Here is a 111,249-nt window from a genome sequence, read left to right on the forward strand (position 1 = left end):
CGCGGTCTGGGCCTGGGTCGCGATCTTCCTGCTCGAGGACCTGACCTACTACTGGTTCCACCGGCTCAGCCACGAGCGCCGGTTCTGGTGGGCCGCGCACGTCAACCATCACTCGTCCCAGCACTACAACCTGTCGACCGCCCTGCGGCAGACCTGGACCGGCGGGATCGCCGGAACCTGGGCGCTATGGCTGCCGCTGGCTTTCCTCGGCTTCCCGCCGGCGATGATCGCCATCCAGAAGGGGATCAGCCTGGTCTACCAGTTCTGGATCCACACCGAGGCGATCGGAAGGATGCCGCGCGGGTTCGAGGCGGTGTTCAACACCCCGTCGCACCACCGCGTCCACCATGCCCGCAATCCGCGCTACCTGGACCGTAACTACGCAGGCGTCCTGATCGTCTGGGACAAGCTGTTCGGCACCTTCCAGCCCGAGCTGGACGAGGAGCCGTGCCGCTATGGCATCGTCAAGAACCTCGGCGATTTCAATATCCTGAGGGTGGCGTTTCACGAGTGGGCGGGAATGCTGGCGGACGTCGCCCGTCATCCGCGCCATGCGCTCGGCTACTTGTTCGGTCCGCCGGGCTGGAGCCACGACGCCAGCCGACAGACCAGCCACGACCTGCGCGCCGAATGGCAGGAGCAGCAAGCCGAACCGCCGCAGTCCAAAGTGGCGTGACCACCCTGGCAGAACCGTCAGGTTGTTCGACCGTTTAGCCCTTCGCTAGAGCATTTTCCGCCGAAGTGGATACCGGTTCGGCGAAGAAAATGCGCTAAATTCAAAGAGTCTTGAGCAAAATCCGATCCAGATCGGATTTTGCTCAAGGCTGGGGCCAGGCGGACGCGAGGCGAGATGGCTCACGACACTTCCACACGGGCGGCGCTGGACGCGCCCGGCGCCGGTCTGGCGGGCGCCCTCGACCGGCGGATCTTCGGGCCCTCGCGGGTCGACTATTCGCAGCCGAAGGGCGATCCGGGCCTCTATGGACCCGACTCGGTCGCCTGGCGGGTGCACGCCAACCCCATCGCCCTGGCGATCGGCGGGGTGGCGGCGGTGATCCTCGAACTGGCCGAACCGCGGGTCCGCACCGGGGTCTGGGAGCACTCGATCTTCGCCCGCGACCCGCTGACCCGCATGCGCCGCACCGGCGAGGCGACCATGATCACCACCTACGCGGCGACCGCCGAGGCGCAGGCCCGCATCGCCATGGTCGCCCGCATGCACGAAAAGGTCCGCGGCCGCACGCCCGAGGGGATGGACTACCACGCCCTCGATCCGGACCTGGCCGACTGGGTGCACCTCACCGCCGCCTACGGCTTCCTCAACGCCTATCGGCGCTATGTCGACCCGCAGATCAGCCGCGCCGACCAGGACCGCTACTATGCCGAGGGCGGCGCCGTCGGCCGTGCGTTCGGGGCGCATCGTCCGGCGGCCTCCGCCGCGGCGGTCGCCGAGGCGATGCAGGCCATGCGGCCCAGCCTCGTGCATCACCCGATCATCGACGAGTTCCTCGGCATCGTGCGCCGCACCTCGCCGATGGGCGCGCTCGGCCGCGCCCTGCAGCCGCTGGTGGTCGAGGCCAGCATCGACCTGCTGCCGCCGGGCCTCGGCGCCCAGCTGGGCCTGACGCCCCATCCGTCGCGCCTGGCCGCGGCCAGGATCACCCTGTCGGCGCTCGGCCGCGCCGCGCGACTGGCGCCGGGGCCCATCCCGCGCCAGGCCTATGCGCGCATGGGTCGGCGGCCCTGAAGCTCTAGGGAGCGGCGAGGGCGACGCCCAGCGCCGCGAACGAGGCCATCGCCGCGGCCGCCGATCCGTCCAGGTCGATGGCCCGGCTCGCCTGTGGGATCACCACCGCCTCGAAGCCCTCGGCGATCGCGTCCTCGGCCGAGTAGCGGACGCAGAAATCCAGCGCCAGGCCGACGAAGACGCAGCGCTTGAACCCGCGCTGGCGCAGGTAGCCGGAGAGGCCGGTGGCCGTGGTCTTGTCGTTCTCGAAGAAGGCCGAATAGCTGTCGACGGCGCGATTGTACCCCTTGCGCAGGATCAGCTCGGCGTGCGGCGTGTCGAGCGCCGGATGCAGCTGCGCGCCTGGACTGCCTTGCACGCAATGGTCCGGCCACAGGGTCTGCGGCCCATAGGCGACCTCGATGACGCTGAACGGCGCGGCCCCCGGATGGTTGGACGCGAACGAAATCTGGTCGCGCGGGTGCCAGTCCTGGGTGATCACCACATGCTCGAACCGGGCCGCGATCTGGTTGATCAGCGGCATGATCTCATCGCCGCCGGCCACCGCCAGCGCCCCGCCGGGACAAAAGTCCACCTGCGGGTCGATGACGACCAGCACGTCGCCTGGCGCGGTTTGCAGTCTCTGGATGCTCATGGGGCCAGCATAGCGTCGGGCGGTCTGTCGGGACACGCCACTGCGCTGCGTCCTAGGATGGCCCCGCCATATCGGCGGACGGCGGAACGGCGGAGGCGGCTATGTCGCGAGTGCGCGTAGGGGGCTTTTCGATCTCGCTCGACGGCTTCGGCGCCGGCCCAGGCCAGAGCCTGGACCATCCCCTCGGCCGGCGCGGGGACGAATTGCACCAGTGGCTGTTCGGGACCCGCTACTTCCAGTCGATGATCGGCCAGCCGGGCGGCTCCGAGGGCGTCGACCAGGCCTATGCCGACCGCGCCATGCGCGGCTTCGGGGCCTTCATCCTGGGACGCAACATGTTCGGGCCGGTCCGCGGGCCCTGGCCGGACGAGGCCTGGACGGGCTGGTGGGGCGATGATCCGCCCTATCACGCCCCGACCTTCGTCCTCACCCACCACAGGCGCGACCCGATCGAGATGGCGGGCGGCACGACCTTCATTTTCGTCACCGACGGGATCGAGGCGGCGCTGGAGCAGGCGAGGGCGGCGGCCGGGGACCTCGACGTCAAGATCGGCGGCGGGGTCGAGACGGTGCGTCAGTACTTGTGCGCCGGTGCAATCGACGAAATGCACCTGGCCCTGTCGCCGGTCGTGCTCGGCCAGGGCGAGGCGCTGCTTGCCGGCATCGATCTGCCGGCCCTCGGCTTCCGCGTCACCGAACACCAGCCCGGCGAGCACGCCACCCACGTCGTCCTGGCGCGGTAGACGCCCCCGACCCTGACCCCGACCCGTCTTCGGGTCGGGTCCGGAATGCGCCAGACGGCGGGCTCGCGGTCGCTAACTCTGCGGCCATGACCCAATCAACGAACGAAACTCCACAACGCCATCTCGGCGCCGGGACGACGCTGTTCCTGGCGATCGCGGCCGCCGTGGCCACCTCGACAAGCTACACCGTGCAGCCCGAACTCGGCGTGATCGCCGCGGATCTGGGGGCGTCGCTGGCGTCGACCAGCGCCGCGGCGGGGCTGCCGATCGTCGGCTACCTGCTGGGACTGGCGCTGCTGGTTCCGCTGGTCGACCGGGTGCGGCCCCACGTGCTGGTTTCAGCCCAGCTCGCGGCGCTGGCCGGCGCGCTGGTCCTGGCCGCCGCGGCGACCTCGGTCTTCGTGTTCGGGGCGGGCCTGCTGCTTTCGGGGATCTGCGCGAGCACCGGCGCGCAGATGAGCACCCTGGCCGCCAAGCACGCGCCGGCCGACCGCCAGGGCATGGCTCTCGGCGTCGTCACCGCCGGCATCTCGGCGGGGATCCTGTTGGGCCGATTGATCGGCGGCGGCCTTACCGATCTGGTGGGGTGGCGCGCGATGCTGCTGCTTGTGGCCGCCGCCTGTCTGGCCTGCGCCGTGGTCGGACGCGCGGTGCTGCCGCGCGGCGCCATCCGCGCGCCTGGATCGTGGCTGTCGGGGCTGCTGTCGACGCCTTGTCTGCTGCGCGCGCGGCCGGATCTGCTGGGCGCCGCCGTGGCCGGCGGGCTCTGGTTCTTCGCCTTCAGCCTGGTCTGGGTCGGGGTCTCGCTGGCGCTCTCCCTGCCGCCGCACGGCCTGTCGCCGACGGTGGTCGGCCTCTACTCCCTGGCGGGGATCGCCGGCATGCTCGTGACCCCCACCGCGGGACGCATGGCCGACCGGTTCGGAGGTCGACCGATCGTGCTCGTGGGCCTGCTGACGGCGCTGGTCTGCACCGTGGCGATGTGGCCCGCCCTCGGCTCTGCGCCGCTGTTGCTGGCCGCCCTGGCGCTGTTCGACGCCGGCCTCTTCGCCGCCCAGGTCGCCAATCAGCGCCGGGTGCTCAACATGGACCCGCTGCGGCCGGCCCAGATGAACAGCACATACATGGTCATCTACTTCGTCGGCGGCAGCCTCGGGGCGGCGGCCGGCGGTCCCATCGTCTCGGTGCTCGGCTGGCCGGCCGCTGTGATCGCCGCCGCCCTGGCTATTCTCGCCGCGCTTGCCCTGGCCCTTCGTCAGGGCGGCGCGGGTTATTCCGCCGCCCGGAGTGAAGGGCGCGCGGGCTCGCTCCCAGCCGCCTCGTCCGCCTGCGGTCGGGTGAGGATGCGATAGGTCAGCCAGAACAGCAGCCAAAGCAGCGGCGCGATGAAGGAAATCCCCGCCGTGCCGTCACCGAGTTCGACGCTGGAGCTGACGTCGCTGGCCGCAATCGCCCAGGCCATTCCGTATCCGCAAGCCAGCCACGTCAGGGCGAACCAGGCCAGGAACTGTCGATTTCCGCTGCGCTCGACGATCTCGGGGAAGATGAAGGCGATTCCCACCCCGAGCACCGTCAGGTCATAGTCGTAGCCGTACGGGCTGACGCAGACGCTCGCCGCGCAGGCCAGAGCGGCCAGGCGGTTGAACGCCACGCCCTTGACGCAGGCCAGGGCAAGGATCCCCAGCGACACGATCGCGCTCACCGCCTGGAGCGCCATGGCCGCCGCCGGCGCCGCGCCGAGGCTATGGGCGGCGGCATAGACCGAGTTCATGCGGAAGAGGGGATAGTACCCCGCCGCCAGGTAGCGGCCGGCCTCGCCCACGGCGTCGCGGAAATCGCTCCAGATCGACAGGCCGTAGACCGCCGTGGAGATCGCCAGCAGGGCCGTTGCGACCGCCCCGGCGATGACGGCCACCGACCATCGGCGGCGCATCAGTACGAGCAGGCCGACGGCTACGGCGAGATGCGGCTTGATGATGAGCAGCCCGAGCGGCAGCCCGGCCAGCCGCCGGTTGTCGCGAAACGCCAGCAGGAAAGCGCCGATCAGGCCCGCGATCAGGAAACCGTTCTGTCCGGTGCCCAGGTTGAGGATGATCGCCGGGGCGACGGCGGCGGCCGTCCCCGGCAGCCAGGGCCCGGCGATCCGTCGCAGCACCCAGAGGTAAAAGGCGCAGCTCGCCGTCGCGAACAACAGGAACGCCACGCCGATCGGCAAGGTCGCCAGGCCTTCCATCGCCAGCGTGAAGGGGGGCGGATAGGTCCAGGGCATGAAGCTGACCGTGCCGGTCATCTCCTCTTGGGCGGCGACCATCGAAACCGCGTGATAGGCCTCCGACACCCGGCCCTCGAGCGCCAATCGGCCGGCGATGTGGAAGGCGTCGAAATCGGTCAGCACCTTCGGCTTTCCCAGCAGTTCCGGCGCCTGGAAGCTTACGGCCGCAACGCTCGCGACTAGGCAACCGACCAGGATCAGGACGAGGAACAGCGGCCGGCTGCGGCCAATACTCTCCCCGAACGTCGTGCGCGCCACAGCTTCGTCCCCCTGAACACGCCCCGGGCGGCGCCCGGCTGAACGCCATAGCTCGGCCGCGAGGCGTTGCGGATACTGTTGCCGCATGGGTTGCGATGACGTGAATGCGCGCGAGGGTGGTGGAAATTCAGGGCGCGTTGTCGCGCAGCCTGGCATTGGCGGTCCGTCTGCCGCCGGCGCCGGACCCGACTTCTACTCAGGGCGTAGTTCGCGATGATGGGTCGAATTCGCGCGGAACTCCCACACGGACGTCAGCTTCGCCGCGGAACGCGCCTCAGGGCGAGATTGATTCAGATCAAGGCTCCGATCACGCCAAGGAACATTGATCTCACAAGACGTCAGGCGAGGGGGCCCATTTTCGACAGATGGCGTTTCAGAGCGCCTCTGTCGCTTGGAGGGTCTGATGAAAACGACCTCGTCTGGCGACCCCGCCACGGAACCGATCAAATGGGCCTCAATGCGAGGTCACGCTCCGGGCCTGGAGGACATTGCCGGACGGCTTCGGCTTCAGGTGGCCGGGGTCGACGCAGGGGTGCTGAAGGTCGAAAGCGGCGCCGTCGAGATTCTCCCTGAGGGCGACGCGTCCGCCCTGATGGCCGTCGACAGCCAGGCGACGCTGCTGAGTGTTCTTAGCGGCGACACTCACCCCTTCGTCGCCTTCCTGCAGGGTCGGTTGCGCTTGGAAGGCGATCGCGCGCTCGCACTGCGTATCGGGTTCGGCCTGCGAGCCGGTTCGCCCTGGAGCGGCCTCACTCCTGGGAGTTAACGCCATGGTCTTGGACACGATTAGCATCCTCGACGGCAATGAGTTCGTCGTGAGCAATCATCAGGGCGACCTCGACGCGACGCCCGCGGCGCATCACGGGTTGTTCCTGGACGACACGCGGTTCCTGTCGCGTTGGGTGCTGACCATCAATGGCCAGCGGCCGATCCTGCTTTCGATCGACGACACCTCCTACTATCGGGTCCAGCACTTCCTCGCTCTGGCGACGGGCGAAGTCTATATCGACTCCCACCTGACCGTCGTTAGGCAGCGCGCCGTCGGCGGGGGGTTCCACGAAATCCTGAACCTCGCAAACCATGGCCAAGAGCCTGTTGACCTCGAGATTCGCATCGAGGCGGCGGCTGATTTCGCCGATCTGTTCGAGGTCAAGGACAAGCTGAGCAAGAAGGGGCAGCTGTATTCCAGCGTGGAGAATGGAGAGGCGCTAACGCTCGGGTATTGCCGCGATCAGTATCGGCGTGAGACGCGGATTACGAGCAGCGTCCCTGCAGAGCTGAACGAAACCGGCCTGACCTATCGGATTCGTCTGGATCCGCTCCGGCAGGACACCAACTCGATCTGGACGACGCACATCGATGTGATCGCCGTCAAGGATCCCGACAGCACTCCGGCCAAGGCGACTTCTCGACTTGGGAACGAGGGCGTTCGGCCCGAGCTCGCGGAGAACCTGAAGCGCTGGGTCGACGGCGCGCCGAAGGTCGTCGCGTCATGGCAGCCGCTTGAGCATATCTACCGTCGCAGCTTGGTCGACCTCGCCGCGCTTCGATTTCGCAAGCCCATCCTCCTCGGCGCGATGCCCGCGGCGGGCCTGCCCTGGTTCATGACCGTTTTCGGCAGGGACAGTCTGTTGACCAGCTTTCAGGCCATTCCGTTTATGCCGGACCTCGCAGCCACCACGCTGCGCACACTGGGCCTTCTGCAATCGCGTGCGCATGATGAGTTTCGCGACGCCGAGCCCGGCAAGATTCCGCACGAAGTCCGCTTCGGCGAGATGACCGCCTTCGAAGATACGCCCCACTCGCCCTACTATGGGACTGCCGATGCGACGCCGCTGTTCCTGATCCTCATGGAGGAATACGAGCGCTGGACCGGGGACCGCGCCCTTGTGCTCTCGCTGGAAAGCGAGGCGCGCGCCGCCATAGCGTGGATCGACAACCACGGCGACCGCGACGGGGACGGTTACATCGAATACGAGCGCCGCAATCCGAACGGCCTCGAGAACCAATGCTGGAAGGACTCCGGGGATTCTATCGCGTTCGCGGACGGAACTCTGGCGGACACCCCTCGGGCGACTTGCGAACTGCAGGGTTACGCCTATGACGCCAAGCGGCGCACCGCGCGCCTTGCGCGGGAGGTCTGGAAAGACTCCGTATGGGCCGCTGAACTTGATCGGCAAGCGGACGAGCTAAAGCGCCGGTTCAATGATGAGTTCTGGGTCCCCGACCGGAAATTCTTCGCTCTCGCGCTCGACGGCCGCAAGCGCAAGGTCGACTCTCTGACATCAAACATCGGCCATCTTCTGTGGAGCGGGATCGCCGATGAAGATAAGGCCAGGCACTGTGTCGAGCACCTCTTGGGCGAAGCCCTTTTCTCCGGTTGGGGCGTGCGCACGACGGCCCAGACCGAAGGGTCCTATAACCCGATCGGTTACCATGTCGGCACCGTGTGGCCCCACGACAACGCCTTCATCGCGTGGGGGCTGCGACGCTATGGGTATGCGGCAGAGTCCGCACGCCTCTCGTACGCGATGCTGGAGGCGGCCGAGCTATTCCACCACCGACTCCCGGAAGCGTTCGCGGGATACAACCGCGCCATTACCAAGTTCCCGGTCGAGTATCCGACCGCGTGCAGCCCGCAGGCCTGGGCCGCCGGGGCTCCGTTGTTACTGATCCGCGCTCTCCTTGGCCTGGAATCCATAGGTGGAAACCTGATCGTCGATCCGGCGCTTCCCGAGACCCTCGGACGACTTGAGACCCTGGATATTCCGGGACCCTGGGGACGACGAGACGCTTTCGGTCGCGCAAGGGGCGAGATCCCATCAAATCGCCGGCGTGGCCAAGGCTGACTACTGGATGCCCAGCGCCGCTGAGCCGGAACATGGGCCGCAAGGCCGTCGCGATCGCTAATGCTCAATCGATATTTCGTGGTTCGGTAGGGCCGCTAATTGGCGCATCGACCTGCTGGAGGGAGGCCATTGCCGACGGGGTGTTCGCGGCCCTGGCCGCCGAGGCCGCGCGGCTGAACCGCGAGGTCGGCGACCCGAGCGCGCGGGGCTAGCCCGGAACGCTCGCCTTGCTGACCATGATGGTGACCGTCACGCGGCGCGCCTCACTGGCGCTCTTCGGCGGATCGGGGTCATCGACGATCGAGGACTCGCCGAGCGCGGTCGAGGGCACGAACTGGCCCGGCAGCACGCCGGCGTTCTCAAGCAGGTAGGTCTTCACAGCGGCTGCGCGGCGGGCGCTGAGGCGCTTGTTGGCCGCCGCATCGCCGGTGGGATCGGCGCGGCCGACGATGGCCAGCCGGTAGCCGCTGGGGATCGCCTTGGCCTTGGCGGCGATGGCCTGCAGCTCGTTCATGCCCTCGGCGGTGAGGGCCGCGCTGCCGACTCCGAAATAGACGTTAGCGCGACCAGCGGCGACCAGGTTGCCGATGTTGTTGAGCCGCGCCTCCTGCTGGGCGACCGTCTCCTCGGTCTCGGCCAGGCCCGCCTGGATCTGCTGGGCTGTCTTCAGGTCAGAGGTCTTGAAGGTGATCGCGTCGGCGCTGACTTCCTGGCCCGTGGAAACGCCAGTGACCTCGATCGCCAGCCCGCGGATCAGGTCGCTGGCCTGCCGGTCCTCGCGGCGCAGGATGCCCGCGCCCTGCGTGCCTTCGATGCGGGTGCCGGCGCTCAGGTTGACCTGTCGGTCGCCGGCCGGCGTGCGCACCACGATCCGGTTGTCCTTGTGCGAGACGATCATGCCCCTGAAGGTCTCTGGGCCGGCGGCCTGGCCGAACGAGGCGCCCGGGGCGACCAGCAGGGCGGCCCCTGCCAGTAGAGCTGCAGCTTTGCGGATCATCGCACTTCTCCATGCCTGCACAGCGCAGGTTGGAGCTGTGCTAGCGCTAGGCTCGCGCATGCGACATCGGATGAACACCTGAGCCGGCCAGGGGGGGCGCCCTGAGCCAGCGCAGACGCTCAGCCCCTTCAGGTCCGTGCCGCCCCATGCCAGGCCAGCATGGGGAGCGTAGAGGCGATGCCGACCAGGCTCAGCCGCAGACCTCGGGAACGTGACCCACGGGCGAACTCGGCGATGCCCCAGCCAGCGCCAGCGGGCCGCCAACGACATAGAAGATCAGAAGAAGCTGCATGGCCCGGCTGTGCGGGGGCCGGCGGTCGGCGAGGGCCTCCCAGCGATTACCGCGAACCCGACCTGGTCGGGCTCGCGTTTCCCCGTCACCCCGCCACCACCAACGCCTCCATGCCCCGGAAGAAGGGCAGGGCCCGCCAGGTCGGCTCGTCGCCGGCCAGGTGTAGGTCGGGGAATCGTTCGAACAGCCGCACCAGCGCCTGCTTGGCCTCGATCCGCGCCAGCGGGGCGCCGATGCAGATGTGGCTGCCGCCGCCGAAGGCGACGTGCGGCACGTGCTTGCGGGTGATGTCGAAGCGGTCGGGATCCTCGAAGATCTCGGGATCGCGGTTGGCCGCGTGCAGCGAGGTGATCACCGACTGGTGGACGTGCATCGGACAGCCGCCGACCTCGCGCTCCTCGGAGATCACCCGGTTGGTGATCGCCACCGGGGATTCGTAGCGCAGGATCTCCTCGACCGTGGCGGCGGCCAGGCTCGGATCGGCCTTCAGCTTGGCCAGCTCCTCGGGGTGGTTGAGCAGCAGCCAGACGCCGTTGCCGATCAGGTCGGTGGTGGTCAGGTTGCCGCCGATCAGCAGGGCCGAGAGATTGACCCGGATTTCGCCGTCTGACAGCGGAACGCCCTCGGCCTGCAGCTTGACCATGTCGCTGATCAGGTCGTCCTTGGGCGCCGCGCGGCGCGCGGCCATCAGCTCGGTGAAGTATTCCGTCAGCATGCCCGAGCCCCACTCCATGCGCGCGGTCTCTTCCGGCGTGCGCAGCGGGTTGAGGCCGAGGATCGAGGCTTCCGACCATTCGCGGAATTCGCGGAACCGCTCCTCCTCGACGCCGAGGATGGCGGCGATCACCAGGATCGGGATCGGCACCCCGAGGTCGGCGATCAGGTCGAACGGCCGGTCGGCCGGGACCTCGTCGATCACCCGGTCGATGATCGCCTCGATCTGCGGCTTCATGGCGTTGATGCGGGCGTAGAAGGCCTTGGCCAGCGGCAGGCGCACGCGGCTGTGGTCGGGCTCGTCCAGCGACAGGATGCTGTCGATGCGGTCGCCCTCGTCGTCGCGGTCCATCCGGCGCAAGAGGGCGCCTTCCTCCGAGCGGCTCCAATGGCGCCACAGGCTGCGGTCGTTGACGGTCTCGCGCACGTCGCCGTAGCGGGTCAGGAACCAGGTCTTCACCGCTTCGTCGCGGTGCACCGGGCACTGCTCGCGCAGGTCCTTCAGCCGCGCGTGCGGGCTGACCCGCGCGACCGGATCGAAGGCGGACGTCTCAACGATGCTCCAGGCGCGTTGATCGGTCATCGGCGTTACTCCCCATACCTTTGTTTCGAAGCATAGTGAGCGGATCGCCGCGCGCTTCAAGGGGGCGCCGCAGGGGAAACTGAACAGTGATTACATTATTTTTGCGCGCGCCTGCGCAGCCGCCCCTCGGATCGTCATCGCCGGGCGCGTCCCGGCGATTGGGCCGGCAAAGGTCAGTCGCGCAGCAGCGGCAGGGCCAGGCCCGAGACCGGCCGCGCGCTCAGCGCCTCGCGGCGGAAGCGGAACAGTTCGGCCGGGCGGCCGCCGGTCTCCGAATCCACCCGGCCCAGGCCCTCGACCAGCTCGGCCCGCTCCAGGGCGCGGCGGAAGTTCTGCTTGTGCAGCGGCACGCCGGCGATCGCCTCCACCGCCCGCTGCAGGGCCGAGAGCGTGAAGGCCTCCGGCATCAGCTCGAACACCACCGGGCGGTACTTCAGCTTGCCGCGCAGCCGCGAAAGAGCGGTGGCCAGGATCCGGCGGTGGTCCGAGGCCATCGGCTCGCCCAGGGCCGCGGCCAGGGCCTCCGACGGCGCGCCCGGCGCCTCGGCGCGGTCGCGGGCCGCTTCGGGGGCGAGGCCCGCCTCATATAGCAGCTCGTAGCGCTCCAGCACCCGCTCCTCGTTCCAGGGCGCGCCGTCCAGCGCGAACAGCAGCCGGGCGCGGGCCAGCTTCTCCAGCCGCCCGCCGGCCCAGCGGCGCAGCGCCGGCTCGAGCACGTCAAGGGCTTCGGGGCGGCCCTCGCGCCAGTCCTCGTAGGGGAAGAACCGCGCCCAGTCGGCCCAGGCGGTGTCGGGGGCGGTGGTGTCGACCGGGGTCGGGGTCAGGCCCAGATAGCCGACCGAGATCACCCGCTCGGGGCCCGAGCCTTGCCCCATGTCGGCCAGCGGCGCGTCGCGGCCGCGGTCGCCGAAGGTGTAGAGCTGCTCGACATAGCCGAGGTCGAAGCGGGTCTGGGCGGTCACGAAGGCGCGCAGGGCCAGCTCGAAGGTGCGGTGGGCGTCGGGATCGAACGGGCCGAAGGGCAGGCCGGCCAGCTGGCCTTCTCGGCGCACGGTCAGGACCACGGCGTCGCCGTCGCGCACGGCGACGACCACGGCCGACAGTCCGATGACGACGGCGGCGGGCTCCATCAGTGGGCGGCCGAGAAGTCGAAGGGCACGCCGTAGCCGCTGTATTCGTAGTCGCCCATCGCCTCGACCGCGTCGACCATGCGCCCGCGGCGGCCAAGGATGTCGTCGGCCAGCGCGATGATCTTGCGGTTGGGATAGGCGTGCTTGGCGGCGCGGCGCATGCGCATGGCGATCAGGTGCTCGTCGGCTTGCGGATTGCGATCGCAGGCCAGGATGAAGGCGCTGGCGCTGGAGCGGCTGATCCCGGCCCAGCAGTGGACGATCATCGGGGTGCGGGCGTCCCAGGCGCGGCCGAAGGCCAGCAGCCGGTGGACCAGGTCGGCGCTGGGCAGGATCAGGCCCTCGGTCGGCTCGGCGATGTCGTTGACCGACAGGCGCAGGTGGTGGTCCGGCGGCAGGCCGGCCGGGGTCTCGATCATGCTGGCGGCGTCCAGCAGGGTGATCATGTGCGAGGGGGCGCGGGCCGCGATGATCGCGGGCACCTCGGCCAGTCCGCAGACAATCAGGGTCATTGCGCTACTCGGTGTCGAAGGCGGCGTCGGCCGAGGCGGTGGCGAATCCCGCCGCCTCGGACAGCACATTGTAACGCTGAATGTAACGGCTTTGCGCCTGGGCCGGGGGCAGGGGGTCGATGGTCAGTTCGTAGCCGGCCGGCGGGGCGCCGAAGAACTCCAGCGCCTCCTTGTGGCTGAAGCCGGCCAGCTGCGTGGCCTCGAAGAAGGCGCAGGCGCGGTCGGCCTGCTTGATCAGCTTCTTGATCGCGACCGGGGCCTTGGCGGGAATGCCGAAGCGGACGTGGATCGCGGTCTCCAGCCGCTCCTCGAATTTCTTATAATCCACGCCCAGCGCCGCCTTGAACGGGCTGATCATGTCCCCGATCACATACTCCGAGGCGTCGTGCAGCAAAGCCGCCAGCCGCCAGCGCGGATCGAGGTCGGGCTGGATGTGCGCGCAGATCTCTTCGACCACCACCGAGTGCTGGGCGACCGAGAAGGCGTGCTCGCCGGTGGTCTGGCCGTTCCAGCGCGCGACCCGGGCCAGGCCGTGGGCGATGTCCTCGATCTCGATGTCCATCGGCGAGGGGTCCAGCAGATCGAGTCTGCGCCCCGAAAGCATCCGCTGCCAGGCGCGCGGTTCCTTGCGCGATGTACGCAGCCCTTTGCTCACCGATGCGTTCCTTCCATAGTCAAGGTCGTGAACTGACCCAGGACTTGCCAAAGATCAATGCGCGGCGTGCGATTGAGGCTCCAGATGGCGGGCAGGCCGGGTCGAGAAAGGAACTGCGATGAGCTGGGCTAGGATCATGGCGCCCTTGTCAGGTGGAGAAGGCGACAAGGCCGTGATAGCCGCCGCGGCCAAACTCGCCGAGCCGTTCGGCGCCGAGCTGGCGGGCGTCTACACCCCTGCCGACGTCGCCGACGTGATGCCGTGGATGGGTGAAGGATTCCTGGGCGGGGTGCAGACCACCGCCCTGGAGTCGCTGAAGGAAGCCGCCGTCGCCGGCGAGAGGAACGCCCGCGCCGCCATGGCCGCGACGCCCTACGCCAAGGCGCAGTTCACCGCCTTGCAGACCCCGGTATGGGCCGGTCTGTCGGCCGAGAGCCGGTTGTCTGACGTGGTCGTCTTCAACAACGATTCCGCGCGTGGTCGCGGCCCGCTGGCCGAGGCCTTCCAACAGATGGTGGCCGACGAGCAACGGCCGGTGCTGGTGGCCCGCGACGGCTTCGCCGTGGGCGGCCCGATCGCAGTCGCCTGGGACGGGGGCAAGGAGGCCTCGCGCGCCGCCCGGCTGGCGATGCCGCTGCTGGAAAAATCCAAGCATGTCGTGATCCTGGCCGCGCCGAAGGCGACCTCGCGCAGCTTCGATCCGCACCGGTTGCAGGCCTATTACGCCGCTCGCGGCGTGAAGGCCGATGTCGACGTCCTGCCCGACAGCGGCGACGCCGCGCCGTTGCTGCTCTATGCAGCCAGCAAGGTCGGGGCGGGCATCCTGGTCGCCGGCGCGTTCGGTCATCCGCGGCTGCAGGAGTTCATCTTCGGCGGCACCACCCGCACTCTGCTGTCGGCCGAGCAGCCGTCACTCTTCCTTTCCCACTAGAGCTTGAGGTTCAGGACATGACTTTGTCGCGCATCGTGATGCGGCTCGCCCGCAATCCCGGCACTGAATTCGCCGGCGGCGACGATCACCGTGGCTACGCCCTGACCGCCCCGCTGACGCCGGACGGCTTGCTCGACGCCGACGCCTACACCAAGGCGCGGTCGGAGTGCGTGGTGCGGCGCTTCGCCCCCGACGAGGACGCCGCCGACGGCCGTCTGGCGCGTCGCGGCGCCCGCTGGTTCTTCGACTATGACGACGAAGACGCCTCCGACGACGAGCCTGTGCACCGCTTGGGCGAGCATCGCTTCGCGGTCGGCGAATACGTCACCGTCACCGACGAGGACGGGCGGCCGCTAACCTACAAGGTCGTCGAGGTTCAGGCGGCCGACTAGACGCCGCCGTTGCGGCGAACCAGTTCCTGGACGTCGTGGTAGATTTTGTCGCCGGACTCTGTGTCGAGCTTGGAGCGGACCTTGGCCACGGTCAGCGGGCCGTTCTTCGGCCCGCCCGCCTCAAAGCCGACATAGCGATAGCCGGCCGGCAGATCCTTGCCCGTATAGATGAAGGTGGCTCGCAGGCCGCGCTTCTCGCGCGACAGCGCTTCGCCCCGCATTCTGACGTCCCGGTAGATGTTCACGGTGGTGTCTTCGCCGTCGGCGTCGACATGCAGCGGTCCGATGCGGACATTGGCGCTGTCGCCTTCCTCGGACACGTGGATGCCCGGCAGGTCGATGCGATTGCTGCCCGCGTCGTCGAGTCGGGCCGCGGGGAGGGCGACGCCGGCGTCGGCGGCGGCCTCGGCGTGGACGCGGGCGACCTCGGCGGCCATGGCCCCGACGTTCGCCTTCGCCGCGGCGACCTCGGCGATCTTGGCGCCGGTCTCGGCCTGAGCCGCTTCAGCTTCCGGAGTCATTGGGCCGGGCGTACTGCGCAGGTCGGCCTCGATCTTGGCCAAGGTCTGCTGTGGGGTGCCGACGACGGGTGTCAGCTCAAGGTTGACCTCGGCGCCGTCTGACGAACGGTAGGCGCACGACTTGCCGTCCTCGGCGATGCTGATCCGGGTCAATTCGCCTTCTGTGGCGGGGCAGTCGAGCTTGGCGACGGCGCGCGGCGCCTCTCCGGTGCAGCCCGCCAGGGCGAGCGCCGATCCGACGAGTAGAAGTGCAGCCTTCATACGAAAAACGCTCCGGTCATGTCATGGCGACGGTGACCGGAGCGCTTTGAAACGTCGAGTGAATTCGCCGTAAGCCTATTGCTGGCCCGGGCGGCTCCCGGCGCCTTCGCGGCGGGCGAGGAAGGCGAGGCGTTCGAACAGGTGGACGTCCTGCTCGTTCTTCAGCAGCGCGCCATGCAGGGGCGGGATCAGCTTGGTCGGATCCTTTTCCTTCAGCGCGTTCTCGTCGATGTCCTCGACCATCAGCAGCTTCAGCCAGTCGAGCAGCTCCGAGGTCGACGGCTTCTTCTTCAGGCCCGGCACCTTGCGCATGTCGTAGAAAATGCGCAGCGCCTCGGCGACGAGCTTCTGCTTGATGCCCGGATAGTGCACCTCGACGATCTCGTTCATCGTGTCGGCGTCGGGGAAGCGGATGTAGTGGAAGAAGCAGCGGCGCAGGAAGGCGTCCGGCAGTTCCTTTTCATTGTTTGAGGTGATGATCACGATCGGGCGGACCACCGCCTTGATCGTCTCGTTGGTCTCGTAGACGTAGAATTCCATCCGATCGAGCTCCTGCAGGAGGTCGTTGGGGAATTCGATGTCGGCCTTGTCGATCTCATCGATCAACAGGATCGGGCGCTTGTCGGAGGTGAACGCCTCCCAGAGCTTGCCCTTCTTGATGTAGTTGCGGACGTCCTTGACGCGCTCGTCGCCGAGCTGGCTGTCGCGCAGGCGGCTGACCGCGTCGTATTCGTAGAGGCCCTGCTGAGCCTTGGTGGTCGACTTGATGTGCCAAGTGATCAGCTCGGCGTCGAGCGCCTTGGCGATCTCGTATGCGAGCACGGTCTTACCGGTGCCCGGTTCGCCCTTGATCAGCAGGGGCCGTTCCAGCGCAACAGCGGCGTTGACGGCGACCTTCAGGTCCTCGGTGGCGACGTAATTGTCGGTGCCTTCAAAACGCTGGCTCATTCGCGCTCCTTGCGACGGGCGAGTATGGCGCCCGCTTTCGAACAAATGTTTCAACCTGGGGCCAAACTAAAGACCCAAGCGGGACATTCAAGCTGATTGAGCGGTGTTCCGCGGCCTTTATCGCAAAAGGTCGCGGGGTTTCCCTAGCGTCGGGGGAGGGTGACCGAGACCGGATCGGATGCGGGAAAGGTGTCCTCAAGGCCAATCTCCAGCGCCCGTTCGGCGCGCGCATCGAGCTTGTCGGCGGCCGCATAGCCCATGCGCCGCAGATCCTCGTCGCTGAGCGCCTTGGACTGGAAGTTGGTGAAATCGTCCTCGCCGCCGGCGACCAGGTCGGCGTCGGCGACCTCGTCCAGGCCGTCGATCGAATCGGGCTCGACCTGATCGTCGTCAAACTCCTCGTCGTCGTCGAAATCGTCGGCCGAGGCGCGATAGTTGAGCTCGTCGTCCTCTTCCAGGGCGTCGACGTCGAACTCCTCCTCGTCGAAATCGGCCGCATCCATTGACCGGCCCTCATCTGCGTCGCGATCGCCATAGGCGCGGGTCGCGTCGAACAGGTCAGGCATTTCCTCGAAGGTCCGCATCTCGCCGACCTGCTCACGGTCATCGAGGTTGGCTTCGTCAAACGTCTCGGCGTTGTCCTGGTCGTCGTAGCCGTCGTCTTCCCGCAGGCCCGGCATGATCGCTCTCCTGGCTTCGAGCGTCCGCGACGGACGCGCGTCGCCGGATCAACCCGTCGCGACGGCTCGCGTTCCCGCTTCGACGGCCTGAGCGAGGTCGGACGCGATCTGGCCCATGACTGAGGCCCAATCGCCAGGCGTGTCCGGCGAGTAGGCGCGCACCTGACTGTACCAGGGGTAGCGATCCGTCCCGAGACGGGTCCAGGCCGATTCGACCGCGATCAGCCAGGCCGGCGCCCCGCTCGCTGCTGCGATGTTGAAGCTGGCGTTGGAGAAGCCGATCACGAGGTCGAGCGCGGCGGACAGGGCGGCGACATCGTCCAGGTCGTTGCGCAGGTCGATCCCGACCGGTTGGTGGATTTCAACTCCGAACGCTTCGCGGGCGTGGGCGATGGCCCCGGACTGATCACCGTACTGGAGGTTGACGAACGTTATCCCGGGCGTCTGCAGGACCTCTCGCCAGTCGTCAAACGGGGCGAAGTAGAGGTGACGACTGGAGTCGATGACCAGGCTGGTCCACAGCACCCCGACCTTGATGCCGGGGAGGGCAGAGAGCGCTTCGCGCCAGTGTTGCACCCGAGCTGGATCGGGCTTCAGGTAGCCTGCCGGTCGGTTCGGAAATTGGCCGAGGGTGGCGCGGTGCGTCTTCAACATCGCCCCGAGCGGCGCCCAGAGGTCGATGCCGCCCCAATCCTTGATGAACTGCGCGCCGCGGAAGGCGCGGCCGTCGCTCTTCAAGGTGGCGTGCGGCCCGAAGCGGACGGTAGGATAGCTGCGCTGGAACAGCGGAAGCAGCCGGTCGGTGACGGCGACCGTCAGGCGGCCTTCCGGCCCTAGTTCGGCAAGCACGTCATCGATGACGTTGGCGAAGAGGATCTCGTCGCCGAGGCCCTGCTCTCCGAACAGCATCAGGTGACGCCCGGCAAGATCAATTCCCGGCGTCCAGCGCGGCCGGTCGACGACGAAGTGAATCGGCTCGGCGTAGGTCGGCTCGAGCCGAGCGTCATAGCAGTTCCAGCCCTCGGTCAGTTCACTGCGGGCGAGCAGCATGGTCGAGAGCGCGAACCGCATCATCGAGCTGTCCTGCGGGACGTCGGACAGTTCGATCGCACGCCGGCAATGGGCGATGGCCTCGTCGTGCCGGCGCTGCGTGAAGAGGATGTTGGCGAGGTTGTAGTGCGCCTTGGCGTAGTCGGGCTCGAGCCGCAGGGCCTCGCTGTAGAATATCTCGGCCTGGTCGATGTCGCCCTGGTCGCCGACGATGGTGCCCAGGGTCAGCCACAGCATGGCCGACTCGGGTTCGGCGGTCAGCGCCACACGCAGGACGTCGATGGCCTCGTCGAAGCGCATCTGACGTCGCAGCAGGGCCCCCAGATTGTTCGACGGCTCGCGCGCGCCGACTTTGTAGCTCAGGCAATGGCGAAACAGCGCCTCGGCCTGGGGCAACATGTCCAGCTTGAAGGCGAGGCGGCCGAGGTCGTGGGCGATATCAGGGTCGGCCGGGGACAACGACAAGGCCCGCTCATAGGCGTCGAGCGCCGGGCCACGCTGGTTCAGCTTGTCGCGTCCGATGCCCAGGAGGTGCCATCCCAGCACCAGGGCCGGATCGTGGGTCAGCGCTTCCTCAGCGGCCGTGCAGGCTTCGACGAAGCGGTCGGCGTTGGCGTGCTCCAGCGCGACCTGCAGGGACTTCAGAGCCTCCCGTGTCGCGGTCGCCTTGGCGATCTCGGCGCTCAGGCGCGCGAGCTTTTCCGGGGCGGCGGCGTCGCCGACGGGACCTTCATCGAACGTCGCCACGGTCAGGCCCCTGCCGCTGCGGTCGCGGGCGTGGCTTGGATTTCGGCGGCGAGCGCCTGGGCGACCGCGGCCATGAGCGGAGGCCAGTCGCCGGACGTTTCCGGCCAAAAGGCGCGCACCTGACTGTACCAGGGGTAACGATCTGTCCCCAGGCGCGCCCAGGTGTCGGGCGACGTCAGCAGCCAGCACGGCGCGCCGCAGGCCGCTGCGATGTTGAAGGTTGCGTTGGAGAAGCCGATCGTGAGGTCCAGCGCGCAGGCCAGGGCCGCGACGTCGTCGAGGTCGTTCTTGAGATCGATTCCCGGCGGCTGATGAATCTCGACGCCGAACTCGTCGCGAGCCCGCGCAATCGCCGCGCTGCAGTCGCCGTACTGGAGATTGATAAAGGTCGCGCCCGGGGTCTTCAGGATCGGGGCCCACTCTTCGAACGGCGCGAAGTAGCGGTAGCGGGCCGTGTCGATCAGCATTGACGTCCAAAGCAAGCCGATGCGGGGACCTGGCAGGTCCGCAAACACGGCGCGCCAATGTCTCACACGGTCGGGGTCGGCCTTCATGAAGCCGCCCGGGCGCTCCGGAAAAGCCTCGGCGCTGCGGCGCAGTTGACGGGTCGCTTCGCCCATCGGCGCCCAGAAGTCGATGTCCGCCCAGTCCTCGATGAACGGCACGGTCCGCACATGGCGCCCGCCGCTGCTGATGGAACGGTGCGTCCCGAGCTGCGCGGTGGGGTACGCGCGTTTGAACAGCGGGAGCAGGCGATCGGTGACCGCAAGGGATAGCCGCCCACCGGGGCCGAGCGCCTCCAGCACGTCGTCGATCGGGTTGGCGAAAAGGATCTCGTCGCCCAGGCCCTGCTCGCCGATCAGCAGCAAGTGGCGTCCTGAGATATCGGCGCCGGGCTCCCACTTCGGGCGGGTCGTCAGATAGTGCACCGGATCGCAGTAGGTGGGCTCGAGACGGGCGGTGTACTCGTCCCAGCCTTCGCCCAGATCGCCCTCCGCCAGCAGCATGGCCGCGAGGGAGAAACGCATGGTGGTCAAGTCCTCGGGCGTCTTGCACTCGGCGATGGCCTGCCGGCACTGGGCGATCGCCTCGCTGCGCTGGCCCAGGGTGAAGAGCGTGTTGGAAAGGTTGTAGCGTGCCTTGGCTTCCTTGGGGTTCAGCCTGAGGGCCTCAGCATAGAAAACCGAAGCCTGTTGAGTCTCGCCCTGGTCTTCCAGCACCGTGCCGAGGGTGTTCCAGAGCATGACCTTCTCGGGGTGCGCCTGGATCGCGGGCTTCAGCACTTCGACCGCCTCGTCGTAGCGTAACTGATCGCGCAGGACCCCGGCGAGATTGTTGGTGCTCTCGGGGGCGAAGGGGCGGAAGGAGAGGTAGTGCCGGAACAGCGCCTCGGCCTGGGGCAGCATGCCCATCTTTGAGGCGAGCCGTCCGAGGTCGTTGGCGATCGGCGGATTGGCCGGATCGATGGACAAGCCCCGCTCGTAGGCTTCGAGCGCGCCCGGCCAATCATTCAGGTGCTCGCGGGCGATGGCCAGCAGGTGCCATGCGTGGATGAGGTTTGCATCGCGCTCGACGGCTTTCTGGGCCGCCGTTCGCGCACTGGCGTAGTCCCTGGCTGAGATGAGGGCGAGGGCACGCTTGAGGTGGGGCAGGGCGGCTTGAGTCGCCTTCAGGCCGCCCAGTTCACTGCGTAGCCTTCCGACAGCCTCCTTCGAGGCCGAGTCGCCTGCGGGGCCGCCATAGCCCTTGACGAGGCGACGCTGGGCGCCTTTCGAATCCGAAGTTCCACTCATTGCATCGCCCCCGGATTCTGCATGGGGCGATCTTCAAAAATCATGCTTAACGGTCCGCTAACACTTGGGGTTCGAACCTCGCCGCAAGGAGCGGTTAACCCCTCGCATCTAGCCTAGCCTGAACGAACTGCTGGACGCAGACGGACTTGGGCGACGCGCCTCTATTGGAGACTGAGGAATGCCGCTGAAGCTGTCCCTGAAACCCGGAGAGAAGTTCGTTCTCAACGGGGCGGTGGTGCAGAACGGCGATCGCCGTACGACGTTGGTTCTGCAGAACAAGGCGTCGGTCCTTCGGGAGAAGGACATCATGCAGCCCGAGGACGCCGCCACGCCGGCCCGTCGCATCTACTTCCCGATGATGATGATGTACCTCGATGACGGGGGGGCCACGCGTTACTACGACGAGTTCGCCCAGCGCCTGACCGAGTTCATGGGCGTCATCCGCAATCCGGAAGTGCTGGCGGAATGCGTCGCCATTTCAAAGCACGCCATGGCGCGCGAGTACTACAAGGCGCTCATGCTGTGCCGGAAGTTGATCGAGTACGAAGACGAGAGGTTGGGGAATGTCGCTTCGAGCTTACCAGCAGGCGGCGAGCCGGGCTGAGGCCCCTAAGGACGCCGAGTACCGGCTGTTTGGCCAGGTGACGCGGGCGCTGATCGTGGCGTCCGAGGCTCCGGTCACGGATTTCGCGGTGCGGATTGACGCGATCGACTGGAACAGGCGGCTGTGGTCGACGCTGGCGCGGGACTGTTCGGAGCCGGACAACAAGCTGCCGGCGCAGATTCGGGCGGGAATTATTTCGCTCAGCCTGTTCGTCGGGCGTCACTCCAGTGAGGTGATGCGCGGCGAGGACAACTTCGACACCCTGATCGAGATCAACAAGATGATGATGCAGGCTCTGTCCCAGCGTGCGGATGCGCCTGCCGCCGCCTAGATCGGCCCTGGTTAACATCGCTCTCGATTCAAGCGCCGGCCCATGTGGCCGGCGCTTTGCGTTTCAGGCGCGATTCACGGGTAAGCTATATTTGCCGATGGGCAATATTTGCCGCCCAAGCTGGGCAAATATTGCCCACCCGCTGCAGCTTTCGATCCTTGTGGCGTGGTTTACCCTGGGTAAATGCGTAATTACCAATTTAATCAATAACTTGTGGGGGTGTCGATGTGGCCCCGCACTTGCTTCGTGTCGGTCGGGCAAAATGCCTCCGGCAGTCAAAACGACGCCGGTCTCCGAGAAAAGGAACCACGCGTATGGGCATGAATTCGGTTAATACCAACCAGGGCGCGATGATCGCCCTGCAGAACCTCAACAGCACCAACAAAGACCTCGGCGTCGTTCAGAACCGGATCAACACCGGTCAGAAGATCTCGTCGGCCAAGGACAACGGCGCCATCTGGGCCATCGCCCAGAACCAACGCGCCGAATCGGCTTCGCTCAACTCCGTCGTCTCGTCGCTGCAACGCGGCCAGTCGGTGGCTGACGTCGCCATGTCGGCCGGCACCGCCATCTCGGACATCCTCGTCCAGATGAAGGAAAAGGTCCTGGCGGCGACTGAAGCGGGCCTGTCGACCGCCTCCAAGTCGGCGCTCAGCGACGAGTACAAGGCGCTGCGCGACCAGATCGACACGATCGCCAACAACGCCACCTTCGACGGCGTCAACCTGATCTCGTCGACCTCGGTCAACAGCTCGAGCATCAAGGCGATCGCCAACGCCGACGCCACCGCGACCATCGACATCGCCCACGTCGTCCTGTCGAAGTCGAACGCCAAGATCGCCGCCACCCTCGCCACCCTGACCAGCGGCGTGACCTCGGCGGACGTGAAGGAAGTGGAAGACGCCATTCAGGACGTCTCCTCGGCCCTCTCGAAGCTCGGCACCGGCGCCAAGGCGCTCGACACCCACATGACCAACGTCATGAAGCTCCAGGACACCCTGGACGCCGGGGTCGGCAACCTGGTCGACGCCGACCTGGCGAAGGAAAGCGCGCGGCTGCAAGCGCTGCAGACCAAGCAACAGCTTGGCGTGCAGGCCCTCAGCATCGCCAACCAGTCGTCGAGCAGCCTGCTCGGACTGTTCCGATAAGACCAATGGGGCACGGCTTCGGCCGAGCTCTGCGTCAGCGGCGGGGAGGGAGACCTCTCCGTCGTCAGCGCGCAGATGGGGTCGTCGAGGGGCGCGAGTCTCCGGCGAATGGAACCATGGAGAGCAAGCTCTCAGTCGTGGCGGCGCTCCCGGAGATCGAGCCCGTCCAGATCGCCGCCAAGCCGGTCGTCGCGCCGACGCCTGCGCCGCCGCGGTCGGTGGAGCCGGACCTGCGGCTGGTGATCGAGGAGGGGCAGGCCGGAAGCTTCGTCTACAAGACCATCGATCGCCGCACGGGCGAGGTGGTGTTGCAGCTGCCGCGCGAAGAGGTGCTGCGCATGCGCGACGCCGAGGCCTATGTGGCCGGGGCGGTCATCGCTACCCAGGCCTGAGTCTCGTCGCGCCCGCCAGGCGGCCCTTGAGGCGCGCCCGTCCACAGGATGCAACCGCAGCCCGGGCAACGGGTGGGCGGCTACCGCCGTATCGTCGTTAATCTTTCGGAAACCATGCGCTTCCTAGCGTTAACCATAGTTTCGGCGTGCGAGTCGCGCGTCAATCATGGGTTCTCTGAAGGAGATTGGCGCCATGGCGATGAGCGTAAATACGAACAAGTCGGCGCTGATCGCGCTTCAGAATCTCAACAGCACCAACGAAAAGTTGGAGCAGGTTCAGAACAAGATCAACACCGGCCTGCGGGTCGCGAACGCCAAGGATAATGCGGCGGTCTACGCGATCGCGCAGAAGCAGCGGGCCGATTTCAGCTCGCTCGGCGCTGTGAAGATGAGCCTCGACCGCGCCACCTCGATCACCGACGTGGCGCTGAGCGCCGGGCAGCAGATCAGCGATATTCTCGTCCAGATGCGGGAAAAGGTCGTCGGCGCGGCTGAAGACTCCGCCTCGCCGTCGACCCGCAAGGCCTTCGACGACGAGTTCCAGACGCTGCTGCAGGCGATCAGCCAGTTCTCGGCGTCGGCGGAGTTCGACGGGGTGTCGGTTCTCAACGGCACGCTGACCGCCGACCTCAACTTCCTCGCGAACTCCGACGGCGACAGCTATATCGCGCTGACGCCACAGGACTTCACGATCTCCGGGTCGATCATCAACCTCGACGGCACCAGCCTGACGGGCACGACCACGGCGACGAAGTCGGTCCTGTCGTCGCTCGACCTGGCGATCGGGAAGGTCACTGCGGCGCTGGCCGAGATGGGCGCTCAGGCCAAGCAGATCGAGAAGCACGTCACCTTTGTCTCCAAGCTCCAGGACGTGCTGGAGACGGGGATCGGCAACCTGGTCGACGCCGACATCGCCAAGGAAAGCGCTCGGCTGCAAGCCCTGCAGGTGCAGCAACAACTGGGCGCTCAGGCGCTGTCGATCGCCAACTCGCAGCCGCAGGTGATCCTGCAGCTGTTCAAGGGCTGACGTCAGTCTGAGGGGAGAACACCCGGCCCCGGAGCCCGATGGCTCCGGGGCCTTTTATTTGCCCGGGCGCGGGCCGCCTTAACCCCTCGTCAGCCCTTGTGGCGCAATCTGCAGTTGGGAAACTGCGTTGAGTCGGTGGTCTAGGTGATCAGCCTCGATACCAATCTGCTGCTAGGCTACTATCAGGCCAGGAACGGCCTGAGCGCCGCCGTGGGCGGAACGTCGACCAATGTCGCTGCGTCGACGGCGAAAGCCCCGACGCCCCCCTGGAGCACCTTGTCCGCGGCCCCGAAGGCCGACGAGATGCTCAAGAGCGTCATGATGGGCCGCAAGTTCATCGACGAATACCAGACCCAGCTCGACGTCAAAGGCGCCAGCGAGGACTATCGGCAGCTCTTTGCGATCCACCAGGGGCTGTCCACGCTCGAAGCGTTGGCTCGCAAGGCTGACGACAAGGACACCACCGCGGCCGAGCTGAAGCGCATCCAGGCCTCGTTCACGCGCGGCATGGCCGAGGTGTCCGGCTATATCGACGACGCGAATTTCGAGAAGCTGCGGCTGACCTACGGCGATGTCGCCGACAAGGGCAAGACGGCGGTTGGCGTGCCGAAGACCGTGCCGAAGTACATGACCTCGACCCTGCACCAGGGAACGGCGACCGACGCGGTCGAGGCGTTCCAGGGCGACATGAAGTTCAGCGTCAAGATCCGGTTGCCGAACAAGGTCGAGAAGACCATCGACTTCGATCTCGCCGAGATGGGCTCGACGACCCGGTCGATGAACGAGGTGGTCAAGTATATCAACGCCAAGCTCAGCGGCGCAGGCTTCAGCACTCGCTTCGCGGTCGAGAAGATCGCCGGCGCGGAGAAGACCACCGAGGTCAACGGCCGAACGATCAAGCTGGGCAACGAACCCGATAAATTTGCACTGAAAATTCAGGGCGATACGACTGAAATCTTGACGTTTTCCGCGCCGGCGACGTCGCCGGCCGTCTACATCACCCAGACCGCCGGAGACCCGAAGCCGGCCAAGACCACGAAGGTCGAGGACGGGAAGGTGGTCACGGTCACGCCTGATCCGAAGCTGACCGAAGAACTGATCAAGTTCGAGACCGGCACGACCTCGGATGCCGTGCGCCGTCCTGGCGATGTGAACTGGGTCGAGGGGCGGGTCTTCAACGTGGCGCTGCCCGAGGGCGTGGAGAAGGTCCACAAAACCGTGACGGGGCCCGATGGGGCGCTCTACATGCTGGCCGACGTCAACGACACCGTTGATGGCCAGACGATCAAGGGCGCCGGCGACGTCGCGCTGATGAAGTTCGATTCGGCGGGCAAGCTCGTCTACACGCGCACGCTCGGGGCTTCGGCCGACGCCACGGGCCTCGGCCTTGCGGTGGGGCCGGATGGCCAGATCGCCGTGTCAGGGTCGGTGACAGGCGGGTTCGCCGCCAGCGGGGTTCCGATCGGTTCCGGCGCGCTGGAGACGGTCCCTAAGGTCCTGAAGGCCGATAACGGCGTGGACGAAACCAAACCTGACAGCTTCGTTGCGGTGTTCAGCGCTGCTGGCGATGAAGTGTGGTCGCAGCGGATGGGCGCGCGTGACGACGATGAGGCGACCAGCGTGGCCTTCGGCGCGGACGGTTCGCTCTATGTGCTCGGCCGCACCAAGGGCGCGATGCCGGGCCAGACGACCAGCGGCAACTGGGACAGCTATCTGCGGGCCTTCGACGCCGAAGGGCGCCTGAAGTCCACGACCCAGTTCGGGACGTCGGGTGAAGACAAGCCCGCCGGCCTGGTCGTCGACGGAACCAATGTCGTGGTCGCATCGATCGAGGGCGGCGAGGTCAAGCTGCGTCGCTACGACATGACCGATCCGAAGGCGCCGGCGCTCTCGGCCAACCGCAGCCTGGGCACCCTGGGCGGCGGCTCGATCGCCGGCGTCACCATGGACGGCGGCAACATCGTGATCGCCGGTTCGACCGGCGCCACGCTCGGCGTTGCCAACACCACCCGGGCGTCCTCGGGCAGCGTCGATGCGTTCGCCGCGCGTATCTCGGCGGACCTTTCGTCCAGCGCCGACGCCATCGCCTACTATGGCGGCAGCGGCGATGACCGGGCCACGGCGATGACCGTCGCCGATGGCAAGGTCTGGCTGACCGGCACCACCAAGACCGACCTCCCGGACATGACCAACCCGGTCGGCAAGGTCGACGGCTTTGCAGTCGGCCTGGATATCGGCGCCGGCGTGGTGGCCTGGTCGCAGCGTTTCACCGGCTCGGAGAAGATGACCGCGCCGAGCTCGATCGCGGTCGACGCCAGCGGCGCCAGCGCCCTGGATCGGCTGGGCCTGCCAAGCGGCAAGGTCGAGTATTCCGACTCCCAACTCGTCACCTCGGCGACGGCCGCAAGGCCGGGAGACACCTTCCAGATTCGGCGACGGATCGGCGGCCCGGCCGTTACCATCACCATCGACGCGAACGACACGCTCGAGACCCTCGCCAAGAAGATCCAGCGGGCGACCTCGTTCGGCGTGAAGGCCGAGGTCGTCTCGGACGGTGATGTCCGCAAGCTACAGATCCGCCCTCAGAACAGCCGGTCGAGCCTGGAGATCCTCGGCGGGAAGGGCGGCCTCGATGCGCTCGAGGCGCTGGGGCTGCACGAAGGCTTCGTGCGCAGCACCGTCATGCAGGACGAGAAGATGGTTCCCGGGGACGGGGGCTCGGCCATGTACGGACTGAAAATGGCCCGCGATCTGTCGCTGTCGACCAAGGACGACATCAAGGCGGCCATCGACAAGCTGACCATGGCCATGTCGGTGCTGCGCGGCGCCTATCGGGACCTGGAACAGGGCATGAAGCCCGCCAGCGAGACCAAGAAGGCGACGGGCGAAGTGCCGGCCTATCTCAAGAACCAGCTGGCGAACTACCAGGCGGGCCTGAACCGCCTGACCGGCGGCTGATCCAGACGCGCGCTTGAAACCGTCACACGCACGGTCTAGCGAGGGCGTATGGAGTTCCTGAAAGATCGGCGCACGCTTCTGGCCCTTGTCGGCGGCGCGCTCGCCCTGTTGGCCGGCCTGATCATCGCCAATGTGATGGTCAACAAAGGCAAGGACGAGAAGCCTTCTGCGCCCCCCGCCTCCAAGGGCGGGCTGGTCGTGGAGACCGGCGCGCCGGACGACGGCCGTCTGGACCCAGCAAAACCCCTACGCTGCTTCGTCGCTGGCCAGTATGCCGGGGAGATGACCCTGGCCGACTGCGCCAAGCGCAATGGCGTGGCGACCGGCGCACTCGACGTCGGCGTCGACGAGGCCGGCAATCTGGCCGCGGCCGATCAGGCCGGGACGATGCTGACGCCGCTGCCGCCGCAGCCGGAGGCGGTCACCCCGCTCAATCCCGCCCCGACGACGCCCGTGCAGGCGCCGACGGCGACCAACGCCCCTGCTGGCGGATGCTGGCGCTATGTCGACGGCGGATGGCGCAAGCTGCCCAACGACCTGACCCTCAACGCCTGCGTCCAGACGCTGTTCGCCGGCCGCTGCGAGCGGCCCGGCGGGGCGACCTACGGGCGCTGGATGCAGCAAACGTTGCGGCTGGTGCCGGGAAGGGTGGAGGTGTCGGGCGACAATCGGAGCTTCCGTCCCCTGGCCGAACAGGCGCAGAACTGTTCGATCTCCACCATCGGCTAGGTGTTCGCCCTGCCGCCGCCGCAATCGCGACTATAGGCTGATCCCATGCTGCTACGCTTCGCCCTCGTCGCTGGTCTTTCCGCGGTCGCGCTGGCCGCCTGCTCCAAGCGCACCCTGCCGCCGGGCGGCGAGGGGATCTGCTGGAACGTCACCAGGACCTCCGACGGCGAGCTGAAATACCACAAGCTGAAGACCGACGTTCCGACCCTGGAGCACTGCGCGGCTGAGCTCGAAAGCATGCGCATCCGATTCCTGCGGATGGGCGGTTCGGTCCGCGAGGTGACCGGCGCCTACAAGGGCAGCTTCATCTTCGTCGAGCGCCGCGGAATCTTCACCGCGCCTTCCATGGAAGAGCATCCCTATCTCGCGCTGGTGCGGACGGGCGACGGACGCCTGGCGATCCCCGGCGCCATGCCGCAGCAGCCCGCTCCTTAAGGCGGCGCAGGGCGCGACGAAAACGCTGTGGACTATGCGTTAACGTCGTGAACGTATAGCGAACATCGACATTGATCCGTGCGGCGGCGTCGTCTAGCGTCCCGCGCTTGGGCGAAAGCCCGCAAGCACGGAAAGCAAGGGACAAGCTCATGGCGGGCAGCGTCAACAAGGTCATTCTGGTCGGCAATCTCGGCGCCGACCCCGAGATCCGCAGCCTGAATTCAGGCGATCGGGTCGCCAACCTGCGCATTGCGACCTCGGAAACCTGGCGCGACCGCAGCTCCGGCGAGCGCAAGGAAAAGACCGAGTGGCACCGCGTGGTGATCTTCAACGACAACCTCGTGAAGGTGGCCGAGCAGTACCTGCGCAAGGGTTCGAAGGTCTACATCGAGGGGGCGATCCAGACCCGCAAGTGGACCGATCAGTCGGGCCAGGAAAAGTATTCGACCGAGATCGTCCTGCAGAAGTTCCGCGGCGAACTGACGATGCTGGACGGGCGTGGTGATGGCGAGCGCAGCGGCGGCGGCGACTACGGCGGCGACTATGGCGGCGGAAGCGGCGGCGGCGGCGGCTACGGGGGCGGCGGGGGCGGTTTCGGCGGGGGCTCGCGCAACCAAAGCTCCGGGCCGCGGGAAGACTTCTCGGCCGACTTGGACGACGAAATCCCGTTCTAGAGCGGAACTAGTTTAGTCACGTAAATTGGCGGCCGGTTCTCCTTGGAGCCGGCCGTTTTCTTATTGCACCTTTCCCGGTTGCTGTTGGTCGTCATAGCCTGAGAAGACCTACGTCGGGGAAGGCGTCCACATGTGTTGGCCTGTCGTCCGTTTGCACGTGCGCCCTTCTGGCGAACGTATTCCGCTCCTTGTCGACCGGGACCTCGGCGTTCCGCTGCAGATGCCGACGCTCTACGTGCTGACCGCCCTGCGTTCGCGCGCCGCAAACACCATCGCGCAGCATCTCGTCGGCCTTCAGGTCCTGCTCCTGTGGTGCCGTTCGGCGCGCATATCCCTTGAAGATCGTGTCGACTCCGGAACGCTGTTTCGGGCCTACGAACTCGACGCCCTTTGGGACGCGGCGGCCCGTCCAATCGCCCACTTTCGGCAGGAGCCCGCGGCGCGCAGCCAACGATCGCGGAACGTCGTCGGGTTTGACCAGACAACGCCCTCGCTAGGGCAAGACACCGTAGGAAATCGACGCCGGGCCATAAGGCGATATCTGGCCTGGCTCAGCGAGCGGCGTCTATTCGCGTTAGGCCACCAGCCAGATGCGCAAAAGACTTACAGGGACGCGCGCGACGAATTGCTGCGCTCGCTGGATGCCCGATCAGCCCGCCACGGCCGGAGCGGTGACCCGCGGCAAGGCCTCGATGACGCGGAGCGGCGCGCGTTGCTCGACGCCATCGATCCGGGAAGTGAAGCGAACCCATGGAAGGAGGCGGCCGTCCGTCAGCGCAACTTGCTGATGATCATGCTGTTGCTTCAGCTGGGCTTGCGACGCGGAGAGCTGCTTGCCCTCCGCGTGGAGGACATCGACCTGCAACGCGGACAGGTTCGGCTGATCCGACGCCCGGACGACAAAAGGGATTCGCGAAAGCGACAGCCGGTGCTTAAGACCCAAGGCAGGTTGCTGGATCTGCGATCGGACCTCGCGGACTTGGTTTCGACTTACATCCTACATTCTGACACCCAGAACGCCAAGGTCTATGTCGAGGCCACGTCGGACATTATCGACCGGCTAGACAAGGCCCTCGCGCTCAAGCTGGCGCCTCTCGCGCAAGCGTTCACGGGCCATTTCATCTCGGCAGAGGAGTTGCGCAAAGCGCCTGGGGGTGTTGTGCGTGGCGGCGCTCAAGCACCACCCCTGGGCGCCTGCGGTCAGCAAGCTTTCTGCGGCTTTGCGGCGCCCATCGCTTGCTACACCTGTCGGCAGTTTCGACCGTGGCGCGATGGCCCGCATGCGGCCGTCCTGGAGAGGTTGATCCGCGAGCGGGAGCGGCTGCAGTCCACGACAGACTCACGCATCGCGTCGGTGAACGATCGGACCATCCTCGCGGTTGCCGAGGTGGTCCGCCTCTGTGAGGAGGGTGCCAACATTGAAGAGTGATGGCGTCCAACTCGCTGGCGAAGTTGTCTACTTTTCTCCTCGTGTCGAATTGAGTGCATTGGAGAATTTGGCTGGGTTCATAGCGCTGGCACGGGACCAGCTGACCATCTTCGGGCGTGACCTGGAGTGGGACGCGGGGAGTTGGGACGTGACCGCTACCACGCATGCAAGTGGGCTTGGACGCACACGCATGAGCTTCTCAGGGCTTGGGCAAGCAGCTCGTCCGATGGCGGTCGGAATAGGCGACTTCGCGAGGGCTTACCTCCGCTATCAGCAAGGGCTGAATCCCATCCGAGGGCAGCAGCAGAGGCTCGCAGCGTTTCGTGCCCTGGACGCCGTAGGGGACTTTAGCAGTCTTCAGGACGTCACGCGGATTACGCCGCTGCATCTGGACGCCGCCGTTGAGCAGATCGCGTCGCACTACAGCGAGACCGGCGCATACCGCATTGCCAGCCAACTAGAGGCGATCGGTCGATTTTTATCCGACAACAGTCTGGTGGCGATGCCATTCCAGTGGACGCACTCCCTTTGCCGCCCCAGCGATACGGTTCGCATCGGCCGGGAGTACGAAGACCGTCGCGCGCGAAAGCTCCCGTCACAGCGTGCGCTTGAGGCAGTGGCCTTCGCGTTCCGCGCGGCCGACAACCCCAGTGACAGGATTGCGGCGGCGGCGGAGCGCGACCTGCAACTCGAGGTCCGGGATGTCGACGCCTTCCACGACCGCTTCATCGATGTTGATGGCACAGCGCTCTTCCACGTCGGAACCTCGCTCAAGGACGCGGGCCGGCGCGCATTCATGATCAGCCGTCTGGAGGCCCCTGCGAATGTCTCTAGTGCTCGCTCTGCGATCGAAGCCGCTTGGGCGCGTGCGCGTCCGATAGTGGTCTGAGAGTCCTGATCGCCTCACCGCAGGTCGCCGAGGGCAGCGCGCAACTCTTAATCCTCTCGCTCTCTCCCCCGCCCCCCTCTCTCACTCTCCGGGGGGCATTATTTACACGCGGCGTGCGCGCGCCTGATGGCGCACGCCGCTTCGCCGCAGTTGTTGACGCGCCGCAAGCTTGTAGAGCAGCTTAGTGCAAGAAAAACAGCGGCTTGCGCCGCTGTTTACCGCCTTAGGTCCGCATAACCGTTCTAGGCGTCACACCGACAGATCAGGGGGCCGGCCGCATTGGCCGGCCCTTTTGATTCCGGCGCCGGGGGCTTCAGGCGATGCGGCCGCCGTTGCGCGCCCAGCCGTCGAGGTGGGCGCTTAACACCGAGAGCGGAACCGCTCCGTAGAGCAGGCCGGCGTCGTGGAAGGCGCGGATGTCGAAGGCGGCGCCCATCCGGGCCCTGGCCGACTCGCGGGCCTCCACCCAGACCTGGTGGCCCAGCATGTAGCTCGATGCCTGGCCTGGCTGGACGCAGTAGCGTTCGACCTCGCGGGCGACGCTGGTCTCCTTGTCGCCGAGGGTGTCGACCATGTAGCCGATCGCCTGCTCGCGGCTCCAGCGCTTGTGGTGCAGACCGGAGTCCACGACCAGCCGCGCCGCCCGGAACAGCAGCGAGGCGAGGTAACCGAGCCGGCCCAGCGGATCGGTCTCGAAGGCGCCCATCTCGTCGGAGAGCTGTTCGGCGTAGAGCGCCCAGCCTTCCGAGTAGCCGGAGAACAGCGGCATGCGCCGCATCAGCGGCAGACCCTTGGCCTCCATCGCCAGCGCGATCTGCAGGTGATGGCCGGGCAGCACTTCGTGGTGGACCAGGGTCGGCAGATCCAGGCGCGGCTGTTCGGCCGTGTCGCGCAGGTTGATGTAGAAGATCCCAGGCCGCGAGCCGTCCACCGAGCCCGGCTGATAGGATCCGCCCGGCGCCCCGGCTTCGATCGTGATCGGCACGCGGGCGATCTCGACCGACGCCTGGGGCAGGGTCCCGAAGTACTGCGGCAGCCGCTTGCGCATCGCCTCGGCCATGCCGTTCATGTCAGCCAGGAGCTGGGCGCGCCCGGCGTCGGTGTTCGGATAGAGCTGGTCCGGTCGCCGCCGCAGGGCCGAGACGCGCTGGCCGACCGAGCCCTGGCTCAGGCCCTGCGCCTTGAGGATCCCGTCCGCCCGTGCGGTCAGCTCAGCGACCCGTTCCAGGCCAAGGCGATGGATGTCGTCGCCGCTCATGTCCGTGGTCGTGAACGAGCGGACGGCGAAGCGGTAGTAGGCCTCGCCCTGCGGTAGGCGCCAGCATCCGGCGTCGTGCGAGGCGGTCGGCAGGGCTTGCTGCAGAAGGTCCAGTTGGCGGCGCAGGGCGGGGTAGACGGCGGTCTCGACGATCTTGCTCGCGCGCGCCTGCCAGTCGCCCCCCAGACCCTTCTCGGTCGTGCGCCGCGTGAGGTTGGTCACCAGCTCGGACCGATCCGACGTCGGCGAGAGCATGGCGGCGATCTGCCCGGAGGTGGTGCGCAGGATGAAGTCCGGCGGCGCAGCTCCGCGCGCGAAGTCGGCGCGGACGCGCTCTGATTCCTGGTCGAGCGAGGGGCCGAAGGCCGCCAGCCGGTCCAGATAGGCCTCGGCGTCGTCGGCGCCGGAGATGGTGTGCTGCGTGCCGAGGAAGCCCGGGATGCTGCGGTAGTTCCCGCTGAGCTGCGAGACGATGTAGGGAACCGCGCCGCCGACCCCCGGGTCGCCATAGGGGAAGTCGTATCCCTGCAGGGTGACGTCGGCCAGATACGCCGCTGTGCGATAGTTGAGCAGGTCGCCGCCGCGCAGCGAGGCCGGATCGAACTGGCGCAGATCGGCGCTCATCTGCGCGAACAGCGCCCTCATCTTCGCTGGTCCGGCGACGGAGCGGTCGTCTAGGCGGTGCTTGGCGGGGGCGTTGGCGCCGGTGTCGAGCCCGGTCAGCGTCATCAGCTGCGGCGAGGCGCTCAGCGCGTCCTGCATCGCCTTGTCCATCAGGGCGGTGAGGCGCGGGCCGTCCGCCGTCTGCGCGGCGGCGGGGGAGGCGGCCAGGGCGGCGGCGCCCGCCAGCAGGAGGTCGCGGCGGTTCAGCATCGGCGATGTTCCGGAAATGAGCGCCGCCGCGGGCCCGGCTCGCGGCGGCGCAGTCGAGGCTTGGCGGGCGGTCAGCCGCCGGCGATCACGCCGCAGGCGATGCGGGCGCCGGCGCCGCCGATCGGCTGGGTCTTGTGGTCGTCGGCGTTGGCGTGGACGACGATCGCCGAGCCGTCCTTGTCGGTCAGGTCCTGGCGCCCGTCGACGCCGCCCAGCGAAACGAAGGTCGTGAAGATCTCGGCGTTCGCCGTGCCGTCGGCGGCCACGAAGACGTTCGGCAGGTCGCCGGCCTCGTTGGCGTCGGGGTTCAGCAGGCCGTGCACCATGGTGGGACCGCCGTGAACGTGGCCGCCGGCCGAGGTGAAGTCGGACTTCGAGCAGTCGCCCTTCTCGTGGAAGTGGAGCCCGTGCCAGCCCGGAGCCACGCCCTTGAGCTCAATGCGCATCAGGACGCCTTTGGGGGCGTTGGTCAGGACAGCCGAGCCGACCGAAGCTCCGGTAGAATTCTTCAGTTCGATCCGTTGGTTGGCCGGCGCGTCTGCGGCGATCGCCGTCCCGGCGAAAAGGGTGGCGGCGAGGACTGCGAGAGCATATTTCATGGGATCTAGCACCTGGGTTCGAAACTCTACGGACATTTGGCCTTACGGCCTCCGGGATGGTAACAACAGAACCTAGCTTTGTGTCCGATTCTAAACGGCTAAATCCTCTCCTTGACCGACGAAACCCATACCCCGCCGGACGGTGATCGGCGTGGGGGCATCGCCCCTATCGCCATCGAAGACGAGCTGAAGCGCTCTTATCTCGACTACGCGATGAGCGTGATCGTCTCCCGCGCCCTGCCGGACGCGCGCGACGGTCTCAAGCCCGTCCATCGCCGGATCCTGTTCTCGATGAACGAGCAGGGCCACACGCCCGACCGTTCGTACGTGAAATCGGCCCGGGTGGTCGGGGACGTGATGGGTAAGTATCACCCGCACGGCGACGCCTCGATCTACTTCACCATGGTCCGGATGGCGCAGCCGTTCTCGATGGGCCTGCTGCTGATCGATGGTCAGGGCAACTTCGGCTCGGTGGACAACGATCCGCCGGCGGCTATGCGCTATACCGAAAGCCGGATGAGCAAGGCCGCCATGATGGTGGTGGCCGATCTCGACAAGGACACGGTCGACTTCAAGGAGAACTACGACGGCACCGAGCAGGAGCCGGTGGTTCTGCCGTCGCGGATTCCAAACCTGCTGGTCAACGGCGCCGGCGGCATCGCCGTCGGCATGGCCACCAACATCCCGCCGCACAACCTCGGCGAGGTGATCGACGCCTGCCTGGCCTATGTGGACGATTCCGAGGTGTCGCTCGACGCCCTGCTGGACATCGTACCGGGCCCGGACTTCCCCACCGGCGGCGAGATCATCGGCCGCTCGGGCGCGCGTAATGCGCTGATGACCGGCCGCGGCTCGGTCGTGATGCGCGGCAAGGCCGAGATCCAGGAGATCCGCAAGGATCGCGAAGCCATCATCATCAACTCGATCCCGTACCAGGTGAACAAGGCCGCGATGGTCGAGCGCATCGCCGAGCTGGTGCGCGAGAAGAAGATCGAGGGCATCGCCGACCTGCGCGACGAAAGCGACCGCGACGGCATGCGGGTCGTCGTCGAGATGAAGCGCGACGCTTCGCCAGACGTCGTGCTGAACCAGCTCTATCGCTACACCCCGCTGCAGTCGTCCTTCGCCGTCAACATGCTGGCGTTGGACCGCGGTCGGCCGCGCGAGATGAACCTGCGCGACCTGATCGTCGCCTTCGTCGACTTCCGCGAGGAAGTGGTTGTCCGGCGCGTGAAGTTCGAACTGTCCAAGGCCCGGGACCGCGGTCACGTCTTGGTCGGTCTGGCCATCGCCGTGGCCAACATCGACGAGTTCATCCACATCATCCGGTCGTCGAAGGACCCGGCCGAGGCGCGCGAGCGCCTGGTGGCCCGCGATTGGCCGGCGGGCGACATGCTCCCGCTGGTGGAACTGATCGCCGACCCGCGCACCCTTGTGATCGACGGCGCTTCGATCCGTCTGTCGGAAGAACAGGCCCGCGCGATCCTGGCCCTGACGCTGTCTCGCCTGACCGGCCTTGGCCGCGACGAGATCTTCGGTGAGGCCCGCGAGCTGGCCGACGCCATCCAGGGCCACCTGACCATCCTGTCGGCGCGCGCCAACGTCATGGCCATCGTCCGCGAGGAACTGGTGGCCGTGCGCGACGCCTTCGCCGTGCCGCGTCGCTCCGAGATCGTCGACGGCGACGCCGACGTCGAAGACGAGGACCTGATCGCCCGTGAGGAGATGGTCATCACCGTCACTCACGGCGGCTATGTGAAACGCACGCCGCTGGCGACCTATCGCACCCAGCATCGGGGCGGAAAGGGCCGCTCGGGTATGGCGACCAAGGACGAGGATGCGGTCACCCGCGTGTTCTCGGCCAGCACCCACACGCCGATGCTGTTCTTCTCGTCAGGCGGCAAGGTCTATCAGCTCAAGGTCTGGCGCCTGCCGGTCGGCAATCCGAACTCGCGCGGCAAGGCCTTTGTGAACCTGCTGCCGATCGAGCCGGGCGAGAGCATCACTTCGATTCTGCCGCTGCCCGAGGACGAGGCCGCCTGGGATCAGTACGACGTGATGTTCGCGACCCGCTCCGGGAACGTCCGCCGCAACAAGCTCAGCGACTTCCAGGGCATCAAGCGCAACGGCAAGATCGCCATGAAGCTCGATGACGGCGATGCGATCATCGGCGTCGGGCTCTGCAACGCCCAGCAGAACGATATCCTGCTGACCACGGCGCTTGGCCGCTGCATCCGCTTCGCCACCGAGGAGGTGCGTGTGTTCGCCGGCCGCGATTCGACCGGCGTGCGCGGCATCCGCCTGGCCGACAGCGACAGCGTCATCTCTATGGCGATCCTGCGTTCGGTCGAGGCGACGCCAGCCGAACGTGCGGCCTATGTGAAGCACGCCAACGCCATGCGCCGGGCCACCGGCGACGAGGTCGAGGAAGCCTCCGCGCCTGACGACGACGAGGCCGAGGGCGACGTCACGCTGAGCGTCGAGCGAATCGCCGAACTGGGCGCGGCCGAGGAAGTGATCCTCACGGTCTCGACCGAAGGCTTCGGCAAGCGCAGCTCGGCCTACGAGTTCCGCCGCACCGGACGCGGCGGGCAGGGGCTGTTGGCGCAGGACCTGACCAAGAAGGGCGGCCGCCTGACGGCCTCCTTCCCGGTCGAAGAGGATGACGAGATCCTGCTGGTCACCGACCAGGGCCAGTTGATCCGTACGCCGGTCAACCAGGTCCGCATGGTCGGGCGCAATACGTCGGGTGTGACGATCTTCCGGACCAGCAAGGACGAGCACGTGGTGTCCGTCGAACGCCTGGCCGATCAAGGCGGCGGCGACGACGCCGAGACCGAGGACGTGGCGGAATAAGCCGGCCGTATGATTTCTTTGCCCGCAACCGCTGGTTCAGCTAGCGGTTGCGGGCGAGATTTGGGCTTGCTTTCGTCGCCCGCGCCGGTGAAATCCTGCTGCACCGCAATAGGGGGAGACGTCGAATGACGCGTGTGGGGCTCTATCCGGGGACCTTCGACCCGATCCACAACGGCCACACCGACATCATCGGTCGGGCTGTGAAGCTGGTCGACAAGCTCGTCATCGGCGTGGCGATCAACGCCGGCAAGGGGCCCCTGTTCGAGCTCGAGGAACGCGTCGCGATCCTGAAGGAAGCCACTCAGCACCTCAATGACCGGGCCGAGATCATCGTCCGGCCGTTCGAAGGTCTGCTGATGCACTACGCCCGCGAAATCGGGGCGCAGGTGATCGTCCGCGGCCTGCGCGCGGTCGCCGACTTCGAATACGAATTCCAGATGACCGCGATGAACCAGCAGCTCGATCGCGAGGTCGAGACGGTGTTCCTGATGGCCGATCCGCGCCACCAGGCGATCTCGTCCAAGCTGGTCAAGGAGATCGCGGTGCTGGGCGGCGACATCAGCAAGTTCGTCAGCCCGACCATCAAGGACGCGCTGTTGGCCAAGGTCGGCCGCGGCTGAGTTCATCCGCCGACGGGCTGGCGATCTCATCCTTTGCCCGCTACGAGTGGCCCCATGATCCGAACCTTGTTGCTCACCGCCGCCGTCCTGGCGATGGCGGCGCCTGCCGCCGCCCAGGCGCCCGCCGCCAAGTCTCCCGCTGCTCCCGCCGCCCCGTCGGCCGGCGATTGGCGCACGCCTAATCCTGACGACCTCCTGGTCATCGACACCAACAAGGGCCGGATCATCGTTGAGATGCTGCCGGAGGTCGCGCCGGCGCATGTCCAGCGGGTCAAGGAACTGGCGCGCGCCGGGTTCTATGACGGTCGCACCTTTTTCCGGGTCATCGACGAGTTCATGGCCCAGACCGGCGACCCGGAAGACCGCGGCACCGGCGGCAGCGACAAGCCCGATCTGACTCAGGAGTTCCTATTCCGCCTGGGGGGCGACGCCGGCTTCGTGCAGGCCGCCGATCAGAACGTCGCCCAGGTCGGCTTCATCAAGTCGTTGCCGGTGAAAAGCCAGAGCCCGATGCTCATGGCGATGACCGCCGACGGCAAGATCTCGGCCTGGCCGCTCTATTGCCCGGGCGTGGCGGCGATGGCGCGCGGTCAGGGCGAGGACAGCGCCAACAGCCAGTTCTTCCTGATGCGTCACACTTATCCGTCGCTGGAGCGACGCTACACCGGCTGGGGCCGGGTGGTGGCCGGCCTGGACGTCGTGCGCGCCATCAAGGTCGGCGAGCCTGTGGCTCCGCCTCAGGACAAGATGGACAAGGTCCGCATCCTGGCCGATATCCCCGCGTCTGAACGCCCCAAGGTGCGCGTGATCGATCCCAACAGCGCCTGGTTTAAGGCGGAGATCGAAAGCGTTCGCGCCCGAATGGGTGAGAATTTCTCGGTTTGCGAGATCAAAGTCCCATCGGAGGTGAAGTGATGGACGCGGAAAACACCCTTATCCTGACCCTGGACACGGGCACGGTGACGATCAAGCTCCGCCCCGACCTGGCGCCGGGCCACGTCGAGCGCATCAAGGAACTGTCGCGCGAGGGCTTCTATGACGGCGTGGTCTTCCACCGCGTCATCGACGGTTTCATGGCCCAGGGCGGCGACCCGACCGGCACCGGCACCTCGGGCTCGGACAAGCCGAACCTGAAGGCCGAATTCTCGCGCGAGCCGCACGTCCGCGGCGTCTGCTCGATGGCTCGGACCTCGGCTCCGCACTCGGCCAACAGCCAGTTCTTCATCTGCCTGGACGACGCCACCTTCCTTGACGGCCAGTACACGGTCTGGGGCGAAGTGGTCGAAGGCATGGACGCAGTCGACGCGCTGCCCAAGGGTGAGCCGCCGCGCGCGCCCGGCAAGATCGTGTCCTCGCGCGTCGCCGCCGACGTCGCGTGACGCCGAACCTGGAAGCGGCGTATGCACAGCCGCATCGCCGCTACCACACTCGGGCCCATATCGAGCAGTGCCTGGCGCTGCTCGATCAGGTTCCCGACCTGACCGACACCGAGCGCCAGATCCTGACCTATGCGATCTGGTGGCATGACGCTGTCTATGACCCGACGGCCTCCGACAACGAGGCCAGGAGCGCGCAGATGGCCAAGGCGGACCTGCGCGACTTTGAGGTCTCGATCCACGCCCGCGAGGAAGTCGCGCGGCTGATCATGCTGACCGCGGGGCATGAGGTCGAAGAGGAAGACCGCCTCGGCGAACTGCTGGTTTCCATCGACCTGGCGATCTTGGGCGCGCCGGCCGACCGTTACGACGCCTACGCGCTGGCGGTCCGGGAGGAGTACGCCCACGTGCCGGACGATCTCTGGCGCAAGGGCCGGGCCGGCGTGCTGCAACGCTTTCTCGACGCACAGGTTATCTTCCCCGATCCGGCCTTCGCCGAATGGCTGGACGCCCAGGCGCGGGACAATCTGACCCGGGAGCTCGCGTCGCTGAGCTGAGGGAGGCTTCGGTGGCGCGGTTGAAGGTCTTCGTCACCTCGGACGGTTTCAACGACTATGTCGTGGCCGCCACCTCGCGGGCCAAGGCGCTGGCGGCCTGGGGCGCGCATCAGGACCTGTTTCAGACCGGCGGCGCGCGCGAGACGGACGATCCCGAACTGGTGACGGCTGCCAGCGCGCAGCCGGGACAGGTGCTGCGTCGGCCGTCGAAGGTGACGCCGCTCATTCCCAAGCGCTCGGTTGGGGCCCAGCGGCCTTCGCCTCCGCCGCCGAAGCCTGCGCCGCCCAAGAAACCTTGCGGACCGACGCCGGCGCAACTGCACAGGGTGGCTGACCTCGAGGCCAAGCTGGAGGCCGCCGCTGCACGCCATGCAGCCGAGCTGGCTGAGATCAGCGCGGAGAAACGGGCCCTGGAACTTCGCCGTGACGAAAGCGAGCGAGCGTTCCTGAGCCGCCGGAACGAGCTTCGCGAGGCGCTGCGCAAGGCGCGGCTGGCGCTACGATGACGGCGCCAGGGTGACGATCACCGGGTAGTGGTCCGAGCCCAGCCGCGGCCCGCGTTCGGCGCGGACGGTGCGCCAGCCGGGCCCGGCATAGACATGATCGATCGGCAGCAGGGCGAACGGCAGGCCCATGCCGGCGGGGCCGCGCTCGGCGGGCCAGGAGAACAGCGCCCGGGTCCGTCGCTCCAGTCCGAACATCGTGTCTTCGCGCCGGCGACTGAACGACCAGGGCGTGGAGTTAAAGTCGCCTACCAGGATCAGCCGCTCCTTCGGGAAGCGGTTCAGCAGGCCGGCGATCAGGCGGCCCTGCGCCTGCTGCCAACCGCCGTAGATCGGCCACGCGTAGTGCGTCCCGAAGACGCTGAATTCGCCATGGTTGTCGCGGAAGGTGGCTCCGGCGATCGGCGGCGGAAGCTCATCGGCGGACGGGGGAACCGGGACGTCCCGGGTTACCGGCCTGGCCTTGGAGAGAATGATCACGCTGCAGTCGCCGCAGCTGACATGATAGCCGCGGAAGGCGCGCTTCAGGGCAGGGGCGATCAGGCTGGCTTCCTCGACCACGAGGATGTCCGGGTTCTGGGCCTTCAGCCACTGGATGCTTTCGCCTGGGCGATCGTTGCGTTCCCAAGCGTTGAACTGGATCAACTTGATCTGGCCGGGCGCGCCCTCGGGCGCCGGCGAGCTGGCTGGGCGCAGGTATTCTGGCGCGATTAGCAGAGCGCTTGCGGCGATCGCCACGCCCGACAGGCTGGCCAGCAGCCACCGCGCGCCGCGGCGTTCGAACAGCAGACCATAGATCGCCGGGAGTAGCGAAAGCGCCAGCAGCATCGGCGCGAAATGGGTCAGGATGTCCAGCCGGACGGACCAGCGCCCCCCCTGAGCCGCTAGGCCCCATCCGGCGCAGGCGAGCGCGACCAGGGCCATCAGGCTGGTGAAGAACAGGCGAAGGGAACGCATCGGCTAGTTCGCCCTGGGGGCCAGCACGGCCACGACGGGATAGTGGTCGGAGCCCAGCCGCGGGCCCCTGGTGATCGACACCGTGTCCCAGGCCGATCCGGCGTAAACATGGTCGATGGGCAGGAACGCCAGGCCGAACAGCCCGTTGGCCGGCCAGGTGGGCAGGGCGTGGGTGCGCCGCTCCATCCCCAGCGCGGCATCTTCACGCCGTCTGGCAAACGACCAGGGCGTGGAGTTGAAGTCGCCGACCAGGATCGCGCGCTCACGCGGCTGGTCTTTCATCAGCTGCAACAGGCGGGCGCTGTTCTCGGCGTGCCCTTCCACGTCCGTCGGCCAGCCGTAGTGAACGCCGACGACGGGAAAATCGCCCTGTGATCCGGCCAGGTGCGCGATGGTGATGGCCGGGCCCAGCCCTTTGCGGCCGCGCCGAGGGGCCTCGATGCGTGCGGCGGGCGTGCGCGTGAAAATCGCGACTTCGCAGGTCTTGCCACAGGCCATCTGCCGGCCCAGGCGCTGGGTGACCGCGGTCTGGAAGATGGCGCGGGAATCCTCGACGACCAGGATGTCGGGATCCTCGGCCGCCAGCCAGGCGAGCCGCTGCTCCAGGCCCTGGCTGTCACGGGCGATGTTGAACTGAATGAGTTTGATCTGGCCGGGCGCGCCGGGGGCGATCGCAGCAGTCTGGGGACGTAGGAACTCAGGCAGCATCAGCGCCAGGCTGGCGATCACCGCGGCCGCGCCGAGCAAGGCTGGAAGCAGCCGCCGGTGCGCGAAGATCGCCGCCACGAGCGTGACGGCGCCGCCAGCCAGATAGACCGGCGCGAAATGGGTGAGGACGTCGAGATGGGCGCTGAAGCGCCCGCCTTGCGCGATGATGGCGGCCGCGGCGGAAACCGCGCCTAGCGGCAGGACGACGCCGCGGAGGACGAATCGCACAAAGCTCATGCGGCGAGCTTACACGCGGCGACGCTTGACGGGGGCGCCGGCCCGTGCGCTTCAAGCGCGTCCATGCAACTTTCCGACTTCGATTTCGATCTTCCCGACGACCGCATCGCTCTACGGCCGGTGAACCCGCGCGACGCCGCGCGCATGCTCCTGGTTTCGCCCGGGGCGCCGCTGCGAGACCTGAGCGTCGCCGACCTGCCGGCCCAGCTGCGGGCCGGCGATGTGCTGGTGCTCAACGACACCCGGGTGATTCCGGCCCGGCTGAAGGGCCGGCGGGTGCGCGAAGGTTCGAACGTCGCAGTCGAGGCGACCCTGCATAAGCGCCTGTCGCCGTCGCGTTGGGCGGCGTTCATGAAGCCGGGCAAGAAGCTGGCGCCGGGCGATCGGGTGCGCTTCGGTTCGACTGATGATCGGGCCTGCCTGCTGGGCGTGCTCGACGCCACCGTGATCGAGAAGGGCGAGGGGGGCGAAGTGATCCTCGGCTTCGATCTGGCGGGGCCGGACCTCGATGCGGCGATCGCCGAACGCGGCGCCATGCCCCTGCCGCCCTACATCGCCGCCAAGCGCGGCGAGGACGCACAGGACAGGGCCGACTACCAGACCGTCTACGCCGACGAGGAAGGCTCAGTCGCCGCGCCGACCGCGGGCCTTCACTTCACGCCGCGACTACTGGACGAGCTCAAGGCGATGGGCGTCACGCTGCAATTCGTGACCCTGCACGTCGGCGCCGGCACGTTCCTGCCGGTGAAGACTGAAAACCTGTCGGAACACCGCATGCACGCGGAGTATGGCGAGGTGGATGCGGGGACCGCCGACGCGCTGAACGCCGCCAAGGCCGCTGGCGGCCGCGTCGTCTGCGTCGGCACGACCTCGCTGCGTCTGGTCGAGAGCGCGACCGGCGAAGACGGGATCGTGCGGCCCTTCGCCGACGAGACCGCGATCTTCATTACGCCCGGCTATCGCTTCCGCGCCGCCGACGGCCTGATGACCAACTTCCATCTGCCGAAGTCGACCCTGTTCATGCTGGTCAGCGCCTTTGCCGGTCTGGACGCCATGCGCGGCGCCTACGCCCACGCGATCGCCAGCGGCTACCGATTCTATTCCTACGGCGACGCCAGCCTGCTCTGGAGAGCCAACTAGTGGCCGCATTCCCCTTCGAGATCGCCGCGACCGATGGCGCGGCGCGGACCGGCGTGCTCAAGACGCCGCGCGGCGACATCCGTACGCCGGCCTTCATGCCGGTCGGCACCGCTGCGACGGTGAAGGCCCTGACCGTCGATCAGGTGCGCGCGACCGGCGCCGACATCATCCTGGGCAACACCTACCACCTGATGCTGCGGCCGACGGCCGAACGCATCGCGCGACTGGGCGGCTTGCACAGGTTCATGCGCTGGGATCGCCCGATCCTCACGGACTCCGGCGGCTTCCAGGTCATGTCGCTGTCCAAGATCGCCAAGGTCACCGAAGAGTCCGTGGCCTTCCAGAGCCACATCGACGGCTCCAAGCACGTCCTGACCCCCGAGCGGTCCATCGAGATTCAGGCGGACTTGCTCGGCTCTGACATCGTCATGCAGCTCGACGAGTGCGTGGCATGGCCGGCGGAGGAGGGACGGGCGCGCCAGGCGATGCAGCTCTCGGCCCGCTGGGGCAAGCGCTCGAAAGACGCCTTCGGGGCGCGCGAGGCGCAGGCGCTGTTCGGCATCCAGCAGGGCTCGACGTTCGAGCACCTGCGGAAGGAATCGGCCGAGCGCCTGATCGAGACGGGCTTTGACGGCTACGCCCTGGGCGGACTGGCGGTCGGCGAGGGCCATGAAGCCATGTGCGAGGTGCTCGACTACGCGCCGGCCATGCTGCCGGCGGACCGACCGCGCTACCTTATGGGCGTGGGCAAGCCGATCGACCTGGTCGAGGCCGTCGCCCGCGGGGTCGACATGTTCGACTGCGTGCTGCCGACCCGCTCGGGCCGCCATGGTCAGGCCTGGACCTGGGAAGGCTCGATCAACCTGAAGAACGCCCGCTTCGCCGAAGATGATACGCCGCTGGACGAAGCCAGCGATTGCCCGGCCTCGTCACACTACTCGAAGGCCTATCTGCACCACCTGGTGAAGGCCGAGGAGATCCTCGGTCAGGTGCTGCTCTCCTGGCACAACATCGCCCACTTCCAGGCGCTGACCGCCGCAATGCGGGCGGCGATCGCCGAAGGCCGGTTCGAGCAGTTCCGGCGCGATTTCAAAGCCCGTCAGCGCACGGGATAGCGAGGCTTCAGCTCCTGGGACTTGACCGGAGTGCCGGTCAGGATGTGCGAAGGGGTGGCCGGCGGAGGGCAGCCGCGCGCCTCGCCGAGGCCCTTCAGATAGGCGCGGCGCACGCCGCCGGCGGTGATGGCGGCGGTGACGAGGCTGTCGTGCCGCTCGGCCCCCGAGAGCTTGCGCACCCACCCGCGGAAGGGAATCACGTCGGAGGCCAGGCCGGCGACCGCGCCCAGCGCCGCCCCCTTGCCGCGATCCATGAGGTCGTCCTCGTCGACGGCGGGTTCGTCGAGATCGGCCCCCAAGGCGCCGTTCAGCGGCAGGATCGCCGCAGCGATGGCCTCACACGTGGCGGCGTGCGGTCGTTGATATGGATCGGCCATCGCTTCCAGCAGCACCGTCGGGATCTTGGTCTGCAGCAGATTAACGTCGCGCAGCGGCGCCGAGACCGCGCCCTGCATGCTCTCGCGTTTGGCCTCGGACGTGGTCTGGATTTTGTCCGACCCATCGGCCGGCGCCGTGACGCAGCCGCAAAGCAGCAGGGTCGGAATCAGGGCGGAAACGATGTTGCGCATGGCCCCGATGCTTAGGGGCGGTGGAACCTGTTGGAAAGCTGCTGCAGCGCTCTTGCTCCCGGCAGGCCGCCCGCATATGGTCCGCGCCTCTTCGCCGCCGCCCGCGGCGACGTGGGCCGGTAGCTCAGTGGTAGAGCATTCGACTTTTAATCGAATGGTCGTGAGTTCGAACCTCACCCGGCCTACCATTCATTGTCTGGTCCTGGCGCCGACGGCCAGGCGACGCAGGCTCCCTGCCCAAGCATGAAACGGATAGAGGTACTGGCCGAGCGCGCCCTTGCCCATGTCGGCGTCCACGCCCAAGGCGCCCTCGCAAGGCCCCGGGGCGAAGTAGGTGCCGAATAGGCGGTCCCACAGCGAGAACAGGGTCGCGAAGTTCTTGCCGTGAACATCGCGTGAGTGATGCCATCTGTGCATGGCAGGGGAATTGAGGATCAGGTCCAGCTTGCCGAAGGTCCATGGCACGTCGGCGTGGATCAGATAGCCGTAGTAGTGCCGGGCCAGGCCGTTGAGGCCCAGAGCCCATGCCGGAAAGCCGAGCGCGGCCAGAAGTACGGTGTCGAGCGCCGTGCCGAGGCGGTCGACCGGATGCATGCGGTTCAGGCTGAACCAGGAGAGTTCGCGGTCGCTGTGGTGAATGGCGTGCGCCGGCCACAGGGCCGGGCTGTGCTGCAGTCGATGGCGCCAGTAGCCGATCAGATCGCCGATCACCAGGACGGCCAACGCCGTGCCTCCGTGCCCGGCCGCGCTCCAGATGAAGGCGAGCGGCGCCCGCGACAGGATCGGATCGAGTGCGATGAAGGCCGCCAGGATGAGCGGCGCCACGAACAGCAGGTCGAGGACGTAGATGACCACATTGATGCGTGTCTCAGACAGCTTCGCCCTGCCTGGAAACCGACGCAGGAGCAGTCCGATCAGGGCGAACGTCACGCCAAAGATGAGCATTTCGACGGTTTGGCGCCGGGCCAGGGTCAAAAGGTCTTCAAGGCTGAGCCAGGTCAAAGCCGCCGTCCCCCGCGTTCGCCGGCCAGCGATAACGCACAATGGCTTAGCCTTTCATTTCCGGGTGTAAGAAAAACTATATTGTCGATGGGCGCGCTGGGAATTAGCCAAGCGCCCTGACCGGACGCAGCGAACTCGGCGTCTCGGCGTTTATGCGTCTGAACCGGGGCTGTAACGATGACTGCGACCTCGCCGACCGAACCCGTCGCGTCACGAAGGCCGTGGATCCGGCGACGATCGGCGATCCCTGGCTTTACGCTGACCATGGGCCTGACGCTGGCGCTCCTGTCGCTGATTGTACTCATCCCCCTGTCGGCGGTGGGGCTGAAGGCGTCGGAGCAGTCGGCCTCGGAGTTTCTGCAGGCCGCCTTCAACGAGCGTGCGTTGACCGCTTATCGGCTATCGTTCGGCGCGGCCTTGATCGCCGCTTTGATCAACGGCGTCTTCGGACTGCTGACCGCCTGGGCGCTGGTCCGCTATCAGTTTCCCTTCAAAAGCCTGGTGAACGGGATCATCGACCTGCCGTTCGCCTTGCCGACAGCGGTCGCTGGCATCGCGCTCGCCACTCTCTACGCGCCCAATGGCTGGATCGGCGGGCTGCTGGCCCCGGCCGGGATCAAGGTCGCCTATACGCCGCTGGGCGTCATCGTGGCCCTGACCTTCATTGGCCTGCCGTTCGTGGTGCGCACGCTGGAGCCGGTGATGCGCGATCTGGCCGCGGACGTTGAGGAGGCGGCCGCCAGCCTCGGCGCCACGCGCTTCGACACCATCGCCCGGGTGATCCTGCCGGCGTTGGCGCCAGCCTGGCTGACCGGTTTCGCCCTGGCCTTCGCCCGAGCGGTCGGCGAATACGGCTCGGTGATCTTCATCGCCGGCAACATGCCCTACAAATCAGAGATCGCGCCGCTGCTGATCATCATCGAACTCGAGCAGTATGACTATGCAGGGGCCGCGACGATCGCCGTGGTGATGCTTTCGGTCTCGTTCCTCATGCTGTTCGTCATCAACGCGGTCCAGGCTTGGGCGCGGAGGCTCGCCGCATGAGCCGGCTGCGTCACCCCACTGAAGACCCGCCGTGGGCGAAAGCTCTGGTCCTGGCGATTGTCGCGGCCTTCCTGGCTTCGGTGCTGATCCTGCCGATGGTGTCCGTGTTCTTCGAGGCCCTGCGCAAGGGGCTGCCGGCCGCCCTGGAGGCGATCGGGACCGAGGACGCCCGTGCAGCGATCAAGCTGACCTTGATCACGGCGGCGATCGCGGTGCCCTTCAACATCGTGTTCGGGGTCTGCGCGTCCTGGGCGATCGCCAAGTTCGAGTTTCCGGGCAAGCCGTTCCTGATCACCCTGATCGACCTGCCGTTCTCGGTGTCGCCGGTGGTCGCCGGCCTGATCTACGTGCTGGTGTTCGGCGCCCAGGGCTGGTTCGGGCCTTGGCTGATCGACCACGACATCAAGATCATCTTCGCCGTCCCCGGCATCGTGCTGGCGACGATCTTCGTGACCTTCCCGTTCGTGGCCCGCGAGTTGATACCGTTGATGCAGGAGCAGGGCGTGGACGAGGAGGAGGCGGCCGTGTCCATGGGCGCCTCGGGTCTGCGCACGTTCTGGAGCGTGACGGCGCCGAACATCCGCTGGGGTCTGCTCTACGGCGTCCTGCTCTGCAACGCCCGCGCCATGGGCGAGTTCGGGGCGGTGTCGGTGGTCTCGGGCCATATCCGCGGCCTGACCAACACCATGCCGCTGCATGTGGAGATCCTCTACAACGAGTACGATTTCGTCGGCGCCTTCGCCGTCGCGGCGTTGCTCTGCTTCCTGGCGGTCGTCACCCTGGTGCTGAAGACCCTGCTTGAAATCGCCCAGCCGCCGTCGCGGCCGGGCCGCCATTGATCGCGAGACGCTGCAAATGACCATTTCCATCCGTTCGGTGGAGAAGACCTTTGGGCGGTATCCGGCGCTCAACAGCGTCAGCCTCGAGATCGCGGACGGCGAGCTGCTGGCGCTGTTGGGGCCATCTGGTTCGGGCAAGACCACTCTGCTGCGCGTCATCGCCGGGCTGGAGTTCCCCAGCAGCGGTCAGGTGCTCTACGGCGACCAGGACATGACCTATGCCGGCGCCGCGGCGCGGCAGGTCGGCTTCGTGTTCCAGCAGTATGCGCTGTTCCGCCACATGACGGTCGCCAAGAACGTCGCCTTCGGCCTGGACGTGCGCAAGGGCGCGGCCAAGCCGGGCAAGGCCGAGATCGCCGAGCGCGTCGACGAGCTGCTGCGGCTGGTCGAACTGGGCGACCTGGGCAAGCGCTACCCGGCCCAGCTATCGGGCGGCCAGCGCCAGCGCGTCGCCCTGGCGCGGGCGCTGGCGGTGAACCCCAGCGTGCTGTTGCTCGACGAGCCGTTCGGGGCCCTCGACGCCACCGTCCGCAAGTCGCTGCGCAAGGAACTGCGCCGCATCCACGACGCCACCGGCGTCACGACGATCTTCGTGACCCACGACCAGGAGGAGGCGCTGGAACTGGCCGACCGCGTGGCGATCCTGAACCAGGGCGCGATCGAGCAGGTCGGAACCCCGCAGGAGATCCACGACGATCCGAGCGGCGCCTTTGTCGCGGGCTTCGTCGGCGAGTCCAACCGCCTTGAGGGCGAGGTGAGGGGCGGGCGGTTCCGGAATGGCGACGTCCAGTTCGCCGCCACTGGCGTGGCCGACGGCGCCGCGGTCGCCTATGTGCGGCCGCATGAGCTGGTGCTGTCGCCGGCGGCGGGGGAGGCGACCTTCGGATTCGTCGCCAACCACATCGCCCCGCAGGGCGCGGTCGCGCGGATCGACGGGACGACGCCGGGCGGCCTGCGCCTGGAGGCGGCCTTCGCCCGCCAGGCGGTGGCCGACTTGAGGCCGGGTGCGCAGCTCAATCTTTCGGTCGGACGCGCCTACGTCTTTCCGGCCTAGCGGCCGTCAGCGTCTCCCTACTGTTGCTGTTGCTGTTGCTGTTGCTGTTGCTGGTCGTAGGCGGGGACGCCGGCCGGCCGCCGCCGTCCGCCTCGCGCGAAGGACGGCTGCGCCATGCGGATGAACTCGGGCTCGGTCGGGGCGACGCGGGCGCGCCTGACGGAGACGCCGACCGCCAGCTGGCTCTCGGCGTCGCCTTTGTAGACCCCGCGTGAAGGCGGCACGTCGTTGTAGTCGCGGCCCACGGCGGCGGCGATGTGGCGCTCGCCGGCCATCACGTTGTTGGTCGGATCGAACCCGACCCAGCGCAGCGACGGCAGGAAGACCTCGACCCAGGCATGGGTGGCGTCCGGATCCGAGCGATCCCCGGCCTGGCGATCGGTGAAGAGATAGCCCGACACATAGCGGGCCGGTACGCCCCAGCTGCGGCAGATGGCGATCATGATGTGAGCGAAGTCCTGGCAGACGCCGCGGCCTGCGCCCAAGGCCAGGTCGATCGGGCTGTCGGCATGGGTGACGCCAGGCTCGTAGTCGAATGAGGTGTAGATGGCCTCGGAGAGGGCGCGCACTGCATTGAGCGGATCGCGCCTCCGCAAATCGTCCAGGCGGTGCTCGGCGACATAGTTGCGCAGCGCGTCGGTCTCGGCGGCGAAACCGCCGAGGGTCAGAAAGTCGAAGTTCTCGCCGCGAACGAAGTCGCTGCGCAGGCGATCCCATTCGCCGTGATCGAGGCTGTCAGGCGGCGTGGGCGGGGCCTGGGTCTCGACGGCGGCGTTGGCCACGATTCGCAGGCGCTCATGGGGCTGGGGAACGTCGAAGTGATAGACGGCGTTGCCGAACGGATCGGCGTAGGAGAACAGTTGCGCGGCCGGATCGATGTCGAGGTCGAACGACACCAGCCGTTGGCGAGGGGTCTTCTGCGGCTGCATCCAGACCTCCATGACGCTTTCGCGCACGGGTTCGGCGTAGTGGTACTGGGTGACGTGCCGGACTTCGAGAAGCATGGGGCGATTGGGTCCTAGGCCGGCAGCCGGGTTTCCAGGGAATAGGCGACGAAGGTGTCGTAGATCGACTGATGCAGCGCGGCGCAGTCCTCCAGCACGCTGGAGATCAGGCCACCGGCGCCGTCGTCCATGTCGGCGTACTGCAGGCGCGCGCGCAGCCGCCCGGCCAGTCGCTCCGGCGGCGAGTGGCCGCCGGCGTCCGCATGCCGCGCGGCGGAGCTTAGATATTCTTCGATGCGCGCCGTGCAGAAGCGCATCGAGCGGGGAAACTCCTCGTCGAGCAGCAGGAACTCCAGCACCTTGCGCGGTTGGACGTCGGCGGTGAAGCGGCGCAGGTACGGCTCGAGCGCGCAGCTCATCCGCAGTACGCCCATCAGCGCCATGTGGTCCTCGGGCGCCCGGCGCAGTCCAAAGCATGCCTCCAGCAGGCGACCGATGAGCTGCGCGCGTTCGAGGTAGACGCCGAGCAGCAGAAACCGCCAGCCCTCGCCATGACTCATCGTCGCGTCGGCGGCGCCCTTGAAGAGGTGGAGGTCGGCGATGATGTCGTGCAGGAACGCCGACGGGCCGTCGCCGAAAGCGCGTGCCGCATCGCTCGCCATGACCCGTAGATGGAGCATGTTGAGGCGCTCCCAGGTTTCGGTGGTGATCTGGTCGCGGACCTGGCGTGCGTTCTCGCGGGCGCGGGCCAGCGAGGACACGATCGAGCCGCCGTCATGCCGGTCGAGGGCAAGCGCCAGGGCGAGCTGATAGGGATCGTCGGCGCTGTGCAGCTCAGCGTCGCCGACGGCCGAAAGCACGATGCGCGAAACCAAGCCCGCGGCCTCGTTGCGGTCCAGGGTGGCGTTGAGCATGACGTCGCTGAGCCGGCACAGATGCTCGGCGCGTTCGACGTAGCGGCCGATCCAGTAGAGACTGTCGGCCACGCGGGCGAGCATCATGGCTGGGCTCCTGTCGGCGCCGATTCCAGGACCCAGGTGTCCTTGGAGCCGCCGCCCTGGCTGGAGTTGACGACCAGCGATCCCTTCTTCAGGGCGACCCGGGTCAGGGCGCCGGGCGTGACCACGATCTTGTCGCCCGACAGGATGAAGGGGCGCAGGTCGACGTGGCGCGGCTCGATCTCGCCGTCGACGAGGCAGGGGGCGGTCGACAGCTGGATGGTCGGCTGGGCGATGTAGTTGGCCGGATCGGCGGCGATGGCCGTGGCGAACGCCTCGCGCTCCTTGCGGCTGGCGTGCGGTCCGACCAGCATGCCGTAGCCGCCCGAGGCGCCGACCGCCTTGACCACCAGTTTGTCGAGGTTGGCCAGGACGTGGGACAGCTGCGCCGGCTCGCGGCACAGATAGGTCTCGATGTTCGGCAGGATCGCGTCTTCGCCGAGATAGTAGCGAATGATCGCCGGGACGTAGGCGTAGACGGCCTTGTCGTCGGCGACGCCGGTGCCTGGCGCGTTGCAGATCACCACGTTGCCGGCGCGGTAGGCGTTGAACAGGCCGGCCGAGCCCAGCGCCGAGTCGCGGCGGAAGGTGAGGGGATCGATGAAGTCGTCGTCGACCCGGCGATAGATCACGTCGATCCGTCGCAGGCCGGTCGTGGTGCGCATGTAGACCATGTTGTCGTGCACTACGAGGTCGCGGCCCTCAACCAGCGGGCACCCCATCAATCGCGCGAGATAAGCGTGTTCATAGTAGGCCGAGTTGTAGACGCCCGGAGTCAGCACCACGATCTGAGGGTTCGGCCGCCAGTCGGCCGCCATGCTTTTCAGGGTCGTGAGGAGGAGGTCGGGATACCGGTCGATCGCTCGCACGCCGGCCTGGCGGAACGATCCGGGAAAGGTGCGCCGCGAAGCCTCCCGGTTGGCCAGCATGTAGGACACGCCCGAGGGGACGCGCAGATTGTCCTCCAGCACGGCGAAGGCGCCGTCCGGCTGGCGGATCAGGTCCGAGCCGCAGACGTTGGCGTAGGCCTCGTGGGGGACATAGAGGTTCTGCATCTCGCGGCGGTAGGAGGGTGCGCCCAGCACCAGTTCGCGGGGAACCACGCCGTCCATCAGGATCTGCTGGGCGCCGTAGATGTCGGCGAGGAACATGTTCAGCGCGCGCAGGCGCTGGGTCAGGCCAGCCTCGATCCGCTCCCACTCGGCGGCCGGGATGATGCGGGGCAGGAGGTCCGTCGGAATGATCCGCTCGGTGCTGCTCTCGCCGCCATAGACCGTGAAGGTGATGCCCTGGAGCAGGAAGTAGCGTTCCAGGGTCCTTTGGCGCTCGGCCATCTCGGCCGGGGCGAGGGTCGCGATGCGTTGATGCAGGCCCGCATAATGGTCGCGCACGCCCCCTGCGAGGGTCAGCATCTCGTCGTAGGGCGTGGTCGGCGACGGGGCCGCCTGCAGGCCCGTTGCGCAATCAGGGTTTTGGATCGCCACGCCGTACTCCACCCGCCAGCCCTTTCCTGCGGTTCGCCAGGAAAGCGTAGGAGAGGCGAGGGCGATTGAAGCTGGAAATCCGACCTCGATGGCCCCCTGGGCGTAGGCGCCTGCGAATTGGGCATATGGGCGCCTGCGGCGGCGGCGCCTTCGTCGATCGCTGGTGGGTGACAGGCGAGCGCGACGCGGGCTACACCGATAGATGGGGCGCTTATGAAAGGATTGGCGTGGGACGATTGGTCGTCGCGGTCGCCGCCTCGGCGGCCATTTGCGTGTCTGGGACAGCCCGGGCCGAATCCCCGCGCGCGACTATCGAGGGACAGCTCGACCGCGACCTGCGCGAGGCGATCGACCGCGCCGTCGGCGAGACCGACAAACCCATCGCCAATCGCTTCGAGGCGCGCCGCCGGGCGAACGACGCAGGCGAGGATGCGATCGCGGTGCTGCGGTCCGAAGGCTACTACGCCTACGAAGTGGAGCCGGACGTCGGTGACGGCGACCCGCCGACCGCCATCGTGCGCGTGACGCCGGGCCCGCGCTTCACCCTCTCGGACCCGCAGATCGATTGGATAGCCCCGGCTCCGATCGAGAGCGTTCGGCAATCGGGCGAAGTGGTGATGGGCCTGGCCACTGGTGCGCCCGGCCGCGCTGTGGACGTGATCAATGCCGAGGGCCGCATCGTCGCGGCTGTGCAGAAGCGCGGCTATGCGGACGCTGCGGCCCAGCCGCGCGAGGTCATCGTCGACCACGCCGACAGGACCGTGCGCCCGACGTACAAGATCGCAGCGGGCGAACTGGTGCATCTGGGCGGGCTGAAGATTGTCGGCGAAACCGGCCGCAGCCGCAGGGGCTGGCTCGATAGCCTCGCGCCCTGGAGCGCCGGCGACGTCTACGACCCGGAGGATGTCGGCGAGCTTGAGCGACGCCTGCTCGACACAGGGGTCTATGACTCAGTCACCGTCTCGCTGGCGCCCAAGGACCAGGCCGAGCCGGATGGCCGCCGTCCGATTCTGTTGAGCCTGGCCGACCGGAAGTCGCGGACGCTGGAACTTGGGGCCAGCTACTCGACCACCGAGGGCCTTGGCGCGGACGCTCGCTGGACGCGCTACAACCTGCTCGGCCGGGCAGACACCCTGGCGATGCTGGCCCGAGCCTCGAACATTGACAGTCGGCTGGGCGCGGAGTTGACGCTGCCTCACTGGCGCCGCCCTCAACAGACGTTCAAGGCCGGCGGCGGCGCCTATTCGAACCGCACCGACGCCTATGATGAAACCGGGGTCGGCATCCGCGCCGACGTGACCCGCCGTTTTCGTAAGACGTCCTACGTCACGCTTGGCGGGTCGATCGACTATGGCAAGGTCGAGGAAAAGCAGACGATCCTGGTCTCGTCGCTCGGGGACAATCTCGTCACTCTGGCGGGCCTCGCAGCTGGCGCTCTCGACCGCTCCGACGACCCGCTGGATCCCAAGCGTGGCTGGCGTCTGGATGTCCGGGCCGAGCCGACATACCTGATCGGCGACGAGCACATGGCCTACCTGAAGGTGCAGAGCCAGGGCACAGCGTACATCCCGTTCGGAGCGAAGGCGCGCACTGTTCTGGCCGGTCGCCTCAAGGCCGGAGCGATGGTCGGCGGCAGCATCCCCGAGGTGCCGGCGTCCCGCCGGTTCTACGCCGGCGGCGGCGGATCCGTCCGCGGCTATGCCTATCAGGCCATAGGACCCCGCGACATCGACAACACCCCCGAAGGCGGAATCTCGCTGCTCGAGACCTCGCTGGAGCTGCGCCAGAAGGTCGGCGAACGCTGGGGCGTGGTCGCGTTCGTGGACGCAGGCGCGGTAGGCGCCAGTGAATTTCCGACGGGCGACGATTTCAGCGTCGGCGTTGGGGTAGGCGTTCGCTACGACCTGGGCTTCGGCCCGATCCGGGCGGACATCGCGGTCCCGCTCGACCAGCGCGAGGGCGACCCCTCATTCCAGATCTATCTCAGCATCGGGCAGAGCTTTTGAGCGAGACCCCGAACGAGATCGAGGAGGCGCCGGCCGCGCCGAGGAAAAAGTCCCGCCGGCGGTGGGGACTGGCCGCGCTGGTGGTCTGCGCGCTGCTCGTGGTCTTGGCCGGAGCGGCGTTGCTCGCCGGGCGATACGGGGCCCTGTCGCCTCAAGGGCGCTCGATCATCGAGGCGCGGGCCAACGGCCTCAAAGTCGGCCGCTTCGGCCGCCTCTATGTCGAAGGGCTGAGCGGCGACATCTGGCGTGACTTCAGCGTGCGGCGGGTGGTCATCCGCGACCCCAAGGGGGTCTGGCTCGAGGGCCGCAACCTCCGCCTGGCCTGGACCTTCGGCGACATCCTCGGGCGTCGCTTCCACGCCACCAACGTGACCGCCGAGCACCTGATCGTCTATCGCCGGCCGGTGACCGAGCCCAAGCGACCGTCGGCGGGCATGCCGATCGACGTGGTCATCGATCGCGCGGTCGGGCGGGTCGAACTGATGCCGGAACTGGCGCGGACCCGAGGGGTCTACGACGTCGACGCGTCGATCGAGCTGATGCGGCGCAATGGCGGTCAGCGGGGAGCGGCGAAGGCGGCGAGCGTGCTTCACCCGGGGGACCGTCTCGACGTCAAGTTCGATCTGGGAGGCGGGCGGCCGCTGGTCCTTGAGGCCGACGCGCGGGAGGCCAAGGGCGGCGCACTGGCCGGAACTCTCGGCCTCGCGCCCGATCGTCCGTTCCTGCTGCACGTCAAGGCCAAGGGCGAGGCATCGACCGGCCGGTTCTCTGCGCTCGCCGAGAGCGGGACTAGCCGCCCGGTCGACGCGTCAGGGGTCTGGGGCCCGGACGGCGGATCTGCGCAGGGCCGCGTCGAGCTCGCGGCCTCGACCCACACCCAGCCGCTGGTGGCCCGGCTTGGGCCGCAGGTGCAGTTCGCTGTGACGGGGCGTAAGGCGGGGCAGGGGTTGTTCGACCTGGAGGCCGACCTGACCTCGGACAACGTCGCTGTGACGGCCAAAGGCAAGTCCAACCTAGGTGAGCGGCGTACCGGGCCCCAGGGGGTGGTGTTGACGGCCTCGGCCCGGGAGCTATCGAAGGTCACCGGCGGGCCGTCCATGGGGCTCGGTCGTGTCGATGGCGTGCTGACCGGGACTTTGGATGATCTGCGGCTGGTCGGGACCGCGGATGTCGCGCGGTTGCAGCTCGGCGCTTACGGTCTCGACCGGGTTTCAGGCCCGTTCGAACTCACGCGCAAGGACAAGGTGCTGGCGCTCGAGGCGCGGATCGCCGGCGCCGGCGGGCGCGGCTCTGGCCTCGCGGCGGCGCTGCTCGGCGCGCGCCCAACCGCCGCCGTCGACGCTGCGCGGCTGGCCGACGGACGCCTGATGCTGCGCAAGATCGAAGCAAGCGGAGTCGGGTTGAAAGTCGACGCCAGCGGCGGCCGCAGTCTTCTCGGCGGTCTCAACTTCAAGGGGGCGGCGTCGTTTACGAACCTGGCGGCGGCGCGGCCTGGCGCCAGCGGTGCGGTGACCGCGGACTGGTCGGCCAGCCAGGGCGGCGCAGGTAAGCCCTGGGCCCTGACGCTCGACGCCAAGGGCGCGCGCTTTGCTTCAGGTTTCTCCGAACTTGACCGCCTGCTGGGCGCCTCGCCGCGCCTGCAGGCGCGCGCGGACGTGGCCGGACGCAAGATATCGATCACGAGCGGGAACCTCGATGGGGCCGCAATCAAGGCCAGCACGGCCGGGGTGTTGGACGAGACCGGCGCGATGCGCTTCAAGCTCGACTGGTCCGCCAGCGGGCCGTTCCGCGCCGGTCCCGTCGAAATCAGCGGCAAGGCCAGCGGCACAGGCGCCGTCACCGGCAAGCCCTCGGCGCCGCGGGCGGATCTGCTTGCCGACATCGAGGCCATCGACCTGCCGCGCTTGCCGCTGAAGAACGCCAAGCTGACCTTGAGTTTCATGCGTGGCGCCGGCGGCTCCAGCGGGGTCGTCGCGCTGACGGCCGCCAGCGAATACGGCCCGGCGGCGGCCCGTTCGGCCTTCAGCTTTCCGCGCGGCGGCGTCGACCTCAGCGACTTGTCACTGGACGCCGGCGGCTTGACCGCAAGCGGCTCAATCTCGCTTCGGAAGGCGACGCCTTCCGGCGCCGATCTCAAGGTGCGGGTGGTCAAGGGGGCCTTCCTTGATGGCGGGGCGGTCGCAGGTTCGGTGAAGATCGTCGATGCGGCCGGCGGAGCGCGCGCGACCCTGAACCTGACCGCCAGCGACGCGGTTCTGCCCGGCTCACGCTTTGCCGTGCGCAACGGGGCGATCACGGCCGATGGGCCTCTGTCGCGGCTGCCTTATCAGGCCCGCCTCCAGGGGGTGTCCGCGAGCGAGCGCTGGCGGCTGGACGGGGCCGGCGTCCTGACGGCGCAGGAACCCGGCTACGAGCTGACCTTCGCAGGCGACGGGGCCTACGGGCGACGCAACATGAAGACCCTGGAGCCGGCGATCCTGCGCTTCGGCGGCGCCGAGCGCAGTGCGAGTCTGCGGCTCGCGGCGTCGGACGGAGGCAGGATCGACCTCGACGCCAGCCTTGAGAAGGACGGCGCGGAAATCCGCGCGCAAGTCCAGCGACTGGGCCTGGGCCTGGTGAACGCCGACCTGAACGGCCGCGCCGACGGCACGCTTGTCCTGTCAGGCCGCGGCGGACGTCTGGACGGAACCTTGGAAGCCAAGCTGGACGATGCGCGGGGCAGGGGCTCGCCGCGCGAGCAGGGCCTGGACGGGGTGCTCAAGGCAAAGCTCTCGGACGAGGCGCTTGAGATCGACGCCGCCGTCACCAACGAGCATGGGTTGCGGGCGAACGCCGAGGTCGTCCTGCCGGCCGAGACCAGCGCCAGCCCGTTCCGGATTGCGATCGCCCGCACCCGGCCGATGCGAGGCACCTTCTTCGCAGACGGGGAGGTCAAGCCGCTCTGGGACCTGCTGGTCGGAGGCGAGCGCGAACTGGCTGGGCACGTGCAGATGCAAGGGACGCTCAGCGGCACGCTGGCCGATCCGCGCGCGGTCGGACAGGCCGAGGTCGACAACGGCCGGTTCTCCGACGGCGCCACGGGTCTCGTCCTGGCGGACGTGACCTTGCGCGCGACCCTGGCCGACAACGCGGTGAACATCGTGCAGGCGAGCGGCGGCGATGGGCATGGCGGCTCGCTGGCCGGGTCGGGCCGGCTCAGCCTGCTGCGCGACGGAGAGTCGACCTTCAAGCTCGATCTCAAGAACTTCCGCTTGATCGACAACGACCTGGCGACCGCTTCGGCCTCGGGGCAGGCGACCCTCGACCGAGCGGCGGACGGCAAGGTCCGGTTGGCCGGCGACCTGACCATCGATCGGGCCGACGTTGCTGCCAAGCTCACCGGCGGCTCGGGCGTGGTGAACATGGACGTGATCGAGCGCAACAAGCCGGCGGACGTGTCTGGTTCGCTGCAGCCGGTGGCGCGTCGCGGGGCGGTGATGACGCTCGATGTCACGCTCAAGGCCCCGCGGCGGATCTATCTGCGCGGCAAGGGTCTGGACGTCGAACTGTCGCTCGACGCCAAGGTCGGGGGCAGCACCTCACGGCCGACCTTGTCGGGCACGGCGCGCGTCGTGCGCGGCGAATACGACTTCGCCGGCAAGCGCTTCGAGTTCGATGACAGGGGCGTGGTCTATCTGGCGACGTCGCCGCAGGCCATCCGCCTCGACCTTTCGGCCACCCGGGACGACCCCTCGCTGACCGCCGTGGTGCGGATCCGCGGCACGGCGGCCAAGCCGGAGATCACTCTGACCTCGGTGCCGACCCTGCCCAATGACGAGGTGCTGTCGCAGGTGCTGTTCGGTCGTTCGGCCTCGCAGCTCTCGCCGCTTGAAGCGGCCCAACTGGCCTCGGCTCTGTCGTCGCTGGCGGGCGGCGGCGGCTTCGACGTGGTGGGCAACCTGCGCACCTTCGCCGGCCTCGATCGGCTGTCGCTTGCAGGCGGCGATGAGTCCGGGGTCACCGTATCGGGCGGCAAGTACCTGACTGACGACGTCTATCTGGAGATCACGGGCGGCGGGCGCGAAGGCCCCTCCGCGCAGGTGGAGTGGCGACTCGGCCGCAACCTCTCCATCATCTCGAAGCTGGCCAGCCAGGGGGACGGCAAGCTCGCCGTCCGCTGGCGCAAGGACTACTGACGATGCGACGGCTTCTTCCGGTTCTGCTGACGCCCGTGCTGCTCGCCGGATGCGAAAAGCCGCTGACGGCGCCGACTAACCCCGGGGTCTGCTGGCGCATGGTCGAAGGCATGAATGGCAAGCCGGACTTCCGCCCGATCGCTCCGAATATCGACACGCTGGAGAACTGCGCGGTTCAACTGGAGGGGCTGCGGATCACCAGCGGCCTGCCGGTGACGGGCGCCTTCCAGGGGCGCTTCATCTACGTCACCGATCAGGAGATCGGAGCCGCCTCGGGGCCGAAGGCGCAACGCTACCGCGTCTTCACGCCCGAGCAGCGGCTGGAGATCCAGAAGGGCTTCCAGACGCTGTTCGATCGGGAGAAGGCCGGCGGCTAGCCGGCCGCCAGTCGACCGCCGCGTTCGGCGTAGGCCTGGGTCCCGCAGGTGAATATCCGGTCCCCGGGCGCCATGGCGTCGATGGCGATGTCCGGCTCGTTTTCCAGACGCGCATAGACGGCGGTGAAGTCGGCGAGCGTCGTCTCCCGCAGCGCCTTCAGCGACGGAATGACGAAGTAGACCTGCTGGAAGTCGTCGATGCGGTAGGGCGTGCGCATGACCCGCTCAAGGTCGAACCCGATCCGGTTGGGGGAGGGATCGTCGAGCGCGAAGATCGATTCCGATCGGCTCGAGACGATACCGGCCCCGTAGATCCGCAGGCCCTGCGGCGTCTCCATGAGGCCGAATTCGACCGTGTACCAGTAGAGCCGCGCCAGATTGTGCAACTGACCGCGGCCGAGCGCCTTCAGTCCGCCCTCGCCATAGGCCTGCATGTAGTCGGCGAAGATGGGGTCGGTCAGCATCGGCACGTGGCCGAACACGTCGTGGAAGACGTCCGGTTCTTGCAGGTAGTCGAGTTCGTGCGGCTTGCGGATGAAGCGGCCGGCCGGGAATCGGCGGTTGGCCAGGTGGTCGAAGAATACGTCGTCGGGGACCAGGCCGGGCACGGCGACCACGGACCAGCCGGTCAGCTTGCGCAGTTCCTCGTTGATGCGTGCGAAATCGGGGATGCCGCCGCGATGCAGGTCCAGTGCATCGAGGCCGTGCAGAAACGCATCGCAGGCGCGGCCGGGCAACAACTGCGCCTGGCGCTCATAGAGCGTCATCCAGACCTGATGCTCGGCCTGAGTGTAGCTCGCCCAATCCTGGTCGATCGTCCAATCGGCCCGGGCTTCGGGCGGCGGGGTGATGCTGAAACCGTCTGCGCTCATGTCGGTAGAATGAGCGTGTCGCCGCGAAACTTCCGTTCGAACTGTGCCGGAAAATCGAAGTTCGGCGGATAAAGATTTCGTTCGGGCCGCGACTGGAGGAACGGCCTTGCTGCTGGCCTAGTGGCTGATCCGCGGGCGCAGCACGTAGTGCCCCTCTTCGAAGGATTCGAAAATCAGGGCGGCCTGCGGGTGGCCGACCGGCTCGCCGCTGTCGTCAGGCATCAGGTTCTGCTCCGAGACATAGGCGACGTAGGCGTTCTCGTCGTTCTCGGCCAGCAGATGGTAGAACGGCTGGTCCTTGCGCGGGCGGATTTCCTCCGGGATCGACAGCCACCACTGCTCGGTGTTGGCGAACGTCGGATCGACGTCGAAAATCACGCCGCGGAACGGATAGTGCCGGTGCCGGACGACCTGTCCGATGGCGTACTTGGCCAGACGGGCCTCGGTCAGCACCGTCGGGGGCGCCACCAAGTCTCGTCCGCTTTTTTCGATTCGAGCGTCCATAAAACCGACTCTAGACCCCGGCGCCTAACTGGGAGGTGAACGTACTGCTCATCGTTCGCGGCGCAAGTGCGCGCCTTCCGAGAGGCGAACCGCCTTGCTACAGTCGCCTGTGAAACGAGGCGTCAACGTAGGCGCCTGTTAGGGACGGATGTCGGTCCATGAGGGTGGCGCTGTTGAGCACGTTTGGGTCGAACGTGTTCCAAGGCCTTGAAATGCAAGCGTTTCGGTCGCCGTTCCGGTGACCGCGACACTTGATCGGATAGCGGAATCCGCGTCTCGCAAGGGCCCGGCCGCGCCCTCGGCGGATTCGCCGTGCTATGGCGCGCTCGATCTGGGTACGAACAATTGCCGCCTGCTCATCGCTACGCCGATGGGGCGCGGATTCCGCGTCGTAGAAGCCTATTCGCGGATCGTGCGTCTCGGCGAAGGCCTCTCGCAGACAGGGCGACTATCTGACGCAGCCATGGATCGGGCCATGGCCGCGCTCAAGGTCAGCGCCGAGAAGGTGCGCCGCCGCAAAGTGGTCAAGCTCAAGGCGATCGCCACCCAGGCCTGTCGTGCGGCGGAGAACGGACAGGAGTTCGTGGAGCGCGTCGCCGCCGAGACCGGGCTGAACCTTCAGATCATCACCCCGCGGGAAGAGGCGCACCTGTCGGTGGCCGGTTGCCTGAACCTGCTCGACCGTCAGGCGCAGGCTGCGCTGGTGGTCGACGTCGGCGGCGGCTCGACAGAGCTCTCCTGGGTGGACCTGACGGCGGGCGGCCTGGACACCGAACTCGGCAAGTTCTCGGCCTCGCAGTTGCCGATCAAGGCATGGCTGTCGATCCCGATCGGCGTGGTCACCCTGGCCGAGCGCTTTCCGGAAGGCGAGCGTGCGACCGAGGGCTGGTTCCGCGCGATGGTCGATGCGGTGAAGGATGAACTCGCCTCCTTCCGCCACGCCGACGACCTGCGGCCGGTGTTCGATGCAGGCGCTGCCCATCTCGTCGGCACTTCAGGCGCCATCACCAGCCTGGCGGGCATGCATCTGGGCCTGCGCCGCTACGACCGCAGCGTCGTCGACGGCATCTGGATGAGCCGCGCGCAGTGCGACGCCGCCGCCCAACTGCTGCTGGAGCTCAGCCCGGCCGAGCGCGCCGGCCAGCCGTGCATCGGCCCTGACCGCGCCGACCTGGTTCTGGCGGGGGCGGCCATCCTCCAGGCGGTGCAGGAGCTGTGGCCCTGCACGCGGGTCCGCGTCGCCGACCGTGGCCTGCGCGAGGGCATCCTGATGTCGCTGATGTCGGGAACCGGAAAACGTCGTCGTCGCCGTCGTCGGCGGCGCGGGCGTGGATCGGGCGCGGCATCCGCGGTAAACGCCTCCGAATGAACGAACCGCCCCGCAAACGCATGGTCAAACCGCCGTCCGGCGGACTTGAAGAAGGTCGTGGCAAGCCCGCGCGCCTGAAGACGGCCAAGGATCGCACGCCGTCCCAGCAAGCCTGGCTGAACCGGCAGATCAACGACCCGTTCTCGGCCAAGGCCCGCGCGCACGGCTATCGCAGCCGCGCGGCCTACAAGATGACCGAACTCGACGATCGCCTGAAGCTGCTGAAGCCGGGCGCGCGGGTCATCGACCTGGGGCTGGCGCCCGGAGGCTGGACGCAGGTCGCCATTGAGCGCGGCGTGACCAACATCGTGGGGGTGGATTTGCTGCCCGTCGATCCTCTGCCGCCGGCCCACATCCTGGAAATGGACTTCACCGATCCGGAGTGCGGCCCCAAGCTCATCGAGCTGCTCGGCGGGCGTCCAGACGTCGTGCTCTCGGACATGGCCCCGAATACGGTCGGCCATAAGCGCACTGATCACCTGCGGATCATGGGGCTGATCGAGGCCGCCGCCGATTTCGCGATCAGCGTCCTGAAGCCCGGCGGCGCATTCGTCGCCAAGGCGTTCCAGGGCGGAGAGACCGCCGAGGTTATCGCCGAGCTCAAGCGCCACTTCAATGATGTGAGGAACATCAAGCCCAAGGCGAGCCGAGCCGACAGCTCCGAGGTCTATCTGGTCGCGACGGGCTTCAAAGGCGCCTGAGCAGGGTCAGCTAGGGGGGCAGGGGTCTTGGCGCCCTCCGAGATCAGCCACGTCCTGAACTGATCCAGCGCGCGGCTGTTGACCCCAGGGGCGGCGAGCAGCGCAAAGGCGCTCTCAGCTCTGCGAAACCCGAACGGCGCTATGAGGCGGCCGGCGCGCACGTAGTCCGCCACCAGCGGCCAGGGCATTACCGCGACGCCCAGGCCGGCGATGGCGGCGTCCAGCGCGAAATGCAGGTGTGCGAACGGCTGCTCCGGACTTGGCGGCAGCTCGACGCCTGCCAAGGCCGCCCAGATCGCCCAGCCCTGGGGGTGGGTCTGGGCCATCAGCCTGGGCGCCCTCAGCGGATCGCCGCCGAACCGTTCGGCCAATGCGGGCGACATGACCAGGCCCAGATGGCTCTGGATGAGCCGCGTCGCACCGGCCGCGGCCAACCGGCTGCTGGGCACGATCCGCACCACCGCGTGAGCGCCGCGATACGAGGTGGCGTGCGACGGCAGTTCAGCGAGCTGGAGGTTCACGCCCGGGTGGGCGCTGGTGAAGCCGCCCAGACGCGGGATCAGCCATTTGACCGAAACGCTGGCGTTGACGGCAATCAGCAGATCTTCGCCGCTCGCCCGCACCTGCCGCACCGCCGTAGCGATCTGGTCGAAGGCGCCGGTCAGCGGCGGCAGCAGGTTGCGGCCGGCCTCCGTCAGCTCCAGCCGGTGCTTGGGCCCGGTGAACAGCCGGACGCCCAACGCTTCCTCCAGCGCCTTCACCTGCCGGCTCACCGCGCTGTGGGTGACGTGTAGTTCGTCGGCGGCGAGAGTCGCGCGGCCGGTGCGCGCCATCGCTTCGAAAGCCCGAAGGGCGTTGAGCGACGGCAGCGCCCCAGGTGTGAGGTTTTCGAACATATGATGTCGAATATATCGTTTTCCTCAAATCTCCAATAAGCGCACAAGCTCGCCATGTCGGGAGCGCCCAAACCCAAAGCCGCTGTCACCCTGGTCTTGGGGCTTGGCCAATTGGTCGCCTTCGCCTCGAGCTTCTACCTGCTGGGCGTTCTGGGCGACCCGATCGCCGCCGATCTGGCGCTGCCGCCCACCTTCGTCTTCAGCCTGATGTCGGTCGCGATGGTGGTCACGCCGCTGGTCGCCGCACCTTATGGCCGCTGGATGGACGCTCATGGCGGCAAGGGCATGCTGCTGCTCTCCAACCTCATCTTCGCGATCGGGCTTGTGCTTCTCGCGCTGGCGCAGGGCGGACTGACGATCACGCTGGCCATCCTGGTCATCGGATTGGGCATGGCGATCGGCCTCTATGGGACGCCGTTTGCGATCCTGGTGTCGCTCTATGGGGAGGCGGCGCGCCGGCCGATCACCGGCGTCGCGCTGCTGGGCGCGCTGGGCTCGACGGTCGGCTGGCCTTTGACCCTGCATTTCGAGCAGGCCCTCGGTTGGCGTGGCGCCTGCATCGCCTGGGCGCTGGCCCAACTGGCCCTAATGCCGCTCTCCGCGCTGGCGGTTCCGAAGGTCCGGGGCAGGTCGGCGGCTGGAATGGGCGAGGGGGCGGGGGAGCCCGTCGTCTGGGATCGCCGCATGGTGCAGATGGCCGCGCTGTTCGCCTGCTCCTGGTTTGTCTCGACGAGCATGAGCAGCCATCTGCCCCGGCTGCTGAGTGAATTTGGCCTGACGCCAGCGAAGGCCGCGGCGATTGCGGGGCTCACGGGGCTCGCGTCGGTGACGGTGCGGTTCGCCGAATTCACGGTTCTGCGCCGCTTCCGGCCGCTGATCGCGACCCGAGTTGCGACGCTCATGCACCCACTGGGTGCTACGGGGCTGCTGGCCCTGGGCGCGCAGGGCGCGCCGTTTATGGCCCTTGGCCACGGGGCTGGAAGCGGGATGCTGACCGTCGCCAAGGGCGTCTTGCCGCTCAGCCTCTACGGGCCTGCGAACTATGCCTACCGATCGGCCCGGCTGTCGCGGCCGGCCCAGATCGTCCAGATCGGCGGCCCCGCCCTCTACGCCATGGTCCTGGCCGAGTCGCCAAAGGCGGCTCTGGCCCTGTCAGCAGGCCTCTGCCTGGTCATGTTCGCCATGACTTTCGGCCTTCAGACCCATTCCAAACCTCAAAAGGAGCACGCTGCGGCATGATTACGCTCGATCCAGGCCTTGCCGGGAACGCCCGAGAGGGCTTATACGCGGCTCGCAAAATGGAGCCTTACATGGACATTCGCGAAGGTCTCACCTTCGACGACGTTTTGCTGGAACCGGGTGCGTCCGACGTGATGCCCACCCAGGTGGACACCGCCACCAAGTTCACTCGCGAAATCAGTCTCAATATTCCCCTCGTGTCCTCCGCCATGGACACGGTCACCGAGAGCCGCCTCGCCATCGCCATGGCCCAGGCCGGCGGTCTGGGCGTGCTGCACCGGAACCTCACCGTCGAGGAGCAGGCCGACCAGGTCCGCGAGGTGAAGCGCTATGAGAGCGGGATGGTCATCAATCCGCTGACCATCAACCCGGAAACCACGCTTCGCGAGGTCCGGGAGATCAAGGCGCGCCGCAAGATCTCGGGCTTCCCCGTGGTCGAGCCGGGCACCGGCAAGCTGGTCGGCATCCTGACCAACCGCGACATGCGTTTCGAAGGCCGGGACGACATCCCGGCCAAGGAACTGATGACCAAGGACAACCTGATCGTTGTCCGCCAGGGCGTCAGCCAGGCCGAAGCCCGCGAGCTGCTGCGCAAGCACAAGATCGAACGCCTGATCGTCGTCGACGACGACTATCACGCGGTCGGCCTGATCACCGTCAAGGACATGGAAAAGGCACAGGCCTATCCGTCTGCGGCCAAGGACGCCCAGGGCCGCCTGCTGGTCGGCGCGGCCTCCACTGTCGGCGACGCCGGCTACGAGCGCTCGATGGCCCTGGTGGACGCCGGCGTGGACGTGGTGGTCATCGACACCGCCCATGGCCACAACGCCGACGTCGCCAAGGCGGTCGGGCGTCTGAAGCGCGAGACCAACCGCGTGCAGATCGTTGCCGGCAACGTCGCCACCTATGAAGGCGCGCGGGCCCTGATCGACGCCGGCGCCGACGCCGTGAAGGTCGGCATCGGCCCAGGCTCGATCTGCACCACCCGCATCGTCGCGGGCGTGGGCGTGCCGCAACTGACGGCCATCGCCGACGCGGTCCGCGCCGCCAAGGGCACCGACGTTCCGGTGATCGCCGACGGCGGCATCAAGTACTCGGGCGATCTGGCCAAGGCGCTCGCCATGGGCGCGCAGGTGGCCATGATGGGCTCGGCCTTCGCCGGCACCGACGAGGCGCCGGGCGAGGTGTTCCTGTACCAGGGCCGCTCGTACAAGGCCTACCGCGGCATGGGCTCGCTGGGCGCGATGGCAAACGGTTCGGCCGACCGCTACTTCCAGAAGGAAGTCTCGGCGCTGAAGCTGGTGCCTGAGGGCATCGAGGGCCAGGTCGCCTACAAGGGCCCGATCGGGGCCATCCTGCACCAGATGGTCGGCGGCCTGCGGGCGGCCATGGGCTATGTGGGCGCGGGCGACCTCGAGACCTTCCGCAACAAGGCGCGGTTCATCCGCATCACTGGCGCGGGGCTCCGTGAGAGCCACGTCCACGACGTGATGATGACCCGCGAGTCGCCGAACTATACGAGCCCGGTCTGATGACCATGGCCGTCGAACTGAAGCTGCTGGGCGTGGCCGTGATCATCGGCCTTATCCAGATGCTCTGGGCGGCGGCCGCAGCTCGGCGCCAGCAGGGCCTGAAGTGGGCGGCCGGACCGCGGGACGAACCGCGGCCGATCACCGGGGCGGCGGCGCGGCTAGACCGCGCCTTCGCCAACTTCAAGGAGACGTTCCCGCTGCATGCCGTGGCGGTGATCGTCGCCTACCTGGCGGCCAAGCTGGGCGACCTGACGCTGTGGGGCTCGGTGCTCTACACTGCCGGGCGCGCGCTGCATCCCATCGCCTATGTCCTGGACGTGCCTTACCTGCGGACGCTGGTCTGGTTCGTGGGCTTTGGCGGCACCCTGGCGGTCGTGGCCGCCATCTTCCTCTGACTGTGAGAACAGCCCTTGCGTGACGGCGGACGCCTCTCCGCAGCCATCGAGATCCTCACCGACGTCGAGACGCGCCACCGGCCTGTGAAGCTGGCGCTGAAGGCGTGGGGAGACGCGTCTCGGTTCGCCGGGTCGAAGGACCGCGCCTGGGTCTCGGGCCTGGTGCTCGATGTCCTGCGCCGCCGCCGCTCGCTGGCCTGGCGCATGGGCGACGACAGCCCGCGGGCCGCGGTCTTCTGCGCGCTGCATGCGTTGTGGAACTGGCCGGTGGAGCGGATCGCCGAAGCTGCGGCCGACGCGCCGCATGGCCCCGGAGCGGTGAGCGAGGCCGAGCGCGTCGCCTTGATGCAGCCGCGCGACATGGCCGAGGCGCCGCCGTCGATCCGCGGCGACTATCCCGAATGGCTGCAGCCGTCGCTTGCGCGCGCCTTCGGCCATGAGGCGGCCCTGGAGGGGGCGATGCTTTCCGAGCGCGCTCCGGTGGACCTGCGGGTCAACACCCTGAAGACCGACGTCGAGCAGGCGCTCAAAGCGCTCGAGCCGCTGGGCGCCCAGCCGACCGGCGTGCTGCCGAACGCGCTGCGTATTCCCGCCCCTGACCCGAGCCAGCGCACCCAGTCGCTGGAGGCGGTCCCGGCCTTCTCTAAGGGCTGGTTCGAGGTTCAGGATCTCGCCTCGCAGATCGCCGCCGAGGCGGCCGGCGAGATCAAGGGCGCGCAGGTGCTCGATCTCTGCGCTGGGGGCGGAGGCAAGACCTTGGCCTTGGCCGCCGCCATGGCCAACAAGGGCCAGATCTACGCCTATGACAGCGAAGCGCGGCGGCTATCCGATACGGTCCGACGCTCCGAACGGGCGGGCGTCCGCAACCTGCAGGTCCGCTCGCCGATCTATCCCAATGCGCTGAAGGGCCTCGACGGCAAGATCGACGTGGTCTTCATCGACGCGCCCTGCACCGGCACGGGCGCCTGGCGGCGTCATCCCGACACCAAATGGCGGCTGAAGCCGGCGACGCTGGCCCAGCGCACCGCCGACCAGGACGCGGTGCTCGACCATGGCGTCCAGTTCGTGAAGCCCGGAGGGCGGATCGTCTATGTCACCTGCTCGGTGCTGCCGGAAGAGGACGAGGACCGCGTCGTCGCTTTCCTCGAACGCTGGACGGACTTCCACGTGATCCCGGCCACCCAGAACCCCCACCTCGCCACCCACCTCACGGCGGAGGGTTACCTTCGCCTCTCGCCCCGCAGCTCGGCCACCGACGGCTTTTTCGTCGCCGTGCTTGAGCGCGCCAAATGGACCCCGCAATGACCCAGCCCGCCCACGAGAAAGTCCTGATCGTCGATTTCGGCAGCCAGGTGACCCAGCTCATCGCCCGCCGAGTGCGCGAGAGCGGCGTCTATTGCGAGATCCACCCCTTCGACAAGATCGACGAGGTGCTGGGCGGATTCTCGCCGAAGGCGGTGATCCTGTCCGGCGGTCCGGCCAGCGTCCATGAGGACGAGAGCCCGGCCGTCACCAAGAAGGTCTTCGAGCTCGGCGTGCCGGTGCTCGGCATCTGCTACGGCGAGCAGACCATGTGCGCGGAGCTGGGCGGCCGGGTCGAGCCGGGCACGACCCGCGAGTTCGGCCGCGCCGAGATCGAGATCGTCAAGGAAAGCCCGCTGCTGGACGGCTTCGGCGGCGTTGGCCATCGCGAGGTGGTCTGGATGAGCCACGGCGACAAGGTCACGGCCCTGCCGATGGGGTTCGAGGCGGTGGCGGTGTCGGAGGGCTCGCCCTTCGCGGTGATCGCCGACGAGGGCCGTCGCTACTACGGCATCCAGTTCCACCCCGAGGTGGCCCACACGCCCCGCGGGGCTCTGATGCTCCGCAACTTCACCCACAAGATCGCCGGGCTGAAAGGCGACTGGACCATGGCGGCGTTCCGCCAGGAGATGGTCCAGAAGATCCGCGACCAGGTGGGCGAGGGCAGGGTGATCTGCGGCCTGTCGGGCGGGGTCGATAGCTCGGTGGCCGCGGTGCTGATCCACGAGGCGATCGGCGATCAGCTGACCTGCGTCTTTGTCGACACCGGCCTGCTGCGCAAGGACGAGGCCACCCAGGTGGTGACCATGTTCCGCGATCACTACAACATTCCGCTGGTGCACGTTGACGCGGGCGATCTTTTCCTCGGCGAGTTGGCCGGGGTCTCTGACCCGGAGACCAAGCGCAAAACCATCGGCAAGCTGTTCATCGACGTCTTCGACAAGGAAGCGGCCAAGATCGACGGCGCGAATTTCCTCGCCCAGGGCACGCTCTATCCGGATGTGATCGAGAGCGTCTCGGCGCGGGGCGGCCCGTCCGCGGTGATCAAGAGCCACCACAATGTCGGCGGCCTGCCGGACTACATGAAGCTCAAGCTGGTCGAGCCGCTGCGCGAACTCTTTAAGGACGAGGTGCGCGCGTTGGGCGTCGAACTGGGCCTGCCGCCGCAGTTCGTCGGCCGCCATCCGTTCCCGGGCCCGGGCCTGGCGATCCGCATTCCGGGTGAGATCACCCGGGAGAAGGTGGCGGTGCTGCAGCAGGCCGACGCCATCTATCTTGAGGAAATCCGCAAGGCCGGGCTCTACGACAGCATCTGGCAGGCGTTCGCCGTATTGCTGCCGGTTAAGACGGTAGGGGTGATGGGCGATGCGCGGACCTACGAGGATGTCCTGGCCCTGCGGGCGGTCACTTCGACCGACGGGATGACCGCCGACTTCTTTGAATTTCCTTGGGAAGTTCTTGGCCGCTGCGCCACGCGGATCATCAACGAGGTGCGCGGCGTCAACCGCGTGGTCTACGACGTGACCTCCAAGCCGCCCGGCACGATCGAGTGGGAATAGGGGGCTAGCGGCAGGTTTAGCCCGCCGTCTTCCACAAAGGCGCCGTCAGTCGCGTCTCGACCAGGTGGAGAGGACGACCTCCCGCTCGGCCTGGTCGTCGTTCCGCAGGCTCAGCGTCCAGGTTCCCTCCGCGACCGCCCGTTCGGCGTAGATGGACCGAAAGAGTTGGCTGGCCGCGGGCGTGTCCTTAAGGCTCTCGCCCACGACCGCGCCGTTGTCGTCGATCACGCTCGCCGAGACCGTGCTCGCGGCGATGAAGGTCATGCCGAAGTCGCGGGCCTGCTTGACCGGGATGTCGATCTTCAGGGTCTGGCCGGGCGCGAGTTTCACGATCTTCGAGAAATCGGGCGTGAAGGCGTCGGTCTGCGCCGCAGCGTCGAGGCCGAAGGCTCCGGCGGCGAGCGCCGAGAGCTCGATGGGTTTCTGCTTGGCCGGCCCGATGGCGACCCGCGGCTTGACGAACGACGAGAAGACTTCGGCGGTCGCCATGTTGATATGCAGTACGCTTTGCTGCTCGGCGTCGGTGATCGCCCAGGTCGCGGACGGGACCGTGACGACCCCGTCGTTCTCGTTGAACATGTAGCAGATGGCCGGCAGCGGATTACCCGCCAGGATCGAGAACTCAACGCCCTTGCGCTCGGTGTGAACCGCGTTGAACTGCGCGACCACGCTCGGCCGTAGCTCGCGCAGGGCGTCCATCGAGCGGCCGGCGGTCTCCAGCGGCGCGCTGATGATGTCGGCGCAGCGGCTGCCCATGTTGGGGGTTCCGAGCATCACGAGATGGGCGACCTGCGGCTTGCCGTCCGGATAGGTCGGCATGGTCGCGTGGATGTAGCGCCGGCTGATCAGCCCGCCCATCGAGTGGGCGACGAGGTCGACGTGCCAGGCGTTGCGGTCCTGCTGCGCGTACTTGACGTACTGGCCGAGCTCGACGGCGTTCTGGGCGATGGTGTTGGTTGGTTCGGTGTTGCCGAGCTGCTCACCCGTGCTCATCCGGCCGTGCTCCGGCTTCTGCCCGACCGGGAAGGCCTTCCAGTCGTAGGAATGGCTGGTGGTCAGAATATTCTGCCACACTTCCCAAGCTTGCCAGTTCGACCATAGGCCGTGGACCAGGACGACCGGCTTGGGCGCGACCTTCAGGTTGTAGGTTTTGTCGTCGACCTTCTTCCCGGCGTCTTCGACCTCGGTCCTGATGCGCTGGATCAGGCGAGGGCGGCCGTCATCGTACCAGGCGTAGCCTGAGGAATCCCACTTGAACGCCACCTCGCGCTGTTCGCCGGCCGGGACGTTGACCGTGAGTTCCTCGATCAATCCGTCGGGCTTGGCGCCGTCCCACTTGTCGCCCTTGTAGGTCTCGCGGAACTTGATCGTCGCCGACTTCTCCTCGGGGCCGTCATTGGCGACGAGCGCCGTGATCCGAACGATGTTGCCATCGGTCGTGCCGCGCTGCTCGACAATCTCCTGCCAGGCCTCCCAGGTGGGGAAGCGCATGTCCTCGAACTTGACGTCGACCAGCCGCAGGTCGCCGCCGCAGCGGCGCAGGCTCCAGCGCAACGTCTCGGTGACGCCGTAGGCCGAGACCGAGTGACTGCCGGCCAACTGGTCAGGGCTGGATTTCGAAACGCGATCCGCGCCGCTGCTGCTGAAGGTATAGCCGTTGATCGTCGTCGGCATGTCCGCGATGGATTGGTTCACGCCCTGCTTGGGAGTGCATTGGCCGCTATAGCTCGATGAGTTCGAGCCTGAGACGGTCCCCTGGATGTCGGGCAGACCGACGCTGACGCGGTAGGTTCCGTCGGAATCCACGCCGACATGCACGTTCGCCTCCAGGCCCGCGCCGTTTCCTCGGGTCTCGGTCTTGCTGATGAAGCTGCCCGACATGGAGCGCGGAGTGCGCTCGTGGGGGCAGATGTATCGGTCCTGGGCGGACTTGGTTTCGGTCGAGACCGACGTCAGGCTGATGTTGGCCTTGCCGAGGCTGTAGTCCGCCTCAGGCGCCGGGCGGACCGAGACCTGGGCGGCATAGTCGTAGGTCATTGACCAATTGCTCGTCTCCGTGCCCTTGCCGGTGACGCGCTGCTCGGTCTTGGCGGCGCTGTTGGCCTCGTTGCGCGTGTACTGGATCGTCCCGGCCCATCCGCTCGAGCATTGTGCGGCTTCGGCGGCCAGCGGGATGGCTGTCGACGACAGCAACGATGCGATTGCGAGGGCCGGCAAGATACGCAAGGCGCTTCTCCAGGTTTCCGTATCCGCCGCATCGCGCAGGCGGCGTGGAAGCTGAAGCGGCGTTCTACGAACTGGGCGATCGACGGGACGAAACCGCCCAGCGCCGACGAATGCGGGGTGAAGCCGTTGGGGCGGCGGTTCAGCCCGCAGGCCTACGGCGGCCAGGGCGCTGCTGGAGCACGTTGCGCATCGCCAGGCTCGAGTGGATGCGCGCCACTCCGGGAAGCCGCGAGAGGATGTCGGTGTGGATGGCCTCGTAGTCGGCCGTGCTGGCGCCCGAGACCCGCAGGATATAGTCGACGTCGCCAGTCATCAGGTAGCACTCCTCGATCTCGGGGTGCTCGCGCACGGCGGCCTCGAAGCGGCGCAGGTATTCTTCGGTCTGCTTCTCGAGCGTCAGCCGAACGATGGCGATGACTCGGCCCTCGGTGTCGGGAGCGGCGACGATCGCCGTATAGCCCCGGATGACGCCGCGTTCCTCGAGCATGCGGACGCGGCGCAGGCAGGCGGAGGCCGAGAGGCCGACCTCGGCCGCCAGTTCGCTGTTGGGCCGGCGGCCATCCAGGCGCAGGAGCCGGATCAGGCTGCGGTCGGTGTCGTCGAGCGAGATGGTCATATGTTGCGTTCGTGTGCGAGAAGTTTGCGTGTATGGGTCGCGTAGTCGTTGAACATACGACAATGAGGCAAAACGTTCGAATTATCTTCGAGTAGCATTCGCTGCGCGCCGACACATGGGAGGCGAGGATGGCCAATTTCGAAGATCCGGCAGACGGCCTGGCGGGCGGGCGCCTGACCATCGACCTCGCCGCGTTGCGCGCCAACTACCTGATGATCGCCGACCGCGCTGCGCCGGCTCGGGCCGCCGCGGTCGTGAAGGCCGACTCCTACGGCCTGGGCGCCGAACAGGTCGCCGGTGCGTTGGCGCAGGCCGGATGCCGGGACTTCTTCGTGGCCGTGATCACTGAGGCCTTGGAACTGGCCCCGAAACTGCCGGCCGACGCACGCGTCTACGTGCTCAATGGCTTGCCGCCCGGCGCTGAGGCGACCTGCGCCGCCGCCGGCGTCGTGCCGGTGCTGAACTCGCTGGGCCAGGTCAGTCGCTGGCGGGCTGAGGCGCGGCGGCGCGGCATCCGCCTGCCTGCCGTGATTCAGGTGGACAGCGGCATGTCGCGGCTGGGACTGGCGGCGAGCGACATCGACCAGCTAACGCCCGGTCTGACCGACGATGTCGAGGTGGTGCTGGTGATGAGCCACCTGGCGTGCGGCGACACGCCCAGCGCGGCGGCGAACCAGGAGCAGCTGGCGCGCTTCGAGGCGCTGGCCGACCGGATCGGACCCCAGATTCCGCGTTCGCTGGCCAATTCGGCGGGCGTGTTCATCGCACCGGAGTTTCGCCAGGACCTCGTACGGCCGGGACTGGCGCTTTACGGCGCGGCGCCGATCGAGGGTGCGGCGAGCCCGGTGCGGCCGGTCGTGCGGCTGGAGGCGCGGGTGATCCAGCTGCGAACCATCGAGGCCGGCGCGGGCGTCGGTTATGGCCTGACCTACGTGGCCCAGGCGCGCAGGCGACTGGCGACGGTCAGCGTCGGCTATGCGGACGGCTGGCCGCGCCGGCTGGGCGGCCGCGTCGCGGCCTATCTGGGCGATGTGCGCCTGCCGATCGTCGGGCGAGTATCGATGGACAGCATGACCCTGGATGTCAGCGCCTTGCCCGAAGGCATGCTGAAGGAAGGCGACTTCGTCGAGCTGATCGGACCGCACCAGTCGCTGGAGGCGGTCGCAGCGGCGGCAGAGACCATCGCCTATGAAGTCCTGACCGGGCTGGGCCGGCGCTTTGCGCGCACCTACCTGACCCAAGAGGCGCGCGTGGAGATCGACGCATGAAGGTGGCAGTCCTGGGCGGCGGGGTGATCGGCGTCACGTCCGCCTACTACCTGGCCAAGGCCGGTCACGAGGTGACCGTCATCGAACGTCAGCCGGGGCCGGCGCTGGAGACCAGCTTCGCGAACGCTGGTGAGATCTCGCCGGGCTACGCTTCGCCCTGGGCGGGGCCTGGCATTCCGGCCAAGGCGGTGAAGTGGCTGCTGATGGAGCATGCGCCGCTGATCCTGCGGCCCAAGCTAGACGCGGCGACTATCGGCTGGCTGCTGTCGATCCTGCGCAACTGCACCGAGGCGCGCTATGCGCTGAACAAGAGCCGCATGGTCCGGCTGGCCGAGTATAGCCGCGACCTGTTGATCGCGCTGCGTGCCGACACGGGCATCGCCTATGACGAGCGCAGCCGCGGCACGCTGCAGCTGTTCCGCACCCAGGCGCAGATGGACGGGATCGGCAAGGACGTTGAGGTGCTGAAGTCCTACGGCGTGCCCTACGAGGTTCTCGACGCCGCCGGCTGCGCGAAGGCCGAGCCGGGGCTGGCCAACGCGTTGGAGCCGATCGTCGGCGGCCTGCGCCTGCCGAACGACGAGACCGGCGACTGCTTCAAGTTCACCAACGCGCTGGCCGAGCTGGCCAGGGGGTTGGGGGTCGAGTTTCAGTTCGACACCTCTATCGCCGGGCTGCGCAAGGAGGGCGACCGGATCGCCGCCGTGCGGACCAGCCGCGGCGAGGTCGCGGCGGACGCCTTCCTGGTGGCGATGGGCAGCTATTCGCCGGCCCTGGTCGCGCCGTTTGGGATGCGGCTGCCGGTCTATCCGGTGAAAGGCTACTCGATCACCGCGCCGATCCTCGATCCCGAGCGTGCGCCGGTCTCGACCCTGTTGGACGAGAGCTACAAGGTGGCGATCACCCGGCTGGGCGATCGCATCCGGGTCGGCGGCATGGCCGAGATTTCCGGCTTCAACAACGACCTGCACCCGCGCCGGCGGCGCACGCTGGAGCATTCGATGCAGAGCCTGTTCCCCGGCGCGGGCGACGCGGGCGCAGCGAGCTTCTGGTCGGGCCTGCGGCCGATGACCCCGGACGGCACGCCGGTGGTCGGCGGCACGCGGATCGGCAATCTTTACCTCAACACCGGCCACGGCACGCTCGGCTGGACGATGGCCTGCGGATCAGGGCAGGTGATCGCCGACGTGATCAGCGGCGCGCCGTGCGCCATCGACACCCGGGATCTGGCGATCTCGCGATATTCAAACTGAGAAGGAACTTAAGCCCCATGGCGATCGAACGCATCGAGTCCGGCCCCCGAATGAGCCAGGCCGTCGTCCACGGCGACACGGTCTATCTGGCCGGCCAGGTCGGCGCGCCGGGCGAAAGCGTCACCGCCCAGACCCAGGCGGTGCTGGCCCAGATCGAGCGGCTGCTGGCGGCGACCGGCAGCGATAAGTCGAAGATCCTGACCGCCACCATCTGGCTGGCCGACATGGCCGACTTCGCCGAGATGAACGCGGTGTGGGACAAGTGGGTCGACGGCAAGGACGCCCCGGCCCGCGCCACCGGCGAGGCCAAGCTGGCCACTCCGGACTACAAGGTCGAGATCATCATCGTCGCCGCCCGCTAAGGCAGCGACGATCGAGGCGAAAGGCCCGGCGGCAAGCTCCGCCGGGCCCTTTTCATGCCCGAAGCAAGACGCAGCCTCTCGGTGTGGAACCAGCGCCCCGCGACCGGATTGGTGAAGCGACGTGATAGCGTCGGCTCCCTGGAGGGCTTCCCATGATGATGAAAGCCGCGGTCGCGCGGGCCTTCGGCCAGCCGTTGACCATCGAGGAGCTGCCCGTGCCGCAGCCGGGGCCGGGCGAAGTCCTGGTCAAGGTGGTGGCGTGCGGCGTCTGCCACACCGATCTGCACGCCATCGACGGCGACTGGCCGGTCAAGCCGACCCTGCCGCTGGTGCCTGGCCATGAGGGCGTCGGCCATGTCGCGGCGGTGGGCGCCGGGGTCGCCGACCTGAAGGAGGGCGACGCCGTGGGCGTGCCCTGGCTCTACGACGCCTGCCGCGCCTGCGAATACTGCGAGACCGGCTGGGAGACGCTGTGCACTCGGCAGCGCAACACCGGCTATAGCGTCAACGGGGCCTATGCGCAGTACGTGCTGGCCAGCGCCCCGTTCGTCGGACGACTGCCCAAGGACGTCGACTTCGTGGCCATGGCGCCGATCCTTTGCGCCGGGGTGACGACCTACAAAGGGCTGAAGGAAACCGAGGCGCGGCCCGGCGAGTGGGTGGTGATCTCGGGCATCGGCGGCCTGGGCCACGTGGCGATCCAATACGCCAAGGCCATGGGCCTGAACGTGGTGGCGATCGACGTCGCCCAGGACAAGCTGGACCTGGCGTCCCATCTGGGCGCGGACCTGGCGCTCGACGCGCGCCAGCCCGACGCCGTCGAGCGCGTGCAACGGGTGACCGATGGCGGCGCTCATGGAGTGCTGGTGACCGCCGTGTCGCCGCCGGCCTTCCAGCAGGCCATCGCCTGCGCCCGGCGACGCGGCACGGTGGCGCTGGTCGGACTGCCGCCAGGAGATTTTCCGACCCCGATCTTCGATGTCGTCTTGAAGCGCATCACAGTGCGCGGCTCGATCGTCGGCACGCGTCGGGACCTAGCGGAATCGATTGCGTTCGCGGCCGACGGCAAGGTGAGGGCGACCGTGACCGCCCGGCCGCTGGCGGAGGTCAATGCGGTGCTGGACGATCTGCGGGCCGGACGGATCGAGGGGCGCGTGGCGCTGACGATGTAGTCGCGATAAGTCGGAGCTTGGCTTGACCCAGGCGGATTCGACCGATGAGCATCACGATCTACGGCATCAAGGCGTGCGACACGATGAAGAAGGCGCGCACCTGGCTCGACGATCACGGCGTGACCTACGCCTTCCACGACTACAAGGCGGTCGGGATCGACCGCGCCAGCCTGGAGCGCTGGGCCGCCCAGGTCGGCTGGGAGGTGCTGCTGAACCGCTCGGGCACCACGTTCCGCAAGCTGGCCGACGCCGACAAGGCCGACCTGAACCAGGACAAGGCCATCGCGCTGATGCTGGCCCAGCCGTCGATGATCAAGCGCCCGGTGCTGGACGTCGGCGGCCAGCTATTGGTCGGCTTCAAGCCAGACGCCTACGCGGCGAAGTTCAGCTAGATTGAGGTCGGGGGCTAACATGAAGAACATTTCATGCGCCCGCCTGCATCCGTACGCTTAGGCCGGCGCCTCTTCCCATCAGAACGGGGCCGATGAGCCACCCGCACTGAGAGAAGGAAGAACACAATGGAAGATATCCTGGTCCCGCTGGGGTTCTTCGCCATGGTCGCCGCGATCGTCATCGTGCCGCGATACCTGAAGAGCCTGGAGCGTCAGAAGCTTCAGGAGACGCTGCGCGCCTCGATCGAGAAGGGGGCCGAGCTGCCGCCCGAAGTCGTCCAGGCCTTGACCAGCGACGTCAAGGCGGCGCCCTCGCCCTATCGCGACCTGCGCGCGGGGATCATCTGGCTGGGCGTGTCGGTCGGATTTGCGGCGCTGGGGGCCGCGGTGTCGTTCGAGGAGCCGGACGCGCTCTATCCGATGCTGGGCGTGGCGGCGTTCCCGGGCTTCATCGGCCTGGCGCTGATCGCGCTGTCGTTCATCTCCCGCGGCAAGTAGCCGGTAAAGGGGAGGGGAAAGCCCACGACGATGTCGGGCTCTCAAAACACCAGGCACGCAAGCGCCCACGACGTGGAGCTGGCCGCGCTGGCCGCCGCGGGCGACCGCGCGGCCTTTGGCGAGCTGGTCCGCCGGCACGGGTCGGCGGTGCGTGGCCTGCTGCGCCGCATGGGCGCGCCGCCGGCCGAGGCCGACGACGTGGCGCAGGATGCGTTCCTGACCGCCTTCGAGCGGATCGGCGAGTTCCGCGGCCAGGGAACGTTCGTCGCCTGGGTCCGCAAGATCGCCGCGCGGGCCTATCTGCGCCGCCTGCAGCGCGAGCGGCGGATCGCGGCGCTGACTGCGGCCGGCGACGAGGGCGGGGAGGTCGCCGCGCCCCCCGACGCCGCGGCCCGAATGGACCTGGACGACGCCCTGCGGGGGCTCAGCGCGGCGGAGCGGATCTGCGTGTCGATGTGCTACGGCGCGGGGCTGTCCCACGCAGAGGCCGCCGACGCCTTGAATCTGCCGCTTGGAACGGTCAAGTCCCATGTCAAACGTGGTCTGGAGAAGCTCAGAGCGCGACTGGCGCCGGCCGACGGCGCTCCGTTGGAAGGGAGGCGTGGCAATGGCTGAGCTCGAATTCGAGCGGCGTCTGGAACGCCTCTTCGCCGAACCGCCGGCCTTCTCGGACGAGAAGGCTTTCGCCGTTTCGGTGGAGCGCAAGCTGAACCGCGGCTGGAACATCCGGCGTTGGACGATCGGGGCCGCGGGCCTGGCCGGCGGCGTCATCGGCGCCAGCCAGTTGATCATGTCGAACTTCGTGCATCAGGTCGAAAGCGCGTCGGAAGGCTCCACCCGGCTGTTGCAGGCGGGGGTGCAGCAATTGGCCCCGCGCTCGGATTTGCTTGCCGCGCTGCCGGCCGGCTCTTCCGTGGTATGGATCGCCAGCGGAATGGCGGTGCTCGCCATCGGCTTCGTGGTGACCCGAGTGTTCGAGGAGTTCTAGCCATGTCGGCTCAGCGTCAGGAAATCGTTCGGCGGATCGCCGCCCCAGATATCGCCGCGCGCAAGGGCGGGGTGCCGGTCGTGTGCCTCACGGCCTACACGGCCCCGATGGCCGAGATCCTCGACGAGCACTGCGATCTGCTGCTGGTCGGGGACTCGGTCGGGATGGTTGTCCATGGCCTGCCCAATACGGTCGGCGTGACCCTGGAGATGATGATCCTGCACGGCCAGGCGGTCATGCGGACCTCGCGCCGGGCGATGGTGGTCGTCGACATGCCGTTCGGCTCCTATGAAGGCTCGCCGGAGGTCGCCTACGCCAATGCGGCGCGGGTGATGAAGGAGACCGGCGCGCAGGCGATCAAGGTCGAGAGCGGTCCGACCGTGGTCGAGACCATCGATTATCTGGTCAAGCGCGGCATCCCGGTGATGGGCCATGTCGGCCTGCGCCCGCAGGCGGTGCACGTCGACGGCGGCTTCAAGGCCAAGGGCAAGGGCGGCGACGAGCGCGCCCGCATCCTGCAGGAAGCCAAGGCCACCGCCGAGGCGGGCGCCTTTGCGGTCGTGGTCGAGGGCGTGGCCGAGGGGCTGGCGCGCGAGATCACCGAGGCGATCTCGGTGCCGACCATCGGCATCGGCGCCTCGGCCGGCTGCGACGGCCAGATCCTCGTCACCGACGACATGCTCGGCCTGTTCGACTGGACGCCGAAGTTCGTGCGCCGCTACGGCGATCTGCGCGGCGAGATCGGCCGGGCGGTCGCCGGCTATGCCGACGACGTGCGCGCGCGCCGATTCCCGGGCCCAGCCGAGATCTATTTCGCCAAGGCCGGCTAGAGCGACTGAGGTCGCTCTAGCCTTGTGACTTTGGCGCATTTTCTACGCCGAACCGGCGGCCACTTCGGCGGAGAATGCGCTAGAGCCTTCGCAGGCCCGAAACGTCCAGCCCCGGTTCGAACAGGATCCGGGGCGAGACGTGCAGCGCGGTGATCAACGCGTGCAGCTGCGCCGAGGCGAGGCGCAATCGGCCGTGTTCAGCCATCGAAAGCTCGGCGTGCGAGAGCCTCGCCCGGTCGGCGAGGTCGGCCAGCGCCAGGCCCCTGGCCTCGCGGACGGCTTTCAATCTCCGGCCCACGGCTTCGAGGTCCGCGCTGACCGGAGGCAGCGATATGATCATCGCCGGTCCTCCCTGATGGGCCGAGCTTAGGACCGATCAGGCGCGCGGCCCAATCAACTTATCCTATTGAATCGATAGATGGTTTCGATGCTGTGGCGGGGCCGTCGGTCCGCGCGGAGCGCGACGCGGCGACATCATTTAAAACGAAACAATAATTGTAAATACAATGCGTAATGGAGAAAAGATAATCTTAGGATTGGCGGGTGGCGCTCGGCGCCGATCGAGCGGGCGGCCAGAGCGCAGATCGACGCGGCGGGGCGAAATCCGGTTTCGCGCCGGCTCGAACGCGCAGTAGTTTCAGATCGATGGCCAAGCTTCTGAACGTGATCCGGGCCGCCGGCGCCCAGACGACCGTGCGTATCCTGCTCGCCCTAGCGGCCGGCCTGACGGTCGGTGCGGCGATGGCCGGACATCCGGCGATCGAGAAGATCATCGCGGTCGCCGATCCGGTCGGCGGGCTGTGGCTCGACGCGCTGCGCATGACCATCGTGCCGCTGGTCTTCTCGCTGCTCGTGGTCGGCGTGTCAGCGGCGGCGGGGACGGCGGCGGCGGGCGGGACGGCGGCGAGGGCGCTCGGCCTGTTCGGCGTGCTGCTGACGGCCAGCGCGTTGTTCTCGGCCCTGGCGGTGTCGGGGGTGCTGGCGGCCTGGCCGGCCCCGCAGGCGGCGGTCGCGGGCCTGCGCGAGGCGGCGGGCCACTCGAGCCAGAAGGTCCCGGACTTCCCGACCATGGGCGCGTGGCTGCGCGCGTTCATCCCGACCAACCCGATCGAGGCCGCGGCCGAGACCAACATGGCGCCGCTGGTGGTGTTCGCGCTGCTGTTCGGCCTGGCGCTGACCCGGATCCGCGCAGAGCTGCGCCGCGGCCTGACCGACGTCTTCCAGGCGCTGATGGACACCATGCTGGTGCTGGTCCAGTGGGTGTTGCTGGTCGCGCCGATCGGGGTGTTCGCGCTGGCGCTGATCGTCGGGGCCAAGGCCGGGTTCGGCGCGGCCGGGGCGCTGGGCCACTACATCCTGATCCTGTCGGGCGTCTGCATCGCCGTGGGCCTGCTTTCCTACCTGCTGGCGCTGGCGGCCGGCGTGCCGCTGGCGGCGTTCGCCAGGGCTGCGGCGCCGGCCCAGGCGGTGGCGTTCTCGACCCAATCCTCGATCGCCTCGCTGCCGGCGATGATCGCCGGCACGCGACAGCTGGGCGCGTCGGAGGCCAGCATCGGCGTGGTGCTGCCGCTGGCTGTGTCGCTGTTCCGGATCACCAGCCCGGCGGCGAACCTTGGCGTGGCGATCTATTGCGCCCACGTGTTCGGCGTGACGCTGAACGTCGCGCTGCTGGCCGCCGGGATCGGGGTGGCGGCGGTGATCAGCCTGGCCTCGGTCGGGCTGCCGGGGCAGATCACCTTCTTTACGACCACGGGGCCGATCTGCCTGATCATGGGCGTGCCGCTGGAGCTGCTTCCGATCCTGCTCGCGGTCGAGACCATTCCGGACATCTTCCGTACGGTCGGGAACGTCACCGCCGACATGGCGGTCACTTGCCTGGCCAAGGGCGTCGAGGGCCGCGCCGCATGACCCGGGCGGCGAAACCTGCGCCGCCGGCCCGCGGCCGGCGCAAGAAGGGCGAGGGCCCGGACCTGCGCAAGGCGATTCTCGACGCCGCCGAGCAGCTATTCGCGGCGCACGGCTTCTATGGGGTGACCACCCGCCAGGTCGCGGCCGAGGCGGGAGTCGATACGGCGCTGATCCACTACTACTTCGGGGCCAAGCGCGATCTGTTCGACGCGGTGTTCGCGCGCCGCGCCGAGATCCTCAACGCCGTCCGCGTCGAGGCGATGGCGGCCTACGAGGCGCAGAGCGGCGGCCGTATGACGCCCCGCGGCGTCGTGGCGGCGTTCATCGACCCGTTGATCGAGATGTCGCTGACCGGGGAGCCGGGCTGGAAGAACTACTTCCGGCTGGTGGCGCTGGTGAACAACACTCCGGCCTGGGGCGGGGAGACGATGCACCACTATTTCGATCCCGTGGTGCACCAGTTCATCGACACCCTGCGCAAGGTGATGCCGCAGGCGCAGTCGCCGGACCTTTACTGGGGCTACCAGTTCCTGACCGGCTCGATGATGCTGGCGCTGTCGGAGACCGGGCGGATCGACCAGCTGTCGGAAGGGCTGTGCCGCTCGACCGACCTGGCGGCGGTCCGCGCGCGGCTGTTCGACTACTGCGCGGCGGGCTTCGAGGCGATCGTCGCACCGCGGTCGTGAGCGGGCGGCGGGGCGACGGTCCGCCGTTGCAGCCGCGCGCCCACCGCTATAGGTTCCGCCGCTCTGAACACTAACGCCTATTCGCGCGGAGTCCCCCGACGTGGTCGATGTCTTTGATGAAGTCGAGGAGCAGCTTCGCTCCGAGCGCTACAAGTCGATTGCGCTGAGGGTGCTGCCGATTCTCGGCGGCGTACTGGTCGTGGCGCTGGTCGCCGCCCTGGCGGTCTGGGGTTATCAGCACTTCCGCAGCCAGGCCGCGGCCGAGGCGTCCGAGAAGTACGCGCAGGCGATCGAGGCGTTCAACGCCGGCCGCCGCGACGACGCCATCCGCCTGTGGGGCGAGGTGGGGCAGGGCTCCTCCAAGGCCTATAAGTCGCTGGCGCTGCAGCACCTGGGCGGTCTGAAGGTCGCCGACAATAAAACCGCTGAGGCGGTGAAGCTGTTCGACGAGGCCGCCGAAGCTGCGCCGAACAACATCATCGGCGACGCCGCCCGCCTCAAATCCGCCTTCGCCTTGCTCGACACGGCTCCGTACAAGGACATGGAGGCGCGCCTGACGCCGCTCACCGAAGAAGGCCGTCCCTACCGCGCAGAGGCGCGAGAGGCGCTGGCCTTCGCAAAGCTGATGGCCGGCGACCTGGCCGGCGCGCGTAGCGACTTTACGGTGATCGGGCTGATGGCCGACGCCGGCGAGGGCTCGCGCCAGCGTGCGGAAGCGGCCAAGGCCCTGATCGATTCCGGCTCGGCCAAGGCCCTGCCGGCGACCGTGAAGGCCGCCATGGCCCTGCCGCCGCCGGTGCAGCTGCCGCCCGGCGCCGTTCCGCCGGGCCTCGCGCCCCAGGGCGCCCCGCAACCGGCCGCCCCGCAACAGTCCGCCCCCGGAGCCCAATGACGTCCATGCGCCGTACCAGCCTCCTTGCTCTGTTCCTGGCGGCGAGCGTCGCCGTGACCGGCTGCTCGACCGTCAATCGGCTCAACCCGTTCAACAAGGGCGATGAAGGCCCGCAGGAAACCGCGTCGGAAGGCGAGCGCATCGCTATCGTCGCGGCCGACCAGACCCTGGAAGTCGCCGAGGCCCTGAAGGGCGCGGACTTCTTCCTGCCGACCCCGGAAGCCAACGCCAGTTGGTCGCTGCCGGGCGGTTCGCCCGAACAGTCGATGAGCCACGTCGAGTCCAGCGGCCTGTCGGTCGCCTGGAAGCGCGGCTTCGGCCAGGGGTCCGACCGCGGCGCGCACGTGACCGCGACCCCGGTGGCGGCCAACGGCAAGATCTACGTCATGGACGGCGAGGCGACCGTTACGGCGTTCGACGCCCAGTCGGGCGCGCAGCTGTGGCGCACGAACCTGCGTCCGGACTCCAAGCGCGACAAGGAGGCCTTCGGCGGCGGTCTGGCCTTGGCCGACGGCAAGCTCTACGTGACTTCGGGCTACCGCTTCGCCGCCGAGCTCAACGCCGACACCGGCGTGGTGACCTGGCGGACGAGCACCGAGCAACCGATCCATGCGGCCCCGACAGTGTCGGGCGGGCGGGTGTTCGCGGTGGCGATCGACAATACGCTGCTGACCTTCGATGCGGCGACCGGCGCGACCGGCTGGACCTACCAGGCCCTGTCGGAATCGGCGCGGATCCTGGCCGCGTCCAGCCCGGCAGTGTCGGGCGACACGGTCGTGGCCTCGTTCGGGTCTGGCGAACTGGTGGCGCTGCGCGCGGCCAACGGCAACGACCTGTGGAACGAGGCGCTGAGCCGCGCTAACCGCAACAACGCGCTGTCGGAAATTCGGGACATCCCGGGCCGGCCGGTCATCTACCAGGGCGACGTGTTCGCGGTCAGCCATTCGGGCGTGTTCGCGGCCACCGACCTGCGCACCGGCCAGGCGCGCTGGAGCCTCCCGGTGACGGGCATCACTTCGCCGTGGCCGGCGGGCGACGTCGTCTATGTGGTCTCCAAGGCCGGCGAAGTGATCTGCGTGGCGCGCGAGAGCGGCCAGATCTACTGGATCACCGACCTGGGCAAGGACCGCGAGTCGAACGGCGGCGGCTTCATGGGCATCGGCAAGAAGAAGTTCACCACCCGCCCGATCTGGTCGAGCCCGCTGCTGGCCTCCAACAAGCTGATCCTGGCCGGATCGACCGGCGAGCTGGTCGCCCTGAACGCCAAGACCGGCGCCGTCGAGAACACGGTGAACCTCGGTTCGCCGACCCTGATCAGCCCCATCGCCGTCGCTGGTACGGTGTATGTTGCGACCGACAAGGCGCAACTGATCGCCCTGCGCTAAGCGGAACCTGATTTAGATGCCTATGCGGCTCGCTATCGTCGGACGGCCCAATGTCGGCAAGTCGACATTGTTTAACCGGCTGGCGGGCAAGAAGCTCGCGATCGTCGACGACCAACCCGGCGTCACCCGCGACCGTCGCTTCGGCTCCGGCCGGATCGGCGACCTGGAACTCGAGTTGATCGACACCGCCGGTTTTGAGGATGTCACCGATGACAGCCTTGAATCGCGCATGCGCCAGCAAACGATCGTGGCCATCGAAGAAGCCGACGTGGCGCTCTTCGTGGTGGACGCCCGCGACGGCGTGACCCCGATGGACGAGGTGTTCGCCGAGATCCTGCGTCGGCACGACAAGCCGGTGATCCTGGCGGCCAACAAGGCTGAATCCAAGGCCAGCGACGTCGGCGTGAACGAGGCCTTCGGCCTGGGCCTGGGCGAGCCGATCGCAATCTCCGCCGAGCACGGCGAGGGTATGGCGGACCTCTATCAGGCGCTGCTCGGCGTCTACTCGGACCTGGACGAGGAAGAAGAGGACGAAGGCGAAAAGCCGATCCGCATCGCCATCGTCGGACGTCCGAACGCCGGGAAGTCGACCCTGGTCAACAAGCTGATCGGTGAAGACCGGCTGCTGACCGGCCCCGAGGCTGGCATCACCCGCGACGCCATTCCGGTCGACTGGACCTGGGAAGGCCGCCCGGTGCGGTTGGTCGACACCGCCGGCCTTCGCCGCAAGGCCAAGGTTCAGGAGAAGCTGGAAAAGCTGTCGACCAGCGACACCATCCGCGCGATCACCTTCGCCGAGGTGGTGATCCTGGTGATGGACGCCACCCACCCGTTCGAGATCCAGGACCTGCAGATCGCCGACCTGGTCGAGCGCGAGGGCCGCGGTCTGGTCTTCTGCCTGGCGAAGTGGGACCTGATCGAAAATCAGGGCGCGACCCTGAAGGAAATCACCGAGGAGGCCGGCCGCCTGCTGCCGCAACTGCGCGGCTCGCCGGTCGTGGCGCTGTCGGCCGAAACCGGACGGCACCTGGACCGGCTGATGCCGGCGGTGTTCAAGGTGCACGGCGACTGGTCGACCAAGGTGAAGACCCGCGACCTGAACGACTGGCTGCAGATGGCGCTGGAGCGGCATCCGCCGCCGGCGGTCAACGGGCGCCGGGTGAAGCCGAAATACATGGCGCAGATCAAGGCGCGCCCGCCGACCTTCGTGATGTTCGCGACCCGGGCCGACCAGCTGCCGGACCACTACCGCCGCTATCTGATCAACTCGCTGCGCGAGAGCTTCGACCTGCCGGGCGTGCCGATGCGGCTGACCGTCAAGTCGAACAAGAACCCCTATGCCGAAGGCGAGGAGAAGGGCGGGCCGGCGCCGAAGTCGTCCGTGCCGACGTTCGCTCCGAAGCTGGGCAAGAAGGTGGTGACGCCGAAGGGCGTGGCCGCGGTGCGGGCCAAGGCGGCCGGCGCCGTGGTCGAGGCGGCCGAGAAGCCCAAGCCCAAGGTCAAGCCGAAGACCAAGCAGGTCGCGCCCGGCAAGGCCAAGGTCGGCGCAGGCCCTACGCCGAAGGGCCGCGCCGCCAAGCTGAACCGCCCCGGCGTCAAGCCGAAGCGAGCGTCCCGGCCGACTTCCACTCGTCGAAGCGGACGTTAGTCTTCGGCAGGCCGAGTTCGGCCTGGGCCAGTTCCACGATCAGCGGGCCGATCTCCGACGGGTGCGGGAGGTCCATCGGGTCTTCGCCGGGCATGGCTTCGGCGCGCATCTTGGTGCGCATGGCGCCCGGATCGATCAGGGCCGCGCGCACGGACGTGTTTTCCAGCTCGTCGGCCCAGGTGCGGACCAGGTGTTCGACCGCGGCCTTGGTGGCCCCATAGGCGCCCCAGAACGCCTTCGGCCGCTCGACGCGGCCCGTGGTGAAGAACAGCCCGCGGCCGGCGTCGGACTCGCGCAGCAGCCGCTCAGTCGAACGGATCAGGCGATAGGTGGCGGTCAGGTTGGCGCTGACCACCCGGTCCCAGATCGGGGGGTCGATGTGCGACACCGGGGTCAGGCCGCCGAGGATCGCCGCAGCGTGGACCAGGATGTCCAGGCGCTGGAACCGCTGGTGGATCGCCAGGCCCAGGCCGTCGATGTCGTCGCCCTTCATGAGGTCCAGCGGAACCAGGGTGGCCGGCTTGCCGGTCGCCTGCTTGATCTCGTCGTCGAGGGATTCCAGCGCGCCCTGGTTGCGTCCGACGGCGATCACGTGAGCGCCCGCCTTCGCCAGGGCCAGGGCGCACTCGCGGCCGATGCCGCGCGTCGCGCCGGTGACCAGGGCGATGCGGCCGTCGAGGGGAAGGGACTCAGTCATGACTTGGCTCTTGAAGCGGACGTTGGGCGTAGCGCTGGGCCAGGACGGCGCAGAGCATCAGTTGGAACTGGTGGTACAGCATCACCGGCAGAAGCACGAACCCTACCGTCGCGGCGGGGAAGAGCACGCCGGCCATGGGCACGCCGGCGGCCAGACTCTTGTTGCAGCCGGCGAAAGCGATGGCGATCTCGTCTTCCTTGGGGAAGCCGCGGACCCGGGCGATCCAGATCATGAACCCCAGCGAGATGGCCAGCAGCACCAGGCAGACGAGGATGATGCGGACGAGGTCGAGGGCTGTGACCTTGGACCAGATGCCGGCGACCACGGCGCCCGAGAAGGCGTTGTAGACCACCAGCAGGATCGAGACCTTGTCGACCAGGCCGAGCGGCTTGGCGTGGCGCGAGATCCAGCCGCCGATCCAGCGGCGCAGCACCTGGCCGGCCAGGAACGGGGCCAGCAGTTGCAGCAGGATCGCCTCGAAAGAGGAGAACGAGAGGCCGCCACCCTCGGCGCCCAGCAGCAGCCCGACCAGCAACGGGGTGATGAACATGCCGAGCAGATTGGAGACCGACGCCCCGCAGACGGCGGCCGCGACATTGCCCTTGCCGATGGCGGTGAAGCCGATCGCCGATTGGATGGTCGACGGCAGGCAGGCCAGGTAGACGAGGCCTGGAGCCAGGGCGGCCGGCACGATCCAGCCCGGCAGCCCCGCGGCGCCGAGGCCGAGCAACGGCCAGAGGACGAAGGTGGTGGCCAGCACCAGGCCGTGCAGACGCCAGTGCAGCAGGCCGCGGATCACGGCCTCCTGGCTGAGCTTGGCGCCGTGCAGGAAGAACACCAGGGCGATGCCGGCCTTGGTCAGGTCGGAAACGAGCGGCGCGGCCGCGCCGCGGGCGGGCAGGATGGAGGCGAGCACCACCATCCCGACGATCGCGCCGATGTACCAATCCAGGCCGAGCGACTTCAGCCGGGCCTGGAGGCCGGTGGGCCGGGGTCCTGCCTTGGCGTCAGTCACGCCTCAACCTTCGCGAAGGAGCCTTTCCCAAAGAGGAAAGGCCCGTAGGCGGGGGTCACGCGTCGACCAGGAACGACAGCTGGCGGTCAGCGCCGTCGTTGCGGCCCTCGGCGATCTCGCGATCCAGCAGGCGGGTCGGATAGTCGCCGGTGAAGTAGTGGTCGGTGAACTGCGGGTTGGCCGGATCGCGCGGCGCGGCCTGCATCGCGGCGTAGAGGCCGTCGACGGACAGGTAGCCCATGGTGTCGACCTCGAGGATCTTGGCGATCTCCTCGACCGACTTGTTCGCCGCCAGCAGGTGCTCGCGGTCGGGCATGTCGATACCGTAGTAATCCGGCCACATGATCGGCGGCGAGGCCGAACGGAGGTGGACTTCCTTGGCGCCGGCTTCGCGCACCATGCGGACGATCTTCAGCGAGGTGGTGCCGCGGACGATGGAGTCGTCGATCAGCACGACGCGCTTGCCCGCCAGGACCGCGCGGTTGGGGCTGTGCTTCATGCGCACGCCCAGTTCGCGAACGCCCTGGGTCGGCTGGATGAAGGTCCGGCCGACATAGTGGTTGCGGATGATGCCCATCTCGAAAGGCAGGCCGCTTTCCTGGGCGTAGCCGATGGCGGCCGGGACGCCGGAGTCGGGCACCGGGACGACGACATCGGCCTCGACGCCGCTTTCCTGGGCCAATCGACGACCCATCCGCTTGCGCACGTCATAGACCGAGCGGCCGTTCACGACGCTGTCCGGACGGGCGAAGTAGACGTACTCGAACACGCAGGGACGGGCCTGCGCGGCCGGGAACGGCTTCATGCTGCGGATGCCCTTGTGGTCGATGACGACCATCTCGCCGTGCTCGACGTCGCGGACGAACTTGGCGCCGATCATGTCGAGGGCGCAGGTCTCGGAGGCCAGCACCGGCTTGCCGTCGAGGTCGCCGAGGACCAGCGGACGGATGCCCAGCGGGTCGCGCACGCCGATCAGCTTCTTGTTGGTCAGGGCGACGAGGGCGTAGCCGCCTTCGATCTTTGACAGGGCGTCGATAAAGCGCTCGACGAACTTGGCCTTCCGCGAGCGGGCCAGGAGGTGAAGGATAACCTCGGAGTCCGAGGTCGACTGGAAGATCGCGCCTTCGGCGACCAGCTGCTCGCGCAGGGTCAGGAAGTTGGTGAGATTGCCGTTGTGCGCCAGGGCCACGCCGCCGGCCTCAAGGTCGGCGAACATCGGCTGGACGTTGCGGATGAAGCTGCCGCCGGCGGTCGAGTAGCGGGTGTGGCCGATGGCCGAGTGGCCAGGTAGGCGCTCGACCAGATCCGGGCCGGCGAAGGCGTCGCCGACATGGCCCATGTGGCGCTCGGTATGGAAGCGCTGGCCGTCGAAGACCGCGATACCGCAGGCCTCCTGGCCGCGGTGTTGGAGGGCGTGCAGACCCAGCGCGGTGATCGCCGCCGCAGCGGCGGTATCATAGACGCCGAACACCCCGCACTCGAGGCGGGGAGTGTCGTCGTCAGGATCGCGATAGGTCGGCTGGCGCCATCGATCTTGATCCTGAGTCATCGGGATTTCTCCACCAGATCGTCGAGCCTGCGTCGTTCGCGCGGGTCATAGCCTTGGGCGTCCGCAGAGTCACCCCGGTCCGTCGCCGAACCTTCACGAACTGCGTCTCCAATTGAAGGCGCGAGTTTACCTGCCATGTCTAAGCCCTTGGGCGCAAAGGCCTTTAGCGCTTTGGCCGCCGCGCTCGTCAGAGGATAAAACGCCGCACCCGTCATCCATCGCGGAACCCGGTCGGGCGGAGTCGCCGCCTGGAACGCCAGATTAAGGGCGCCCAGGACCACGAGCGCCCGCACGAGGCCGAATCCAAGGCCGACGGATCGGTCCAGAACGCCCAGTACGTGGGTGCTGTGCACGCCGCGCACCATGGCCCCGCCGGTGACGCGCAATGTCGCATACACGACGATGAAGGCGGCGAGACCTGCGACCACCGCGCCAGCCCAGGGCGGATCCTCGATGAGGCTGCGGCCGATCGGGGCGGTCCAGCGCAGGCCGTACACCGCGATGACCGCGGCCAGCACGAACGAGAGCGCGCGGACCATCTCGCGCGTCGCGCCGCTGAAGAAGCCGACGGCGGCCGAGGTCAGCAGGATCGCCAGGACGATGATGTCGAACCAGGGCAATCCGGCTACTCCCACTGGCATTCGCCGATGCGGCGGATGGCGTCGGCCAGCCGTGTGGCCCCGGTGACCTTCATGGCGCCGCCGCCGTCGAGGCCTTGCGGACCCAGCACATGCTTGAAGCCGAGCTTGGCGGCCTCCTTCATGCGGGACTCCATGCGGCTGACGGACCGGATGTCGCCCGACAGGCCGATTTCTCCGAACACCACGCAGTCCTGGGGCAGGGCCTCGTCCAGCGCCGAGGACGCCAGGGCGGCGGCGGCGGCGAGGTCGGCGGCCGGCTCTGTGACCCGCAGGCCGCCGGCCACGTTCAGGTAGACGTCGCGGTCGCCGAGCGCGAGCCCGCAGCGGGCCTCCAGCACCGCCAGCACCATGGCCAGCCGCCCGGAATCCCAGCCGACGACGGCGCGGCGCGGGGTGCCGTAGGCGGACGGGGCGACCAGGGCCTGGAACTCGACCAGCACCGGACGCGAGCCCTCGATGCCGGCGAACACCGCCGCGCCGGCGGCGCGCTCGCCCGAGGTGTCGAGGAACAGGGCCGACGGATTACGCACCTCGCCGAGGCCGGCGTCGCCCATCTCGAAGACCCCGATCTCGTCGGTGGCCCCAAAGCGGTTCTTGGTCCCGCGCAGGATACGGAACGGATAGCCGCGCTCGCCTTCGAAGGTCAGGACCGCGTCGACCATGTGTTCGACCACGCGAGGCCCGGCGATGGCGCCGTCCTTGGTGACGTGACCGACCAGGATCATGGCTACGGACTGCTTTTTGGCCAGTCGCACCAGCTCGCCGGCGGCGGCGCGGACCTGGGTGACCGAGCCGGGGGCGGCCTCGTGCGCGTCGCTCCACATGGTCTGGATGGAGTCGATGACTACAAGGTCGAACTTCTCTCGCTTCAGGCTGTCGAGGATGTCGCGCAGCGAGGTTTCGGCGGCCAGTCGGACCGGCGCGTCGGCCAGGCCCATGCGCTGGGCGCGGCCGCGGACCTGTTCGACGGCTTCCTCGCCGGAGATGTAGGCGCAGCGCACGCCGCGGCGGGCGGCGCTGGCGGCGACCTGCAGCAACAGGGTCGACTTGCCGACGCCCGGATCGCCGCCCAGCAGGATGGCCGAGCCGGGCACGACGCCGCCGCCGCAGACGCGGTCGAACTCCTCGACCCCGGTCGAGATGCGGGGCGGGGCGGGGACCTCGTCCTCCAGGCCCTGGAAGTTGACGCCGCGTGCGCGGCTGGACTTGCTGGGCGCGAGCGCCCCGGGCGGGCGGCTCTGGACCTCTTCGACCAGGGTGTTCCAGGCGCTGCAGGCCGGACACTGGCCGGCCCACTTGCTCTGCACCGCGCCGCAGGACTGGCAGACATAGACGGCGCCGTCGCGGGCCATGCGAACTCCGTGATTCGTAACAAATGCGCAGTCTAGCGGCGCTTGCGGCGCAAGTCCGTCGCCCCGAAGTTGGCGTCCGTCGATAGCCGTGTGATAGATTCGCGTTACGCGAGTAGGGCGGTGGGCTTTTCCAAAGGGCTGGAGACATAGATGAGCGCAGTGGAACCGGGGGCCGCGACGTCGGGGCTGGTCGAGCGGGTCAAATCGATCCTGTTGAAGCCGGGTGCGACCTGGGACGTGATCGACGCCGAGCCGGCGAGCACCGGCGGGCTATTCAAGAATTATGCGGCCATCCTGGCGCTGATCCCGGCGATCTGCGGGCTGATCGGCGGGGCTGTGATCGGCGGTGCGTTCGGGATCAAGGTCCCGATCCTGTTCGGGGTGGTCGGCGCAGTCGTCGGTTACGTGCTGAACCTGGCCATGGTCTTCGTGATGGGGCTGATCATCGACGGCCTCGCGCCGTCGTTCGACGGCCAGAAGAACCAGACCCAGGCGATGAAGGTCGCGGTCTATTCGAGCACCGCCGGCTGGATCGCCGGGGTGTTCTCGCTGATCCCGATGCTGGGGCTGCTGGCGGTCCTCGGATCGCTCTATGGGCTTTATCTGCTGTATCTCGGCCTTCCGAAGCTGATGAAGGCGCCGCAGGAAAAGGCGTTCGGCTACACCGCGGTGGCGGTGATCGTGGCCATCGTGCTGTCGATCGTGATCGGCGCGGTGATGGGGGCGATCAGCACCTTCGGCATGGTCGGCATGGGCGCGGCCGGGGCGCTGAGCTCCAACACCGTGCAGATCGGCGACAAGTCGGTCGATCTCGGCAAGCTGGAGGAGGCCTCCAAGAAGATGGAGGCGGCCGCCAAGCAGATGGAAAGCGGCGAGGCACCTGAGGCGGTGCAGCCCGACGTTCTGAAGGCCTATCTGCCCGACGGCGTCGCGGGCTATGCGCGCACCGAGCTGACCACCGGGTCGGGCGGCGCGGCCGGCGTGGCCGGATCGACCGCCGAGGGCGTCTACACCAAGGGCGATGCGAAAATCCGCCTCAGCGTCACCGACCTGGGCGCGGCCGGCGCCCTGGCCGGCATGGCCAGCGCCTTCAACATGCAGTCGTCGAGCGAGTCGAACGGCAAGTACGAGAAGGTCGGGAAGGTCGATGGGCGGATGACCCAGGAGTCCTACGACAGCGCCACGCGCCAGGGGCAGTATAGCGTGCTGGTCGGCGACCGCTTCATGGTCGCCGCGCATGGCGACGGCGCCAGCGTGAACGATCTGAAGTCGGCGGTGGCGGCGGTCGGTCCGGCTAAGCTGGAAGCGCTGTCGAAGGGCTAGACCGCGCCGACGTAGACGCGCTCGGCGCGGCCGCCCAGGCGCACGAGGCATTCGTGCGCCACGGTGCCGGCCGCCGTGGCGATGTCGTCGATCAGCACGTTGGGGCCCAGCAGCTCCACATAGTCGCCGATCGCGGCCGGCGATTGGCCCAGATCGACGCCGATCAGGTCCATCGTCACGATCAGCACCTGACGGCGCGCGCCGCCGTACCAGGCATAGCCGCCGCGCTGCGAGGCGCGGATGACTCCGTCGGCGTAGCCGGCGCCGACCACGGCCATGCGGATCGGGCGATCGGCGACGACGCGTGAGCCGTAGCCGACGATCTCGCCGGGCTGGATGTTCCGGATGTAGAGGATCTTGGCCTCGAGCTTGGCCACCGCCTGGAGCCGCGCGTCGGGCCGCTCCTCGGGCCCGCCGCCATAGAGGCTGATGCCGGGCCGGATGATGTCGGCGCGATAGGCCTTGTCCAGCATGATGCCGGCCGAGGCGGCGAAGCTGGCGCGGGCGGCGGGAAACAGCGGACGCACTTGATTGAAGCGCTCCAGCTGCAGAGCGTTGCGGGCGTCGGCCGGATCGGTCGCCGAACCGAGATGGCTCATCAGGACCTGGACGTCGAGGTGGCGCAGGCGGTCCGGGGCGGCGGCCAGGGCCTTGGCCTCGTCGAGCGTCACGCCCTGGCGGTTCATGCCGGTGTCGACCTGCAGAACGACCGGCAGACGCCCGGCGGAGGCGGCATAGGCGTTCGCGGCCTCGATCTGAGGCAGGCTCTCCAGGACGGGGGTCAGGCCGGACGCGGCCAGCCGCGGCCCGTCGCCGGGCAGGAAACCGTCCAGCACGTAGAGCGGCGCGGGACGCTGGGGGCCGAGCTCAGCGCGCAGGGCCTCGCCCTCCGACAGCCGCGCGACGAAGAAGCCGCCGGCGCCTTCAGCCCACAGCCGGCGACCGACCGGCCCGGCGCCCAGCCCATAGCCGTCCGCCTTGATGACCGGCGCGGCGTCAGCGCCCGGAGCGGCGGCCCGCAGAACGGCGAAGTTATGGGCTAGCGCGTCGAGGTCGATGGTCAGGCGCGCGGGGGAGGAGGAGGACATCGCCTGTCCCATAGCCGAGGCCGGCGGGCGGCGCGAGGCCGGGCCTATTCCGATTGGTGAGAGGGGCTTGCGTCCCAGTTAGTCGTCGGACGTGTAGAAGTGGCTGTGCGCCAGGTTGCCGAACTTGGTGATGTCCTCGTTGAAGGACAGCTTGACCGTTCCGATGGGACCGTGACGCTGCTTGGCGATGATCACGTCGGCAGTGCCGCGGACCTTGTCCATCTCTTCCTGCCAGGTCAGGTGCTCGGGCGTGCCTTCACGCGGCTCCGAGCGGCCGAGGTAGTAGCTCTCGCGATAGATGAACATGACCATGTCGGCGTCCTGTTCGATCGAGCCCGATTCCCGCAGGTCGGAGAGCTGGGGCCGCTTGTCCTCGCGGTTTTCCACCTGACGCGAGAGCTGCGAGAGCGCGATGACCGGCACCGCCAGTTCCTTGGCCAAGGCCTTCATCGATTGGGTGATCATCGAGACTTCCTGCACCCGGTTGTCGCTCTTGCCGTCGCCGCCGGTGACCAGCTGGAGGTAGTCGATGACGATCAGGTCGAGGCCGTGGGTCCGCTTCAGGCGGCGCGCGCGCGCCGCTAGCTTGGCGATGGTGATGCCGCCGGTGGCGTCGATGAACAGCGGCGCGTCCTGGATTTCGAGCGCCGCGTCGCGGATGCGTCCGAACTCCAGGGCGTCGATCTCGCCCTTACGCAGCTTGTCGCCGGAAACCCCGGAGACTTCGGCCAGCAGACGCATGGCCAGCTGGTCGGCGGACATTTCGAGCGAGAAGAACGCCACCACGCCGCCGGCGACGGTCTTCTTGGTGCCGTCCGGCTGCGGTTCCCAGGCGTAGTTGCGGGCCACGTCGAAGGCGACGTTACAGGCCAGCGAGGTCTTACCCATCGACGGGCGGGCGGCGAGGATCAGCAGGTCGGAGGGGTGCAGGCCGCCGATCTTGCGGTCGAGATCCAGCAGGCCGGTCGAGATGCCGGCCAGGCCGCCGTCGCGGGCGTGCGCCTCGGCGGCCAGGGTGACGGCGCCGTGCACGGCTTCGGAGAACGGGACGAAGCCCTGATTGTTGCCGCCGGATTCGGCCAGGGTGAACAGCTGGGCCTCCGCCGCCTCGATCTGGTCGCGGGCCGAGCGGTCGGCGTCGCCCTGCTGGGCGGTCAGGGCGATCTCGCCGCCGATGCGGATCAGGTCGCGGCGCAGGGCCAGGTCATAGACGGCGCGCGAATAGTCCGGGGCGTTGGCGGCGGGCGGGGCCCGGTCGACGAGGTCGGCGAGGTAGCGAATGCCGCCAAGCTCCTCGAAGGCCGGGTCGCGGTTGAACTGCTCGGCGAGCAGGATCGGCTCGGCCAGCTGGCCCTTGCGGACGGCCGACTCGATCGCCGTGAACAGCCGCTGATGGAAGGGCTCGTAGAAGTGCCGGGCCTGAAGGAAGTCCCCGAGCCGTTCGAAGGCGGCGTTGTCGTACAGCAGCACGCCGAGCAGGGCCTGTTCGGCCTCGATGTTCGCCGGCGCATGCGGGATGGCGGCGTCGTTATGGGCGGGGCGAAGGTCGAGGGCGGTAGACATCGCTTTACAGATACCTAACCCGGCGGGGGGCGGTCTGCGCCGATGTCGGCGGAACCCACAGGAGAAATGTCGCCCCTGTGGATAGCTCAACGACAGCGGCGCGGACCTGGATAGGCCCGCGCCGCGTCAGTTCCGGACGTAGGGCTCAGCCTACCACTTGTAGGCCAGGCGGCCGTAGACGAAGCGGCCGTTGAAGCCGAACGGCGAGAACGACGAGAACGGCGAAGCCGAGGTCGTGTTCTGGTTCGGCGTGATCTGACGCGGATAGACGTCGAAGACGTTGTCCGCGCCGACCGAGGCGGTCAGGCCGATCGGGAAGGTGTAGCGGGCCTCCAGGTCGACCAGGCCGCGCGTGCCGGTCCGGTTGTCCGAGCTGCCGTCCGCGGCCGAGCCCGGCGAGAGGACGTCGCCGTAGATCGTGGTGCGCACGGTGGCGCCCCAGGCCTCACGATTCCAGTCGCCCTGCAGGGCCAGCTTGTGCTTGGGCGTGCCGTCTTCGAAGCGCAGCGTCGCCTGGCGGGCGAACAGCGAGGTCGGAGTCGGCAGGATCGAGGTTTTGGTCACCGGAGTCTTGGTGACGTCGACGTCGTTGTAGTTGGCCGCGGCCGTCAGGTCGAAGGTTCCGGCCTGTTCATCGACGATGCGGTAGCGGGCCACCACGTCGACGCCGACGGTCTCGGTGTCGACGCCGTTGATGAAGAAGCGGGCCGCCGTCGCGCCGAGCGGCGAGAGCAGGTCGTAGATCACTCGGGCGTTGGTGCCCGGGGCCGCAGCTGGGTTGCCGGTAAGGGTTTCCGACAGGACGATGCGGTCCTTCACGTCGATCTTATAGCCGTCGACGGTGAGTTCGAACGCGCCGCGGCGGAAGACGAAGCCTAGCGCGTAGTTGTCGGAGGTCTCGGCCTTCAGCGGCTCGGCCCCCAGAGCCCGGGCGACCGGGCTGGTGGCCGGATAGGTGCCGGTCTCGTACGGAATGTTGTCGATGTAGAGGATCGACGTCGAGGTGAAGTACTGCTGCTGCAGGGCCGGGGCGCGGAAGCCGCTGGAGATCGCGCCGCGGATGGCGAACTCCGGCGAGACCTCGTAGCGGGCGGCGAGCTTGCCGGTCGTGGTGTCGCCGAAGTCGGAATAGTCCTCGTAGCGGACAGCGGCCGACAGGGTCAGCTGCTCGGTGAGCTTGCCTTCCAGGTCGACATAGACGCCGATGTTGTCGCGATCGACGTCCACTTCGTTGGACGGGGTGAAGCCGGTGAAGCCGCGCGAACCGAAGCTGACCCCCAGGACCGGACCGCGGGCGTAGGAAGCGACCTCGCCCTGGTTGATCTTGTAGGTCTCCTGGCGGGCCTCGAGGCCGAAGGCGACGTTCAGCGGGCCGGCCAGGCCGATGTCGAACTCGCGGCTGAAGTCGGCGCCGAAGACCAGCTGGTCATAGGTCAGGCCGCCGGCCTGGAACGAGGTCGGCGAGGTCGGGCCATAGGACGGGTTGATCGTGTTCTGGACGCCGAAGTCGATGTCGTTCTTGCCGTAGACGATGTTGAAGTCGGCGTTGAACCCGGCGATCTGGCCGCGAACGCCCAGGCCCGCGCTGTTGTCCTCGGTGTCGGTCGTCAGATACGGCAGGTAGCCGTTCGGATAGACCGAAGGGATGTTCTGCGCAGCGTCGGTCGGCAGGCGGTAGGTCGCGGCGCTGGAGGCGTCGCGGTGCTGGTAGCCGTACCAGCCGTAGAGGTCCCAGGTGTCGTTCAGCGACTTGCCGGCGTTGGCGTAGAACGAGATGTCGTCGACGTCGGCGTCGCCGAACCGCGAGGTGATGCGGTTGGGGGTGACGCGCTTGTCGATGTCGCTGCGGTTGGTGTTCTCGCGCGAGCGATACTCCGCCGACAGGGTCAGGAAGCCGTCGCCCAGGAAGCTCAGGCCCTGCCAGCCCGACACCGTGGTGGTGGCGCCGTCGCTGATGTCGTCGTTGCGGCCGTAGTAGCCGTCGAAGCTGGTGAGGTAGGAGCCGTAGGTGACGCTCAGGCCGCCGCCGCTGGCGGCTTCGCGCAGGCGCATGTTGATGACGCCGGCGATGGCGTCCGAGCCGTACTGGGCCGAGGCGCCGTCACGCAGGACTTCGATGCGGTCGATGGCCGTGGACGGGATGGCGTTGAGATCGACGGCGGCCGAGCCGCGGCCGACCGATCCGTTGGTGTTGACGAGCGCGGTGGCGTGACGGCGCGTGCCGTTGACCAGCACCAGCGTCTGATCCGGGCCCTGGCCGCGCAGGGTGGCCGGGCGGATGGCGTCGGTGCCGTCGGTGTTCGAGGGGCGCGGGAAGGTGATGGAAGGCACGGAGGTGGCGAGCGCTGTCGCCAGCTCGGTCGTGCCGCGCTGCTGCAGCGCATCGGCGCTGATGACATCCACAGGAGCAAGGGTTTCGAGGCGCGAGCGGCCTTCGGTGCGGGTGCCGGTGACGACCAGCTCTTCGACCTCGCCAGCCCCAGATTGGGCGTAAGCTACGCCAGAAAACAGACTCGCGGCCGAGGTGGCCGCAAGCAGCAGTACGCGATACGTCATTGATATCCCCAACTTATTATTCCCGCCGTTTTGGCGGACGGATCATGGCCCTACGGAAATAGTAGGAATTGGGGGGCGCTATGGAAATGACATAATTGCCACGCTTGCCGCCGAAACCATGCCGGCGGCCCGGCCAGGACCGCCGACGCGCTGGGTTTGTTCAGCCGCGGTAGCTCATTCAGAGCCCGGCCAGGACGGCGGCGCCGACGATGGCGGCCAGCAACCCGGACGTTGCTCAGGACGCGTATGTGAGCCGTCCCGGCGGCGATGTTTCAGCGGAAGAGTTGTCGGGCGCTTTCAGGTCGACGGCGCCGGTTCCTGCCCATACATATCGATTGTCGGGTTGTTCCGGGGTGGTGATGCAACGAGACGTGGAAGCAAGCGCCCCCGCGGGAAAGGCGGGCGACGCCATTGCGAAGGCCCACGCCGAGCTTTTGCGCGACCGCGGCTTCCAGTTCGATCGCGCTGATTTTCAGCCGCCGAAGACCCCTGAATGGTTGAAATGGATCGGTGAGGCGTTCCAGGCGATCGCACCGCTGCTGAAATACGTGTTCTGGATCGGCGTGGCGTTGATCGCCGCCCTGGTGTTGTACGCCCTGGTGCGTGAAGTCCTGAGGCTGCGGATGCCGACGGCCAGGCCCAAGACGGCGCAGGCCGAGGTCGTTCCCGAATGGCGGCCGGATGCGGCGGCGGCGCGCGATCTGCTGGCCGCGGCCGACCTGTTGGCGGCTGAGGGCCGGTATGCGGAAGCCGCGCACCTGATCCTGCTGCGCAGCGTCGAGGATATCGAGCGTCGGCGGCCCAGGTCCGTGCGTCCGGCGCTGACCACCCGGGAGATCGCCGGTCTGAGCGCCTTGCCGTCGGCGGCGCGGCCTGCATTCGCCAAGATCGGCGCGGTGGTCGAACGCAGCCTGTTCGGAGGCGCGCCGGTCGTGGCCGCCGACTATGCGGCATGCCGCAGCGACTATGAGGCCTTCGCCCTGCCGGCGGGGTGGGCATGACGGGCGATCACAGCCGGGCGTTCTCGCCGATGGTGATGCTGGTGCTGGTCCTGGTCGGCTGCGTGTCGCTGGCCGGGCTGGGCCTGCTGGCGGCCTATGAGCCGGAGCTGCGTTCGGGCGACAACGGGCAGGGGCACGCGCTGTCGCGCTCGGCCGTCGGCTTCGCGGCGGTGGCGCGGCTGCTGGAGAGATCGGGAACGCCGGTCGTGATGCGGCGCGGAGCGCTGTCGGCGACCGCGGCCGATGGCCTGCTCGTGCTGACCCCGGCCATGGGCGCGCGCGCCGAGCTGCTCAGCGACATCGAGCACAACGGTCCGGTTCTGGTGGTGCTGCCCAAGTGGGTGACGATCCCGCATCCTGTGCGGCGCGGCTGGGTCCGCGCGGCCGGCAAGGTTCCGCGCGAGGCCGCGCTGGAGGTCTTGCCAGCCGCCTGGCGCGAGGGCCTGACCCTGGAGCAGCGCGCCGGGACCGCCGCGGTGCGCCTGTCGCGGCCCGATGGGCGACCGGTCGGCGTGCAGCCGGCCATCGAGGACCTGCGCACATTGTCAGGGCGGGGGTGGATCCCGGTCGTGGTGGACGAGGCCGGACGCGGGGTCCTGGTCATGAACTCGAAGACCGGGGTCTATGTCCTGGCCGATCCAGATTTTCTCGACACGGCGGGAATGAAGAGCCTGGCCGGGGCGCGGGCGGCGATCGAGATGCTGTCGGTGATCCGCGCCGAGGGCGCGCCAGTCGTCTTCGACCTGACGCTGCACGGCTTCGAGCGCTCGCTCAATCCGCTGCGCCTGATGCTCGAGCCGCCGCTGCTGGGGGCGACGCTTTGCCTGCTCGCCGCCCTGATCCTGGTCGGCGTGCAGGCGGCGGTGCGCTTCGGGCCGGCGCAAGGCCAGGTCCGCGCCGTGGCGCTCGGCAAGCGCGCGCTGGCCGACAACACTGCGGGCCTCGTGCGGATGGCGCGGCGCGAGCACCGGATGGCGATGCCCTATGCGGAGATGACGCGGGCGGACGCCGCACGGGCCGTGGGCGCCCCACGGGGCCTGGAAGGCGCTGAACTTGACGAGGTGCTGAACCGCCTGGGCGCGACCCGGGGCGCATCGCACCGGATTTCGGATCTGATCGAGCGCGCCCGGGCGGCGCGGACCAAGGGCGACCTGATGCAGGTCGCCCGCGATCTCTATCGTTGGAAGCAGGAGATGATGCGTGAACGTCGCTGAGGTGAGGGCGCTGGCCGACGACATCCGCCGCGAGATCGGCAAGGCGGTCATCGGCCAGGAGACGGCGGTGGACCTGCTGCTGACCGCGCTGTTCGCGGGCGGCCACGTGCTGCTGGAGGGCCCGCCGGGGACGGCGAAGACCCTGCTGGCCCAGACCTTCGCCGCCAGCCTGGGCCTGGATTACAGCCGTATCCAGTTCACGCCGGACCTGATGCCGGGCGACATCATCGGCGCCAACCTGTTCAACTTCCAGACCAGCACCTTCACCCTGACCCGCGGGCCGGTGTTTTGCGAGCTGCTGCTGGCCGACGAGATCAACCGCACGCCGCCAAAGACCCAGGCCGCCTTGCTGGAGGCGATGCAGGAGCGGCGCATCACCATCGACGGCCAGTCGCATGAGCTGAGCCCGCGGTTCACGGTCGTGGCCACCCAGAACCCCATCGAACAGCAGGGCACCTATCCGCTGCCCGAGGCGCAGCTGGACCGGTTCCTGTTCAAGCACGTGCTGGACTATCCAGAGCGCGCGGACGAACTGGCGATCGTGACCGGGCATGGATCGCGGGCCGGCTTGCCGAGCCCGGCTGAGTTGGGCGTGCGCACGTTGCTGGACCGGGCCGCGGTGGAGGCGGCGGTCGCCGCGGTCGCCCAGGTGCGGCTCACCGACGAGGTGGCGGCCTATGTCGTCGACCTGATCCGGGCGACCCGTGAATCCGCCGACGTCGAGACGGGGGCCTCGCCGCGGGCCGGCGCCATGCTGGCGCTGGCCGCCCGCGCGCACGCCGCGCTGGATGGGCGCGACTACGTGATCCCCGACGACGTGAAAACGCTGGCGGCGCCGGCCCTGCGCCACCGGGTTATCCTGTCGCCCGCCGCCGAGATCGAGGGCCGGCGCGTCGATCAGGTGCTGGCCCTGCTGGTCGATCAGGTGGCGGCGCCGCGGTGATCTATCCGACGCGACGCGCTGGCCTGGCCGTCGCGGCCGGAGCGCCCCTCGCGCTGATTGCGGGGAGCGCTGTCGAGCAGTTGTGGGTCGTTGGTCCGGTCTGGGCGGCAGCGCTGCTGTTGCTGATGGCCCTCGACGCGATGCTGGCGGCGGCGCGCGACGGCCTGACGCTCGATCCGGTCGGCCCCTTGAGCGCGGCCGTGGCGCGTCCGGGGGCGGTGCGGTTCGTCGCGCGGTTCGGCGGCGCCGCGCCGCGGTCGCTGGAGGCGGCCCTGGGGGCGGAGGAGCGCCTGGGCCTGGCGCGGCGTCTCGTAAGCGCCGAGGTTCGTGACGGCGCGGCCGCGATCGTCATGGACTTCACGCCGCAACGGCGCGGCCTGGCGAGCCTCGATACGCTCTGGATCCGCTGGCGCGGACCGCTGGGTCTGGTCTGGAAGCAGAAGACCTTCGCCCTCGACTACAATCTGGCGATCGCCACCGACCTTCAATGGGTGCGCGACGAGGCGGTGCGGCTGTTCGCCCGCAACGCCCTGTTGGGGACGAAGGCGCAGATCGACCTGGGGGAGGGATCGGAATTCCACGCCCTGCGCGACTTCCAGCCGGGCATGGACCGGCGGGCCGTCGACTGGAAGCAGTCGGCCCGCCACGCGGCGTTGCTGGCCAAGGAGTTCCGCACCGAGCGCAACCACAACATCGTCATCGCGATGGATTGCGGGCGGGCGATGAGCGAGCCGGTCGACGGCGCGCCGCGGATCGACCGGGCGATCAATGGGGCGCTGCTGCTGGCCCACGCCTGCCTGCGCTCGGGCGACCGGGCAGGGCTGTTCGCGTTCGACGCGGCCCCGCGCCTGTCGACGGGGGCATTGGGCGGGCCGAGCGCCTTCAGCGTGCTGCAGCAGATGGCCGGGCGCATCGACTACTCCACCGAGGAGACCAACTACACCCTGGGGCTTTCGGTCCTGGCCGGCGAGCTGCGGCGGCGCTCGCTGATCGTGGTGTTCACCGACTTCACCGACCAGACGGCCGCGCAACTGATGATCGAGTCGGTCGGCCGGCTGGTCGGCCGGCACCTGATCATGTTCGTCGTCCTGCAGGACAGGGAACTGGAAGACATGATCGTCGCCGAGCCGCGGGAGCCGGAGGACGTCGCGCGCGCGGTGTTCGCCGGCAGCCTGCGGCGCGAGCGGGAACTGGTGATATCGCGCCTGCGCCGCCTGGGCGTGCACATCGTCGAAACCCCGGCCGAGGCGATTGGACCCTCGGTGATCAACGCCTATCTGGATCTAAAGCGGAGGGACCTGCTGTGAGCGCCGCCCTCAAGAGCCAACGCTTCCGGGAGGAGCGGGAGGCCGACTGGAAGCGTCTTGAGGGGCTGATGGATCGCGCCGAGAAGCGGTCGGTCTCCAGCCTGTCGGACGAGGAGATCCTGGCGATCCCGGTGCTGTACCGCTCGACGCTTTCGGCGCTCAGCGTGGCGCGCGAGACCTCGCTGGACCGCGGCCTGATCGACTATCTCGAGGTGCTGTCGGCGCGGGCCTATTTCTTCGTCTACGGATCGCGCTCGACCCTGCCCGAACGGCTGGGCGGGTTCTTCCGCAAGGACTGGCCGGCGGCGGTGCGCAGCGTCTGGCGCGAGACGGTCGTGGCCGCGCTGCTGACGGTGCTGGGCGCGGTCGCCGCGGCGCTGCTGATCGCGCACGACGCGCAGTGGTACCATGTGTTCGTGCCGCAGGCCCTGGCCGGCGGGCGCGACCCGGCGGCGGCGACCGAGGTCCTGCGCGAGATGCTCTATGACGGCGGCGGCTCGGGCGACGGCCTGTCGGTGTTCGCCACCTTCCTGTTCACTCACAACGCCCAGGTCGCGCTGCTGGCCTTCGCGCTCGGCTTCGCGTTCTGCATCCCCAGCCTGATGCTGCTGATCTACAACGGCGCGACCCTGGGCGCGTTCCTGTCGCTCTATTTCAGCCGCGGTCTGGGCTTCGAGCTTGGCGGCTGGCTGCTGATCCACGGCGTGACCGAGCTGTTCGCGGTCATGCTCGCCGGGGCGGCCGGGATCCGGGTCGGCTGGTCGCTGGCGTTTCCGGGGGCGCTGTCGCGGCTCGACTCCCTGGCGGCGGCGGGACGGACCGCCGGCGCAGTGATGGGCGGGGTGGTGGTGATGCTGTTCTTCGCCGGCCTGCTGGAAGGGTTCGGGCGGCAGCTGATCACCCACGACCTGATCCGCTACGGGGTCGCCGCGGCCACCGCGGTGCTGTGGGGCGCATACTTCTATGGGCCGCGCCGCGAGGTCGCCCGGTGAGCGTCGTGGACAAGAACACGCGGGCGTTCGTGACGCCCGAGGGCGTCGATCTGCGGCTGCAGATCGGCGACGGGGGGCAGCGGGCGGCGGCCTTCTTCATCGACACCGTGGTCATCATGGCGGCGCTAGTCGCGCTGACCCTGCTGGCGGTCGCGACCGGGATCACCAGCGGCGGGCAGACCGGGATGGAGATCGCAGCCATCATCTGGCTGCTGGTCGCCTTCCTGCTGCGCAATTTCTACTTCACGGCCTTTGAGCTGAGCGCGGCCGCCGCGACGCCGGGCAAGCGGCTGCTGGGCCTGCGGGTCGCGGCGCGCGACGGCGGGCGGCTGCGCGCCGAGGCGGTGCTGGTCCGCAACGCCATGCGCGAGCTGGAAGTGTTCATGCCGCTGTCAGTGATCATGGTGCGCGTCCAGGAGGGCGGCGGCCAAGCGTGGATGTTCCTGGCGGCCCTGGCGTGGGTCGGGATCTTCGCGCTGTTCCCGCTGTTCAACCGCGACCGGCTGCGGATCGGCGATCTGGTCGGCGGCACCTGGGTCGTGCGCACGCCGCGCCAGCGCCTGGCCAGGGACATGGCGGTCGAGGGTTCGGAGCGGCTGATCCGCTACTCCTTCACGTCGCCGCAACTCGACGCCTATGGCGAGAAGGAGCTGCACGTCCTGGAGGAAGTGATCCGGCGGCGCGACCGGCGCACGGTGCGGGCCGTGGCCGAGCGGATCAGCGCCAAGATCGAGTGGACCGCCTCACCGGACCAGGACGACTACGACTTCCTAAGCGCCTATTACGCCGCGCTGCGGGGCCGGCTGGAAGGGCGGATGCTGATGGGACGGCGGCGGCGCGACAAGCACGCCGTCTGACGGGCTCAGTCGAACACCGCCGCCAGCTGGGCGGAGCCGACGCCTTCCTTGATCATTCGCAGTTCGTAGTAGATCGCTGAAATGCCCGCCGAGGTGACGACGCCTGAAACGGCGCCGAGGAGCGCATTGGCTATCGTGGAGGTGATCGACATCCCGTTGAAATCGCCGGCGATCATGGCCAGGGCGACGAGAATCCCGCCGAACACGGCCGAGACGACGAAGTAGGCGACGAAATAGACCACCGACAGTCCGAAGATCGGCCACCGATGTCCGCGGGTGAGGTTGCGGCTGCGGCCCAGGGCGCCGAACACTCCAGGACGTTCCATCACGTAGACGGGCGTGGCGACGATCCACATCACCGCCAGGATGATGCCGGGCACGAAGAGCAACAACATCCCAAGGCCGATGCCGAAGCTCATCACGATGGCCAAGCCGATGATCGGCAGGATGACGCCATAGGACCGGCTGAGCTCTCTGAAGGCCGACGGCTTGTCGCCGTTGAGGGTCGCGACGGCCACGCGAATGGTTGCGGCTTGCAGCAGGACCGAGCCGATCATGAGCGTGAAGACGCCCAGACCGAACAGCGGCGCACCTACGCCCAGGTTCGGGGCGTCGCCGGTTCCGTCGAGCGCGCCGCCCAGCGCAGCTTGGCCCCATCCCATCAGCGCCGCGGGCAGGCCGGCGAGGAGGAGCGCGATGATCGATAGTTCTCGCAGATTGGCCCCGACCACGCGGAAGGTGTTCGAAACCACCCGTCCGAAGTCGAAGTTCGCGCTGGTCGCCTGCACCGCGGTCATGTCGCGCCCCCTTGTCGTGGCCGACCAGAACATCATGGGTCGTGGCGGCTTGGAACTGCAATCTTGAGTGCAGCGCGAAAAGAAAACGGCGCGGATCCGGAGATCCGCGCCGTCTCTGAAGTCTTGGGACTGCGTCCGGCGTTATTGGTCGCCGTAGTCGCCTTCCTGTTGACCAGCGCCGCCTTCCAGCATGTCCTGGGCGGCTTGCTCATCGGCCGCGCGATCTTCCTCGAACTGCGAGGCGATCACGTTTTCACCGCGGGCTTGGCGCTCGGCCTCGTCCTGGCTGCGGGCGATGTTGATGTTGACGTTGACCGTCACTTCCGCGTGCAGGCGAACCTTCACGGGATGGACGCCCAGGGTCTTGATCGGCTTGTCGAGAACGACCATCGAGCGATCGACCTTGCCGCCTTCGGCGTTGACCATGTCGGCCACGTCGCGACCCGTCACCGAACCGTAGAGCTGGCCGGTTTCGCCAGCCTGACGGATCAGGATGTACGAGGTGCCGTCCAGGGCTTCGCCAGCCTTGCCGGCGGCGTCCTTGGTCTTCTGGTTGCGGGCTTCGATTTCGGCGCGCTGGGCGTCGAAGATCTTCAGATTGGCGGCGGTCGCACGCAGGGCCTTCTGACGGGGCAGGAGGTAGTTGCGGGCGAAGCCGTCCTTGACGGTGACCACGTCGCCGAGGCCGCCACGGCCTTCGACGCGTTCGAGCAGAACAACTTTCATGTGTCGGTCCCCCTTACTTCACGACGTAGGGCAGGAGGGCGAGGAAGCGAGCACGCTTGATGGCGCGAGCCAGTTCGCGTTGCTTCTTGGCCGACACCGCGGTGATGCGCGACGGCACGATCTTGCCGCGCTCGGAAACGTAGCGCTGCAGCAGCTTGACGTCCTTGTAGTCGATCTTCGGGGCGTTGGCGCCGGAGAACGGGCACACCTTGCGGCGGCGGAAGAACGGGCGGCGGGCGCCGCCAGCGGCGGGGGCCGACGGAGCGGCGGAGGTTTCGTCAGTCATGGTGATCCCTCCCTTTCTTAGCTTTGGAATTCTTCACGGCGCGGTTCGCGTTCGCGATCGCGGCGAGCCAGAACCGGGGAGAGCTCGAGGTCCAGTTCCTCGACGCGAACGGTCAGCGTGCGCAGCACGTCTTCGTTCAGCGAGAGCTGGCGCTCCATCTCCTTCACCGCCGCCGGGGGGGCGTCGATGGCGAGCAGGGAGTAGTGGCCCTTGCGGTTCTTCTTGATGCGGTAGGTCAGGTTGCGCAGACCCCAGTACTCGATCTTCGCGACGGAACCGCCGCCTTCTTCGATCAGAGCCTTGATTTGGTCGTTGAGGGCTTCAGCCTGTTGCGGCGAGATATCCTGCCGCGAGATAACAACGTGCTCGTAGAGCGCCATGGTTCCTTTTCCCGTTTGGAAGGCGGCGCTGGCGGCGTCGGGTTGAGCGCCGAAAACGATGGCTCTTGAGGCGCGGCGACCGGGAGTTTCCCGATCCTTTCGCGTTCCGGCCCAAGACCGCCTTCCGTGAAGAGGCGGGCTAGTACGGGAAAAGCGGTTGCAGGGCAAGGCTTTTCCATGTGTTGCCAGGTCGGGCGCCGCGGTGCAGCTTCGGGCCTCTTGCAATCGAGGGTTGGGCGCATGTGGGCGCGGGGCGGAATGAGCTTGGCCGCGGGACTGGCGGCGCTGCTTCTGGCGAGTACGGCGAGCGCCCAGCCAGCGCCCACGGCACATCAGCTGGATCTGGCGCGGCGCTACGTCAAGGCGATGAAACTTGAGGTGTCGATGGGCGCCGTGATGGACCAGCTGGCGCCGACCATGATGCAGGGAAGCCTGGACAGCCTGCCGCCAGAGAAGCGCGAGGCGGTCATGGGCGTGATGCGTGAGGTGTCGCAGAACATGGTGACCAGGTTGGGCGCGGAGATGGCGCCGATCCTGGCCGAGGTGTTCACCGAAAAGGAGCTCGAGGACGTCGTGGCGTTCTACGAGGGGCCCAGCGGCAAGGCGATGATCGAAAAGACCCCGCAGCTCGGCGCCAAGATGGCGCCGCTGATGAAGAATCTCATGCCGCAGATGCAATCCGAAATGATCGCGGGCATGTGCGAGGTCTTCGATTGCGACCAGAAGGTTCCGAGCGCGACGCCTTCGTAGCCATTACTTCGGATGTTTGGCCCGCCAGGCCTTCACCGCCGTGAGCGTCTCGGTGACGTGGTCGTTCGCCTTCAGGTCCGAATAGGCATGGATCACCTCGCCGGAGGGCGAGATCACATAGGACGTGCGGTTCGACCAGCCCGGCTTGACGGCCAGGGTGGCGTCGTAGGTGGCGGCGATCTTGGCGCTCGGGTCGGCGGCGACCGGGAACTTGCCTGAGCACTTCTCGGTGTCGGCCGAGAATGAGGCGAGCTTGTCGAGGTTGCCGGCGGTGACGCCGATGACGGTCGCGCCCTGGGCCTTGAACTGGTCGATCGACTCCGCGAACAGGCGCGCCTCGAGGTTGCAGCCGGCGGTTTCGGCGGCTGGGAAGAAGTACAGCACGACCGGGCCGCTCTTGCGGGCCTGGGCCATCGAAAAGGTTATCGGCTTGCCGGCCTGGTAACCCTGGGCGGTGAAGTCCGGGGCCTTGGCGCCCTCTTTTAGCGCGGCGAACGCGGGGGTGGCGGCGAGCGCCGCGACGGCGGCGGCGAGAGCGATACGGCGCATGTGGAATCCTCCGGAATCCCTTGCACTATAGGCGCCTGCCGACAGCTTGTCTGCGCGCGCCGAATGTCCGCCGAAACACGGACCGCGGCCCAGCCGAATCTTGATCTTAGTTGACGCTGCGTTGACCTTCTTTGTTACGGTTATCGCAACAGCGGCCCCCCTTAACTCATTGATGTTGCGTAGCATCCAGGGGTGGGGCGATGCGAGTTGGGACGATGGTGAGCTTGGGCGCCTCCGCCGCGCTTGGGCTGGGTGCGTTGTTCGTGGCCAAGGTTGCGTTGCCGGCGCACGGCGATGTCGCCGCCGCGGCGACGCCCGCGCCGGTCGTGAGCGGCGTGCCGGTCGTGGTCGCCGCCAAGGACATCAAGTACGGCGAGCGCCTCGACGCCAGCCACCTCAAGCTCGTCCAGATCCCGCGCGATGCGGCGCCGGCCGGCGCGTTCACGACCGTCGATCAGGTGTTGGCCCAGGACCACGGCGGCGCGCCGGTCGCGCTGTCGACGATCCTGGCGCGCGAGGCGCTGTTGCCGGCCAGGCTGAGCGGGCCCGGCGCCCGCCCGTCGGTCGCCGCTGAGATCGGCGCCGGCATGCGCGCCTACACGATCGGAGTGTCGGACATTTCCGGCGTCGGCGGCCACGCGCTGCCAGGCGATCGCGTCGATGTGGTGCTGATGCGCAACCTGTCGGACGACGACAGCCGCAAGATGCTGCAGGCCGAGGTGGTCATTCAGAACGTTCGGGTGCTTGGGGTCGACCTCAATGCCGATCCGACGTCCAACAAGCCCGAGGCGCCGAGCACCGCGACCCTCGAGGTCAGCGTGCGCGATGCTCAGAAGCTGGCCGTGGCGGCCAATCTCGGCTCGCTGTCGCTGGCGCTGCGGGCGCTGGGCCAGGCGGAGGTCGAGCCGGCCGCGCCGGTCGGCGCCCGGGAAGTGGTCGGCGGCGCCCCGCGCGTGGCGCAGACCGCCGCCGCTCGCCCCTGGCGCGCGCCGACGCCGAGCAGCGGCGCAGGCCGCTCGGTGATCACCATTGTCGAGGGGGAGGGCGGGGCCGGGCGCCCCGGCGCGTAACCTCATGAAGAGCGTTAGTTTGATGCCGCGTATCGCCATGGCCGCGCTGGCCTGCGCCCTGGGCCTCGCCCATGTCCCGGCCCAGGCAGAGACCTTCGTCAGCGAAGCGGTGCGCAGCCGCACGATCAATGTCCCGAAGAACAAGTCGCTGTCTTTTCGGCTGGATGGACCGGCCTCCAAGATCGTGGTGGCTCAACCCGACACTGCGCAGATCGTGGCCACCACCGACCGCAGCTTTTATGTGCGCGGCAAGACCTTGGGCGCCACCAACCTGCTGATCTACGGCCAGGGGGGCGCGCTGCAGGAAGTGGTCGACGTGCGGGTCGGCTACGATGCCGAGGCCCTGCAGTCGGACCTGGCGGCCGCCATCCCCGGCGAGGTCATCAAGGTTCGCAATCTGGGCGAAGGCCTGCTGCTGACGGGCGAGGTCTCAACGACCGCCGTCGCCGCGAAGGCCAAGACCCTGGCCGACAAGTTCGCGCCTGAGAGCATCACCAGCGCCCTGACCGTCCGCGCCTCGCAGCAGGTGATCCTGGAGGTCCGGGTGCTTGAGGCCGGCCGTTCGGACCTGAAGGACATCGGCTTCAACCTGGCCGCCACCGACGGGGTCAATTTCGCGCTGGCCACCGGTTCGGGCCTCATCGGGCCGAGCACGCCGCAAGGGGTGCTGCAGGTCCGCGGCTCGATCGGGTCGGTCGACATCGACCTGATGCTGCAGGCGCTGGAGGAGAAGGGCGTCGTGCGCACCCTGGCGCGGCCGAACCTGGTCGCGCTGTCGGGCCAGAAGGCCAGCTTCCTGGCCGGCGGCGAGTTCCCGTTCCCGGTGCCGAACGGCCGAGACACGGTCTCGATCGAATTCCGCGAGTTCGGGGTGAAGCTCGATTTCGAGCCCGTGGTGCAGGACAACGGTCTGATCCGGCTGCTGGTCGCGCCTGAGGTCAGTGCGCTGGACACCCGCGCCAACCTGCGGCTGAACGGGATGGAGGTGCCCTCGCTGACCGTTCGGCGCGCGGCCACGACTGTGGAGCTGAAGTCCGGCGAGAGTTTCGCGGTCGCGGGCCTGTTCCAGCAAGACTACGCCAATGCGATCCGTCAGCTGCCGGGGATCGGTCAGGTGCCGGTGATCGGTTCGCTGTTCCGATCGGCGCGCTGGAAGCGCCAGGAATCGGAACTGGTGATCATCGTCACGCCGCGCCTGGCCACCGCTGAGGACCTGACCGGCGAGACCCGGATCATGGCCGGGCGGGAAACCAATCCGATCGACCTGATCCTCCTGGGCATGGCGCTCGACAAGCCGTTGTCGGCGCCGGTCGGGACAGGTCCGGCAGGACAGTAACGGGTGAGTTCGAGGTCGCAGTCATGACCCATTGGAGCCTTCTTGGCAGGCGCGTTCTGGCGGTGGGACCCGGTCTCGCGCCGCTGGCGCGTGGACCGTTGTTCGGCGCGGCGCTGGAGAGCGCCGGGCTGGAGCGACTGGCCGAGGCCAGGAGAGCCGCGGTCGATCTGGCGCTGGTCGATGTCGACGCGCACGAGCCGCGGGCGTTGACGGCGGCGCTGGACGCCCTGGCCGCGTCGGGACAGGCGCCGCCGGTGTTGCTGGTCGGGGCGAGACTGCCCGCCGGCCTGGTGCGTGCGGCGATGCGGTTGCCCCAGTCCGACGTGCTGGAGCCGCCCTACAGCGACGACCAGGTGCGCGAGGCGGTGTTCGGCCTGCTGGACGCGGCCGGCGCCGAGGCCCCGGCTGCGGCGGAGAGCACGTCGCGCTGCTGGTCGGTCGTCGGCGCGGTCGGCGGGGCCGGGGCGACGACCCTGGCGATCGAGTTCGCAGCGCTGCTGGCCGCGCGGGCCAATCGCGACCATGCGGTCTGCCTGATCGACCTGCATCTCGCCGACGGGGCGGCGGCCGCCTATCTCGGAGCCGCGGCGGCCATGGGATTGGCCGAGTTCGGTCCGGCCGCCGAGCGCATGGATGCGGCGCTGCTGGCGGCGTTCACGACGCCGATCGCCAAGGGCCTCGACCTGCTGGCCTGCCCGCGCGATCCGCTCGCCTTCGAGCAGATCTCCAAGGACGCGGTGCTGCGGATCCTTGAGATCGCCTGCGAGGCCTATGAGTTCGTGATCATCGACATGCCCCGGCATCGTCGTCCGTGGACGCTGGAAGTCCTGGCCGGGTCCGACGAGATCTTCGTGGTCTCGGAGCTGACGGTGCCGGCGCTGCTGGCGGCGCGGGCGCTGGCTGGCGAGATCGAGGCCGGTCTTCCGGTCGGCGTGCGGACCCGCATCATGCTCAACCGGCTGGCCAGCCGAATGTTCGGGCCCGCGCCCTCAATGGCCGAGGCCGAACGGGCGTTGGAGCGCAAGGCCGAGGCCGGGATCTGTTCCGATTGGGAGGCCGCCGCCGCCTCGGTGAACCTGGGCGGGCCGATCAGCCAGCATCGTCCGAAGTCCAAGATCGTCAGGGACGTGGCGGGTGTCGTCGACCGGCTGCTGGGCGTCCAGACGCCGGCCGCGCGGCGCAGCGGCTGGCGCCCGCGGAGGGCCGCCTGATGGCCCGTTTTACCCTCGCCCCAAAGCCCGCGCCGGCGGCTGCGGAAGTCCGGCCGGTGGAGATCGCTCCGCCGCCGCCCGCGCCGGCGCCCACCGATCACCTGCTCGACATCAAGCTCAAGCTGCATGCGCGGCTGATCGACGAACTGGACCTCTCCAAGTTGGAGAGCCTGGCCGAGGGCGAGCTGCGGCGCCAGGTGCTGGCTTTGGTGGCCGATTTCGCCCGCGCCGAACGTCTGGTCCTGAACACCACCGAACTCGAGGAACTGGGCGCCTCGGTTCATGACGAGATGGTGGGCCTGGGGCCAATCGAGCCGCTGCTCAAGGACGACAGCGTCAACGACATCCTGATCAACGGCCCTTTCCAGGTCTATGTCGAGCGGCGAGGGGAGCTGGAGCCGACGCCGGTCCGGTTCCGCGACAACGACCACCTGCTGCGCATCGTCAACCGGATCGTGGCCGGGGTTGGCCGCCGCATCGACGAGAGCCAACCGATGGTCGATGCGCGTCTGCCCGACGGCAGCCGTGTGAACGCGGCCATCGCGCCGATCGCCATCGACGGCGCGTGCGTCTCGATCCGGAAGTTCTCCAAGAAGCCCTATACGCTGGAGAAACTCGTCGAGGTCGGGGCGATGCCGGCCTGCGTCGCCGAGTTCCTGCACGGGGCCGTGAAGGCCCGGGTGTCCACGGTGATCTCCGGCGGGACAGGCTCGGGCAAGACGACATTGCTCAATGCGCTGTCGTCGGCCATCAGCATCAAGGAGCGCCTGATCACCATCGAGGACGCCGCCGAACTGCAGCTTCAGCAGCCGCACGTGGTGCGCATGGAGACCCGCCCGCCGAACATCGAAGGCAAGGGCGAGATCCGGCAGCGCGAACTGGTCAAGAACGCCCTGCGCATGCGTCCGGACCGGGTGATCCTGGGCGAGGTCCGGGG

107 protein-coding genes and 1 tRNA gene (2 of these 108 only partly in view) are annotated in these 111,249 nt (G+C 68.0%); 68 read left to right on the forward strand and 40 right to left on the reverse strand.

Annotation, left to right across the window (positions count from 1 at the left end; genetic code table 11):
- Together O4N75_RS11065 and O4N75_RS11070 are read left to right on the forward strand one after the other, a co-directional pair.
- Positions 1-676, forward strand: partial view of a sterol desaturase family protein gene (locus tag O4N75_RS11065; RefSeq protein WP_269625614.1) — the 3' portion only. It extends 230 nt beyond the left edge of the window; 676 of the gene's 906 nt are visible here — the last part of the coding sequence; its start codon lies beyond the left edge, outside the window; it ends in the stop codon at positions 674-676.
- A gap of 174 nt (positions 677-850) precedes the next feature.
- Entirely contained in the window at positions 851-1,747 is an 897-nt protein-coding gene (locus O4N75_RS11070; protein ID WP_269625615.1) for an oxygenase MpaB family protein, read from the forward strand.
- 4 nt (positions 1,748-1,751) lie between these two features.
- Here O4N75_RS11070 and pncA read toward each other — a convergent pair whose 3' ends face one another.
- The gene (gene pncA / locus O4N75_RS11075; RefSeq protein ID WP_269625616.1) at positions 1,752-2,381 is read right to left on the reverse strand and encodes a bifunctional nicotinamidase/pyrazinamidase; all 630 of its coding nucleotides are present in this window, start codon (positions 2,379-2,381) and stop codon (positions 1,752-1,754) included.
- 101 nt (positions 2,382-2,482) lie between these two features.
- Between pncA and O4N75_RS11080 the strand changes: the two genes are divergently transcribed.
- Together O4N75_RS11080 and O4N75_RS11085 are read left to right on the forward strand one after the other, a co-directional pair.
- Complete coding sequence (locus O4N75_RS11080; protein WP_269625617.1) at positions 2,483-3,124, forward strand: dihydrofolate reductase family protein; 642 nt, start codon at positions 2,483-2,485, stop codon at positions 3,122-3,124.
- A gap of 86 nt (positions 3,125-3,210) precedes the next feature.
- Positions 3,211-4,476, forward strand: coding sequence for an MFS transporter (locus O4N75_RS11085; RefSeq protein WP_269625618.1), 1,266 nt, complete (start codon positions 3,211-3,213; stop codon positions 4,474-4,476).
- Here O4N75_RS11085 and O4N75_RS11090 read toward each other — a convergent pair.
- On the reverse strand, positions 4,395-5,654 hold the full coding sequence (locus O4N75_RS11090) for a glycosyltransferase family 87 protein (RefSeq protein ID WP_269625619.1): 1,260 nt from the start codon (positions 5,652-5,654) through the stop codon (positions 4,395-4,397). The genes O4N75_RS11085 and O4N75_RS11090 overlap by 82 nt on opposite strands.
- Before the next feature lie 403 nt (positions 5,655-6,057).
- Between O4N75_RS11090 and O4N75_RS11095 the strand changes: the two genes are divergently transcribed.
- Genes O4N75_RS11095 through O4N75_RS11105 form a run of 3 tightly spaced genes read left to right on the forward strand, consistent with a single transcriptional unit; the run spans position 6,058 to position 8,715 of the window.
- A complete protein-coding gene (locus tag O4N75_RS11095) occupies positions 6,058-6,420 on the forward strand; it encodes an SCP2 sterol-binding domain-containing protein (protein ID WP_269625620.1) in 363 nt (120 codons plus the stop codon).
- A gap of 4 nt (positions 6,421-6,424) precedes the next feature.
- Positions 6,425-8,503 (forward strand): glycogen debranching N-terminal domain-containing protein, encoded by a 2,079-nt coding sequence (locus tag O4N75_RS11100; RefSeq protein WP_269625621.1) that lies wholly within the window; start codon positions 6,425-6,427, stop codon positions 8,501-8,503.
- A 32-nt stretch (positions 8,504-8,535) separates the two neighbouring features.
- Complete coding sequence (locus O4N75_RS11105; RefSeq protein WP_269625622.1) at positions 8,536-8,715, forward strand: hypothetical protein; 180 nt, start codon at positions 8,536-8,538, stop codon at positions 8,713-8,715.
- Here O4N75_RS11105 and O4N75_RS11110 read toward each other — a convergent pair.
- The 5 genes from O4N75_RS11110 to O4N75_RS11130 all read right to left on the reverse strand — a co-directional run bounded on the left by O4N75_RS11110 (position 8,712) and on the right by O4N75_RS11130 (position 13,335).
- Complete coding sequence (locus tag O4N75_RS11110) at positions 8,712-9,500, reverse strand: OmpA family protein (RefSeq protein ID WP_269625623.1); 789 nt, start codon at positions 9,498-9,500, stop codon at positions 8,712-8,714. The two genes, O4N75_RS11105 and O4N75_RS11110, sit on opposite strands and share 4 nt — an antisense overlap.
- A 377-nt stretch (positions 9,501-9,877) precedes the next feature.
- The gene (locus tag O4N75_RS11115) at positions 9,878-11,089 is read right to left on the reverse strand and encodes a cytochrome P450 (protein WP_269625624.1); all 1,212 of its coding nucleotides are present in this window, start codon (positions 11,087-11,089) and stop codon (positions 9,878-9,880) included.
- Between the two features lie 173 nt (positions 11,090-11,262).
- Positions 11,263-12,219 carry an NAD regulator gene (locus O4N75_RS11120; protein ID WP_269625625.1) on the reverse strand — a complete coding sequence of 319 codons (957 nt, stop codon included), beginning with the start codon at positions 12,217-12,219 and terminating at the stop codon, positions 11,263-11,265.
- Positions 12,219-12,731: a hypothetical protein gene (locus tag O4N75_RS11125; RefSeq protein WP_269625626.1), complete on the reverse strand. Its 513-nt coding sequence runs from the start codon at positions 12,729-12,731 to the stop codon at positions 12,219-12,221. The genes O4N75_RS11120 and O4N75_RS11125 overlap by 1 nt, the downstream gene beginning before the upstream one ends.
- A 4-nt stretch (positions 12,732-12,735) precedes the next feature.
- Positions 12,736-13,335 (reverse strand): HD family hydrolase, encoded by a 600-nt coding sequence (locus tag O4N75_RS11130; RefSeq protein ID WP_269629360.1) that lies wholly within the window; start codon positions 13,333-13,335, stop codon positions 12,736-12,738.
- Between the two features lie 169 nt (positions 13,336-13,504).
- Here O4N75_RS11130 and O4N75_RS11135 point away from each other — a divergent pair, with 169 nt between their 5' ends.
- The gene (locus O4N75_RS11135; RefSeq protein ID WP_269625627.1) at positions 13,505-14,317 is read left to right on the forward strand and encodes a universal stress protein; all 813 of its coding nucleotides are present in this window, start codon (positions 13,505-13,507) and stop codon (positions 14,315-14,317) included.
- 17 nt (positions 14,318-14,334) lie between these two features.
- Complete coding sequence (locus tag O4N75_RS11140; RefSeq protein ID WP_269625628.1) at positions 14,335-14,709, forward strand: hypothetical protein; 375 nt, start codon at positions 14,335-14,337, stop codon at positions 14,707-14,709.
- On the opposite strand, the gene O4N75_RS11145 is transcribed toward O4N75_RS11140, so the two are convergent.
- The 5 genes from O4N75_RS11145 to O4N75_RS11165 form a co-directional block, all read right to left on the reverse strand.
- Complete coding sequence (locus tag O4N75_RS11145; RefSeq protein ID WP_269625629.1) at positions 14,706-15,491, reverse strand: hypothetical protein; 786 nt, start codon at positions 15,489-15,491, stop codon at positions 14,706-14,708. The two genes, O4N75_RS11140 and O4N75_RS11145, sit on opposite strands and share 4 nt — an antisense overlap.
- A 75-nt stretch (positions 15,492-15,566) precedes the next feature.
- Entirely contained in the window at positions 15,567-16,439 is an 873-nt protein-coding gene (locus tag O4N75_RS11150; RefSeq protein WP_183769737.1) for a MoxR family ATPase, read from the reverse strand.
- Positions 16,440-16,582: 143 nt separating this feature from the next.
- Positions 16,583-17,119: a hypothetical protein gene (locus O4N75_RS11155; protein WP_269625630.1), complete on the reverse strand. Its 537-nt coding sequence runs from the start codon at positions 17,117-17,119 to the stop codon at positions 16,583-16,585.
- A 48-nt stretch (positions 17,120-17,167) separates the two neighbouring features.
- Positions 17,168-18,916: a tetratricopeptide repeat protein gene (locus tag O4N75_RS11160; protein WP_269625631.1), complete on the reverse strand. Its 1,749-nt coding sequence runs from the start codon at positions 18,914-18,916 to the stop codon at positions 17,168-17,170.
- Positions 18,917-18,918: 2 nt separating this feature from the next.
- Positions 18,919-20,709: a tetratricopeptide repeat protein gene (locus O4N75_RS11165; RefSeq protein WP_269625632.1), complete on the reverse strand. Its 1,791-nt coding sequence runs from the start codon at positions 20,707-20,709 to the stop codon at positions 18,919-18,921.
- A 178-nt stretch (positions 20,710-20,887) separates the two neighbouring features.
- Between O4N75_RS11165 and flbT the strand changes: the two genes are divergently transcribed.
- The 11 genes from flbT (at position 20,888) to O4N75_RS11220 (ending at position 31,325) form a co-directional block, all read left to right on the forward strand.
- Positions 20,888-21,313, forward strand: coding sequence for a flagellar biosynthesis repressor FlbT (gene flbT, locus O4N75_RS11170; protein WP_269625633.1), 426 nt, complete (start codon positions 20,888-20,890; stop codon positions 21,311-21,313).
- The gene (gene flaF, locus O4N75_RS11175) at positions 21,273-21,644 is read left to right on the forward strand and encodes a flagellar biosynthesis regulator FlaF (protein ID WP_267232482.1); all 372 of its coding nucleotides are present in this window, start codon (positions 21,273-21,275) and stop codon (positions 21,642-21,644) included. The genes flbT and flaF overlap by 41 nt, the downstream gene beginning before the upstream one ends.
- 320 nt (positions 21,645-21,964) lie before the next feature.
- Entirely contained in the window at positions 21,965-22,792 is an 828-nt protein-coding gene (locus O4N75_RS11180; RefSeq protein ID WP_348649493.1) for a flagellin, read from the forward strand.
- A 116-nt stretch (positions 22,793-22,908) separates the two neighbouring features.
- A complete protein-coding gene (locus O4N75_RS11185; RefSeq protein ID WP_269625635.1) occupies positions 22,909-23,184 on the forward strand; it encodes a hypothetical protein in 276 nt (91 codons plus the stop codon).
- 193 nt (positions 23,185-23,377) lie between these two features.
- A complete protein-coding gene (locus O4N75_RS11190; RefSeq protein ID WP_269625636.1) occupies positions 23,378-24,211 on the forward strand; it encodes a flagellin in 834 nt (277 codons plus the stop codon).
- A gap of 144 nt (positions 24,212-24,355) precedes the next feature.
- Entirely contained in the window at positions 24,356-27,169 is a 2,814-nt protein-coding gene (locus O4N75_RS11195) for a hypothetical protein (protein WP_269625637.1), read from the forward strand.
- A 48-nt stretch (positions 27,170-27,217) separates the two neighbouring features.
- Positions 27,218-27,898: a hypothetical protein gene (locus tag O4N75_RS11200; protein ID WP_269625638.1), complete on the forward strand. Its 681-nt coding sequence runs from the start codon at positions 27,218-27,220 to the stop codon at positions 27,896-27,898.
- 45 nt (positions 27,899-27,943) lie between these two features.
- Positions 27,944-28,333, forward strand: coding sequence for a hypothetical protein (locus O4N75_RS11205; protein WP_269625639.1), 390 nt, complete (start codon positions 27,944-27,946; stop codon positions 28,331-28,333).
- 149 nt (positions 28,334-28,482) lie between these two features.
- Positions 28,483-29,007, forward strand: a complete 525-nt coding sequence (locus O4N75_RS11210; RefSeq protein ID WP_269625640.1) for a single-stranded DNA-binding protein — start codon at positions 28,483-28,485, stop codon at positions 29,005-29,007.
- 220 nt (positions 29,008-29,227) lie between these two features.
- Positions 29,228-30,436: a tyrosine-type recombinase/integrase gene (locus tag O4N75_RS11215; RefSeq protein ID WP_269625641.1), complete on the forward strand. Its 1,209-nt coding sequence runs from the start codon at positions 29,228-29,230 to the stop codon at positions 30,434-30,436.
- Positions 30,426-31,325 (forward strand): hypothetical protein, encoded by a 900-nt coding sequence (locus O4N75_RS11220; protein ID WP_269625642.1) that lies wholly within the window; start codon positions 30,426-30,428, stop codon positions 31,323-31,325. The genes O4N75_RS11215 and O4N75_RS11220 overlap by 11 nt, the downstream gene beginning before the upstream one ends.
- Before the next feature lie 313 nt (positions 31,326-31,638).
- Here the strand turns inward: O4N75_RS11220 and O4N75_RS11225 are convergent, their stop codons facing one another.
- On the reverse strand, positions 31,639-33,456 hold the full coding sequence (locus O4N75_RS11225) for a DUF885 family protein (protein ID WP_269625643.1): 1,818 nt from the start codon (positions 33,454-33,456) through the stop codon (positions 31,639-31,641).
- A gap of 71 nt (positions 33,457-33,527) precedes the next feature.
- The gene (locus tag O4N75_RS11230; RefSeq protein WP_269625644.1) at positions 33,528-34,055 is read right to left on the reverse strand and encodes a superoxide dismutase family protein; all 528 of its coding nucleotides are present in this window, start codon (positions 34,053-34,055) and stop codon (positions 33,528-33,530) included.
- A gap of 111 nt (positions 34,056-34,166) precedes the next feature.
- On the opposite strand from O4N75_RS11230, the gene gyrA reads away from it, so the two are divergent.
- The 6 genes from gyrA (at position 34,167) to O4N75_RS11260 (ending at position 39,970) form a co-directional block, all read left to right on the forward strand.
- Entirely contained in the window at positions 34,167-36,911 is a 2,745-nt protein-coding gene (gene gyrA, locus O4N75_RS11235) for a DNA gyrase subunit A (protein WP_269625645.1), read from the forward strand.
- A 125-nt stretch (positions 36,912-37,036) separates the two neighbouring features.
- Entirely contained in the window at positions 37,037-37,531 is a 495-nt protein-coding gene (gene coaD, locus O4N75_RS11240; RefSeq protein WP_267232470.1) for a pantetheine-phosphate adenylyltransferase, read from the forward strand.
- Between the two features lie 54 nt (positions 37,532-37,585).
- The gene (locus tag O4N75_RS11245) at positions 37,586-38,446 is read left to right on the forward strand and encodes a peptidylprolyl isomerase (RefSeq protein ID WP_269625646.1); all 861 of its coding nucleotides are present in this window, start codon (positions 37,586-37,588) and stop codon (positions 38,444-38,446) included.
- Positions 38,446-38,910, forward strand: coding sequence for a peptidylprolyl isomerase (locus tag O4N75_RS11250; protein ID WP_267232467.1), 465 nt, complete (start codon positions 38,446-38,448; stop codon positions 38,908-38,910). Before O4N75_RS11245 ends, O4N75_RS11250 begins: the two co-directional genes overlap by 1 nt.
- Entirely contained in the window at positions 38,907-39,464 is a 558-nt protein-coding gene (locus O4N75_RS11255) for a phosphohydrolase (RefSeq protein WP_269625647.1), read from the forward strand. The genes O4N75_RS11250 and O4N75_RS11255 overlap by 4 nt, the downstream gene beginning before the upstream one ends.
- Positions 39,465-39,475: 11 nt before the next feature.
- Entirely contained in the window at positions 39,476-39,970 is a 495-nt protein-coding gene (locus tag O4N75_RS11260) for a hypothetical protein (RefSeq protein WP_269625648.1), read from the forward strand.
- Here the strand turns inward: O4N75_RS11260 and O4N75_RS11265 are convergent.
- Entirely contained in the window at positions 39,962-40,924 is a 963-nt protein-coding gene (locus O4N75_RS11265) for an endonuclease/exonuclease/phosphatase family protein (protein ID WP_269625649.1), read from the reverse strand. The two genes, O4N75_RS11260 and O4N75_RS11265, sit on opposite strands and share 9 nt — an antisense overlap.
- A gap of 3 nt (positions 40,925-40,927) precedes the next feature.
- A complete protein-coding gene (locus O4N75_RS11270; protein WP_269625650.1) occupies positions 40,928-41,869 on the reverse strand; it encodes an endonuclease/exonuclease/phosphatase family protein in 942 nt (313 codons plus the stop codon).
- A gap of 63 nt (positions 41,870-41,932) precedes the next feature.
- On the opposite strand from O4N75_RS11270, the gene queA reads away from it, so the two are divergent.
- Positions 41,933-43,009, forward strand: coding sequence for a tRNA preQ1(34) S-adenosylmethionine ribosyltransferase-isomerase QueA (gene queA / locus O4N75_RS11275; protein WP_269625651.1), 1,077 nt, complete (start codon positions 41,933-41,935; stop codon positions 43,007-43,009).
- On the forward strand, positions 43,009-44,124 hold the full coding sequence (tgt, locus tag O4N75_RS11280; protein WP_269625652.1) for a tRNA guanosine(34) transglycosylase Tgt: 1,116 nt from the start codon (positions 43,009-43,011) through the stop codon (positions 44,122-44,124). Before queA ends, tgt begins: the two co-directional genes overlap by 1 nt.
- Here tgt and O4N75_RS11285 read toward each other — a convergent pair.
- A complete protein-coding gene (locus O4N75_RS11285; RefSeq protein WP_269625653.1) occupies positions 44,109-44,693 on the reverse strand; it encodes a hypothetical protein in 585 nt (194 codons plus the stop codon). The two genes, tgt and O4N75_RS11285, sit on opposite strands and share 16 nt — an antisense overlap.
- A 113-nt stretch (positions 44,694-44,806) precedes the next feature.
- On the opposite strand from O4N75_RS11285, the gene O4N75_RS11290 reads away from it, so the two are divergent.
- Positions 44,807-44,881: transfer RNA gene (locus O4N75_RS11290), tRNA-Lys, on the forward strand.
- Between the two features lies 1 nt (position 44,882).
- Here the strand turns inward: O4N75_RS11290 and O4N75_RS11295 are convergent.
- The gene (locus tag O4N75_RS11295) at positions 44,883-45,695 is read right to left on the reverse strand and encodes a sterol desaturase family protein (RefSeq protein WP_269625654.1); all 813 of its coding nucleotides are present in this window, start codon (positions 45,693-45,695) and stop codon (positions 44,883-44,885) included.
- A gap of 264 nt (positions 45,696-45,959) precedes the next feature.
- Here O4N75_RS11295 and cysT point away from each other — a divergent pair, with 264 nt between their 5' ends.
- The 3 genes from cysT to O4N75_RS11310 are packed head-to-tail and all read left to right on the forward strand — an operon-like array spanning position 45,960 to position 48,632.
- Positions 45,960-46,739: a sulfate ABC transporter permease subunit CysT gene (cysT, locus tag O4N75_RS11300; RefSeq protein ID WP_348649494.1), complete on the forward strand. Its 780-nt coding sequence runs from the start codon at positions 45,960-45,962 to the stop codon at positions 46,737-46,739.
- The gene (gene cysW, locus O4N75_RS11305) at positions 46,715-47,578 is read left to right on the forward strand and encodes a sulfate ABC transporter permease subunit CysW (protein ID WP_269625656.1); all 864 of its coding nucleotides are present in this window, start codon (positions 46,715-46,717) and stop codon (positions 47,576-47,578) included. The genes cysT and cysW overlap by 25 nt, the downstream gene beginning before the upstream one ends.
- Before the next feature lie 16 nt (positions 47,579-47,594).
- Entirely contained in the window at positions 47,595-48,632 is a 1,038-nt protein-coding gene (locus O4N75_RS11310) for a sulfate/molybdate ABC transporter ATP-binding protein (RefSeq protein ID WP_269625657.1), read from the forward strand.
- Positions 48,633-48,649: 17 nt separating this feature from the next.
- Here O4N75_RS11310 and O4N75_RS11315 read toward each other — a convergent pair whose 3' ends face one another.
- Genes O4N75_RS11315 through O4N75_RS11325 form a run of 3 tightly spaced genes read right to left on the reverse strand, consistent with a single transcriptional unit; the run spans position 48,650 to position 51,986 of the window.
- Positions 48,650-49,636: a transglutaminase family protein gene (locus O4N75_RS11315; RefSeq protein WP_269625658.1), complete on the reverse strand. Its 987-nt coding sequence runs from the start codon at positions 49,634-49,636 to the stop codon at positions 48,650-48,652.
- Between the two features lie 14 nt (positions 49,637-49,650).
- Complete coding sequence (locus O4N75_RS11320; protein ID WP_269625659.1) at positions 49,651-50,577, reverse strand: alpha-E domain-containing protein; 927 nt, start codon at positions 50,575-50,577, stop codon at positions 49,651-49,653.
- Positions 50,574-51,986: a circularly permuted type 2 ATP-grasp protein gene (locus O4N75_RS11325; protein ID WP_348649547.1), complete on the reverse strand. Its 1,413-nt coding sequence runs from the start codon at positions 51,984-51,986 to the stop codon at positions 50,574-50,576. Before O4N75_RS11325 ends, O4N75_RS11320 begins: the two co-directional genes overlap by 4 nt.
- 197 nt (positions 51,987-52,183) lie before the next feature.
- Between O4N75_RS11325 and O4N75_RS11330 the strand changes: the two genes are divergently transcribed.
- The 3 genes from O4N75_RS11330 to O4N75_RS11340 are packed head-to-tail and all read left to right on the forward strand — an operon-like array spanning position 52,184 to position 58,616.
- Positions 52,184-54,064 (forward strand): autotransporter assembly complex family protein, encoded by a 1,881-nt coding sequence (locus O4N75_RS11330; protein WP_269625660.1) that lies wholly within the window; start codon positions 52,184-52,186, stop codon positions 54,062-54,064.
- Entirely contained in the window at positions 54,061-58,239 is a 4,179-nt protein-coding gene (locus O4N75_RS11335; RefSeq protein WP_269625661.1) for a translocation/assembly module TamB domain-containing protein, read from the forward strand. Before O4N75_RS11330 ends, O4N75_RS11335 begins: the two co-directional genes overlap by 4 nt.
- Positions 58,240-58,241: 2 nt before the next feature.
- A complete protein-coding gene (locus tag O4N75_RS11340) occupies positions 58,242-58,616 on the forward strand; it encodes a hypothetical protein (protein ID WP_269625662.1) in 375 nt (124 codons plus the stop codon).
- On the opposite strand, the gene phhA is transcribed toward O4N75_RS11340, so the two are convergent.
- Both phhA and hspQ read right to left on the reverse strand, forming a co-directional pair.
- Positions 58,613-59,488, reverse strand: a complete 876-nt coding sequence (gene phhA / locus O4N75_RS11345) for a phenylalanine 4-monooxygenase (RefSeq protein ID WP_269625663.1) — start codon at positions 59,486-59,488, stop codon at positions 58,613-58,615. The two genes, O4N75_RS11340 and phhA, sit on opposite strands and share 4 nt — an antisense overlap.
- A gap of 117 nt (positions 59,489-59,605) precedes the next feature.
- Positions 59,606-59,992, reverse strand: coding sequence for a heat shock protein HspQ (gene hspQ / locus O4N75_RS11350; RefSeq protein ID WP_269625664.1), 387 nt, complete (start codon positions 59,990-59,992; stop codon positions 59,606-59,608).
- Positions 59,993-60,251: 259 nt separating this feature from the next.
- On the opposite strand from hspQ, the gene O4N75_RS11355 reads away from it, so the two are divergent.
- Together O4N75_RS11355 and O4N75_RS11360 are read left to right on the forward strand one after the other, a co-directional pair.
- Positions 60,252-61,361 (forward strand): Ppx/GppA phosphatase family protein, encoded by a 1,110-nt coding sequence (locus tag O4N75_RS11355; RefSeq protein WP_269629361.1) that lies wholly within the window; start codon positions 60,252-60,254, stop codon positions 61,359-61,361.
- Entirely contained in the window at positions 61,358-62,062 is a 705-nt protein-coding gene (locus O4N75_RS11360) for an RlmE family RNA methyltransferase (protein WP_269625665.1), read from the forward strand. Before O4N75_RS11355 ends, O4N75_RS11360 begins: the two co-directional genes overlap by 4 nt.
- Here the strand turns inward: O4N75_RS11360 and O4N75_RS11365 are convergent.
- The gene (locus O4N75_RS11365; RefSeq protein ID WP_269625666.1) at positions 62,029-62,958 is read right to left on the reverse strand and encodes a LysR family transcriptional regulator; all 930 of its coding nucleotides are present in this window, start codon (positions 62,956-62,958) and stop codon (positions 62,029-62,031) included. The two genes, O4N75_RS11360 and O4N75_RS11365, sit on opposite strands and share 34 nt — an antisense overlap.
- A gap of 54 nt (positions 62,959-63,012) precedes the next feature.
- Here O4N75_RS11365 and O4N75_RS11370 point away from each other — a divergent pair, with 54 nt between their 5' ends.
- The 5 genes from O4N75_RS11370 (at position 63,013) to guaA (ending at position 68,985) form a co-directional block, all read left to right on the forward strand.
- Complete coding sequence (locus O4N75_RS11370; protein ID WP_269625667.1) at positions 63,013-64,197, forward strand: MFS transporter; 1,185 nt, start codon at positions 63,013-63,015, stop codon at positions 64,195-64,197.
- 71 nt (positions 64,198-64,268) lie between these two features.
- Positions 64,269-65,729 carry an IMP dehydrogenase gene (gene guaB / locus O4N75_RS11375; RefSeq protein WP_269625668.1) on the forward strand — a complete coding sequence of 487 codons (1,461 nt, stop codon included), beginning with the start codon at positions 64,269-64,271 and terminating at the stop codon, positions 65,727-65,729.
- Positions 65,729-66,124 carry an MAPEG family protein gene (locus O4N75_RS11380; RefSeq protein ID WP_269625669.1) on the forward strand — a complete coding sequence of 132 codons (396 nt, stop codon included), beginning with the start codon at positions 65,729-65,731 and terminating at the stop codon, positions 66,122-66,124. The genes guaB and O4N75_RS11380 overlap by 1 nt, the downstream gene beginning before the upstream one ends.
- Positions 66,125-66,139: 15 nt before the next feature.
- Positions 66,140-67,429, forward strand: coding sequence for an RsmB/NOP family class I SAM-dependent RNA methyltransferase (locus O4N75_RS11385; protein WP_269625670.1), 1,290 nt, complete (start codon positions 66,140-66,142; stop codon positions 67,427-67,429).
- Entirely contained in the window at positions 67,426-68,985 is a 1,560-nt protein-coding gene (gene guaA / locus O4N75_RS11390; RefSeq protein ID WP_267231125.1) for a glutamine-hydrolyzing GMP synthase, read from the forward strand. The genes O4N75_RS11385 and guaA overlap by 4 nt, the downstream gene beginning before the upstream one ends.
- Positions 68,986-69,030: 45 nt before the next feature.
- On the opposite strand, the gene O4N75_RS11395 is transcribed toward guaA, so the two are convergent.
- Together O4N75_RS11395 and O4N75_RS11400 are read right to left on the reverse strand one after the other, a co-directional pair.
- Complete coding sequence (locus O4N75_RS11395) at positions 69,031-71,211, reverse strand: alpha/beta fold hydrolase (protein ID WP_269625671.1); 2,181 nt, start codon at positions 71,209-71,211, stop codon at positions 69,031-69,033.
- A 139-nt stretch (positions 71,212-71,350) separates the two neighbouring features.
- Positions 71,351-71,827: an Lrp/AsnC family transcriptional regulator gene (locus O4N75_RS11400; protein ID WP_269625672.1), complete on the reverse strand. Its 477-nt coding sequence runs from the start codon at positions 71,825-71,827 to the stop codon at positions 71,351-71,353.
- Positions 71,828-71,955: 128 nt separating this feature from the next.
- Between O4N75_RS11400 and alr (O4N75_RS11405) the strand changes: the two genes are divergently transcribed.
- From alr (O4N75_RS11405) to panB, 9 genes are all read left to right on the forward strand, one after another.
- Complete coding sequence (alr, locus tag O4N75_RS11405; RefSeq protein ID WP_269625673.1) at positions 71,956-73,095, forward strand: alanine racemase; 1,140 nt, start codon at positions 71,956-71,958, stop codon at positions 73,093-73,095.
- Complete coding sequence (locus O4N75_RS11410; protein ID WP_269625674.1) at positions 73,092-74,348, forward strand: D-amino acid dehydrogenase; 1,257 nt, start codon at positions 73,092-73,094, stop codon at positions 74,346-74,348. Before alr (O4N75_RS11405) ends, O4N75_RS11410 begins: the two co-directional genes overlap by 4 nt.
- Positions 74,349-74,365: 17 nt before the next feature.
- Positions 74,366-74,710 (forward strand): RidA family protein, encoded by a 345-nt coding sequence (locus O4N75_RS11415; protein WP_269625675.1) that lies wholly within the window; start codon positions 74,366-74,368, stop codon positions 74,708-74,710.
- A 158-nt stretch (positions 74,711-74,868) separates the two neighbouring features.
- Entirely contained in the window at positions 74,869-75,882 is a 1,014-nt protein-coding gene (adhP, locus tag O4N75_RS11420; protein ID WP_269629362.1) for an alcohol dehydrogenase AdhP, read from the forward strand.
- 44 nt (positions 75,883-75,926) lie between these two features.
- Positions 75,927-76,274: an ArsC family reductase gene (locus O4N75_RS11425; protein WP_269625676.1), complete on the forward strand. Its 348-nt coding sequence runs from the start codon at positions 75,927-75,929 to the stop codon at positions 76,272-76,274.
- A 126-nt stretch (positions 76,275-76,400) separates the two neighbouring features.
- The gene (locus O4N75_RS11430) at positions 76,401-76,772 is read left to right on the forward strand and encodes a DUF6249 domain-containing protein (RefSeq protein ID WP_269625677.1); all 372 of its coding nucleotides are present in this window, start codon (positions 76,401-76,403) and stop codon (positions 76,770-76,772) included.
- 30 nt (positions 76,773-76,802) lie between these two features.
- A complete protein-coding gene (locus O4N75_RS11435) occupies positions 76,803-77,387 on the forward strand; it encodes a sigma-70 family RNA polymerase sigma factor (protein ID WP_269625678.1) in 585 nt (194 codons plus the stop codon).
- A complete protein-coding gene (locus O4N75_RS11440; protein WP_267231071.1) occupies positions 77,380-77,760 on the forward strand; it encodes a hypothetical protein in 381 nt (126 codons plus the stop codon). Before O4N75_RS11435 ends, O4N75_RS11440 begins: the two co-directional genes overlap by 8 nt.
- 2 nt (positions 77,761-77,762) lie before the next feature.
- Positions 77,763-78,590, forward strand: coding sequence for a 3-methyl-2-oxobutanoate hydroxymethyltransferase (panB, locus tag O4N75_RS11445; protein ID WP_269625679.1), 828 nt, complete (start codon positions 77,763-77,765; stop codon positions 78,588-78,590).
- Between the two features lie 79 nt (positions 78,591-78,669).
- Here the strand turns inward: panB and O4N75_RS11450 are convergent, their stop codons facing one another.
- Positions 78,670-78,930, reverse strand: coding sequence for a helix-turn-helix transcriptional regulator (locus tag O4N75_RS11450; protein ID WP_269625680.1), 261 nt, complete (start codon positions 78,928-78,930; stop codon positions 78,670-78,672).
- 305 nt (positions 78,931-79,235) lie between these two features.
- Between O4N75_RS11450 and O4N75_RS11455 the strand changes: the two genes are divergently transcribed.
- The 5 genes from O4N75_RS11455 to der all read left to right on the forward strand — a co-directional run bounded on the left by O4N75_RS11455 (position 79,236) and on the right by der (position 85,109).
- Positions 79,236-80,498 carry a cation:dicarboxylase symporter family transporter gene (locus O4N75_RS11455; RefSeq protein ID WP_269625681.1) on the forward strand — a complete coding sequence of 421 codons (1,263 nt, stop codon included), beginning with the start codon at positions 79,236-79,238 and terminating at the stop codon, positions 80,496-80,498.
- Positions 80,495-81,184 carry a TetR/AcrR family transcriptional regulator gene (locus tag O4N75_RS11460; RefSeq protein ID WP_269625682.1) on the forward strand — a complete coding sequence of 230 codons (690 nt, stop codon included), beginning with the start codon at positions 80,495-80,497 and terminating at the stop codon, positions 81,182-81,184. The genes O4N75_RS11455 and O4N75_RS11460 overlap by 4 nt, the downstream gene beginning before the upstream one ends.
- Positions 81,185-81,284: 100 nt before the next feature.
- Positions 81,285-82,076, forward strand: a complete 792-nt coding sequence (locus O4N75_RS11465) for a tetratricopeptide repeat protein (RefSeq protein ID WP_269625683.1) — start codon at positions 81,285-81,287, stop codon at positions 82,074-82,076.
- On the forward strand, positions 82,073-83,461 hold the full coding sequence (locus O4N75_RS11470) for a PQQ-like beta-propeller repeat protein (protein WP_269625684.1): 1,389 nt from the start codon (positions 82,073-82,075) through the stop codon (positions 83,459-83,461). The genes O4N75_RS11465 and O4N75_RS11470 overlap by 4 nt, the downstream gene beginning before the upstream one ends.
- 16 nt (positions 83,462-83,477) lie before the next feature.
- On the forward strand, positions 83,478-85,109 hold the full coding sequence (gene der / locus O4N75_RS11475; RefSeq protein ID WP_269625685.1) for a ribosome biogenesis GTPase Der: 1,632 nt from the start codon (positions 83,478-83,480) through the stop codon (positions 85,107-85,109).
- Here the strand turns inward: der and O4N75_RS11480 are convergent.
- Genes O4N75_RS11480 through radA form a run of 5 tightly spaced genes read right to left on the reverse strand, consistent with a single transcriptional unit; the run spans position 85,057 to position 90,363 of the window.
- A complete protein-coding gene (locus O4N75_RS11480; RefSeq protein ID WP_269625686.1) occupies positions 85,057-85,806 on the reverse strand; it encodes an SDR family NAD(P)-dependent oxidoreductase in 750 nt (249 codons plus the stop codon). The genes der and O4N75_RS11480 overlap by 53 nt on opposite strands.
- Positions 85,799-86,821 (reverse strand): bile acid:sodium symporter family protein, encoded by a 1,023-nt coding sequence (locus O4N75_RS11485; RefSeq protein ID WP_269625687.1) that lies wholly within the window; start codon positions 86,819-86,821, stop codon positions 85,799-85,801. The genes O4N75_RS11480 and O4N75_RS11485 overlap by 8 nt, the downstream gene beginning before the upstream one ends.
- A 55-nt stretch (positions 86,822-86,876) precedes the next feature.
- Positions 86,877-88,370 carry an amidophosphoribosyltransferase gene (gene purF, locus O4N75_RS11490; protein ID WP_269625688.1) on the reverse strand — a complete coding sequence of 498 codons (1,494 nt, stop codon included), beginning with the start codon at positions 88,368-88,370 and terminating at the stop codon, positions 86,877-86,879.
- Entirely contained in the window at positions 88,367-88,990 is a 624-nt protein-coding gene (locus O4N75_RS11495) for a CvpA family protein (protein WP_269625689.1), read from the reverse strand. The genes purF and O4N75_RS11495 overlap by 4 nt, the downstream gene beginning before the upstream one ends.
- 5 nt (positions 88,991-88,995) lie before the next feature.
- On the reverse strand, positions 88,996-90,363 hold the full coding sequence (gene radA, locus O4N75_RS11500) for a DNA repair protein RadA (protein WP_269625690.1): 1,368 nt from the start codon (positions 90,361-90,363) through the stop codon (positions 88,996-88,998).
- A 150-nt stretch (positions 90,364-90,513) separates the two neighbouring features.
- Between radA and O4N75_RS11505 the strand changes: the two genes are divergently transcribed.
- Positions 90,514-91,686 (forward strand): Yip1 family protein, encoded by a 1,173-nt coding sequence (locus O4N75_RS11505; protein ID WP_269625691.1) that lies wholly within the window; start codon positions 90,514-90,516, stop codon positions 91,684-91,686.
- On the opposite strand, the gene alr (O4N75_RS11510) is transcribed toward O4N75_RS11505, so the two are convergent.
- The 3 genes from alr (O4N75_RS11510) to O4N75_RS11520 all read right to left on the reverse strand — a co-directional run bounded on the left by alr (O4N75_RS11510) (position 91,683) and on the right by O4N75_RS11520 (position 96,893).
- Entirely contained in the window at positions 91,683-92,774 is a 1,092-nt protein-coding gene (alr, locus tag O4N75_RS11510; RefSeq protein ID WP_269625692.1) for an alanine racemase, read from the reverse strand. The two genes, O4N75_RS11505 and alr (O4N75_RS11510), sit on opposite strands and share 4 nt — an antisense overlap.
- Before the next feature lie 78 nt (positions 92,775-92,852).
- Positions 92,853-94,337 (reverse strand): replicative DNA helicase, encoded by a 1,485-nt coding sequence (locus O4N75_RS11515; protein WP_269625693.1) that lies wholly within the window; start codon positions 94,335-94,337, stop codon positions 92,853-92,855.
- A gap of 150 nt (positions 94,338-94,487) precedes the next feature.
- Positions 94,488-96,893 carry a TonB-dependent receptor gene (locus O4N75_RS11520; RefSeq protein WP_269625694.1) on the reverse strand — a complete coding sequence of 802 codons (2,406 nt, stop codon included), beginning with the start codon at positions 96,891-96,893 and terminating at the stop codon, positions 94,488-94,490.
- A gap of 209 nt (positions 96,894-97,102) precedes the next feature.
- Between O4N75_RS11520 and O4N75_RS11525 the strand changes: the two genes are divergently transcribed.
- The 6 genes from O4N75_RS11525 to O4N75_RS11550 all read left to right on the forward strand — a co-directional run bounded on the left by O4N75_RS11525 (position 97,103) and on the right by O4N75_RS11550 (position 103,207).
- The gene (locus O4N75_RS11525) at positions 97,103-97,894 is read left to right on the forward strand and encodes a DUF4129 domain-containing protein (protein WP_269625695.1); all 792 of its coding nucleotides are present in this window, start codon (positions 97,103-97,105) and stop codon (positions 97,892-97,894) included.
- Positions 97,891-99,108, forward strand: a complete 1,218-nt coding sequence (locus tag O4N75_RS11530; RefSeq protein ID WP_269625696.1) for a hypothetical protein — start codon at positions 97,891-97,893, stop codon at positions 99,106-99,108. Before O4N75_RS11525 ends, O4N75_RS11530 begins: the two co-directional genes overlap by 4 nt.
- Positions 99,095-100,051: a MoxR family ATPase gene (locus O4N75_RS11535; protein ID WP_269625697.1), complete on the forward strand. Its 957-nt coding sequence runs from the start codon at positions 99,095-99,097 to the stop codon at positions 100,049-100,051. The genes O4N75_RS11530 and O4N75_RS11535 overlap by 14 nt, the downstream gene beginning before the upstream one ends.
- 80 nt (positions 100,052-100,131) lie before the next feature.
- Positions 100,132-101,358, forward strand: coding sequence for a DUF58 domain-containing protein (locus O4N75_RS11540; RefSeq protein ID WP_269625698.1), 1,227 nt, complete (start codon positions 100,132-100,134; stop codon positions 101,356-101,358).
- Positions 101,355-102,350 carry a stage II sporulation protein M gene (locus O4N75_RS11545; protein WP_269625699.1) on the forward strand — a complete coding sequence of 332 codons (996 nt, stop codon included), beginning with the start codon at positions 101,355-101,357 and terminating at the stop codon, positions 102,348-102,350. The genes O4N75_RS11540 and O4N75_RS11545 overlap by 4 nt, the downstream gene beginning before the upstream one ends.
- 5 nt (positions 102,351-102,355) lie before the next feature.
- Positions 102,356-103,207, forward strand: a complete 852-nt coding sequence (locus O4N75_RS11550) for an RDD family protein (RefSeq protein ID WP_269625700.1) — start codon at positions 102,356-102,358, stop codon at positions 103,205-103,207.
- Between the two features lie 5 nt (positions 103,208-103,212).
- On the opposite strand, the gene O4N75_RS11555 is transcribed toward O4N75_RS11550, so the two are convergent.
- From O4N75_RS11555 to rpsF, 4 genes are all read right to left on the reverse strand, one after another.
- Positions 103,213-104,004: a glycerophosphoryl diester phosphodiesterase membrane domain-containing protein gene (locus O4N75_RS11555; RefSeq protein WP_269625701.1), complete on the reverse strand. Its 792-nt coding sequence runs from the start codon at positions 104,002-104,004 to the stop codon at positions 103,213-103,215.
- Between the two features lie 141 nt (positions 104,005-104,145).
- On the reverse strand, positions 104,146-104,730 hold the full coding sequence (rplI, locus tag O4N75_RS11560) for a 50S ribosomal protein L9 (protein WP_269625702.1): 585 nt from the start codon (positions 104,728-104,730) through the stop codon (positions 104,146-104,148).
- Positions 104,731-104,743: 13 nt separating this feature from the next.
- Positions 104,744-105,016 carry a 30S ribosomal protein S18 gene (rpsR, locus tag O4N75_RS11565; protein WP_183769814.1) on the reverse strand — a complete coding sequence of 91 codons (273 nt, stop codon included), beginning with the start codon at positions 105,014-105,016 and terminating at the stop codon, positions 104,744-104,746.
- Between the two features lie 17 nt (positions 105,017-105,033).
- Complete coding sequence (gene rpsF / locus O4N75_RS11570) at positions 105,034-105,396, reverse strand: 30S ribosomal protein S6 (protein ID WP_267231047.1); 363 nt, start codon at positions 105,394-105,396, stop codon at positions 105,034-105,036.
- Between the two features lie 258 nt (positions 105,397-105,654).
- Here rpsF and O4N75_RS11575 point away from each other — a divergent pair, with 258 nt between their 5' ends.
- Positions 105,655-106,146, forward strand: coding sequence for a DUF2059 domain-containing protein (locus O4N75_RS11575; RefSeq protein ID WP_269625703.1), 492 nt, complete (start codon positions 105,655-105,657; stop codon positions 106,144-106,146).
- A 3-nt stretch (positions 106,147-106,149) separates the two neighbouring features.
- On the opposite strand, the gene O4N75_RS11580 is transcribed toward O4N75_RS11575, so the two are convergent.
- Positions 106,150-106,695, reverse strand: coding sequence for a peroxiredoxin (locus O4N75_RS11580; protein WP_269625704.1), 546 nt, complete (start codon positions 106,693-106,695; stop codon positions 106,150-106,152).
- A 224-nt stretch (positions 106,696-106,919) separates the two neighbouring features.
- On the opposite strand from O4N75_RS11580, the gene cpaB reads away from it, so the two are divergent.
- The 4 genes from cpaB to O4N75_RS11600 all read left to right on the forward strand — a co-directional run.
- Positions 106,920-107,765, forward strand: coding sequence for a Flp pilus assembly protein CpaB (gene cpaB, locus O4N75_RS11585; RefSeq protein ID WP_269625705.1), 846 nt, complete (start codon positions 106,920-106,922; stop codon positions 107,763-107,765).
- 22 nt (positions 107,766-107,787) lie between these two features.
- The gene (locus O4N75_RS11590) at positions 107,788-109,101 is read left to right on the forward strand and encodes a type II and III secretion system protein family protein (protein WP_269625706.1); all 1,314 of its coding nucleotides are present in this window, start codon (positions 107,788-107,790) and stop codon (positions 109,099-109,101) included.
- A gap of 62 nt (positions 109,102-109,163) precedes the next feature.
- A complete protein-coding gene (locus tag O4N75_RS11595) occupies positions 109,164-110,312 on the forward strand; it encodes a hypothetical protein (protein ID WP_269625707.1) in 1,149 nt (382 codons plus the stop codon).
- Positions 110,312-111,249, forward strand: partial view of a CpaF family protein gene (locus O4N75_RS11600; protein WP_269625708.1) — the 5' portion only. 430 nt of this gene lie beyond the right edge of the window; the window shows 938 of its 1,368 coding nt (coding positions 1-938); its start codon is at positions 110,312-110,314; its stop codon lies off the right edge, out of view. Before O4N75_RS11595 ends, O4N75_RS11600 begins: the two co-directional genes overlap by 1 nt.

The sequence above is a fragment of the Phenylobacterium sp. NIBR 498073 genome (assembly GCF_027286305.1).
Classification (GTDB): Bacteria; Pseudomonadota; Alphaproteobacteria; order Caulobacterales; family Caulobacteraceae; genus Phenylobacterium.

What these genes read in the sequence shown, in the direction of transcription:
- O4N75_RS11070 (WP_269625615.1), top strand. Translation starts at nt 851, where the DNA reads ATGGCTCACGACACTTCCACACGGGCGGCGCTGGACGCGCCCGGCGCC.
- pncA (WP_269625616.1), bottom strand. Translation starts at nt 2,381, where the DNA reads ATGAGCATCCAGAGACTGCAAACCGCGCCAGGCGACGTGCTGGTCGTC.
- O4N75_RS11080 (WP_269625617.1), top strand. Translation starts at nt 2,483, where the DNA reads ATGTCGCGAGTGCGCGTAGGGGGCTTTTCGATCTCGCTCGACGGCTTC.
- O4N75_RS11085 (WP_269625618.1), top strand. Translation starts at nt 3,211, where the DNA reads ATGACCCAATCAACGAACGAAACTCCACAACGCCATCTCGGCGCCGGG.
- O4N75_RS11095 (WP_269625620.1), top strand. Translation starts at nt 6,058, where the DNA reads ATGAAAACGACCTCGTCTGGCGACCCCGCCACGGAACCGATCAAATGG.
- O4N75_RS11100 (WP_269625621.1), top strand. Translation starts at nt 6,425, where the DNA reads ATGGTCTTGGACACGATTAGCATCCTCGACGGCAATGAGTTCGTCGTG.
- O4N75_RS11105 (WP_269625622.1), top strand. Translation starts at nt 8,536, where the DNA reads ATGGGCCGCAAGGCCGTCGCGATCGCTAATGCTCAATCGATATTTCGT.
- O4N75_RS11110 (WP_269625623.1), bottom strand. Translation starts at nt 9,500, where the DNA reads ATGATCCGCAAAGCTGCAGCTCTACTGGCAGGGGCCGCCCTGCTGGTC.
- O4N75_RS11115 (WP_269625624.1), bottom strand. Translation starts at nt 11,089, where the DNA reads ATGACCGATCAACGCGCCTGGAGCATCGTTGAGACGTCCGCCTTCGAT.
- O4N75_RS11120 (WP_269625625.1), bottom strand. Translation starts at nt 12,219, where the DNA reads ATGGAGCCCGCCGCCGTCGTCATCGGACTGTCGGCCGTGGTCGTCGCC.
- O4N75_RS11125 (WP_269625626.1), bottom strand. Translation starts at nt 12,731, where the DNA reads ATGACCCTGATTGTCTGCGGACTGGCCGAGGTGCCCGCGATCATCGCG.
- O4N75_RS11130 (WP_269629360.1), bottom strand. Translation starts at nt 13,335, where the DNA reads ATGCTTTCGGGGCGCAGACTCGATCTGCTGGACCCCTCGCCGATGGAC.
- O4N75_RS11135 (WP_269625627.1), top strand. Translation starts at nt 13,505, where the DNA reads ATGAGCTGGGCTAGGATCATGGCGCCCTTGTCAGGTGGAGAAGGCGAC.
- O4N75_RS11140 (WP_269625628.1), top strand. Translation starts at nt 14,335, where the DNA reads ATGACTTTGTCGCGCATCGTGATGCGGCTCGCCCGCAATCCCGGCACT.
- O4N75_RS11145 (WP_269625629.1), bottom strand. Translation starts at nt 15,491, where the DNA reads ATGAAGGCTGCACTTCTACTCGTCGGATCGGCGCTCGCCCTGGCGGGC.
- O4N75_RS11150 (WP_183769737.1), bottom strand. Translation starts at nt 16,439, where the DNA reads ATGAGCCAGCGTTTTGAAGGCACCGACAATTACGTCGCCACCGAGGAC.
- O4N75_RS11155 (WP_269625630.1), bottom strand. Translation starts at nt 17,119, where the DNA reads ATGCCGGGCCTGCGGGAAGACGACGGCTACGACGACCAGGACAACGCC.
- O4N75_RS11165 (WP_269625632.1), bottom strand. Translation starts at nt 20,709, where the DNA reads ATGAGTGGAACTTCGGATTCGAAAGGCGCCCAGCGTCGCCTCGTCAAG.
- flbT (WP_269625633.1), top strand. Translation starts at nt 20,888, where the DNA reads ATGCCGCTGAAGCTGTCCCTGAAACCCGGAGAGAAGTTCGTTCTCAAC.
- flaF (WP_267232482.1), top strand. Translation starts at nt 21,273, where the DNA reads ATGTCGCTTCGAGCTTACCAGCAGGCGGCGAGCCGGGCTGAGGCCCCT.
- O4N75_RS11180 (WP_348649493.1), top strand. Translation starts at nt 21,965, where the DNA reads ATGAATTCGGTTAATACCAACCAGGGCGCGATGATCGCCCTGCAGAAC.
- O4N75_RS11185 (WP_269625635.1), top strand. Translation starts at nt 22,909, where the DNA reads ATGGAGAGCAAGCTCTCAGTCGTGGCGGCGCTCCCGGAGATCGAGCCC.
- O4N75_RS11190 (WP_269625636.1), top strand. Translation starts at nt 23,378, where the DNA reads ATGGCGATGAGCGTAAATACGAACAAGTCGGCGCTGATCGCGCTTCAG.
- O4N75_RS11200 (WP_269625638.1), top strand. Translation starts at nt 27,218, where the DNA reads ATGGAGTTCCTGAAAGATCGGCGCACGCTTCTGGCCCTTGTCGGCGGC.
- O4N75_RS11205 (WP_269625639.1), top strand. Translation starts at nt 27,944, where the DNA reads ATGCTGCTACGCTTCGCCCTCGTCGCTGGTCTTTCCGCGGTCGCGCTG.
- O4N75_RS11210 (WP_269625640.1), top strand. Translation starts at nt 28,483, where the DNA reads ATGGCGGGCAGCGTCAACAAGGTCATTCTGGTCGGCAATCTCGGCGCC.
- O4N75_RS11215 (WP_269625641.1), top strand. Translation starts at nt 29,228, where the DNA reads ATGCCGACGCTCTACGTGCTGACCGCCCTGCGTTCGCGCGCCGCAAAC.
- O4N75_RS11225 (WP_269625643.1), bottom strand. Translation starts at nt 33,456, where the DNA reads ATGCTGAACCGCCGCGACCTCCTGCTGGCGGGCGCCGCCGCCCTGGCC.
- O4N75_RS11230 (WP_269625644.1), bottom strand. Translation starts at nt 34,055, where the DNA reads ATGAAATATGCTCTCGCAGTCCTCGCCGCCACCCTTTTCGCCGGGACG.
- coaD (WP_267232470.1), top strand. Translation starts at nt 37,037, where the DNA reads ATGACGCGTGTGGGGCTCTATCCGGGGACCTTCGACCCGATCCACAAC.
- O4N75_RS11245 (WP_269625646.1), top strand. Translation starts at nt 37,586, where the DNA reads ATGATCCGAACCTTGTTGCTCACCGCCGCCGTCCTGGCGATGGCGGCG.
- O4N75_RS11250 (WP_267232467.1), top strand. Translation starts at nt 38,446, where the DNA reads ATGGACGCGGAAAACACCCTTATCCTGACCCTGGACACGGGCACGGTG.
- O4N75_RS11265 (WP_269625649.1), bottom strand. Translation starts at nt 40,924, where the DNA reads ATGCGTTCCCTTCGCCTGTTCTTCACCAGCCTGATGGCCCTGGTCGCG.
- O4N75_RS11270 (WP_269625650.1), bottom strand. Translation starts at nt 41,869, where the DNA reads ATGAGCTTTGTGCGATTCGTCCTCCGCGGCGTCGTCCTGCCGCTAGGC.
- queA (WP_269625651.1), top strand. Translation starts at nt 41,933, where the DNA reads ATGCAACTTTCCGACTTCGATTTCGATCTTCCCGACGACCGCATCGCT.
- O4N75_RS11285 (WP_269625653.1), bottom strand. Translation starts at nt 44,693, where the DNA reads ATGCGCAACATCGTTTCCGCCCTGATTCCGACCCTGCTGCTTTGCGGC.
- cysT (WP_348649494.1), top strand. Translation starts at nt 45,960, where the DNA reads ATGGGCCTGACGCTGGCGCTCCTGTCGCTGATTGTACTCATCCCCCTG.
- O4N75_RS11310 (WP_269625657.1), top strand. Translation starts at nt 47,595, where the DNA reads ATGACCATTTCCATCCGTTCGGTGGAGAAGACCTTTGGGCGGTATCCG.
- O4N75_RS11315 (WP_269625658.1), bottom strand. Translation starts at nt 49,636, where the DNA reads ATGCTTCTCGAAGTCCGGCACGTCACCCAGTACCACTACGCCGAACCC.
- O4N75_RS11320 (WP_269625659.1), bottom strand. Translation starts at nt 50,577, where the DNA reads ATGATGCTCGCCCGCGTGGCCGACAGTCTCTACTGGATCGGCCGCTAC.
- O4N75_RS11325 (WP_348649547.1), bottom strand. Translation starts at nt 51,986, where the DNA reads ATGCTGACCCTCGCAGGGGGCGTGCGCGACCATTATGCGGGCCTGCAT.
- O4N75_RS11330 (WP_269625660.1), top strand. Translation starts at nt 52,184, where the DNA reads ATGGGCGCCTGCGGCGGCGGCGCCTTCGTCGATCGCTGGTGGGTGACA.
- O4N75_RS11340 (WP_269625662.1), top strand. Translation starts at nt 58,242, where the DNA reads ATGCGACGGCTTCTTCCGGTTCTGCTGACGCCCGTGCTGCTCGCCGGA.
- phhA (WP_269625663.1), bottom strand. Translation starts at nt 59,488, where the DNA reads ATGAGCGCAGACGGTTTCAGCATCACCCCGCCGCCCGAAGCCCGGGCC.
- hspQ (WP_269625664.1), bottom strand. Translation starts at nt 59,992, where the DNA reads ATGGACGCTCGAATCGAAAAAAGCGGACGAGACTTGGTGGCGCCCCCG.
- O4N75_RS11360 (WP_269625665.1), top strand. Translation starts at nt 61,358, where the DNA reads ATGAACGAACCGCCCCGCAAACGCATGGTCAAACCGCCGTCCGGCGGA.
- O4N75_RS11365 (WP_269625666.1), bottom strand. Translation starts at nt 62,958, where the DNA reads ATGTTCGAAAACCTCACACCTGGGGCGCTGCCGTCGCTCAACGCCCTT.
- O4N75_RS11370 (WP_269625667.1), top strand. Translation starts at nt 63,013, where the DNA reads ATGTCGGGAGCGCCCAAACCCAAAGCCGCTGTCACCCTGGTCTTGGGG.
- guaB (WP_269625668.1), top strand. Translation starts at nt 64,269, where the DNA reads ATGGACATTCGCGAAGGTCTCACCTTCGACGACGTTTTGCTGGAACCG.
- O4N75_RS11380 (WP_269625669.1), top strand. Translation starts at nt 65,729, where the DNA reads ATGACCATGGCCGTCGAACTGAAGCTGCTGGGCGTGGCCGTGATCATC.
- guaA (WP_267231125.1), top strand. Translation starts at nt 67,426, where the DNA reads ATGACCCAGCCCGCCCACGAGAAAGTCCTGATCGTCGATTTCGGCAGC.
- O4N75_RS11400 (WP_269625672.1), bottom strand. Translation starts at nt 71,827, where the DNA reads ATGACCATCTCGCTCGACGACACCGACCGCAGCCTGATCCGGCTCCTG.
- alr (WP_269625673.1), top strand. Translation starts at nt 71,956, where the DNA reads ATGGCCAATTTCGAAGATCCGGCAGACGGCCTGGCGGGCGGGCGCCTG.
- O4N75_RS11410 (WP_269625674.1), top strand. Translation starts at nt 73,092, where the DNA reads ATGAAGGTGGCAGTCCTGGGCGGCGGGGTGATCGGCGTCACGTCCGCC.
- O4N75_RS11415 (WP_269625675.1), top strand. Translation starts at nt 74,366, where the DNA reads ATGGCGATCGAACGCATCGAGTCCGGCCCCCGAATGAGCCAGGCCGTC.
- adhP (WP_269629362.1), top strand. Translation starts at nt 74,869, where the DNA reads ATGAAAGCCGCGGTCGCGCGGGCCTTCGGCCAGCCGTTGACCATCGAG.
- O4N75_RS11425 (WP_269625676.1), top strand. Translation starts at nt 75,927, where the DNA reads ATGAGCATCACGATCTACGGCATCAAGGCGTGCGACACGATGAAGAAG.
- O4N75_RS11430 (WP_269625677.1), top strand. Translation starts at nt 76,401, where the DNA reads ATGGAAGATATCCTGGTCCCGCTGGGGTTCTTCGCCATGGTCGCCGCG.
- O4N75_RS11435 (WP_269625678.1), top strand. Translation starts at nt 76,803, where the DNA reads ATGTCGGGCTCTCAAAACACCAGGCACGCAAGCGCCCACGACGTGGAG.
- O4N75_RS11440 (WP_267231071.1), top strand. Translation starts at nt 77,380, where the DNA reads ATGGCTGAGCTCGAATTCGAGCGGCGTCTGGAACGCCTCTTCGCCGAA.
- panB (WP_269625679.1), top strand. Translation starts at nt 77,763, where the DNA reads ATGTCGGCTCAGCGTCAGGAAATCGTTCGGCGGATCGCCGCCCCAGAT.
- O4N75_RS11450 (WP_269625680.1), bottom strand. Translation starts at nt 78,930, where the DNA reads ATGATCATATCGCTGCCTCCGGTCAGCGCGGACCTCGAAGCCGTGGGC.
- O4N75_RS11455 (WP_269625681.1), top strand. Translation starts at nt 79,236, where the DNA reads ATGGCCAAGCTTCTGAACGTGATCCGGGCCGCCGGCGCCCAGACGACC.
- O4N75_RS11460 (WP_269625682.1), top strand. Translation starts at nt 80,495, where the DNA reads ATGACCCGGGCGGCGAAACCTGCGCCGCCGGCCCGCGGCCGGCGCAAG.
- O4N75_RS11470 (WP_269625684.1), top strand. Translation starts at nt 82,073, where the DNA reads ATGACGTCCATGCGCCGTACCAGCCTCCTTGCTCTGTTCCTGGCGGCG.
- der (WP_269625685.1), top strand. Translation starts at nt 83,478, where the DNA reads ATGCCTATGCGGCTCGCTATCGTCGGACGGCCCAATGTCGGCAAGTCG.
- O4N75_RS11480 (WP_269625686.1), bottom strand. Translation starts at nt 85,806, where the DNA reads ATGACTGAGTCCCTTCCCCTCGACGGCCGCATCGCCCTGGTCACCGGC.
- purF (WP_269625688.1), bottom strand. Translation starts at nt 88,370, where the DNA reads ATGACTCAGGATCAAGATCGATGGCGCCAGCCGACCTATCGCGATCCT.
- radA (WP_269625690.1), bottom strand. Translation starts at nt 90,363, where the DNA reads ATGGCCCGCGACGGCGCCGTCTATGTCTGCCAGTCCTGCGGCGCGGTG.
- O4N75_RS11505 (WP_269625691.1), top strand. Translation starts at nt 90,514, where the DNA reads ATGAGCGCAGTGGAACCGGGGGCCGCGACGTCGGGGCTGGTCGAGCGG.
- alr (WP_269625692.1), bottom strand. Translation starts at nt 92,774, where the DNA reads ATGTCCTCCTCCTCCCCCGCGCGCCTGACCATCGACCTCGACGCGCTA.
- O4N75_RS11515 (WP_269625693.1), bottom strand. Translation starts at nt 94,337, where the DNA reads ATGTCTACCGCCCTCGACCTTCGCCCCGCCCATAACGACGCCGCCATC.
- O4N75_RS11520 (WP_269625694.1), bottom strand. Translation starts at nt 96,893, where the DNA reads ATGACGTATCGCGTACTGCTGCTTGCGGCCACCTCGGCCGCGAGTCTG.
- O4N75_RS11525 (WP_269625695.1), top strand. Translation starts at nt 97,103, where the DNA reads ATGGCGGCCAGCAACCCGGACGTTGCTCAGGACGCGTATGTGAGCCGT.
- O4N75_RS11530 (WP_269625696.1), top strand. Translation starts at nt 97,891, where the DNA reads ATGACGGGCGATCACAGCCGGGCGTTCTCGCCGATGGTGATGCTGGTG.
- O4N75_RS11555 (WP_269625701.1), bottom strand. Translation starts at nt 104,004, where the DNA reads ATGACCGCGGTGCAGGCGACCAGCGCGAACTTCGACTTCGGACGGGTG.
- rplI (WP_269625702.1), bottom strand. Translation starts at nt 104,730, where the DNA reads ATGAAAGTTGTTCTGCTCGAACGCGTCGAAGGCCGTGGCGGCCTCGGC.
- rpsR (WP_183769814.1), bottom strand. Translation starts at nt 105,016, where the DNA reads ATGACTGACGAAACCTCCGCCGCTCCGTCGGCCCCCGCCGCTGGCGGC.
- rpsF (WP_267231047.1), bottom strand. Translation starts at nt 105,396, where the DNA reads ATGGCGCTCTACGAGCACGTTGTTATCTCGCGGCAGGATATCTCGCCG.
- O4N75_RS11575 (WP_269625703.1), top strand. Translation starts at nt 105,655, where the DNA reads ATGAGCTTGGCCGCGGGACTGGCGGCGCTGCTTCTGGCGAGTACGGCG.
- O4N75_RS11580 (WP_269625704.1), bottom strand. Translation starts at nt 106,695, where the DNA reads ATGCGCCGTATCGCTCTCGCCGCCGCCGTCGCGGCGCTCGCCGCCACC.
- O4N75_RS11590 (WP_269625706.1), top strand. Translation starts at nt 107,788, where the DNA reads ATGCCGCGTATCGCCATGGCCGCGCTGGCCTGCGCCCTGGGCCTCGCC.